Consider the following 112,158-nt stretch of genomic DNA (forward strand, 5'->3'; position numbering starts at 1 on the left):
TGCACAGGTGGCGGGACCCGGCCGGGTCCCGCCACCTGTGCTTCTGTCCAAGCTCATGAAAGAGTGACGCAATGAGTGAACACAACGCTCCATCCCGTACCCAGGAACTGATTTACGGCTGCATGGGCCTGGGCGGCAGCTGGTCCGCCGAGCCCTACGCCGCTGAGCACGTGGAGCAGGCGGCCGCCGCAATCGACGCCGCCCTCGACGCAGGCATCACGCTGTTCGACCACGCCGACATCTACCGCGGCGGCAAGTCCGAGGCGGTCTTCGGCGAGGTCCTGGCGATCACACCGGGGCTGCGGGAACGGATCCGGCTCCAGACCAAGTGCGGGATCCGGCTCAACGAGCAGGGACTCGAAACACACTACGACCTGAGCCGCGAGGGAATCCTCGAGCGGGTCAACGGCAGCCTGAAGCGGCTGAAGACCGACTACGTGGATGTCCTCCTGCTACACCGCCCCGACCCGCTGGCCGACCCCGCCGAGGTGGCGTCCGCCGTCGGGCAGTTACTGCGGGAAGGCAAAGTGCGGCAGGTGGGGGTGTCCAACATGTCGGCCCCGCAGATCGAGGCACTGCAGGACCACCTGGAAACCCCGGTGGTGGCCAACCAGCTGGAAATGAGCCTGCTGAAGCGGGCCTGGCTGGAAAGCACCGTGCTGGTGAACCACGGTGAAGGGCTGGATTACAGCTTCCCGCACGGCACTGTGGAGTTCTGCAGCCGGCAGGGAATCACCCTGCAGGCCTACGGGGCGCTGGCCCAGGGACACTACAGCGGAGCTCCGCCGGAAAGCCCTTCGCCGGCAGAGGCCGCCACGGCGGTGCTCGTCGCGGAGATGGCGAAGGCCAAGGGGACCACCAGGGAGGCGATCCTCCTCGGGTGGCTCATGCGGCATCCGGCCGGGATCGCGCCCGTGATCGGTTCGGCCAACCCGGACCGCATCCGTGCCTGCGCCGGAGCGGCCCGGGTTGCCGCTGCCATGACCCGCGCCGAGTGGTACCGGCTGTGGGTCACGGCCCGGGGGAGCAACATCCCCTAAACGCCGCTTAACCCAACTAGGTCGCAGCAGATGTCGTTATCAGGGCTCAAAACGACATTAACTGCGACCTAGTTGGGCTTGGAGCTCCTACAGCGGCGCCACCACCGAGTACGTGGTGGAGTCGCCCTGCAGGGCCTGGCTCTGCTTGCCGTCCACGCCCACCGGAATGTCGCCGGCGATGGTGACGCGGTTGAGCTTGCGCGGCTGGCCGTCGTAGTTGTCCGGGGCGTAGTGCTGGGTGATGCGGTTGTCGAAGAGCACCAGCTGGTTCGGCTCCCAGTTCACCCGCACCACGTTCTCCGGACGCGTGACGTAGGCCTGGAGCAGCCTGATGATGTCCTTCGACTCGGTGTTGGACAGGCCCACGATCCGCAGCCGCTGCGCGAAGCCCCCAATGAACAATCCGCGCTCGCCGGTCAGGGGGTGGACCCGGACCACCGGATGGGCGGTCTCGAACTTCAGGCGCGTGAACTCCTTGCGCCGTTCCTCGGCGTTCTGGTGCTCCAGGTTCTTCGGCACCGAGTAGTCGTAGTCGTTGGTGTGGATGGCCCACAGGGTGTCCGCGAAGTTCCGCAGCTCCTCCGGCAGGTCGGCGTACGCTCCGGCCGAGGACGCGATCAGCGTTTCCCCGCCGTACGCCGGCAGGTCGATGCTCCGCAGCGTTGATGCCTGCGGCGGGTTGACCACGAACGTGACGTCCGTGTGCCAGTTGTTGGCGGAGCCGTTCTCGCTGTCCACGGGCAGGACGTTCTCTTCACCCTCCACGGAGGCCACGGTGGGGTGCGCCTTGGTCAGGGGCCCGAAGTGGCTTGCGAACTTCACCTGCGCCTCGTCGGTGAGGATGTTCGCCTCGCGGAACACCAGGGCCTTGTGTTCGTTCAGGGCCTCGCGGATCCGGGCCACGGTGTCCGGGGAGAGGTCCCCGCTGAGGTCCAGGCCGCGGATTTCAGCCCCGATGCGGGAACCCAGTTTGGCGAATTCGAGCTTGGTTTCGGTGATGGTGGTCATTGCTTTATTCCTTACTGGTTGATGGTGCGGTGACGGATGGTGCGGAGAGGCCGCGGGTGAAACGGTCAGTTGCCGGAGCCGACGGCGGTGCGCCAGCGGGAGAAGTGCCGCTCCAGGGCAACGAGGAGGACGTTGACCGCCAGGCCCAGGACGGAGACGGTGAGGATGCCGGCGTACATGTCCGGAATCAGGAAGCTCATCTGCGAATTGACGATCAGGTAGCCCAGCCCGGCTTTGGCGCCCACCATTTCGGCGGCGATCAGCACCAGGATGGAGGACGTGCCGGCCATCCGGATGCCGGTGAAAATCGTCGGAACAGCCGATGGCAGGATGACCTTCTGGAAGAGCCGGAAGCTGTTCAGCCCCAGCGACCTCGCGGCCCGGATGAGGAGCGGGTCCACGGTCCGGACACCGGCGATGGTGTTCAGCAGCACCGGGAAAAACGCCGCGTAGGCCACGATGGTGATCTTCGATTCCTCGCCGATGCCCAGCAGCAGCGTGAATACGGGAAGCAGCGCCAGCGTGGCCGTGTTGCGGAACAGTTCCAGCAGCGGGTTCAGGAACGAGCTGAGCCAGCCGTACCAGGCGATCAGCAGCCCCAGGACGACGGCGGACACCACCGCGATGCTGAAACCGGACACCGAGCGGGTAAGGCTGGCCTGCAGGTGGCTCTGCAGCTGTCCGTTCTCCACCAGCTTCGCACCGGCAGCAAGCACTTCGTGCAGCGGCGGCAGGAACACCCGGGTGGACGGGCTGGCGAGGTAGGTCGGGCCGAGCTCCCACAGCGCGAGGAACAGCAGCACGGCGAGCGATTTCCAGCCCGCCCGCCCGGCGATCCCGGCCAGGGCAGCAAGCCTGCCCGCCGGCGTCGGGCGTGGTCCGCTGTCCGGACCGGGTCCCCCCTGCAGTGAACGTTCGACGGCGGCAGCCGCCTCCGGCGGTCGGGTCAACACAGCGCTCATCAGGCAGCGCTCCTTTCCTGGGGCTGTTCGTCGGGGGCCGTTCCGTCGGGCAGGATCTTGCGGTGTCCGGAGCCCTGGGCGAGCCGGACCTCGTCGTGCAGGAGGGACCAGACCTGGTGCCGGTGTTCGACGAACGCCGGATGGGACCGCACATCGTCCTCGCCGTCACGGTCAGGGATGTTGATGTCCACGAACTCCTTGAGCCGGCCCGGGCGTGCGCTGAGGACTGCCACCCGCTGGCCGAGGTAGACGGCCTCGTCGATACCGTGCGTGATGAACACGATGGTCTTGCCCGTGGCCTTCCAGATCCGCAGCAGCTCGTCCTGGAGCTGCTCGCGGGTCTGCGCGTCGAGGGCGGCGAAAGGTTCGTCCATCAGCAGGATGTCCGGCTCATAGGCGAGGCTCCTAGCGATGGCCACGCGCTGCTTCATACCGCCGGACAGTTCGTGCGGGTAGCGGTCCTCGAACCCTGCCAGGCCCACCAGGTCCAGGAATTCGCTGGCCTGCGCGGCCCGTTCCTTCCTGGACAGGCCGGAGTTCTCCAGCCCGATGGAGACGTTGGCGGAGGCGGTCCGCCAGGGGAAGAGTGCGTACTGCTGGAAGACGACGGCGCGGTCCGGGCCCGGGCCTGTCACTTCCTTGTCGTCCACCAGCACGCTGCCCGAGGTGGGCCGGGAGAGGCCGGCCAGCAGGTCCAGCAGGGTGGTCTTGCCGGAGCCGCTGGGCCCCACGAGGGTGAGGAACTCGCCGGCGGCGACGTCCAGGCTGAGGTCATCCAGAGCGGTCAGCACGGACGGGCCGGTCTGTTTCCGGCTGTGCAGTTTCCCGCTGGTCTTGACTTGGCGCACCGCGAATTCCTTGGTGACGTTCCGCAGGCTGATTTTCGGCGTCATGGCTGTCCTTTCGCTGTCCCGGGTGGCGGCATGAGTGGCGGGGGAGGAGTGGCTCACGGGTTCACCAGCCCGTTGAACTCGTTGGTGTAGATCTTCTTCGGGTCCAGCTCGCCCTTGACGATTCCGGTGTCCTTGAGCCACTTGCCCCAGCGGGTGAAGTCCTCGTCCTTGATCTCGCCCTTGGCCGGAACGCCCACGCTCTTCCAGTACTGCAGGGCGGCCGGGTTCTCGTTGCGTCCGCGTTCCTGCAGGATCTTGGTGAAGCGGGCTATGACTTCCTCACGCGGCGTGGTCCGTTCCCACTCGATGGCCTTCGCCACCCCTGTGGTGAACGTCCGCGTGGTGTTGGGGTTCTTGGCGATGAAGTCGGTGCGGAGCACGTAGGGGCCGCCGGCGAAGGTGCCGAAGAGTTCGGCGTCGCTGAACACCGAGCGCAGGCCGCCGTTGGCGATTGCCTTGTCCTGCAGGATGCTGCCCAGCGACCCGGCGTCCACCTGGCCGCGGCGGATGGCTTCCTCGGTGTCGTTGGGCGGGACCACCACCAGCTGGACCTGCTTGATTTCCTCGGCGCTCAGGCCGTTCTTCTGCAGGTACGTGTTGATGACGGCGTCCGCGTGTGCGCCCAGCGTGTTCACCGCGATCTTCTTGCCGATGAAGTCCCGGGCGGTGCGGATGGGGCTGTCTTCCTTGACGTAGAAGCCGTTGAACGTCTTCTCGTCTTCGCCGTAGTAGTTGATGACCGCTTTCACTGGGGCGCCCGCTTCCACGAGCTTGACCACGGCTCCGGCGAAAGCACCGCCGAAGTCCGTCTGCCCGGTGGCTGCCGACTGGATGTCCTGCGGGCCGCTGATGGTATTGCCCACCCAGTTGAGCTTGACGTCGCCGAAGTAGCCGAGGTCCTGGGCCAGTTCGGGGAGCGTCACGGTGTTGGCCCAGCCCTGGTAGCGGAGCTCTTTCACCTCGGTGGCGCCGGCGGCGGCACCGGCGCCGGCTTCGGCGCTGCCCCCGCAGCCCGACACCGTCATCGCGATGACGACGGCGGCCGCGGCACTCATGATGGTCAGGTGTCGTTTCATTCGGGGATCCTTTGTAAGCATCGGGGGAGGTTTGGAGTGAATCAGCGGTGCGTGTCTGCCTGCCGCTGGAACGATGTAAGCGCACCTTTCCGGCCAAAAAAAGCGCTGCTGTCACGCCGGGAAACCCGCGGAAATGAGCGGAAACAGGACGAAATGCCGGGTCACAAGACGCCCGGTTTCGCCCCGTAACGGCCCGTGAAGGACTTTGACGCCCCGGACGTCCCGGATTTTGGTCGTATTGTTCGCGGTATTGTTCCGGGGCGGACAGCTGTTACTTCGCGTTAGGGCATGCCGGGCGGATACGGTAGGAGTATGACCACCTCTACCTCCGCTGCCGTCGACACCGCACGGCCCGAACGAAACATCCCCGCCGAAATTGCCCGTTCGTGGCTTTTGGTGAACGCAATGAAGCCCGAGCTGTTTGACGTCTCGGCCGTGTCGCGCGCGGACTCGATCATCCTGGATATCGAAGACGCGGTGGACCCCTCGCAGAAGGACACCGCCCGCGAGCACGTCATCAACTGGCTGACTGCCGGCGGCCGGGCCTGGGTGCGCATCAACGACGCCACCAGCCCGTTCTGGGCTGCGGACCTCGCCGGGCTGCGCGGAACGCCGGGCCTGCTCGGCATCATGCTGGCCAAGACCGAGTCCGCGGACCAGGTCACCGAGTCCTTCCACCGCATGGACGGCAAAACCCCCGTGATTCCGCTCGTGGAGTCTGCCGTCGGCATCGAGGAAGCCAACAACATTGCCAAGGCCCAGGGCGCGTTCCGGCTGGCCTTCGGTTCCGGCGATTTCCGCCGCGACACCGGCATGGCGGCCACCCCCGAGGCCATGGCCTACCCGCGGGCCAAACTGGTTGTTGCCAGCCGCGTAGGCAACCTCCCGGGCCCCATCGACGGCCCCACCGTCGGCACCAACCACCCGATCCTGCGCGAGCAGACGGGCATCACCGTGATGATGGGAATGACCGGCAAGCTCTGCCTGGCCATCGACCAGACCCACGTGATCAACGAAGTCATCAGCCCCACCCCGTCCGATGTCGCCTGGGCCACGGACTTCATGGCCGACTTCGAGGCCAACGGCCGCGTCATCCGCGACGGTTCCGACCTGCCGCGACTGGGCCGCGCCGAGAAGATCATGAAGCTCGCGGTAGCCTTTGGGGTGCAGCCGGCGCTCTAACGCTCCCGGCACCCCCAGCCAAAGGAGACCCCGTGACCGATACCCGTTATCTGGTGCACGGGGTCTTTTGGGATGGTGCCCCGCCCGGTTTTCCGCCGGCGCCCGGTTCCGCGGAAGGCGCGCCGTCCGGAAAGCGCGACGGCGGGACGCCGGTCATGCGGCTGCAGGATCCTTCCGGCGGTTTCCGGGAGCTGGAGCTCGACGCCGGCAGCCGGCTGGGTTTCCGGGTCGCCGCCGGTGGCAAGTCCTGCCTGGGGCACCACAAGGTTCACGGGCCGGCCCGCCGGGACCACGTTCCCTGCCCGGCCAAGGCGCCGGCCGTCAAAGGAAGCCAGTGCGAGCGCTGCTTCGTGGTGGACGATTTCCGGCTCATCCACGACTTCCACCGCGGCGGCGGTGTCCCGCAGGGGCTTCGCGCCTACCTGATGCAGCAGCACTGGTTGTATGTGGCAACGTTCGCCAACGGTGCCAGCAAGGTGGGAACCGCCTCGAACCTGCGCAAGTGGAACCGGCTGGCCGAGCAGGGGGCGGTGGTTGCCCGCTATGTGGCGCGCGCGGACGACGGCAGGGTGGTCCGGATTCTTGAAGACATGCTGACCCGCGAGGCCGGCCTGCCGCAGCAGGTCCGTTCGGCGGCGAAGGCCGCTTCGCTGGTGGCCCCGGCACCCGCCGTCGAACTGGACGCACTGAACCGGCGGCTGGCCGGTGAGGCCCGCGCAGTCCTGGTGCGCGCCGGCGTCGAAGGCTTCGAAACTGTGGACGAGCGGTGGGCCCGTCCGGGACTGGCCGACGCCGCGTGCACGCCGGCGCCGCGGCACCCCTACCCGCATGACCTGGACGCCGGAGCACATGGGTTCCGCATTGCCGCAGTGAGCGGCAGCATCGCAGTGGCCGCACTGGACGGCGCCGACCTGGAGTTCGTAGTGAACCTCGGCCGGTTGAAGGCGCGGACCGTGGAGCTCGGAGACCACCACTCCTCGGAGGTGCCGGCGGTGCAGGAGCCTTTGTTTTGATCCCCGCACGCGCGCCCGGCACCTGGAACGCGCCCGGCACCTAGAATAGGACGGTGCTGAACGAATTCTGGGCCACCGCGTCCACCGCCTACAAAGTGCTCGTTTTCAGTGCCATGGGCCTGATCGCCGTTGGCATTGTCCTCAACCTGGTGGGCAACACGTCCGGCAACCAGGGCCTCGCCGTGGCCTCCCTGCCCGTGATCGGCGCAGGCCTGGTCCTGCACGTGGTGGGGATCGTGGTGCGCGGCCAGCAGATCCGGAAGAACCTCAAGCGGTAGCGGCGGCGTTCCGCAGGACATGGCTCCGGGCGTGCTCCACGGCCGCCGGCAGCGAGGTGAACAGATGCTTGTGGTGCCGGAGGGACCGGATCACACCCACGTTCGTCACCAGTTCCAAGTGCTCCGGCTGGACGCCCTTGAGCAGAACGGTGATCCCGCGCAGTTCCAACGCTGAAATGACCTCCACCAGCGCATGCGCGCCCGTGGCATCCAGCATCCGCACCTGGGACAGCCGGATGATGGCCACCTGGATGTCCTTGACCTCACTGATTTCCTGCAGGATCCGTTCCGCCGCCCCGAAAAACATGGCGCCGTCGAGCCTGAAGATTGCGATGCGGGAGTCGCCCGCGGACGCCGCGCCCGTAATGGTTTCCCGGCGGACACCGCTCAGTGAGGCAAACTTGCGCAGGGTCAGGAGTGCCGCGGCGGCCAGGCCGATCTGGATGGCCACGATCAGGTCGAAGGCCACGGTGATCAGGGCTGTGAGGATGAAAACCGCCGCATCTGACCGGGTGGAGCGGAGAATGGCGCGTACTGTCTGGGGCGAAACCATCCGCGTCGCAGTGACCATCAGGACTCCGCCCAGCACGGCCAACGGAATCCGCCCCACCATCCCGGCGGCGAGGTAGATGATGGCCAGCAGCACCAGCGCGTGGACCACGGCGGCCAGCCGCGTTTTTGCCCCGGACCGGACGTTGACGGCGGAGCGTGCGATGGCGCCGGTCGCGGGCATTCCGCCGAACAGGCCGGCGGCGATGGACGCCAGCCCCTGTCCGCTGAGCTCACGGTCCGGGCTGTAGCGGCCGCCGGGCCTCCCGTCGGGCCCCACCAGTCCAGCAGCCACCCGGGCCGATAACAGCGATTCAATGGCAGCCAGGGCCGCGATGGATACCGCGGGCATCAGGAGGCCCCCCAAAGCGGCCGGGTCGATCGACGGAACTGCAGGGGCCGGCAGGGAATGCGGCAGCGCACCGATCCGGGGAATGTTCAGGTGGAGCATTTCTGCGGCGAGGGTGGCCAGCAGCACGGCGGTGAGGCTGGCGGGCAGTGACTTGTGCACTTTCGGTGCCACGAACATGACGGCCGCCACTCCGGCCACCACGGCGAGGGTCTGGAGGACGGTGGGAAGCGCCGCCCCCGAGGCAGATTCGACTGCCGCGACGAGCGTGTTGTGGCCCGGGATGCCCTCTGTTCCCGTGGCCAGCGGAACCTGCTGGAGGAAAATGATGGCGGCAATTCCGAGGGTGAAACCCTCCACGACGGGCCAGGGGATGAAGGCCACGGCGCGGCCCAGTCCGCTGATGCCCAGCGCACAGACCATCAGCCCGGCCAGCAGCGACACTATCGGAATGCTGCCGGCTCCGTGGCTGGCCACCACGGGGGCGAGGACCACCACCATAGCGCCCGTCGGGCCGGACACCTGGACATTGGACCCGCCCATGACAGCAGCCACCAGCCCGGCAACCACCGCCGTGATCAGCCCGGCCTCCGCCCCCACGCCCGAGCTGACCCCGAAGGCAAGCGCCAGGGGCAGTGCCACGATCCCGACGGTGATGCCGGCCGTAAGGTCCGACTTCCACGAGGACCGCAGCCCGTCGTAGTCGCGGCGGGACGGCAGGAACGCCCGCAGTGTGCGCAGCCCGATCACGAGGACGGCCCGGCAAGATGTCCGCCAGGCCCGGCCAGATCCCCGCCAGGCAACTCCTGGGCCAGGCGGAGCTGTTCACTGGTGTCCGCCAGGGTGTCCAGCAGGAACGTGCGGGCAATGGCCAGGAGTTCTGCGATCTTGGGGTGGGCCAGGCGGTACGTCACGGCGTTCGCCGACCGGACCGAGGTCACCACCTTGTGCCGGCGCAGCGTTGCCAGGTGCTGGGAAAGGTGTGAGGCCTCCAGCCCTGTTTCGGCCAGGAGGAAGCTGACCGGGGCTGCGCTGTCCGGGGCGGCCGAGAGCAGTTCCAGGATCCTGATGCGTGCCGGGTGGGCCAGGGCCTTGAAGAGGTTGGCCTTGATTTCATACAAAGGTGCCTGTGCCGGGGAAATCATGGGGACCCGCTGTCGACTGGTTCTTGCGGCAGCCGGGTGGGGCAGGCCTCCGCATGAGTTGATGAAATGATGAATTCATCATACCGCTGCCTCGGGCATACCGCCAGACCGCCAGATCCCGCCCGTGTAACAGGCTGCTGGCCCTGCGGCGGGTAGCGATAGGCTTGAGGCCATGACTATCAATCCGGATCTGCAGGGCCGTAGCTACCCTGCCGCAGAGGTGTACGACGTCGGGCGCGAGAAGATCCGCGAGTTCGCCAGGGCGGTCAAGGCCACCCATCCCGCGCACTTCGACCTGGAAGCAGCCAAAGCCCTTGGCCACCGCGACCTCGTGGCGCCGCCCACCTTCGCCATCATCATTGCCCAGCGCGCAGACGCCCAGCTGATCGAGGATCCGGAGTCCGGCATTGACTTCTCCCGGGTGGTCCACGCAGACCAGCGCTTTATCCACCACCGCCCGATTGTTGCCGGCGACCGGCTCGTGGCAGAGCTGCACGTGGACGGTGTCCGCGCCATGGGCGGCGGCGCGATGATCACCACGCGGTCAGAAATCTTCGTCCTCACCGGCGACGGCACAGCCGGCTCGGGCGTTTCCCGGGAAGCCGTCTCCACCACCACCTCGTCCATCCTGGTCCGCGGAGAGGGACAGTAACCATGAGCACAGCATCCATCGCCCCCGTCTTCACGGATCTCACCGTCGGCCAGGACATCGGCAGCCGCAGCATCACCGTCACCCGCCAGGACCTGGTGAAGTATGCCGGCGCATCCGGCGACTTCAACCCGATCCACTGGAACGAAGCCTTCGCTACTGGCGTGGGCCTGCCCGGCGTTATTGCCCACGGCATGTTCACCATGGGGGCCGCAGTCCAGCTGGTGACCGACTGGGCGGGGGACCCCGCCGCCGTCGTCGATTACCAGACCCGTTTCACCAAGCCGGTCCTGGTCACGGACACCACCGGCACGGAGGAACCGGGGGCCGTCATCGAGGTCAGTGGCGCCATTGGCGCGCTCGACGCCGATGCGGGCACCATCCGCGTGGACCTCACCGTGGTCTACGCCGGACAGAAGGTCCTTGTGAAGGCCCAGGCTGTCGTCAGGCTTGCGTGACCAGTGACCATGATGCTGCCGTGAGCAAGGACGTCTTCGTCCCGTCTGCCGAGGTCACGCACTGGCGGAACGCCGTGGTGGTGGCCTACGGGGCCAGCGGAATCGCGTTTTCCACTTGGGTGTCCCGGCTCCCGGCCATCAGGGACGGACTGGACCTGACGCCGGGCACCATCGGACTGCTCCTGCTCTCCATGACCGCCGGCTCGTTTCTCTCCGTATCGGCTTCGGGGCTCATCGTCCTTCGGCTGGGCTCCAAACGTACCATCCGGATCGGCAGCATCATGGTGGGCGTCGGGCTGCTGCTGGCCGGCTTCGGCACGTCCGTACTCGCCAGCCCGGTGGCGGTTGCCGTAGGCTTGGCGATCATTGGGCTGGGCACCGCCAGCTGGAACACCGCGTCCAATGTCGAAGGCGCCGCCGTGGAACGCGCCGTCCGCCGGCACATCATGCCCCGGCTGCACGGGTCCTTCAGCCTCGGGACGGTGGCCGGGGCCGGGCTCGGCACCTGGGCCGCGGGCGCCGGTATTCCCGTGTTCTGGCACCTGGCCGCCGGCGGACTCCTGGTGGCCGGCTCGGTGGCAACCGCGGCTTCCTGGTTCCGTGCGGACATCACGCCGGTCCAGGGCGAACGCCCGTTCAAGGCCTCCGGGACAGACACCTTCGAGGACCCGTCCACCGGGCCCATTCCGATCGTCCGGCAGACGGACGCCGTCCCGGAGCAGCCGCTGGACAACAAACGCCTGATCGCCCAGGCCTGGCGCGACAAGCGCACGCTGCTGCTGGGCGTCCTGGTCCTCGGGCTCGCACTTGCCGAAGGGGCTGCCGGCGACTGGGTGGCACTGGCCCTGGCGGACGGCCACGGTCAGACGGACGCTGCCGGAGCAGCAGGCTACGGGCTGTTCGTCACCTTCATGACCATCGGCCGCTTTGCCGGCACCCTGGTCCTGGACCGCTTTGGCAGGGTTCCCGTGATGCGCTGGTGCGCTGCGCTGGCAGTGGCGGGCCTGGGGCTGTTCGTGTTCGCACCCGTGCCGTGGCTGGCCTTCGTGGCGCTGGCTGTCTGGGGCCTCGGTGCTTCCCTCGGCTTCCCCGTCGGCATGTCCGCGGCCGCCGATGATCCGGTCAAGGCCGCCGCCCGCGTCTCCGTGGTGTCCACCATCGGCTACGGCGCGTTCCTGTGCGGGCCTCCCCTCCTGGGGCTGCTGGCCGAACACGTGGGCATCCTCCACTCCCTGCTTGCCGTGATGGTGATGCTCGTGGTCAGTTTCCTGCTCTCCCCGGTGGCCCGGAAACTTCCCTGAATCCCGGTCCGTTCCGAATGACCGATAGGCTGGACAGGTGACCCAGACTTTGCTTTCCGACCTGACCACTGCCGCCGTCGGCGGTCCCGCCGGCAACTACATCGAAGCGCGCACGGAGCCGGAAATTATCGACGCCGTCCGCACCGCAGACGCCGCCGGTGAGCCCTTGCTGATCATCGCGGGCGGGTCCAACCTGCTGATTTCCGACGACGGGTACCCCGGCACGGTGCTCCGGATCGCCTCGGAGGGGTTCACCGTCACCGCAGAGGATTCCTGCGGCGGCGTCGCCGTGGTGGTCCAGGCCGGACACAACTGGGACGCCCTCGTGGAGCATGCCGTGCGCCACGCATGGTCCGGAATCGAAGCACTTTCCGGCATCCCCGGGTCCACCGGTGCCACGCCCGTCCAGAATGTGGGCGCCTACGGCTCGGACGTCTCCCAGACCATTGCCGCGGTCCGGACCTGGGACCGGGAACGGAACGCCGTCCGTACGTTCACGAATTCGGAGCTGAAGTTCGGGTACCGGGATTCGGTCCTGAAGCAGACCACGGTCCAGGGTTCACCGCGCTTCGTGGTGCTCACGGCCGAGTTCCAGCTGCCGCTGGGACGGATGAGCGCCCCCGTCAGGTATGCGGAGCTGGCGAAGTCCCTGGGCGTCGAGCCCGGGAACAGGGCGTACTCCAACGACGTGCGCCGCGAGGTCCTGCGGCTCAGGGCGTCCAAGGGCATGGTCCTGGACACGGCGGACCGCGACACCTTTTCCACGGGGTCGTTCTTCACCAATCCGATCGTCCCCTCGGAAGCTGCCGACTCGCTCCCCGCAGAAGCCCCCCGGTACCCGGCCGGAGCTGACGGGCTGGTGAAGCTGTCCGCCGCATGGCTGATTGACCACGCCGGCTTCGGGAAGGGATACGGGCTGGAAGCCGGCAGCGTCTCCGGCGGGCGGGCCTCGCTGTCCACCAAGCACACCCTGGCCATCACCAACCGGGGCGGTGCGAGCGCGGCCGACATGGTGGCCGTGGCACGTGAGGTGAGGGCCGGCGTCGTCGAACGTTTTGGCATCGAACTGCACCCGGAACCGCTACTGATCGGCATCGAGCTTTAGGGACTGGCCGCTCAGTTCCCGCTGTGGCGCGGGACTACCTTGCTGAACAGCATGAACGTGAACCCCGAAGCCGCGGCTCCCAGCAGGAACACCTGGCAAAACGCCACGGACTGCGCACTGGGCCCGTTGCGGAGGACCAGCCCGGCGCAGGCGAACACCACGGCGCCGGCCAGCAGGGCGAAGGCGGCCAGCAGGAAACTCCTGACTGTCGGCGGCATCTCGGTGCCCGGTTCAGGGGCTCCGCCGCCGCCCTCGTGGTCTACGGCGCGCCAGCCGCGGTGCTGGGGCTGGAGCAGGGCGGCCGCGACAAAACTCAGGACGGCAACCCCCATGCTCACCGCGGAAAAGAACTGCAGGGCCTGCACGGTGGGGGAGAGGCTTGTTCCGCCGGCAACGGCGATGGAGAGCCCGGCTGCCATTCCGGCGGCAGTGGTGACCCAGCCCAGCAGGGCAAGGGCCCGGCACAGGGGCCGCAGCTGCGGCCAGAGCTCTCCGATGGTCATCCACCCAGCGTAGGGACCCCGGCTGTAAAACGGCTGGGAGCCTGCGGTGTACTGCCCGGGGGCTACAGGCCCGCACCACCCGGCACGCGACCTACGATGGGGTTATGGGAGTTGGCGCACGGAAGAAGGTCAGGACAAGGGTCACCCGCCACGTCATCGGAAGGCTGCGCCTGGCCGCGCAGGGGCTGCTGGCGCCGGGGTTCGATACGGCGCCGGAGGCCGTCCGGTGGATGACGGCCATGCAGGCGCAGGACCTGCAGGCGGCACTGTGGGCCGTGGGGCTGAGGGTCCCCAACGCCGGCGTTGACACTGTCCGGGCTGCGCTGGATGAAGGGCTGGTTGTCCGCTCCTGGCCCATGCGCGGGACGCTTCACCTGCTGGCCCCTGAGGACCTGCGGTGGATCCTGGACATCACGGCAGACCGCATGCTGCGCGGGATGGGCGGGCGGCACCGTGAACTGGAGATTGACGCCCGCGACGTGGACGTTGCCCGCGAGGCCGCTCTGGGACGCGTCTCGGGCGGCGGAGCGGCCACCCGCCAGGAACTTTTCGCGGCTTTTGAAGCGGCGGGGCAGTCCACGGCCGGCCAGCGCGGCATCCACCTGCTGGGGGTCCTGTGCCAGCGGGCGTGGCTCGTGCAGGGACCGCTCGCGGGGAACCAGCAGCTCATCAAGGCGTTCGACGAGTGGATTCCGAAATCCCGGGAACTGGACCGCGCCGAGGGCATCGCCGAGCTGGCGTTGCGGTACATGCTCAGCCACGGACCGGCCACGGAACGCGACTTCGCCTGGTGGTCGAACACCCCGGTGACGGAGGTCCGCAGCGCGCTGGCCGCGGTAAAGGACCAGCTCGTTGAGCTGGAGTTCGAGGGAGCCAGTTACTGGATGGCGCCAGCCACCGCGGCGCTGCTCGACGACGGCGTTCCCGGCCAGCGCTCCCTGCTGGTGCTGCCGGGGTTCGACGAGTTCCTGCTGGGATACACGGACCGGTCACTGGTGCTTCCGCCGGACCACGCCCAGAAGGTAGTCCCCGGCGGCAACGGAGTGTTCAAGAAGACCATCGTGGCCGGCGGCGAGGTGATCGGCACCTGGGCGCGGAAAGGCAGCGGCCGGACCGCCGCCGTCGTACCCGAACCGTTCGACACCGTTAACGGACTGCGGCCTGCAGCCCAAAGGTCCTTTGAGCTGCAGGCCGCGAGGTACGTGAAGTTCCTCGGCTAGAGCGTGCCCGTGGCGATGTTGAGCATGCGGCGCAGCGGCTCGGCGGCGCCCCACAGGAGCTGGTCGCCCACGGTGAAGGCGCTGATGTATTCCGGGCCCATCTCCATCTTGCGGATGCGGCCCACGGGGATGTCCAGGGTGCCGGAAGCGGCCACCGGGGTGAGGCCTGCCATGGAGTCTTCCTTGGTGTTCGGAATCACCTTGGCCCACTCGTTGTCCTCGGCCAGGAGCTTCTCGATCTCGGCCACGGAGAGATCCTCGCGGAGCTTGAGGGTGAGGGCCTGGGAGTGCGAGCGCATGGCGCCGATCCGGATGCACAGGCCGTCCATCATGATGTGGTTCTCGTCCGAGGTGCCCAGGATCTTGTTGGTTTCAACCCCGGCCTTCCACTCTTCCTTGGACTGGCCGTTGCCCAGGTCCGCGTCAATCCAGGGGATCAGGGAGCCGGCCAGCGGGACGCCGAACTGGGTCGCGTCGATGTCGGTGCGCTGGTGCGCCAGGACCTTGCGGTCGATTTCCAGGATGGCCGACGCCGGGTCGTCCAGTTCCGAGCTGACCTCGGCGTTGAGCGTGCCGAACTGGCTGAGCAGTTCGCGCATGTGGCGGGCGCCGCCGCCGGAGGCAGCCTGGTACGTCATGGAGGTGCCCCACTCGACGAGGCCGTTCTTGAACAGGCCGCCGAGTCCCATCAGCATGCAGGACACGGTGCAGTTGCCGCCGATGAAGTCCTTGGTGCCGTTGGCCAGGCCCTTGTCGATGACGTCGCGGTTGATGGGGTCCAGCACGATGATCGAGTCGTCGTTCATGCGCAGGGTGGAGGCGGCATCGATCCAGAGGCCGTCCCAGCCGCGGCTGCGCAGCTCGCCGTGGACCTGCTTGGTGTAGTCGCCGCCCTGGGCGGTGACGATAATCGGCAGCTTGGCCAGCGTGTCGACGTCGAACGCGTCCTCGAGCTTGCCGGCCGCGCCTGCGGCGGCACCGGCAAGAGTCGGGGCGGCACCTCCGGCGTTGGAGGTGGAGAAGAACACCGGGTTGATGTTGGCGAAGTCGCCTTCGTCCTGCATGCGCTGCATCAGGACGGAGCCGACCATGCCGCGCCATCCGACCAGGCCGACGGAGGGGGTAGCTGCAGTAGTCATTCGACCAGTTTAGACTTCGGAACCGGCACGGCGCAGTCGGTTACGTCATTCCTGAGCGGCGACAGGATCGAACGACGGGGGCACCGCTGTCCGTAGACGAGCCTTCAACTACATCGCTTCACCCGGAAACGGACGTTTGCTGTCGGGAAAATTCTCACGGGTGATGGCAATGCCTGACGGGCGGGATTCAAACCAGTCCCGGGCCTGGTCGTCGGTGAGGGCGAAGCGGGGCTTCGGCAGCCCCTTGAGCTGTCGCTGCTTGGACGCCCGCCGCTCCCGGCGAAGGTTGCTGATTCCGAGGAGCCACCCTCCCGTAAACAGCACGGTGCACACGAGCGCGAGCAGGCCAACAATGATGTTCAGGCTTGCCACCGCGATCACGAGGAGGACCGGCGAAAATATGGCGGGTACGGTCATCAGGATGGTGACTACGTATAGGCCGGTGGTGGTGTGAACCGAATAGTTGCCGCTGGGCTGCGACCCGCCAATACCCCATTCGGCGGCCGTGTAGGCGTAGACGGTCTTCTCCATGCTGGTGGCGTAGTAGTAAGGACGCTTCACTACCGCTGTGCGTACTGTCGGCTCAGTTGCCATCGGTTGTTTCCTCATCTGTCCTGAAGGCAGCCAGCGCTTCCGTGAGCTCGTCTCCGCTCTTGGCCAATACCTCGGGTCCAACGACGTCGTCCAGTGCAACGGCGTGAATCCAGCAGCCGTCCGCCTTGCGGACCAGCATCTGTCGGGAGCCGGGGTGGAGTCCGCAGCGGACTCTGACGCCACCGCCCGGATTTTGATCCAGATGGGTTTTGATAATGATGGCTTCAGCTGCTTCCGCGGAGATGCCCGGGTCCTGAGGCAGCGCAAACCAACTCATCATCGTCCTCGGCTGCAGGATCAGTTTGGTCCGGTCCGACTCGACATGCAGGACCGAGTCGCCGCGCTTGGCATCCAGAAGCAAATCCAGCTGCGTCCATTTCGATGCGCTGGCCAGGGTGTACGCGAGAACATCGACACGCGCATCGAATTCGACGGCGGTTCCCTTGGCAGATGCCAGACCGCGGGCAATAAGTGAAGACAAGCCGGCCCGAATCAGGTCCACGTCTTCTGACTCTTCGCTGAGGCGTAACCACGAGGCGCTTGTCTTCGAACCGGCCGTCGGCTGCAGTTGCAGCAGGTAGGCCATTTCAGCCAGGCCAAATTCTATGGACGTGTCCACGGTCGTTTGTGCGATAGTCATGATTTTCATCCTATGAGAGAGCTGTGCCTAAAAGCCGAAAAAGTTCCTGACGCCCTCGCCAAGGTCCTCGACGGTGTCGTCGATGCCCTCGCCAAGGTCCTCGAAAACGTTTCCAACCATGTCGAAGGCATCGTCGATCGTATCCTTGGCTCCGGGGATCAGTTCGACCGCCGCCCAGGCGCCGCCGGCCACCATGCAGGCCACCCCCACGGGGGGAGGGAAGAACGAACCGACGCCAAGTGCGGTCTTGAGGCCTGACTTCATTGCGTCCCCAGTCTCTCCACTGCGGATTGCGTTGACGGTGTCCAGACCATCAAGGCCAACGCTTAGCCCGCCAAGTACGTGTCCGGCGGGGTTCAGCCCGAACTTCGCCCACGGCCCCATCTCCGCTGCTCCGGTGCCGCGTGCCATCCCGGCGAAGTCGCCGAATTTACCGCTGAGCAGGTCTCCGGTACCGGAAAAAACGCCCCGAAGGTCGTCTGAACGGGCCGCGGCCTCCCAGAGATCCTTGTTGATGAACTGCTTAACGGCGGCGAAGCCGTCGCCAGCCATCAGCAAATCAGTGACACTTTCGCCGTGCAGAACCACAAACCGACTTATGTCCCTTAGCCCCAAAGGAACTGCCTTCAGTCCAAGGACCCCGTTATAGGCATCCCAGCCACCGCGGAAGTCGGAATTTCCGTCCGAAATCCAGCCAGGACCCCACGGGCTGGCTCCTTCGCCCGCGCCACCGTTCGAACCGGACACGCCGGCCTGCACGCCGCCGCCACCTCCGGCAACGCTCGCCTTTTCCTGCTGGTCGGCCTGGGCCTGCAGCTTCTTGGACTCCTGCTTGAGTGCAAAGGCCGCCTGCTGGAGCAGTGCCCGGTGGCTGCCGTTCCAGTCGGACCGGAACTGGACTGCATCCTGGCCCTTCCAGGACGGATTGTTGTTGATCTGGTTGGTCAACTGCGTCGACTGCTGGAGAAGGCTGTCGGACGTCTTTCCGAACTGCTGCGCGAGCGTCCGAAGCTGGGCAACGTCCGCGCCCCACAAATTCCCTGCCACAAGGCATCATCCCCCAATGAATGTCTGAACAGCAGATAATGGTCCGGCTGCGGGCCCTACTCTAATGGTCAAACCGCAGTGCCCGCGATGGGCTGCCCTCCCCATCGCGGGTGGCGCGTGCCGCCCGAGCGGCTACTCGGCGTCGTGCTGTTCCAGCACTGCGGCCTTGCGGAGGCGCAGGGCGTAGAAGGCGCCGAAAGCGAACGCCTGCGTGACCACCACCAGCACGATGGCCCCGGCGATCTTGTTGCCGCCCAGGATCATGGTGAGCCCCACGATCGCGGAGAGCAGGGCCAGCAGCGGAAGCAGCATGTAGCCCAGGACAAAGAGTGTTTCCGGTTTCTTCAGCATTTTCCTAGGCCTCGGTCCGACGCCACATGGTGAACCGGTACCGGGTACCGGTGGCGGACGTCAGCCACCCGGTGGCGGGCTCACTGGCTGTCAGCTTCCATTCGTAGCCGAGCTCCGGCGCATATGTGTCGCCGTCGGTCTCGGAATCGATGAACGTCACCACCGCGACGTCGGCGATGTCCAGGGTCTGCGCAAAGATTTCCCCGCCGCCGAGGACCCACACGGTTTCGTGGCCGGGGGCGAACTGGGATTCGAGGAGCGCGTCGTCCAGCGACTTCACCGCGAGGGCGCCCTGTGCCTCAGGCGTGTCACCCCAGCCTTCCTGCCGCGTCACCACAATATTGGTGCGTCCGGGCAGCGGACGGTACTTGTCCGGGAACGAGAGCCAGGTCTTGCGGCCCATGATGACCGGGTGCCCGTTGGTCAGCCGGGTGAAGTGCTTCATGTCCTCGGGCAGGTGCCACGGCATGTCGCCGTCCTTGCCGATGACGCCTGCCGTGGTCTGGGCCCAGACGAGCCCCACTCCGGTGGTGGCGTCGGCGATTTTTTCAGTGAAGGCCAGGGGATCCATGGCGTTGTCGGTGCTCATACTGCGATCGGCGCCTTAATCGTAGGGTGGTGCTGGTAGCCGACCACTTCGAAGTCGTCCAGCGTGTAGTCGAAAATGGAGTCCGGCTTGCGGAGGATCTTCAGCTGCGGATATTCGTACGGTTCCCGCTTCAGCTGCTTGAGCACCTGGTCCATGTGGTTGTCGTAGATGTGCACGTCGCCGCCGGTCCAGACGAACTCACCCGGTTCCAGGCCCACCTGCTGGGCCAGCATGCAGGTCAGCAGCGCATAGGAGGCGATGTTGAACGGGACGCCCAGGAACGTGTCCGCGGAGCGCTGGTACAGCTGGCAGGACAGCTTGCCGTCCGCAACGTAGAACTGGAAGAAGGCGTGGCACGGCGGCAGCGCCATGTCCTGGAGTTCGGCCACGTTCCAGGCGGAAACAATGTGCCGGCGCGAGTCCGGGTTGGACTTGAGGTTCTCCACCAGCTCGGCGATCTGGTCGATGTGGCCGCCGTCGGGGGTGGGCCAGCTGCGCCACTGGACACCGTAGACCGGGCCCAGTTCGCCGTCGGCATCGGCCCATTCGTTCCAGATGGTGACGCCCTGGTCCTGCATCCACTTCACGTTGGTTTCACCGCGGAGGAACCAAAGCAGTTCCACGGCCACGGACTTGAAATGCACACGCTTGGTGGTGACCAGCGGGAAGCTTTGACTCAGGTCAAAGCGCATCTGCCGGCCGAACACGCTGAGGGTGCCGGTGCCGGTGCGGTCAGATTTGTGCGTGCCATTGGCAAGGACGTCACGCAGGAGGTCTTCATAGGGCGTTGGGATGCTCACTGTTCCAGTCTACTGAGAATGGCCAAGCCGGAGGCGCAGTATGTCGTGGAGCGCGCCGTCATCGAGGCCCGCGGTGCGGCCCTTCGCGATGTAGCGGTCGACGGCGGCAATCAGGTCCGCGGTAACGGCGCCGTCCGGGGGCAGGCCGGCGTCGGGTATCCCGACGACGACGGTGCCGTTCCGCCGCCGCGTTTCGATCAGGCCGGCCTGCTCGAGTTCCTTGTAGGCCCGAGCCACGGTTCCCGCCGCGATGCCGAGGTCCGCCGCCAGGCTGCGGACGCTGGGCAGCCGCGTGCCGGCGGCCAGGGAGCCCACGGCAATCAGGGAGGTGACCTGAAGGCGGATCTGCTCATACGGCGGCACCGCCGAACGGAGGTCAACAGCGATGCCGGCCGTCATGTGACGCGGTCCTTGCCCGGCCGGGGAACCGGACGGGCAACGGATCCGGTCCGGGGCCGTACCGGCACGAGGGCGGTGGCGATCGCCGCCAAGGAGAGGACGGTGCCGGCGAGTGTTGCCGGGAACCAGGGAATGGACGGCACGAACGCCACCCCGAAAACGGCCGCCCATGCGTGGCTGTTCACCAGCAGCGCCATGGCTGCCTGCGCCATGAACATGGCCGACAGCGTCCGCACGATCCGGTTCACGGTGATGGCCCGCAGCGCGGCGTCGAGTCCGGCGGGAGCATCCGGGATGCCGTGCCGCCCGCGGGTGGCGAGGAACGCCGGGACCGCGAGGCCGGTTCCCGCAAGGCCGAAGATTGCCGGCATGGTCCAGCCGGCGTCCCAGCCGAGGAGGGAGTTCCCGGCCGCTGCCACCGCCAGGGCTGCCACGAAGGCGAGCACTGCGAGGATGAGAGTGGTGAGCAGCGCCGGACCCACCGGCTGCCTCGGCCAGGTCCGCGGTTCCGCCGGGTTCGCGTAATTGCGCTCAAGCAGCAGCTCTCCGCCGGCAAGGACCACCAGCACCAGCCCCGCCACCACTGCCACGAAGGCCGCGGGACCCCACGGGCCGGCTGCCACGATGGCCGGAACCAGGAAGACCCCTACGAGCAGCGGCAAGGCAGCGGCAACGCCCAGCGCGGCGCCGATGGACACCACTAGCCTGGTTGCCGGATGCGGAGCGGACCGAAAATTCCCGTGCTTCGCGTTCCGCAGGGCCGCGGCGGCCGCTTCAGTGCCCGCCAGTTTGGGTGGAGACCACAGCAGCATGGCCAGCAGCACGGCGACTCCCGCCAGGCCTGCGAAATTCGTCCACGATGTGCTGCCGGCGGCGGGGTCCGGCCGGGCAACGTAGTTTCCGGCGATGACGGCGAGCCCGGAGGCCACCGTGGCGACGGTCCGCAGCAGCCTGTTCATGGCGATGGTCCGCAGCAGTGAATTGTCGAGCTCGGTCAGCTGCTCAAGCTGGCGGCGGCGGCCGATCAGCAGCAGCACAAGCCACGTTCCTGCGGCCAGCACGGCCAGGGCTCCGCCCAGCCATGCCGCCAGAGTAGTGCCCGGGATGCGGCCGTCGCCGCCCACCGTGCGATAGACCTGCGGGCCTTCAGCCACTGTCCCGTACGGCAACGCATCGAACCCCGGCAGTGTCGCGGCCCAAGCGATGTAGGCGGCCGCAGCGATGACGACGGCCAGGGTGGTCCAGGCGAGCGGAAGCGGAAGGAAATCCCGCACGTGCCGCACGTGGAGGCTAGCCTTCCGGCGGGCACCCCTGGGGCGCGGATAGCTGAGCTGGCCCAGCGCGTGGACGCCGAGGGTGCCCAGGACCGGCCAGGCAAGGGCGGGGAAGATCGCCTCCGGGGTGGTCAGGGACGGACTGACGACCGGGCTGCTGACGGAGGTTGCCGGAATGATCCCGATGTTCATGGCGCCCTGCAGTGAACTCGCCATCCAGCCGATGACGCCCACCCAGAGCGCGTGCTGGGAAACAGTTTCAGGTGAGGCGCCCATCCGCGGTTCCCACACCACCCACCTGAGGATGATGTAAAGAACGACGGCGGCGACCAGCGGTCCCAGCAGCAGCATCGGCGGCAGTTCAAATTGGACCGGCATAAATCCCCCCAGATTTTGCGTCAATGTACTAAGTATTTGATACAAAGAAGTCCGGGTCAAGACTGATTCCGGCCGGGGTGGACGTGAGCCGCCGCGCCGTCCGTCCTGTCAGTCGTCGAATCAGTCGTCGAAGGGCCTGAACTGTTCCACTGCCACAATCTTGTGGCTGTTGCCGCGCGCCACATGGCACACGATGATCTCACCGGGCGCCAGGTACGGGTCCGCGGTGGGCAGCATCGCGCGCAGCCGGCCGTTCATGTGCTCACCCAGCTGCGACATGACAGTGGGCAGTGCGGGCCGGTGGGTGCACAGGGCGATGGCCCGCTGCTTGTCGAAGAGTGCTTCGACCACGGCCGCCGTCTTTTTCGGGCTCCTGGCATGACGGTGTTCCGTCAAGGCGTCGTGCAGTTTCACCTTGGCATCCGCGGACTTGGCGTAGGGGGCAATCGTGGCGACGCAGCGCTGCCACGGGCTCGAGTGCACCCGAAGGGGCTTCCACACGTGGAGCAGCCGCCCGACGGCCTGCGCCTGCCTCAGCCCGGTGGCCGCGAGCGGACGGTCCCCCTCCGCCTTGGTCCAGGACGAGCGGGGCTTGGCCTTGGCATGGCGGACCACCAGCAGCGGCCACGTGTCCAGTTCCTTGCGGGCATGGGCCACCACGAGGTGCTCAAGCGGCGCTATGTCACCGGGATTGCTCAGCAGGGTTGCAGCCTTTTCGGGTGAACACCACATCACGCTGTCCACTTCCTTGCCATCCGGACGAAGCATCGCGCCGTCCACGTCAACGGCCCAGTAATGGACCACCTTCAGGCCGGCGGACACGTGGTAGTGGATGGGAGGAAGGGGTATGCCAAGGGTGGCCGTAATCCCGATCTCCTCTTCGATCTCGCGGACGGCGCACTCCGGTATGGTCTCACCGGGGTCGATCTTGCCCTTGGGCCACGACCAGTCGTCATAGCGGGGCCGGTGAATCAGCAGGACCTCGAGCACGTCTTTGTTGACGCGCCAAGGAAGCGCGCCCGCTGCGGTAACGGCAATGGGTTCCCCGGGGTGGTCCGTCTGGTCCGCAGTAAGCGTGTCGTTCGCCGTGTCATTGCTGACTTCGCTTGTGGCGTCACTCTTCGAGGCCAGTGTCCTACCGCCTTATCGTCTGGCGCTGGCGGGAACGTGAAGCGAGGAGCCAGGACTGGACATCTTCCAGAAGCTTGCCGTCCTCGCCGAGGTGGTGCCTGGTCCATTCGCCCTGGCTGTCCAGATGCCAGCTGGACGTTCCCGGGTCCATGTAGCGGCGGAGCATGTCCAGCACATAGGACGTGTCGTCGCCGCTGGTGAGCTGGACGAGCGCCTCCACCCGGCGGTCAAGGTTGCGGTGCATCATGTCGGCGGACCCGATGTACACCACCGGTTCGCCGCCGTTGGCAAAGGCGAAGACCCGGGAGTGCTCCAGGAACCGTCCCAGGACCGAGCGCACGGTGATGTTTTCGCTGAGCCCGGGGATGCCGGGGCGCAGCGAACAGATACCGCGGACGATCACGTCAACGTTTACGCCTGCCTGGGAAGCACGGTAGAGCGAATCGATGATCGCCTCGTCCACCATGGAGTTGACCTTGATCTGCACCCTGGCCGGAATGCCTGCCTTGGCGTTGCGGATTTCCTTCTCGATCCGGTCGATGAGGCCGGAACGCACCGAGCGGGGCGCCACCAGGAGCCGCTTGAACGTGGACTTCGGAGCGTAGCCGGAGAGCTGGTTGAAGAGCTTGGAGAGATCCTCGCCCACCTGCTCGTTGGCCGTCAGCAGCCCGAGGTCCTCGTAATAACGGGCTGTGCGCGGGTGGTAGTTGCCGGTGCCGATGTGGCAGTAGCGCCGCAGGCCGTCCACTTCCTGGCGAACCACAAGGGAAAGCTTGCAGTGGGTTTTCAGGCCGACGATGCCGTAGACCACGTGCACACCGGCCTGTTCCAGTTTCCGCGCCCAGGAAATGTTGGCCTGTTCATCGAACCGGGCCTTGATTTCCACCAGGGCCAGGACCTGCTTGCCTGCTTCAGCCGCGTCGATGAGGGCATCGACGATGGGGGAGTCACCGGAGGTGCGGTACAGGGTCTGCTTGATGGCCTGCACCTTCGGGTCCGACGCGGCCTGTTCCAGGAAGGCCTGGACGGACGTGGAGAAGGAATCGTACGGGTGATGCAGGAGGATGTCCCGGCGGCGCATGGCGGCGAACACGTTGGCAGCCTTGGACGTTTCGGATTCGTTCAGGTACCGCGAGGTGTGGGGCACGTGCTTCGGGTAGTGCAGGTCTGCACGATCGATGCCGGCGATGACGGACAGGCCCCGCAGGTCCAGCGGTGCAGGCACGGAGTAGACCTCGGACTCCTCCACGCCCAGTTCGCGGATCAGGAGGGCCCGGATGTTCGGGTTGATGTCGTTGGTGACTTCGAGGCGCACGGGCGGACCGAACCGGCGCCGCAGCAGCTCCTTTTCGAGCGCCTGCAGAAGGTTCTCGGCGTCGTCCTCTTCGACCTCAACGTCCTCGTTGCGGGTGACGCGGAAGGTGTGGTGTTCCAGGACCTCCATGCCGGCGAACAGCTGGTCGAGGTGGACGGCGATGACTTCTTCGAGGGCGATGAACCGGGCCACCCGGCCTGGCACCGACCCGGCGCGCGGGCCGTCGATGGAAATGAGGCGCGGCAGCTGGTCCGGAACCTTGACGCGGGCGAAGAGCTCCTTGTCGCTGACCGGGTTGCGGACCACCACCGCGAGGTTCAGGGACAGCCCCGAGATGTACGGGAACGGATGGGCCGGGTCAACGGCCAGCGGGGTCAGGATGGGGAAGACCTTCTCAGCGAACATGGCGCTGAGCTGGTCCTTGGCCTGGTCGTCGAGCTCTTCCCAGTGCATCAGGTGGATGTGCTCATAAGCCAGTGCCGGCCGGATCTGTTCCGCGTAGACCCGTGCATGGCGCTGCGCGAGGCGATGGGCGGCGTCACCGATCTGGTCCAGCACCTGCATGGGGCTCAGGCCCGCCGGTGACGGGACGGCCAGGCCGGTGGCGATCCGGCGCTTCAGTCCGGCCACGCGGACCATGAAGAACTCGTCCAGGTTGGAGGCGAAAATGGAGAGGAAGCTGACCCGCTCCAGCAGGTGGAGATCGGGATCCTCGGCAAGTTCGAGCACCCGCGCGTTGAAGGCCAGCCAGCTGAGTTCACGGTCCAGGAACCGGTCGGGGCTGATGTCGCCCGCGGGCTCGGGGTTGGGCGCGAACTCGGGAATGTCGATCCGGTCCTGCGTGGCGCGGGAAGCCGGCACCTCCGAGGATCCGAAGCGGGCGCGCACCGGCAGCACCTTGGCCTCAGACGTGGCGATTCCGGCAGGTTCCGGTTGCATGGTCACTCCTTTTAGCTGGCGCGGTTTACCTTCAACCTTACAAGCATTCGATCCGGGGGATACGTAGATTTCCTGGACCGTGATGCATGCGTCAGCCGATTGGATTAACCGGCGTTTTTGGGTCCGTACATCACGTCGGCATCCCACCGGGTGAAGCCGAGCCGGCGGTACAGCGAAACAGCCGGTGCATTGTCCGCATCGGTGTACAGCATGACGGCGTGCAGGCCCTTCCCGTGAAGGTATTTGATGCCCGCCAGGGTGAGGGCCTTGCCCAGTCCCATGCCCTGGGCTTCGGGGGCCACCCCCACTACATAGACCTCACCGATCGCCGGATGGGTGCCGTGGCGCGGGTGCACCTTGGTCCAGTGGAAGCCAAGGATCCGGTCGGACGGGTCGACGGCCAGGAGGAAACCTGCCGGATCGAACCAGTCCTCGGCCATCCTGGCCTCCAGGTCCTGCCGCGTCATGTTGCCCTGTTCGGGGTGGTGCGCGAATGCGGCCTTGTTGGCCGCCAGCCAAGCTTCCTCGTCCTGGCCGGGAGCGAAGGCGCGCAGGGTCACGTTGTCCGGGAGGGCGGCGTCGGGCAGTTCCGCAGACGCTGTGGTGAGCCGCATCTTCCACAGTTCCCGGATGGGGGCGTAACCGTATTTGGCTGCTAGGTCCGCGGCGGCCTCATGGTCGCCGTGGGACCAAGCCGTGAGGCCGTCAAAACCGCGCGATGCCTTCAGTGTGGCCACCAGCCGGTCGCCCACTCCCTGATTCCGGTAGCTGGGGTGAACAGCGATCTCCAGCACGCCGGTGCCGTCCGGCTCCTCCACCACCACGGCGAATCCCGCCAGGTCCTGGGCAGTGGCAGGATCGGAGTCCTCATCGGGTGCGTAGAGAGCCAGGCTCAGCAGCGAGTGGCTGCCGGATTCACCGGCGCGAAGCGTCACGAAGGTCTGTTCGGACAGGGGAGGGTTCCCGTCCGACTCCTCGGCGGCTGCGGCCAGGGCGGCGAAGTCCCTGAGCAGATCGTCGTCCACACCGCCTTTGACGACGAGCACGGGCCAGTTCTCGGGATGCGCAGGACTCATGGTGTACAGGCTATACGGCCCGTCCGGGAGGCGGAGGGATTGGCGCCGATTTGATGAGGCAGGATCAGGCACGTATAGTCATTACCTGATCCGGCTTCCTGAAGCGGGATTTGAGGGGGATCCACCACTGGGGTGGCCTCGATACGTTCGACCCGTATGTCCTCCACTGCAGGCTGAGAAGCCAAAGAAGAAGCCCCGGACCGCTGGTCCGGGGCTTCTTCTTTGGCTTGGCTTCTTGTGTGGCTAGGCCTCTGTCAGTTCCTCTTCGGGCTGCCGCACCAGGGTCAGCCGGTAACCCACGTTGCGCACGGTGCTGATCAGGTTTTCGTGGTCCGCGCCCAGCTTGGCGCGCAGCCGCCTGACGTGGACGTCCACGGTGCGGGTGCCTCCGTAGTAGTCATAGCCCCATACTTCGGTGAGCAGCTGCTGGCGCGTGAACACGCGGCCGGGGTGCTGCGCCAGGTACTTCAGGAGTTCGAATTCCTTGAACGTCAGGTTCAGGGGTGCACCGTTGACCCTGGCCGTGTAGCTTGCTTCGTCGATGACGACTCCGGCGGCCCGGATTTCGGTGGGGGTGTCTTCCTGCTCGGGAACGGCGCGGGCCACCGAGAGCCGGATCCGGGCTTCGACTTCAGCCGGTCCTGCGGAGTCCAGGATGATGTCATCCACGGCCCACGCTGAGGAGACGGCTGCCATGCCGCCTTCGGTGAGGATCAGCATCAAAGGTGCGCTGAGCCCGGTGGCCTTGAGTAGCTGGGTGAGGGACCGCGCTCCGACCAGGTCCTTGCGGGCGTCCAGCAGGACAACATCGCAGGGATCGGTCTCCAGCAGGGCTGTGGGCTCGGCCGGGAGAATGTGCACGCGGTGGTTGAGTAGTTCCAAGGCAGGCAGAATGTCCACCGATGACCCGGTGCTGTTCGTCAGTAGCAGGATGTGCGACATTGTTCCTCCAAGGGGCTGTCCGCGCATCATTGGGCGTCTGAACCGGGCTTTCACCGGCCGGTACTGGCTGCCAGCGTCGGTACCGGCCAGCCGGAAAATTCCGCCGGGCCCGCATCCTCCGAAGGAAGCGTAGCTGAGCTTTGAGTATACCCAATCGCCTCTAAACAGACACTGATCCGGCCGGTTTCAATGAGCGTTTTGCGACATAAGCAGGTCACATAAGGCAGGATTGGAGGCAGCGACGACGTCAGCAGAGAGTGAGCGCGGGTAAATAGTGAAGCCGTGGACCATCGGAACCATAGGGCTGGCCGGGCTTGCTGTCTTCATCGGCGGTGCCTACGCCTCAGCGGAAGTGCTGCTCGGCGTGGCAATCCTCGTGGCGCTGGCTGTCGGCGTCGGCTGGCCCCACTTCCTGGACATTCCCGCCAAGAAGACCCTCGCGGCAATCATCGGGCTCCCCGGGGTCGGGTCGGCCGTAGCCGCCACCTATGTCCCGGCGCCGGGATTCCTCGACTGGACTCCCGCTTTCATCGCCGCCGGCGTGATGGCCGTTTTCCTCATGCAGCTCCTGCGGGGCACGGGCCAGGCACAGCGGCTGGAGTCAACGCTGGGTTCGAGCGCCGGCGTACTTTTGTCCTGCCTGGGTGCCGGGTGGATTGCGGCGTCCAGGTTCAACGGCGTCAAGGAAATGTTGCTGGTAGCCGGCGTCAGTGCCGCCTTTGCGCTGCTGGCCGGCCTCATCCGCTGGCCGGACCGGATCGTGGCACCTTTGGGCATTGTGCTGGCGGGCCTCTCGGCTCCGCTGGCAGGCCTGGTGTTCTCCAACATCGCCGTAATACCAGCCGCCGTGGTGGGTGTTGCGGTGGGTGCGGTTCTCGTCAGCCTGCGCAGACTGGTTATACTCCGCGGGGACCGGATAAACTTTCCAGCCGCCCTTGGCATGGGCCTCGCGCCCGTCGCGGCGGTGGGTTCGCTCGCCTACTTCATAGACAAACTACTCATCTACTAACGCGTTAGGATGGCATCATGTCCGTACTTGCATTTGAGATTTTCTTCCTTGTCCTGCTTGGTATTGCCAGTATTTCCATGGCGTGGTTCGCAGGTTTCGTGGTTTACCGCCTCTTCAAGGGCCAGAAGTAATACCAGTTCAGAGTTAGTTGTCTGCGGAGGTAGTTACTGTGCCGATTGAAATTCCAACAGACCTCACCCCCGAGCTCGTCCCGTTGTCCTGGCTCATTGGTGAGTGGGAAGGCAGTGGACGCCTGGGGGCAGGCGAGGAGGATTCCGAGCACTTCTTCCAGCACGTGTCCTTCACGCACAACGGCCTGCCGTACCTCCAGTACCGCGCCGAGAGCTGGCTGACCGACGATGAAGGCACCAGGCTCCGGCCGCTGACGGTGGAGACCGGGTTCTGGGCGCTGGAGCGGAAGCAGCGGGAGGAAGACGGCGGACCGGGGCTGATCCCGGCCGACATCGTTCCCGTGCTCAAGAGCGCCGACGAAGTCGAGGCGCTGCGCAACAGCGACGGCGGATTCGACATTTCCGTTTCCATTTCACACCCCGGCGGGATCTCCGAGCTGTACTACGGCCAGATCAAGGGCCCGCAGATCCACCTCAGCACCGACATGGTGATGCGCGGAAGCCACTCGAAGGAGTACACGGCCGCCACGAGGATTTTCGGCCTGGTGGAAGGAAAGCTCCTCTGGCGCTGGGATGTGGCCAGCGGGAAGAGCTCCACCGCGGGCGGCGGACTGGAAGCGCACGCTTCGGCCATCCTCAGCAAGGTGTCCTAAGGCTGGCCCGGCCCTGACAGCCCGGCCGGCAGGTCTCACCGACTTTTGTTGTCCGCAACGAGTGCAGGGAGCAAGACCGTGAACAGCCAGCAGCCGGACCCGGGTAGGCCCGATCAGCGCAATAAAACAAACTACGGCGATCTGAAGGCCGTCTTTTTCAACGGCACCCTCAAAAAATCTCCTGAGACCAGCAACACGGGCGGCCTGATCGAGGTCAGCCGCCTCATCATGGAGAAGCAGGGCGTTGCCACCCGGGTGATCCGGACCGTCGACCACGACATTGCCAGCGGCGTGTATCCGGACATGCGCGAGCACGGCTGGGCAACCGACGAATGGCCGGAGCTCTACCCTGCCGTCAAGGAAGCGGACATTGTGGTGGTGGCCGGCCCCATCTGGCTGGGTGACAACTCGTCCCAGACGAAAAAGCTGATCGAACGCCTGTATGCGCACTCCGGACAACTCAACGAAAAAGGCCAATGGGCGTTCTACCCCAAGGTCGGCGGCTGCCTCATCACCGGCAACGAGGACGGCATCAAGCACTGTGCCATGAACGTCCTGTACAGCCTGCAGCACATCGGGTTCACCATCCCGCCGCAGGCCGACGCCGGCTGGATCGGGCCCGTGGGGCCCGGCCCCAGCTACCTGGATGAGGGGTCCGGCGGTCCGCAGAGCGACTTCACCAACCGCAACACCACGTTCATGACGTGGAACCTGCTGCACCTGGCGAGGACGCTCAAGGACGCCGGCGGGATCCCGGCGTACGGCAACCTGCCGGAGGAATGGAAGGCCGGGACACGTTTCGACTTCGAGAATCCGGAATACCGCTAGCCCCTAAGGACTTCTACTACATATGACTACCAAAAGCCCCCTGTTGTCGCGCCCTGGCGCCGTTGAAGCCGGCGGAGCGGACACCGGCGTCGCATCCCACTACGGCGAGCCGCTGCGGGAACAGCGTGCGCTGGCGGCCGGCACCGCCGTCGTCGACCTTTCCCACCGCGGCGTGGTCACCGTCACCGGTCCGGACCGCCTGAGCTGGCTCAACACCCTGTCATCCCAGCAGGTCACCAACCTTGCGCCGGGGGAATCAAGCGAACTGCTGCTTCTCAGCGTCCAGGGCCGTATTGAGTTCGACGCGCGGGTGATTGACGACGGCGGGACCACCTGGCTGATCGTGGAGGCCGCCGAAGCGGCACCGCTGGCCGAGTGGCTGAACCGGATGAAGTTCATGCTGCGGGTGGAGATTGCGGATGTATCCGACGACTGGGCGGTCATTGGAACCACCCGGCGGGTTGAGGAATGGCCGGACCTGCTGGTGTGGGCGGACCCCTGGCCGCACGTGGGCGCCGGCGGCTACGCCTACTCAGTTGTCGGGGAGGAATCCCACCCCGGCATGGAGCGGCCGTGGTTTGAATACCTGGTACCGGCCGCGGATCTCGAGGCCACCGTGGGTGACCGGCCGCTGGCCGGCGTCTGGGCATCGGAAGCGCTGCGCATCGCCGCCTGGCGCCCCCGCCTTGGCGCGGAAACCGACGACAAGACCATCCCGCATGAGCTGGACCTGCTGCGCACCGCGGTGCACCTGGCGAAGGGGTGCTACAAGGGCCAGGAGACGATCGCCCGCGTGCACAACCTGGGCCACCCGCCGCGGCGCCTGGTCTTCCTCCAGCTGGACGGCTCGCAGCACACCCTCCCCGCGGTGGGCAGCGAAGTCCGCCTGGGTGAGCGGAAGGTGGGAACAGTGACCTCCGTGGTGCAGCACTACGAAATGGGTCCGATCGCACTTGCCGTCATAAAGCGTTCCGTTTCTCCGGATGAAATACTGACGGTTGTAGACGGCGACGAACCCTACACGGCCGCGCAGGAAGTCATCGTGGCTCCCGACGCCGGCCAGGTGGTGGGCCGCCAGACCGGATTCCTGAAAGGAACACACCGATGACTGACACTCCGAAGTCTGACAACCCGGGGAACGGCAACCCGGGGGACAACAGCGCCGCTGGGCCCGACGACGAAACCCTGGCCCTTGCCCACGCGCTTTTTGACGCGGCGCGGCAGGGTGACGCAGCACTGCTGGGCAGCTATCTCGACGCCGGGGCCCCGGCCAACATGACCAATTCGGCCGGCGACTCCCTGCTGATGCTTGCGGCATACCACGGTCATGCCCCGGCGGTGCAGCTGCTCCTGCAGCATGGCGCGGATGCCAACGCCGTGAATGACCGCGGCCAGACACCGCTCGCCGGAGCTGCCTTCAAGGGCTACACCGACGTGGCCGAGGCGCTCCTGGGGGCGGGCGCTGACCCGGACGCCGGAACGCCTTCCGCCCGTGCAGCGGCGGAGATGTTTGCCCGGTCTGATATCCAGGCCCTGCTGGGCTGACCACGGGCTGAGGCGACAAAGCACCTGGAAGCCCGCGGGTCCTGCACCCGCGGGCTTTCTTGCACCCGCCTATTCCATGTGGAATAGTTGGAGCGGAATAATTGCTGGCCGTGGACACCACGTGCCATGGAACACGGGGGAGTGAACGGAACCATGCCCCGATCTGCCCCGCTGACGCCGCTCGGAATCTCTGCACTCTCGCTGCTGGTCGAGGAGCCGATGCATCCGTACGAGATGTACCAGCTCCTGATGGCCAGGCACGAAGACCGGCTGGTCAAGGTGCGCCCCGGAACGCTCTATCACGCCGTCGGCCGGCTGGAGGAGCGCGGGCTCGTGGAAACAGCCGGAACGGACCGCGAAGGCAACCGGCCGGAACGGACCACCTACCGGATCACGCCCGCAGGCCGGGAGGCCCTGACGGCGCGCCTGCAGGACATGCTCGCCGAACCTGTGAATGAATACCCGTCGTTCCCGCTGGCCGTCGCCGAGGCCTACAACCTGCCTGCCGCCGTCGTACTGGAGCTCTTGGACCGCCGGCTGGTGCTGCTGCAGGGCCAGCTGGAATTCCTGCAGAAGGGCGAGGCGGCCGTCCTGAAGAAGGACGTCGCACGCAAGTACTGGATCGACCTCGAGTACCAACAAACCATGCTGAGGTCCGAAATGGGCTGGATACGCAGCCTGCAGGACCAGCTCCGCTCCGGGGAACTCCCGTGGTAGCGGAACACAAACAACCACACCTGAAGGATTTACATGGAAAACGTAGCTAGGCCGTGGCCGGCACTCTGGTCCCTGGTGATCGGCTTCTTTATGATCCTGATCGACACCACCATCGTCTCGGTGGCCAATCCGCGGATCATGGAAGGCCTCAACGCGGACATCAACTCCGTTATCTGGGTGACCAGCGCCTACCTGCTGGCCTACGCGGTGCCGCTGCTGATCACCGGCCGGCTGGGTGACCGGTTCGGACCGAAAAAGCTGTACCTCACCGGCCTGGTGGTGTTCACCCTCGCGTCCCTCTGGTGCGGGCTGTCCGGCGACGTCCAGACCCTCATCCTGGCCCGCGTGCTCCAGGGCTTCGGCGCCGCCATCATGACGCCCCAGACCATGGCAGTGATCACCCGGATCTTCCCGCCGGACCGGCGCGGCGCGGCCATGGGAATCTGGGGTGCCACCGCCGGTGTGGCCACCCTGGTGGGCCCCATCCTCGGCGGTGTCCTGGTGGACGGCCTCGGCTGGGAATGGATCTTCTTCATCAACGTGCCGGTCGGAATCGCCGGCTTCATCCTGGCCCTGCGCTTCGTTCCTTCGCTGAGCACGCACCCGCACCGGTTCGACATCCCCGGCGTGCTGCTCAGCGCCGTCGGGCTCTTCCTTCTTGTCTTCGGCATCCAGGAAGGCGAGACGTACAACTGGGGAACGATCACCGGCCCCATCACGGTGTGGGGCCTGATCATCGCCGGGGTTGTAGTCCTGGCAGGGTTCGTCCTCTGGCAGCGGGTTAACAAAGGGGAGCCGCTCCTGCCGCTCTCGCTGTTCAAGGACCGCAACTTTTCCCTGGCGAACATCGGCATCACCACGGTGGGCTTCGCCGTCACCTCGTTCACCCTGCCGCTGATCTTCTACTACCAGATTGTCCGGGGACTGACACCCACGCAGTCTGCCCTGATGATGGTCCCGATGGCGCTCATTTCCGGCGGCCTTGCGCCTGTGGTGGGCAAGATCATTGACCGGGTCAACCCGAAATACATCACGGCAGCCGGTCTGGTCCTGATGTCGGTGGCGCTGTTCTGGAACTCTGCCCTGATGCACCCGGAGACGCCGATCTGGCTGTTCCTCCTGCCCAGTGCGGTACTCGGGTTCGCGAACGCGGGCATCTGGGCGCCGCTGAGCTCCACGGCCACCCGGAACCTGCCGCCGCGCCAGGCCGGTGCCGGCTCGGGCGTCTACAACACCACGCGCCAGATCGGCGCCGTGCTGGGTAGCGCCGCCATCGCCGTCCTCATCCAGTCGAGGCTCGCGGCAGAGCTGCCGGCGGCGCAGGGCGCCTCCGGCACGGCCAGCCCCATGGCCTTCGGCGGATCACTGCCGGAGGCACTGCACGAGGGGTTCTCGACGGCGATGGGACAGTCCATCATGCTTCCGGCGGCCGTGATCCTGGTGGGCGCTGCGGTTGCATTGTTCTTCGCCAAGCCCAAGCCGGTTCAGGGCTGGGGCACCGTCAGCGTGCCGGCCTCCGACGACGCCGGAGCCGGGGCCGGGGCAGCGGACGCAACGTCGCGCTGACCCGGGTCAGCCCAGCAGGACGCGGGTGTGGATGCCGCCGGTTGAGAATCCGAGGCTGCGGGCGATCGCCAGGGCGCCCTTGTTGCTGACGTCCGAACGCCACTGCAGGGTGAGCCCCGCCGCGAGTGCCTCGTGGGCAGCGATGGACGCCGCCAGCGAACCCAGTCCGCGGCGCCGCCAGTCAGGGTCCACCAGGACGCCCATTTGGGCCAGGATGCCCTCCCATTCGGAGTAGGCGCCGCAGGCCACCGGAACCTTGCGGCCGTTGTCATCACGCAGGATGGTGAACCGGTGCTCGAGATCGGAGAGCCCCACCTCGTTGACGTCGTCGGGCGGGCAGAGGCCTTCCAGCTCGATGGCCTCGGGATTCCCGTGCGAGACGGTCAGCTCCTCGGCCGGCTGGCGCAGGGGGAGGTCATCGGCGAAAAAGAGGGCGGCCGCGCCCTGGCCGTGGCCGCCGTGCTGCCGGGTGATGGTCAGGAGCGTCACGTGCTGGGCGAGTTCCTCATCGGGAATGTCCGTGGCGGCGTCGAGCGCCCACTGCGGTCCCACGAGGGCCGAGACCCCGAACAGACGCACAAAATCCACGGACTTCCGGGACTCGTCCGCCCGGGTGATCCGTGTGCCCGCGGCAAGCTGGCCGGCCCCGGAAACGACCGCATCGGCGTCGAGCTTCCGCACTGCGGCAAAGGCTCCGTCGTCAAGGCCCAAGTGGCGGGCCCAGGCCAGCTGGATGATGTCTGCGGAGCCGGGGTCGAGAGTCATGCCTCAACCCTACCCAGCAGAGGGACGCGCGAACGGACTGTTGAGGCCCCGTGCCGCAGGGGCCCCAGCTGTCCGTTCGCGGTGCTGCCTATCCGAAGAGGACGGCAGCTTCGTCGTAACGGTCCTGCGGGACGCGCTTGAGGTTGCCCAGGGCAGCGTCGAAGCCGACGTGGACAATGTCGGTGCCGTTCAGCGACACCATGGTGCCCCAACGGTGGTCCACCACGGAGTCGATGGCGGCCATGCCCAGGCGCGTGGCCAGGACGCGGTCGAACGCGGAGGGGACGCCGCCGCGCTGGATGTGGCCCAGGACGGTGGCGCGGGTCTCGATGCCGGTCCGGGCTTCGAGTTCGGGTGCCAGCATCTCGGCGATGCCGCCCAGCCGCGGGCGCCCGAAGGTGTCCAGTCCGCGCTCGGAGTGCGGTGCTTCCTGGCCCTCCGGAACGAATCCTTCGGCCACGACCACCAGCGGCGCGCGGCCGCGGGCGTGGGCTTCCTGCACCCACTCGGTGATCTGGTCCATGGAGGCCTTCTGCTCCGGAATGAGGATCGCGTGGGCGCCCGAGGCCATGCCGGCGTGCAGGGCGATCCAGCCCACGTGGCGGCCCATGACCTCGGCGATCATGCAGCGGTGGTGCGATTCACCCGTGGTGCGGAGGCGGTCGATGGCCTCGGTGGCAATCTGGACGGCAGTGTCGAAGCCGAAGGTGTAGTCCGTGGCGTCGAGGTCGTTGTCCACCGTCTTGGGGACGCCGACGATCTTCAGGCCCGCGTCGGTCAGCCGCTTGGCTGCGGCCAGGGTTCCTTCACCGCCGATGGCGATGATGGCGTCGATGCCGAGCCGGTCCATGTGGGCCTTGATGACCTCGGGGCCGCCGCCGTTTTCGAACGGGTTGGTCCTGGACGTGCCGAGGATGGTGCCGCCCTGCTTGGCGATGCCGCGGACCATGGTGCGGGGGATGGGGATGATGTCGCCTTCGACGACGCCGCGCCAGCCGTCGAGGAATCCCACGAATTCGTGGCCGTGGATGGCGATTCCCTTGAGGACGGCGCCGCGGATCACGGCGTTCAGTCCGGGGCAGTCGCCGCCGCTGGTGAGAATTCCAATTTTCATGTCTCGGCTCAAATCCTGGTGAGAGGGTGTACAGGCAGAGCGCCACGCTGAGCTCACCTAGATTCTAGTGGTGAGTGTGGGTTACGACACAAACTGGTTACAAAGGCCCTCGCTCTATGGCAAACAAAAAGGACCCCCGTTCCGGAGGGAACAGGGGTCCTTTGACTGCTTGGTCAGGTCAGTTGATCGATCGTTTGTCCAGGAACGACTGGAGGATGATGGCGTTTCGCTGGTCCGGGAGGATGAGCCACGCTGCCAGGTAGAACACGAAGGCCGGACCGGGCAGGAGGCTGAGGAGCAGGAACGCGATCCGGACGAAGGCGACGTCCACGTTGAGCTTCGCGGCGATCCCTCCGCACACTCCGCCCAGCCACCGTTGTGGTCCCCGCTTCAGGCCGAAGCCCCTGACGATGCTGAAGAACTTATCCATGCCTCAAGACTTCCCTGTTGTGGTTTCTTTGTCACGTCCGCGGGCTGAGAGGAGCCCGCCTATCACCAGGGCGGCGCCGGCACCGATCATCAGTCCGATGAGTACGTAGGTTCCGTTGAGGGCCACGATCCCGAGCTGGCCGATGATGATCAACGCAGCCAGCGCGAGGACGATGAGGCCCCAGACCACTGTGCCCACCCGTGCCGGCGACGGTCCGCCGTGCCGCGCTCCTGTGCCCCGTGACGCTTCCGCTTGCTGGGCCGCTTCCGCATGCTGTGATGCTCCCTGCTGTGTTGGTCCCTGCTGTGTTTGTCCCTGCGGGGCAGTGTCCGGGGCAGGTTCGTAACTGCTCATGTCAGTTTCCTTCCTGGATGGTGATGTTGCTCATGGTGCCGTCGATCTTGAGGATGAGCGCGGCCCCCGGCTTGTCGGTGTTGTAGTTGCTCTGCTGCGACGTCATGCCGCCATGGTTCTGCGAACCCTCGTTGAGGTTGCCCAGGGTCATGTCCGCCCGGATCTCCACGGGAACCGTGTCCGGAATGACCACGGTCAGGTTGCTTGCCGTGACGTCCATGGGAATGACGACGTCGGTGCCCAGCGGCGGCGTGAGGTTCAGCCGCGTCAGGTCAGCGGTTCCGCTGCCTCCCGTGATGTTGAAGCCTTCCCGTGCCTGTTCGATGCTGACCGGGTTCCAGTTGGCGTCCTGGAAACGGAAGCGGTCGCCGTTGGGTACCACGTTGAAGATGCCGCCGATGATGAGCGCCACCACTGCAAAGAAGCCGAGGATTCCGGAGGTCCTGCCCCTGAGGCCGGCGATCAGGATGCCGAGGCCCAGGATGGCCGCGCCGCTGGCCCACACCACGGCGTTCGTGGCGTCACCCAGGTTGATGACGTTGAGGGCTTCGAGTGCTTTGATTCCGCCGCCCACCAGCAGGGCCACGCCTGCCGTCACCGCGACGGCGGGGGCGCCCGGGCCAACGTTCGGAGCCTTGGGAGCGGGCTTGGACGGTCCGCCGTAGCCGCCGCCGTAAGGCGGGGTGGCGCCGTAGCCGCCCGAGCCGGGAACGCCGCCGTCGTACGGTCCGCCGGTGAACGGGGCACCGGAGTAGGAGCCGCCGGAGTAGGGTGCGCCCGTGTACGAGCCGGGCTCATAGGAGCCGCCGGGGGCCGGGGAGGAGGTTCCTGCCGGCGACGTCGCTGCGAAGGTTCCGCCGGCAGCGGAGCCCGCATCTGTGCTGGTATTCATGAGAGGTGCTCCGTTCGAGGCCTTGTCCCGCTGCGAGAGGTAGTAGATGAGGTAGACGGCGCCTGCTATCCAGAAGACCGTCCAGAAGAAGCCGCCGAACCCGTTCCGCTCCCAACCCCAGAAGCCGCTGCCCAGGCTGGGAAAGCCGATCACCGTGGTGATGAGGGCTCCGGTCATGCCGGTGGTCCAGCGTCCGGCCCCGGCTTCCTGTACATGGATGCGGCCGTCGGGCTCCGGCAGCAGTGCCCAGGCGATGCCGTAAAGCAGTACGCCGATGCCGGCGAAAATCGACAGGACGATGAAGACGCCGCGCACGATCAGCGGGTCGACGCCCAGCCGGTGCGCTATGCCGCTGGCGACGCCGCCGATCCAGCGGTCCTGTCCGCGTTGAATGCCGTGGCTCCGGACCCAGTTGAAGAAGTTCTGGGGCTGGGACTGCGGGTAGGCGTACCGGGTATCCGCCGAGTGTGCGCCGGGGGCCTGGCCGCCGGGGAACCCGGCGCCGGGGAGCTGCGCGTTCGGATACAGCGGCGGCGGGCCGCCGGGGAAGTCAGCGCCGGGAGTGGAGCCGGGCGTGGAGCCGGTTCCGGACGGGGAGCCGGAATCAGTGCCGGCACCGGTCCCGGACTCGGGACGGCCGGACGGCAGCGGATCTTCATCGGGGTATGCATTGTGCGAGTTCATACTTCGATCCTGCCGTCCGCGGCCGCCGCGCTCTATTGGGGAACACCCTGAGCCGTCCCTGAGTGACCCCCGGTTCCGTGCGGAATCAGGCGTGCGGAACCCTGATCCATGTTTGGATTGACACATGACAACCGCCATGACCCGCCCCCCGCTGGTCCGCAGCAGCGACCGCGTGATCGCAGGCGTCTGTTCGGGCCTGGCCGCCCACCTGGGCTGGCCGGTGCGGATGGTCCGGATCGGCATGGTGGTGGCAGCGCTCGCAGGCGGAGCCGGGCTGGCCTTCTACGCATGGCTCTGGATCATGGTTCCCACTTCGGACGAGAACGCGAAACGGAACGCACGCCGTCCGGCCTCGCCCATTGCCCCGGCCGTCAGCGCCCCGGGGCCGCTGCCGGTGCCGCCGGATTTCATGCCCGGGCCAGTGCCCGCCGCAGCCACCTTCCCTGGCACAGCCGCCCTCAACGACGCACCGGCACCGGCCGTTCCGTCCGGCGTTGCGGCCGGTGCGGCAGCCACCACCGGCATCACCTCCGGCGGCCCGGGCGCCGCGATTTCCGGCGGCACCGACGGCGGGACCTCCGCCGGGTCGGGCGCCGGCGCGCCGTGGTTCCGGGTCCGGAGCATGCCGTACGGCAAGGAAATACTCTTGGGAGCCGGTCTCCTGCTGGCAGGCGGAATCCTGATCGCGCGCATGCTGGGCGTCGACGTCCCCCTGGGGACGCTGATCCCCGCCGCCGCGATCCTTGGCGGGGCGGCAATCGCCTGGATGCAGCTGGATGAAACCCGCCGGGCGGGCCTCCTCGACAAGACCAAGGCGGACCAGGCCGGCGGCTGGGCAAGGCTCGCCGCCGGGCTCGCCCTGGTGGTGGCCGGTGTACTGGTGATGGTGTCCGGCTCCGGCTCCTGGGAGCAGACCTGGCTGGCGCTCCTTGCCTCCGTGGCAGTCCTTGGCGGTGTGGCCCTGGTGCTGCTCCCGTGGGGCCTGAAATTCTGGCGGGACCTGGAAGCGGAGCGCGCCGGCCGCGTCCGGGCCACGGAGCGTGCGGAGATTGCCGCCCACCTGCACGATTCCGTGCTGCAGACGCTCGCGCTGATCCAGCGCCGGGCAGGGAACGAGAACGACGTCGTCCGCCTGGCACGGGCCCAGGAACGGGAGCTGCGGGGCTGGTTGTACCGCGACCCCGACAAGGATGCAGGGCAGCTCTCCGAGCGCATCAAGGCAGCCGCGGCGGAAGTTGAGGACTCCCTGGGCCATGCCGTGGACGTGGTCAGTGTGGGAGACACCGCCATGACCGCCCGCCACGAAGCACTGGTGCAGGCCAGCCGGGAGGCCATGGTGAACGCGTCCCGCCACGGCGGCGGTGCAGTGTCGGTTTATCTCGAGGTGGCCGACGGCGGTGCGGAAGTCTATGTGAAGGACCGCGGACCCGGTTTCGACCCGCAGACGGTTCCGGCCGACCGCATGGGGGTCAGGGAATCGATCGTCGGACGGATGAACCGCCACGGCGGGACCGCTGTCATCAGCAGCAGCGCGGACGGCACGGAAGTGCGGCTCAGGCTTCCTTCCGACGCCGCGGACAACGGAGAGGGAAAGTCGTGAACAACATCGATACAGCGGGCGCTCATGCAGGAGGTGTCCCGGCCATCCGCGTGGTCATCGTGGATGATCACGCCATCTTCCGGTCGGGGCTCAAAGCGGACCTGGACGCCCGGGTCACCGTCGTGGGCGAGGCCGGAACAGTCGAACAGGCCATCGCCGTGATCGCGCAGACCCGGCCCGAAGTTGTGCTGCTGGACGTCCACCTGCCGGGTGGCCTGGGCGGCGGCGGGCGCGAAGTGATTGCCGGATCGGCCGCACTGCTCGGCAGCACCCGGTTCCTGGCCCTGAGCGTCTCCGACGCCGCAGAAGACGTGGTTTCGGTCATCCGGGCCGGAGCCCGCGGCTATGTGACCAAAAGCATCTCCGGCACGGAAATCACCGATGCCGTCCTCCGTGTGGCCGGCGGCGACGCCGTTTTTTCGCCGCGGCTGGCAGGCTTCGTGCTCGATGCGTTCGGCACGGCCCCGGCGGATATCGCCGACGACGAACTCGACCGCCTCTCCGCCCGCGAGCTGGAGGTCATGCGGCTCATCGCGCGCGGCTACAGCTACAAGGAAGTGGCCAAGGAGCTCTTCATCTCCATCAAGACAGTGGAAACCCACGTCTCCGCCGTGCTGCGCAAACTGCAGCTGTCCAGCCGCCACGAACTGACCAAGTGGGCCGCCGAACGCCGGCTCCTCTAGCCCACCCCGGACGCTCTCTCACTTCCTGCCGGTTAACCGCCGACGCTCTCTGACTTTCTTGCGAAAAGTGAGAGAGCGTTGGCGGCTTTCCTGCGGAAGGTGAGAGAGGGTGCCTACTTGGCCTTGCCGAGGAAGGCCTGAAGCCGTGCCACACCGGTGGCGAGGTCGTCGTCGCCCAGCGCGTAGGAGAGGCGCAGGTAGCCCGAGGGACCGAACGCCTCGCCCGGTACGACCGCAACCTCAACCTCGTCCAGGATGAGTGCAGCCAGCTCGGCGGAAGTCTGCGGGCGGGCGGTCCCGTTCGCCGTCTCGAATTCCTTGCCCAGCAGGCCGCGGACGTCCGCGTAGACGTAGAAGGCGCCCTTCGGCGTCGGGCATTCCACCCCGTCAATGGCGTTCAGGCCGGCGACAATCGCCTTCCGGCGGCGGTCGAAGGCCACCTTCATCTCGTCAACCGCGGTGAGCGGCCCGGAGACGGCCGCGAGGGCAGCAACCTGCGGGATGTTGGACACATTCGAGGTGGCGTGCGACTGCAGGTTGGTGGCCGCCTTGATGACGTCCGCCGGGCCGATCATCCACCCCACGCGCCAGCCGGTCATGGCGTAGGTCTTGGCCACCCCGTTGAGGATGACCACCTTGTCGCCGAGTTCCGGAACGGCCGTTGCAATGGACGTGAAGGGAACCCCGTCGTAGGTGAGGTGTTCGTAGATTTCGTCGGTGACCACCCACAGCCCCTTGGAGGCCGCCCACAATCCGATTTCGCGGACCTGCTCCGGCGAGTACACCGAGCCGGTGGGGTTCGACGGCGACACGAACAGCAGGATCTTGGTGCGCTCGGTCAGGGCGGCTTCGAGCTGGTCCACGGTAACGAGGTAGTCCTGTTCCGGGCCCGCGAAGACCTCCACGGGCACGCCGCCGGCCAGCCGGATGGCTTCCGGGTACGTGGTCCAGAACGGCGTGGGAACAATGACCTCATCGCCCGGATCGACCAGCGTGGCGAAGGTGTTGTACACGGCCTGCTTGCCGCCGTTGGTGACCAGGACCTGTGACGCCTCGGCCTTGTAGCCGGAATCCCGCAAGGTCTTGTCCGCAATGGCCTGCTTGAGCTCCGGGAGCCCGCCGGCGGGGGAGTAGCGGTGGTACTTCGGCTGGCTGGCGGCCTCGATGGCGGCCTGAACGATGTAACCGGGGGTCGGGAAGTCGGGTTCCCCGGCGCCGAAGCCGATGACCGGCCGTCCGGCTGCCTTGAGTGCCTTGGCCTTGGCATCAACGGCCAGGGTGGCGGATTCGGCGATAGCGGAAATGCGTTGGGAAACGCGGGCGGCAGGCATGGCAGGGTCCATTCTTCGCTTGCAGCTCGATGGCTGGTTGTGGGATTCGACGAGATCTACTCTATGCTGTTCAGCGGATCGTTCACCGTGACGGCCAGGAATGTGACCGTGTCCCGGTCGGCAGGCCCTGGCAGCCGCGAAGAAGGTCCGAAATGAGGCTGGTTCGACGTAAGCGCAGTTGTTGCGTAGACTAGTTCTCCGGTGTTGAAAACACGATGATGGCCTGCGCCCCGTGAAGTTTGCGGGAAGTGTGGTGTGATTGGTTTTCGATCCATAGGGTAGTGGCGCAATTGGTAGCGCAGCGGTCTCCAAAACCGCAGGTTGCAGGTTCGAGTCCTGTCTGCCCTGCGCAAGCGGTTCCGGCGGTTAGCCGGAGCCAGCGCAGCAACCATGGTTCAGTTCAGAGCCGGGTATCCGACATTTGCGAGGATGAGTGAGGACCAGGTGACCGAAACGGCTGCAAGCAGCTCCAAGGGCCGCCCCGCCAAGAATGCCGCCAAGGCCGGCTTCTTCGCTCGCATCGCACTCTTCGTCCGCCAGGTCATCGGCGAACTGAAGAAGGTCGTAGCACCCACCCGCAAGGAACTGATCAATTACACGCTCGTGGTGCTGGTGTTCGTGATCATCATGATGCTCATTGTTACCGTCCTGGACTTGGCTTTCGGGACCGGAGTGAGCTGGGTCTTCGGCGGCACAGGCCCCGCGGACCGCTAAGGCGATCCGTCCGCAGACTGCGTGGAATGCTCCGGGAATCCGGAAGCATTCACGGGGTGTGCGGAATTGAGCCATTTAAATAGGCATGTTAGGCAATGAGGAAGCAGGAGACCAAGTGTCTGAGCAGGAGCTCGAGGTAACTGAGACTGAGCTGGATGGGTCCACGGACAGCACAACAGACGCCGCGGCGGTAGCCGGGGAAGAGTCAGAGGTTGAGTCTGCTGCGCCCGATTCCATCGACGATTCCTCTGAGGCCGACGCTGACGCTGATGCTGACGACGCCGAAACGGACGAAGACTCTGACGACGCCGAAGCCGGCTCCGAGGACGATGAGGCTGACGCCCTGGCCGCCGCGGCCGCCAAGGCTGAGGTTGATCCGGCCGAGGAATTCAAGGCCAAGCTGCGCCGCCAGGAAGGCGACTGGTACGTCATCCACTCCTACGCGGGTTACGAAAACCGCGTCAAGGCCAACCTTGAGACCCGCATCCAGACTTTGGACATGGAAGATTACATCTTCGAAATCCAGGTCCCGATGGAAGAAGTCGTTGAGATCAAGAACGCTCAGCGCAAGGTCATCAACCGCGTCCGCATCCCCGGCTACGTTTTGGTCCGCATGGACCTGACCGACGCCTCCTGGGGCGCCGTCCGGCACACCCCCGGCGTCACCGGCTTCGTGGGCAACGCCCACAACCCGGTCCCGCTGCGGCTCGATGAGGTCTTCTCCATGCTCGCCCCCGTCTTCGAAGAAGAGCAGGCCGAGAAGGGCAAGCCGGTCAAGCACGCCGCCGCTCCCGTGGACGTCGACTTCGAAGTCGGCGAGTCCGTCATCGTCAAGGAAGGTCCCTTCGAGACCCTCCCCGCCACGATCTCCGAGATCAAGATCGATTCGCAGAACCTCGTGGTGCTGGTCTCCATTTTCGAGCGCGAGACCCCGGTCACCCTGGCGTTCAACCAGGTCACCAAGATCTAGCAACACCCCACCAGAATTCGCTTCAGGGCTGCCCGCTTAGCAGCCATGTAGCGGCCGGTCGCCTCGCCATGGCGGCCACCAACCTGAGGCACGCTCCTGTGTCCCAGGACGAAATTGAGAGAAGGACCCTACATTGGCTCCCAAGAAGAAGGTCACCGGCCTCATCAAGCTGCAGATCCAGGCAGGTGCCGCTAACCCGGCCCCGCCGATCGGTCCTGCGCTTGGCCAGCACGGTGTCAACATCATGGAATTCTGCAAGGCGTACAACGCTGCGACGGAAGCCCAGCGCGGCAACGTTATTCCTGTTGAAATCACGGTCTACGAAGACCGCTCGTTCACGTTCATCACCAAGACCCCGCCGGCTGCAGAGCTCATCAAAAAGGCTGCAGGCGTCGCCAAGGGTTCAGCTACCCCGCACACCGTCAAGGTTGCCAAGCTGACCCAGGCCCAGGTCAACGAGATCGCTTCCACCAAGATGGAAGACCTCAACGCCACCAGCCTCGAAGGCGCAGCGAAGATCATCGCCGGCACCGCCCGCTCCATGGGTATCACCGTCGAGGGTTAATTCCCCACCGCTGATGCGGCGTCGGCACTCGGACCGTAAGAAACCGAGGACGACGGCGGACAGCACCGCCGGGCAACCGGCACCACCTAAACATAGAAATGTTGGACATCCGGTCCGGACAAACCGTTTCGGGATTCCAACTGTGGCAGGGCCCAGCGCGGTCCGCAGACCACAACTGCACAAGGAGAATAAGCAGCATGGCAAAGCGCAGCAAAGCATATGAGGCAGCCGCCGCCAAGATCGACGCGGAGAAGTTCTACGCGCCGTTCGAGGCAGTGACGCTCGCCAAGGACACCAACCCGTCCAAGTTCGACGCCACCGTTGAGGTCGCTTTCCGCCTGGGCGTAGACCCTCGCAAGGCCGACCAGATGGTCCGCGGCACGGTCAACCTGCCGCACGGCACCGGTAAGGTCGCCCGCGTCCTCGTCTTCGCAACGGGCGACAAGGCAGAAGCAGCAATCGCTGCCGGCGCCGACTTCGTTGGTTCCGATGACCTGATCGAAAAGATCGCAGCCGGCTGGACCGACTTCGACGCCGCCGTCGCCACCCCTGACCTCATGGGCAAGGTTGGCCGCCTCGGTAAGGTCCTGGGTCCGCGTAACCTGATGCCGAACCCGAAGACCGGCACCGTGACCCCCGACGTCACCAAGGCTGTCAACGACATCAAGGGCGGCAAGATCGACTTCCGCGTCGACAAGCACTCCAACCTGCACTTCATCATCGGCAAGGTTTCCTTTGACGCCGTCAAGCTGGCCGAGAACTACGCAGCAGCACTGGAAGAGGTCCTTCGCCTGAAGCCGTCCGCTTCCAAGGGCCGCTACATCCAGAAGGCCACCGTGGCTACCACGTTCGGCCCGGGCATCTCCGTTGACCCCAACGTCACCAAGGTCCTGACCGAGGTCTAATCCTCAGCAGTTCCGCATGAAAGACCGTCCCGCAGTTGCGGGGCGGTCTTTCTGCGTCTCCGCCTCCATTCCCCTGGCGGAGCGTCCGTTGGCTGAGAGTCCGCCCCCGGTTAGGCTGTCCCCGTGAATGCAGCGGCTTACGTCATCGAACCCCTTGTCCTGCCCGACGCAATCGATTCCCCGGAGGCCGGCGAGTTCCTGGAGTTCGGAGCGCTCAGCGATGCCCTGGTGCTCGGAACCTGGGGTAACGCGGACCGCCTGGCACCGTTGGCCACGAGGCTTCAGTATTGGCGGGACAGCCCCTACGCACAGGTGAGGCTCTTCTTCGTGCGGCTGCGCGGTCGGATGGTTGCGAGGTCCTGGATCCGCATGGGGGTCCAGGAAAACCTCCAGACCGCACTCCTGCACGTGACTGTGCTGAAGGAGTTCCGGGGGCTGGGCATCGGCCAGGCGCTGCTGGGCCACGCCGAGCAGCTGGCAGCATCGCACGGGCGCACCATACTTCAGACATTCACGGAGCACCCGGCAGACTTCGACGCCGACGGGTCCGGGCTGCTCCGGCCGGCAACGGGAACGGGCGGAGTGCCCGCAGACGCGGACGGTGTGCGTTTCGCCCTGCAGGCCGGCTACCGGCTGGAACAGGTGGAGCGCTTCAGCGCCCTGTCCCTCCTAACGGCGGACAGCAAGCTTTCTGCACTGGAAAGCGAAGCGGGGAAAAAGGCGGCGCAGCAGTACGAGTTGCTGCATTGGACGGACCGTTGCCCTGAGGAATATGCGGAACAACTCGCAGTCCTGATGTCCCGCATGAGCACGGACACGCCCGCGGGTGGCCTCAACTACGACGAGGAAACCTGGGACGTGAGCCGGGTCCGGCACGTGGAGAAAACGTGGAAGAAGGCCGGCCTGAACTCCCTGGTGGCAGCCGCCCGGCACCGTTCGACCGGGGAACTGGCCGCGTACACCGTCCTTCAGGTGTCAGACGGGAAGCCGTGGCTGGCCAACCAGGACGATACCCTCGTGGCCCGCCATCACCGGGGGCACCGCCTGGGAATGCTGGTCAAGATCCTCAACATCCGCCGGCTGCTGGCCGGTTATCCGGAGGTGGAGCGAATCATTACGTTCAACGCCGCCGAAAACGACCACATGCTCTCGATCAACGTGGCGCTCGGCTTCCGTCCCGCGGGGTACGACGGTGAATGGCAGAAGACGCCGTGACCGGCCTGGCGATCACCGCCGTCGCCATCCCGCAGCCCGGGGACGAAGGGACGGGACTGGCCGCCAGCCTCCTGGCGTGCCGTGCGCTCCGCGACGGGCACCATCTGGCCAAGTGGGGAAACCTGGACCGCGGATCCACACTCCGGGAAGACCAGGAATACTGGCGCGGAACCGATTACGAGGAACGTCTGCAGTTCCTGGCAACGCTGGATGGCGTCCCGGTGGGTACCTGTGCGGTGGTGCTGCCGCTCAAGGAGAACATGTCAGTGGCCTGGATCGACGTGCTGGTTGCTGCCCCGTATCGGCGGCGGGGGATTGGCAGGCGGCTGCTGGCGGTTGCAGAGGAAGCGGCCCACAGTCGTGGACGCAGGGTATTCGAAGGCTACTGCGAGGAGCCCGTCCAGGAGCAGCAGCCGGGCACGGAAGAACTCCCGGCGAAATCCGGGAGCGGCGGTGTTCCGCTGAACCTTGCCTCAACGTGCTTCGCCCTGGCCTCCGGTTATGAACTGGAGCAGGTGGAAAGGTCCGGCAGGCTGCGGCTGCCTGTGGACCCGGAGCTGCTGGACGGACTGGAAGCCGACGCCAGGAAGCACGCGGACGGCTACCGGGTGGTGGCGTGGCAGGGCAGCTGCCCGGAATCCCTCGTGGATGCCTACGCCGCCCTGAAACGGAGGATGAGCGCGGACGTGCCGACCGCCGGGCTGGAAGCCGAGGTCGAAGACTGGGACGCGGCGAGGGTGCGCGTTGAGGAACAAGGCTGGGAGCGCAGCGGTGTGGTGGCGCTGGTGGCCGCGGTCCAGCACTCGGGGACAGGAGACCTGGCAGCCTTTACGGTGCTGAGCTACCGTCCGGAGCGGCCTCGCGTTCTGATCCAGGAAGACACGCTGGTCGCGGCACCGCACCGCGGCCGCCGGCTGGGAATGCTGGCCAAGATCGCCAATATCAGGCTCGCCCGGGAGGCGTGCCCGGCTGCGGAGTCGGTCATTACATGGAACGCCAGCGAAAACCGGCATATGCTGGCGATTAATATTTCGCTTGGATTCAAGCCCGCCGGCTTTGAAGGTGAGTGGCAGAAACGACTGGAATGACGCCCTCTATGGTTAAAGACGTACGGATCGAACAACTCTGGATTCCCGATTCCCTCGACGGGCCCGACAGCGCCGATTTCCTGGCCGCCGTCGAAGTGAGCCGGAAGGTCCGGATGCAGACATGGGGGAGTGACGATCTCGCCTACACCCCGCTGGAAAAGCTCCTCGAACTTGCCGATCCCTACGAACGCCAGATCATCCTCGTTGCCAGGGTGGACGGCGAAATCGTGGGCACGGCAGACATCGCCCTGCCCCTGGCCGATAACCTGGACCTCGCGGAATTCACGCTGGACATCCTGCCCGAGTTCCAGCGCCAGGGAGTGGGACGCCAGTTGCTGGAGGCGGCGGAGCAGTTTGCCCGGGCTGAAGGCCGGACGTCGATCCTGATCGACACCAACCATCCCGGCGTCTCATTGAACAGCGAGGTCGATGACCAGCTGGTCCCGGGCTCCGGCCTTGGCTTCGTTCCGATGGGAAGCCGGGAAGTGGAGTTTGCCCGCAAGACCGGCTACACCCTGCAGCACATCGAGCAGTTCAGCTCGTGCCTGTTGCCGCTGGACACCAAGCTGGTCGCGGAACTGTCGGACGAAGCGGAGCAGGCCAACGCTGGCCGCTACCGGTTGCATCACTGGACGGACCGGTGCCCGGACCAGTGGCTGGACGCGGTGGCCGCCCTCGAAAACCAGGCAGGCGAGGACACTGAACCGTCGTCAAGGACCGACGAGCAGATGGTGTTCGACGGCGCCATGATCAGGAAAGCGGAAGAGGCCACCATTGCGCAGGGACGGCGCACGGTGGTCACCGCCGTCGAACACATCGCCACCGGGATGCTGGTGGGGCTGACCACCATCAGTGTCCTTTCGCAGCGGCAGGACGTGGTGTTCCAGGACGACACAGTGGTGATGCAGGAACACCGGGGCAACAAACTGGGCCTGCTGATTAAGGTGGCCAACATGGAACGGCTCACCGAGCAGTTCCCTGATGCCAGGGTCATCTACACCTGGAACGCCCCGGAGAACAGGTACCTGCTCAAGGTGAACCAGCAGCTGGGGTTCACCACGGCGGGCGTCACGGGGATCTGGCAGAAGGACCTCCCGGACCTCGGGCCCAGCAGCAGCTGAGCCGCCCGATTTGGAGTACGGGCAGCCTTGCCCGTAAGCTTGAACTACCAAAGACCGTCGGTTGTTGGAAATCCACTCTCCTGAGCATCGCTCAATTCTGCAGTTGTGTGCGGGAGAGCCAGTGGATTTCCGGACGAAGGACCCTGAACATAGGGCGGCCGGCGCAGGTGAACGAAGCAAAGCTCCGCGGTTTGAACTGCGTTGAGCCAAGCCCCGTGCATCTGCGCGGGGCGTTTTTAGTTTTAGCTCACCTTGAGCGGGGACCCGGAATACCGGCACTATCCCCGGAAGGAGGGTTATGGCAACGCCTGCAAAGGTTTCAGCAGTAGCTGAGATCACAAACGATTTCAAGGAATCGAACGCCGCTGTCCTGACCGAATACCGTGGGCTCACTGTTGCACAGCTCAAGCAGCTGCGTGTTTCTCTCGGCCAGGACACCAAGTTCTCGGTCGTCAAGAACACCCTGACCGCCATTGCAGCCAAGGAAGCTGGTGTCGAAGCATTCGACGGACAGCTCGCCGGCCCCACTGCAATCGCGTTCATCAAGGGTGACGCAGTTGCGGCTGCCAAGAGCCTGACGGATTTTGCCAAGACCAACAAGCAGCTGGTCATCAAGACCGGTTACTTCGAGGGCAAGGCACTGAACGCCAGCGAAGTTGCTGCCCTGGCAGCACTCGAGTCCCGTGAGCTGCAGCTCGCCAAGGTTGCAGGGATCCTCAAGGCTCCTGCTGCCGCTGCTGCACGCATCATCGACGCCCTGCGCCTCAAGCTTGAAGAAGAGAACGGTGCACCGGCAGCTGCCGAAGCGCCCGCCGCTGAAGAAGCACCGGCCGCAGAAGCAGCAGAGACCGAAGCTCCGGCCGAAGCCGCAGCCACCGAAGAGAACTAATTCTCTTTTAGACCAGACTCCGGTGCGAGGACTACGGCCCAGGCCGCCAAGCACCACCTATAGGAAGGACGCCACACCATGGCGAAGCTCACCAACGAAGAGCTCATTGAAGCTTTCAAGGAACTGACCATCATCGAGCTCTCCGAGTTCGTCAAGCTCTTCGAAGAGACCTTCGAAGTTACCGCTGCTGCTGTTGCCGTTGCTGGCCCCGCTGCCGGTGCTGCTGAAGAAGCTGAAGAGAAGACCGAATTCGACGTCGTTCTCGAATCTGCTGGCGACAAGAAGATCGCAGTGATCAAGGAAGTTCGCGCCATCACTTCCCTGGGCCTCAAGGAAGCTAAGGACGTTGTTGACAGCGCTCCGAAGGCCGTCCTCGAAGGCGTCACCAAGGAAGCTGCCGAGAAGGCCAAGGAGCAGCTCGAAGCTGCCGGCGCCACCGTTACCCTCAAGTAACACACGCTGCTTCACGGAAACCCCGTCCACTCCGGTGGGCGGGGTTTTCTGCGTCCGGAGCGGCATCAACAGCCGCACCAGCCGCCCCGCGGACACCCCACACCACCCCGCACCAACAACCGGTGAAGTTCAGAAAAAGATTGTGGACTCTCCTTTTCATGCACTTCCCGCAGCCCTAGACTTTGGCTTTGTGCCCACCGGCCACCAACGTCAAGGAGCTCACACGATGACCGATCCGACCCCCTCGCCTTCCCGCCGCGCCATGCTTACCGCAGCCCTGGTCGGCGGGACCGCCGCCGCCACCACCTTCGCCGGAGCCCCCGCGGCGCAGGCCCGCCCGGCCCTCCGGCCAGAGGACAAGAAGCAGTTCACCCTGACCGTGCTCGGCACTACCGACCTGCACAACAACGTCTTCAACTGGGACTACTTCAAGAACACCAGCTACGCCGACGCTGCGGGCAACAAGATCGGCATCGCCCAGGCCTCCACCCTCATCAAGGCCATGCGGGCTGAATGCGTCGCAGCGAACACGCTGACCATCGACGCCGGCGACACCATCCAGGGCACGCCCCTTGCCTACTACTTCGCCAAGATCAGGCCCATCTCCGATTCGGTCACCCACCCCATGGCCCTGGCAATGAATGCCGTGGGCTACGACGCCGTCGGACTCGGGAACCACGAATTCAACTACGGCATCCCGCTGCTCCGCACCTGGGAGAAACAACTGGACTTTCCGCTGCTCGGCGCCAATGTCCACGACGCCGTGACCGGCCAGCGTGCATTCACTCCCTACGTACTCAAGCGCATCAAAACGGACAACGGGTGGCTGACCGTGGGACTGGTCGGATTCGTGACTCCCGGCTGCGCGCTGTGGGACCGGGACAACGTCCAGGGGAAGCTGGACTTCAACGGCATTGTGGAGGAAGCCAGGACCGTCATTCCGCAGATGAAGGCTGCCGGAGCCGACGTCGTGATCGTCTCCAGCCATTCAGGCGCGACGCCGGGATCCTCCTACGGCGACGCCCTGCCTTTCCCGGAAAATGCCTCCACCCTTCTTGCCGAGGAGGTCCCGGGCATCGACGCCATCCTGGTGGGCCACGCGCACGTGGAGATCCCGGAACGCTTCGTCACCCACAAGGCCACCGGCAAGCAGGTGCTCCTGACGGAGCCCCTGAAGTGGGGCATGCGGGTTTCCGTGATGGACCTCCGGCTGACCAAGGAGAGGGGCCGGTGGAACGTCACCTCGGCGTCCTCCCACCTGCTGGACGCCAAGACGGCTGAGCCGGATCCCGCCGTCGTCCGCGCTGTGCAGGCCGGGCACGAAGCGACCGTGAAGTATGTGAACGAGGTGATCGGTACGTCGACGGCGGCGCTGAGCACCGGAACCGCCTGCTGGGAGGACTCGGCGGCTATCGACGCCATCAACTTCGTCCAGGCGAGCACCATCAAAGCCGAGCTTGCGGGTGGCGCGAACGCCGGCCTCCCCGTCTTGTCCATTGCCGCGGCGTTCTCCCGCGCCGTGGATGTAAAGGCGGGACCGCTGACCATCCGGGACGTCGCCGGGCTCTACATCTTCGACAACACCCTGCTGTCCATCAAGGTCACCGGAGCGCAGGTGAAGGCCTACCTCGAATGGTCGGCGCATTACTTCAAACCGGTCACCAGCACCACTGCCGCCGCTGCCGACGTCACCAATTCCGTCACCCCGACGGCACCGGGCGGAACGCCCGACTACAACTACGACGTCGTCTATGGCCTGGACGCCCCGCTCACCTACGACATCGACCTGGCCCGGCCCGTGGGAAGCCGGATCTCGAACCTCAGCTACGGGGGAGAGGCCTTGCGCGCGGACCAGGAATTCGCGATGGCCATCAACAACTACCGCCAGAGCGGCGGCGGGAACTTCCCGGGCGTCAAAACCGCGCCCGTGCTCTCCAACAGCCAGCAGGAGATCCGGCAACGGATCATCGACTACGTTGTGGACAGCGGCACCCTTGACGCGGCACTGTTCAGCCGCAGCGACTGGCGGCTGGTGGTCAACGGCCAACCGTTGACGGTCATTCCCTAAACGGTGCGGGCTAGGCGGGGTCGCTGATGTCCGCGACCACGGCGCCCAGCGCCGTGGTCAGGGCGTCGGCATCCACGAAGGCGCTGTAGCCGTGCTGTCCGGCCCCCATGGAAATCCGGCGCCCTGCGATGGTCGCGTCCGCGTAGACGGGCCACGCCCTGATGCTCCCCAGCGGGGTGATGGTGCCGCGTTCATAGCCGGTGGCTTCCAACGCGACGTCCGCCGGCGGCAGCGAGAGCTTGTTGACGCCCAGCAGCCCCCTCAGCTTGGGCCAGGAGATCTGCCGGTCGCCGGGGACCAGGGCAAAGAGGAAACTGCCGTCCTTGTGTTTGACCACCAGGGACTTCACGATGTCCGCCGGCGTTATGCCCAGGATGCCGGCGGCCTCCTCAAGGCTCTTCGCTGCGAGCCGCTCCACTATCTCGACCTCGAGCCCGCGCGCGGCGGCGTCGGCCAGGAAACGCTCCCTGCCGACACCGCCGGAAGTGGTGCTGCTGCTGGTGGCCGCGTCTGGGGATGAGGCCACGGTCAGTCCCGGTACAGCAGGAGGGCTTCGCCCTGCCCGCCGCCGCCGCACAGGGATACGGCGGCCTTTCCGGTGCCCCGGCGTTTCAGTTCATGGGCTGCATGCCCGGCCAGGCGCGCACCGGAGGCTCCGATGGGGTGGCCCAGGGCGATGGCTCCGCCGTGGATGTTGCACTTCTCCAACGGGTACTTGAGGTCCTTGAGCGACTGCACCGCAACGGATCCGAAGGCTTCATTGATCTCGATGAAGTCAAGGTCCGCGGTGGTCCATCCCGCCCGGTCGAGGGCATTCCTGATCGCGTGTGAAGGCTGCGAATGCAGCGAATTGTCCGGCCCCGCCACCTGGCCCGGCTTGCCCACCACCGCGAGGTAGTCCAGGCCGTTTTCTTCCGCGAACTTCCGCGTGCTCAGCACCAGGGCCGAGGCGCCGTCGGAGAGGGGAGAGGAGTTGCCGGCCGTGATGGTGCCGTCGCTGACGAATGCCGCCCGCAACCCGGCCAGCGATTCCACCGTGGTGTTGGGGCGCACGCCTTCATCCTCGGAGACAACAATGGGATCGCCCTTGCGCTGCTTGACGCTGATGGGTGCGATCTCGTCGTCGAAGACGCCGTTCTTGGCCGCCAGCGCGGCCCGCTGGTGCGACTGGGCCGCCACGTTGTCCTGCGATGCCCGGTCGATGCCAAGGACCAGGTTCTTGCTCTCGGTGGACAGCCCCATGGACTGTCCGTCGAACGCGTCCGTCAGGCCGTCGTGCGCGGCCACATCCAGCGCCTGGACAGTCCCGTAGGTCCAGCCCTGCCGGGACCCCGGCAGGATGTGCGGGGCCCGGGTCATGGATTCCTGCCCGCCGGCGACGATGACGGCGGCATCACCGCTGCGGATCATGCGGGCGGCGTCGATGACAGCCGTCAGGCCGGAAAGGCACACCTTGTTGATGGTGACTGTGGGGACATTCCAGCCGATGCCAGCGCCGATGGCGCTCTGCCGCGCCGGGTTCTGGCCGGCTCCCGCCTGCAGCACCTGGCCCATGATGACCGCATCCACCTTGTCGGCGCCGACGCCGCTTGCGGCGAGGGCCGCCTTGATGGCATGCGCCCCGAGTTCCACCGCCGTGAAGCTGGCCAGCTGGCCGTTGAGGCGGCCCTGCGGCGTGCGTGCCGCAGCGAGGATGACAACATCGTTGTTGTCTGGGGAGTTGCTCATGGTTATCTCTTCCGATCTGTGACGGTGTAGGCCAAGGCTATCGTGAGCCGAATCACCTATCCATTCAAACGCACCTGGCGCAGGGTCCATTCCACCCGCCTTTCCTGCCGCCCGCCCCTCATCCGGCCGGCGCCCCTCATCCGGCCGCCCGCCCCTCATCCGGCCGGGCGCCGGGTGCCGGCGGGGGTGACCACAGGGGAGAACTCCCCATGCACCGGAAATGCGGGTGCCCGCGGCGTTGCGTAGGGTGGAAGGAGTTTCAGCAACGGAAAACAGGGAGCAGCATCTTGAAGAACGTCCTCGCCGCGGCAGCCATGCTAAGCCTCGCCTGGCTCACGGCCTGTTCCGTAACCACCCCGGCCCCGGGGGGCACATCGTCGTCGGCCGCAGCGACGTCCGCAACATCCGCGCCGTCTCCGTCCTCCAGCCCTGCGGCTCCCCAGTCCGGGGGCGCCAAAGAGGCCTGCGAGTTGTTCAACTCGCTGTACGCGGAGTACAGGGCCAGCGAGCCCACGTCCGACGCCTATGAAGCGATCTACGCCAAGGCATGGAAGGCCAAGGACGCCTACACAGGAAACCTGAGGGGACTGTTTTCGTCGCTAAGCGCTCTCACCATCAGCCACTCTGCCGTCGTCGAGAAGGGCGGCCAGCCGGACCAGTCCGCCAAGGACGCCGTGCGCGATGCTGTCTTTGCCAACGCCGGCGACTGCACCGCCGAGGGCGTGACGCTCACGCTGTAAACCCAACTAGGTGCCTCCGGCAACAGTGCTTGCAATAACCGGGGAAGTGGGGTAGACACGCGCGCCGCTTTGCCGTATCGTAGATATTTGCGTCTTCCCTGTTTACCTTCAGCCTTCATATAGCGGTGGGCTTTGCCTAGCAGCTGTTCCATCGACGTGCCGTCCGAGACGTGCATCAACATGAACAGCCTGGGTCCCGGGTCATATAGCGGAACCGGACTGGTAGCGCTGCGGAGTCATTCTGCAGGGCTTGCAACGGGGGAGATCTGAAAACGCCTGAAGGTCTGTGGAAGGATCCCTCTTGGTCGCCTCGAGCACCTCTAATGTAAACAACGCTACCGCTATCAATGCCGACAGCACCGATGGTGCCACTCGCCGGCTCTCATTCGCAAAGATTCACGAACCTCTTGACGTTCCGAATCTGCTTGCCCTGCAAACGGACAGCTTTGACTGGCTGGTCGGAAACGAACGCTGGCAGGCACGCGTTGCGAAGGCTGTCGAAGAAGGCGACCTCAGCGTCGCCACTAGCTCCGGTCTGTCTGACATCTTTGAAGAGATCTCCCCGATCGAGGATTTCCAGGGCACCATGTCCCTGAGCTTCTCCGACCCGGAGTTCGCTGATCCCAAATACACCATGGCCGAGTGCAAGGACCGGGACGCTACGTACTCGGCTCCGCTGTACGTTAAAGCCGAATTCATGAACAACAACACGGGCGAAATCAAGCAGCAGACCGTGTTCATGGGTGACTTCCCGCTGATGACCGAGAAGGGCACCTTCGTCGTCAACGGCACCGAGCGTGTCGTTGTCTCCCAGCTGGTCCGTTCCCCGGGCGCCTACTTCGAGCGCACCGCTGACAAGACCAGCGACAAGGACATCTTCACTGCGAAGATCATCCCGTCCCGCGGTGCCTGGTTCGAGCTCGAGATCGACAAGCGCGACCAGGTCGGCGTTCGGCTTGACCGCAAGCGCAAGCAGTCCGTCACGGTGCTGCTGAAGGCCCTCGGCTGGACCGAAGGCCAGATCCTCGAAGAGTTCGGCCAGTACGACTCCATGCGCGCAACGCTGGAGAAGGACGCCACCGAAACCCGCGAAGACGCTTTGCTGGACATCTACCGGAAGCTGCGACCGGGCGAGCCGCCCACCGTCGAGGCTGCCCAGTCCCTGCTGGACAACCTGTACTTCAACTCCAAGCGCTACGATCTGGCCAAGGTCGGCCGTTACAAGATCAACCGCAAGCTTGGCATCGACCGCTCCCTTGGCGACAAGGAAGCTTCGGTCCTGCACGTTGAAGACATCGTTGCGATGATCAAGTTCCTGGTTGCCCTGCACGCCGGCGAGAAGACCCTCACGGGCAAGCGCGACGGCCAGGACCACGAACTGCGCGTCGAGATCGATGACATCGACCACTTCGGCAACCGCCGCATCCGCGCCGTCGGCGAGCTCATCGAGAACCAGGTCCGCACCGGCCTGTCCCGTATGGAGCGCGTCGTCCGCGAGCGTATGACCACGCAGGACGTCGAGGCCATCACGCCGCAGACACTGATCAACATCCGCCCCGTTGTGGCAGCCATCAAGGAGTTCTTCGGAACTTCCCAGCTGTCCCAGTTCATGGACCAGAACAACCCGCTGTCGGGTCTGACCCACAAGCGCCGTCTGTCCGCGCTTGGCCCGGGTGGTCTGTCCCGTGACCGTGCAGGCATGGAAGTCCGAGACGTTCACCCGTCCCACTACGGACGTATGTGCCCCATCGAAACCCCTGAAGGCCCGAACATTGGTCTGATCGGTTCGCTGGCTTCCTACGGCCGCATCAACCCGTTCGGCTTCATCGAGACGCCTTACCGCCTCGTGTCCGAAGGTGTCGTTTCCGATGAGGTCCAGTACCTGACGGCCGACGACGAAGCAGAGGTCCTGATTGCACAGGCCAACGCTCCGCTGGACGAGAACAAGAAGTTCGCCGAAGAGACCGTCCTGGTCCGCGCCCGTGGTGGTGGAGGCGAGCCCGTGCTGGTTCCCGCCGCCGAGGTCGAGTTCATGGACGTTTCCCCGCGCCAGATGGTGTCCGTGGCTACGGCCCTGATCCCGTTCCTCGAGCATGACGATGCTAACCGCGCACTCATGGGTGCCAACATGCAGCGCCAGGCTGTGCCGCTGGTCCGTTCCGAGGCGCCGTTCGTCGGTACCGGCATGGAGCGTGCCGCGGCCGTCGACGCCGGTGACGTTGTCATCGCGAAGAAGGCCGGTGTGGTCACCGAGGTGTCCGCTGAACTCGTCATCATGCTTAACGACGACGGCACGGAAACCAACTACCGCATCAACAAGTTCGCCCGTTCCAACCAGGGCAACTGCTACAACCACCGTGTCCTGGTGAGCGAAGGCCAGCGCCTGGAGGTCGGCGGCATCATCGCTGACGGCCCGGCAACGGACCAGGGTGAACTCGCCCTCGGTAAGAACCTGCTCGTGGCATTCATGTCATGGGAAGGCCACAACTTCGAGGACGCCATCATCCTCTCGCAGCGCATCGTTGCCGAGGACGTCCTTTCCTCCATCCACATCGAGGAGCACGAGATCGATGCCCGCGACACCAAGCTTGGTGCCGAGGAAATCACCCGTGACATCCCCAACGTGTCCGAGGAAGTCCTTGCAGGCCTGGACGAGCGCGGCATCATCCACATCGGTGCCGAGGTTGAAGCCGGCGACATCCTGGTCGGAAAGGTCACCCCGAAGGGTGAAACCGAACTGACCCCGGAAGAGCGCCTGCTGCGCGCCATCTTCGGCGAGAAGTCCCGCGAAGTCCGCGACACGTCCCTGAAGGTTCCGCACGGCGAGTCCGGCACCGTCATCGGCGTCCGCGTCTTCGACCGCGACAACGACGACGAGCTGCCCCCGGGCGTCAACCAGCTGGTCCGCGTCTACGTGGCCGCCAAGCGCAAGATCACCGACGGCGACAAGCTCGCCGGCCGTCACGGCAACAAGGGTGTTATCTCCAAGATCCTTCCGATCGAGGATATGCCCTTCCTTGCCGACGGTACCCCCGTTGATATCGTCCTGAACCCGCTGGGTGTTCCGGGCCGTATGAACGTCGGCCAGGTGCTCGAAACGCACCTCGGCTGGGTTGCCAAGACCGGTTGGAAGATCGAAGGCGAGCCCGAGTGGGTCAAGCAGCTGCCGAACCTGCCGCGCGAGAGTGGTTCGACCACTGTTGCAACGCCGGTCTTCGACGGTGCGCGTGAAGAAGAAATCACGGGCCTGCTCGACTCCACCAACGTGACCCGCGACGGCGACCGCCTGATCAACTCCTCGGGCAAGACCCGCCTGTTTGACGGCCGCTCCGGCGAGCCGTTCCCGGATCCGATCTCGGTCGGCTACATGTACATCCTGAAGCTCCACCACCTGGTGGACGACAAGATCCACGCGCGCTCCACCGGCCCGTACTCCATGATCACGCAGCAGCCGCTGGGTGGTAAGGCACAGTTCGGTGGCCAGCGCTTCGGTGAAATGGAAGTGTGGGCGCTCGAAGCTTACGGCGCCGCGTACACGCTCCAGGAACTCCTCACGATCAAGTCGGATGATATCCACGGTCGTGTGAAGGTCTACGAAGCCATCGTTAAGGGCGAGAACATCCCTGAGCCGGGCGTTCCTGAGTCCTTCAAGGTCTTGATCAAGGAAATGCAGTCGCTGTGCCTGAACGTGGAAGTGCTTTCCACGGACGGAACCACAATTGAAATGCGTGACTCTGATGACGCAGTCTTCACGGCTGCGGAAGAACTGGGCATCGATCTGTCTCGTGCAGAGCCCAGTTCCGTAGAAGAGGTCTAGAGTCCTCCGGAGCAGGGCAGCCGGCACGCCGCGCTGCCTTGCTCCGGGGCTCCCTCTTCCCGTAACCCAAGACTTCAGAATTTAGAGAACAAGAGAGAACAGGGACCATATGTCCAGCGAATCCTCCTTCGGCCTCATGCAGATCGGCCTCGCCACCGCGGAAGACATCCGTGGCTGGTCTTACGGCGAGGTTAAGAAGCCGGAAACCATCAACTACCGCACGCTCAAGCCCGAGAAGGACGGCCTCTTCTGCGAGAAGATCTTCGGCCCGTCCCGCGACTGGGAATGCTACTGCGGCAAGTACAAGCGTGTGCGCTTCAAGGGCATCATCTGCGAGCGGTGTGGCGTTGAAGTCACCCGCGCCAAGGTCCGCCGTGAGCGCATGGGCCACATCGAACTGGCCGCACCGGTCACGCACATCTGGTACTTCAAGGGTGTTCCGTCCCGCCTGGGCTACCTCCTTGACCTTGCACCGAAGGACCTCGAAAAGGTCATCTACTTCGCTGCCTACATGATCACGAGCGTCGATACCGACAGCCGCCACGAAGAACTGCCCAACCTCCAGGTTGAGCACGATATCGAGAAGAAGCAGCTGGTCGACAACCGCGACTCGGACATCGCCACGATCGCCCGCGACCTTGAGAACGAGCTTGCCCGTCTCGAAGGTGAAGGCGCCAAGGCTGCCGACAAGAAGAAGGCCCGCGACTCCGCGGACCGTCAGATGGCCAACGTGCGTAAGCGTGCCGACGCCGACATCGAGCGCCTTGAGCAGGTCTGGGACCGTTTCAAGAACCTGAAGGTCGCAGACCTCGAAGGTGATGAAGGCCTCTACCGCGAACTGCGTGACCGCTACGGCATGTACTTCGAAGGCTCCATGGGTGCCGAAGCCATCAAGAAGCGTCTTGAGAACTTCGACATGCAGGCCGAGTCGGACCTGCTGCGCGACATCATTGCCAACGGCAAGGGCCAGCGCAAGACCCGTGCGCTGAAGCGCCTGAAGGTGGTCAACGCGTTCCTGACCACCAACAACAGCCCGCTCGGCATGGTGCTGGACGCCGTCCCGGTGATCCCGCCGGAACTGCGCCCGATGGTCCAGCTGGACGGTGGCCGCTTCGCGACCTCCGACCTCAACGACCTCTACCGCCGTGTGATCAACCGCAACAACCGCCTCAAGCGCCTGCTTGACCTCGGTGCTCCGGAGATCATCGTTAACAACGAGAAGCGCATGCTTCAGGAAGCTGTTGACAGCCTCTTCGACAACGGCCGTCGTGGCCGTCCGGTAACGGGTCCGGGCAACCGTCCGCTGAAGTCCCTGAGCGACATGCTCAAGGGCAAGCAGGGTCGTTTCCGCCAGAACCTGCTCGGCAAGCGCGTTGACTACTCCGGCCGTTCGGTCATCGTCGTCGGCCCGCAGCTGAAGCTGCACCAGTGTGGTCTGCCCAAGCAGATGGCCCTGGAGCTCTTCAAGCCGTTCGTGATGAAGCGCCTGGTTGACCTCAACCACGCCCAGAACATCAAGTCGGCAAAGCGCATGGTCGAGCGTTACCGTCCGCAGGTCTGGGACGTGCTGGAAGAGATCATCACCGAACACCCGGTGCTGCTCAACCGTGCACCTACCCTGCACCGCCTCGGCATCCAGGCCTTCGAACCGCAGCTTGTGGAAGGCAAGGCAATCCAGCTCCACCCGCTGGTTTGTGGCGCCTTCAACGCTGACTTCGACGGCGACCAGATGGCAGTGCACCTGCCGCTGAGCCCCGAGGCCCAGGCTGAAGCACGCATCCTGATGCTGTCCTCCAACAACATCCTGAAGCCGTCCGACGGCCGCCCGGTGACCCTTCCTTCGCAGGATATGATCATCGGCCTCTACCACCTGACCACCAAGCGTGTCGGTTCAGCTGGCGAAGGCCGCATCTTCTCCTCGGTTTCGGAAGCCATCATGGCGTTCGACCTGCACGAGCTGCACCTGAACTCCCAGGTCAAGATCCGTCTTGAGGGCTTTGTTCCTTACGCCGGCTGGGAAGCTCCGGAAGGCTGGGAGCCGGGTCAGACCGCGCTCGTCCAGACCTCCCTGGGCCAGGTCATCTTCAACCAGACCCTGCCCGAGGACTACCCGTGGGTTGAGGCTGTTGCCGACAAGGGCGAACTGTCCCGCATCGTCAACGACCTCGCCGAGCGCTACCCGAAGGTTGTTACCGCGGCAACGCTGGACAACCTGAAGGACGCCGGTTTCTACTGGGCCACCCGCTCAGGCGTCACCGTCGCCATCTCCGACATCGAGGTTCCGGCCGAGAAGCCGGTCATCCTTGCCGGTTACGAAGAGCGCGCTGCCAAGATCCAGGGACAGTACGACAAGGGCCTGATCGACGACGACGAGCGTCGCCAGGAACTGATCGAGATCTGGAACAAGGCAACCAACGAAATCGCCCAGGTCATGCGTGACAACCTGTCGCCCATGAACACGATTAACCGCATGGTTTCCTCCGGTGCACGTGGTAACTGGATGCAGGTCCGTCAGATCGCGGGTATCCGTGGCCTGGTGGCCAACCCTAAGGGTGAGATCATCCCGCGTCCGATCAAGTCCTCCTACCGCGAGGGCCTGTCGGTGCTGGAATACTTCATCGCCACGCACGGTGCCCGTAAGGGTCTGGCTGACACCGCGCTGCGTACCGCCAACTCGGGTTACCTGACCCGTCGTCTGGTGGACGTCTCGCAGGACGTCATCGTCCGTGAAGAGGACTGCGGCACCGAACGCGGCCTCGTCACCCCGATCGCCGTGGCTGATGCCAACGGTGAGCTGGTGCTGGACGAGAACGTTGAGAACAGCGCGTACGCCCGTACCCTGGCCGTGGATGTCGTTGACTCCAAGGGCAAGGTCCTGGCTGCCGGCGGCACCGACTGCGGCGACGTCGTCATTGCCGAACTGTTCGCAGCCGGTATCACCGAGGTCAAGGTCCGCTCTGTACTCACCTGTGAGTCCAGCGTCGGCACCTGCGCCCTGTGCTACGGCCGTTCGCTGGCCACCGGCAAGACCGTGGACATCGGTGAGGCAGTGGGCATCATTGCCGCACAGTCCATCGGTGAGCCCGGTACCCAGTTGACCATGCGTACGTTCCACACCGGTGGTGCTGTTTCCGCCAGCGGTGGCGACGACATCACCCAGGGTCTGCCCCGTATCCAGGAGCTTTTCGAAGCCCGTACTCCGAAGGGTGTCGCACCGATTGCAGAAGCAGCCGGCCGCATCGCCATCGAAGAGTCCGAGCGCCAGATGCGCCTGGTCATCACTCCGGACGACGGCAGTGAAGAGATCGCTTACCCGGTCCTTCGCCGCTCACGCCTCCTGATTGAAGACGGCCAGCACGTCGCGGTGGGCCAGAAGCTCATCAACGGCCCGGTCGACCCCAAGCAGGTTCTGCGCATCATGGGCCCCCGTGCTGCACAGAAGTTCCTGGTGGACGAAGTCCAGGGCGTGTACCGCAGCCAGGGCATCGGCATCCACGACAAGCACGTCGAGGTCATCGTCCGCCAGATGCTGCGCCGCGTCACGGTCATCGAATCGGGTGAATCCGACCTGCTCCCCGGTGAGCTGGCCGAGCGCAGCCGCTTCGAAGACGCCAACCGCCGCGTGGTGTCCGAGGGCAAGACTCCGGCTTCCGGACGTCCTGAGCTCATGGGTATCACCAAGGCATCCCTGGCCACCGAGTCCTGGCTGTCGGCAGCTTCCTTCCAGGAGACCACCCGCGTCCTGACGCAGGCGGCCATGGAAGGCAAGAGCGACCCGCTGCTCGGCCTCAAGGAGAACGTCATCATCGGTAAGCTCATCCCCGCCGGCACGGGTCTCCCGCGCTACACGGAGGTCACGGTGGAGCCGACTGAAGAAGCAAAGGCAAACCTGTTCACGGGTCCCAGCGCTTTCAGCGACTTCTCCTACGACACGCTGGGCGGCGACGGAGCTCCTGAGTTCCACGCCATCCCGCTGGATGACTACGACCTCGGCAGCGACTTCCGCTAGACCGCAGTCATAGCCTGATCAAGGGATGGTCCCGCACCGCAAGGTGGGGGACCATCCCTGTTTAACCCGCCGATTAAGGCTTGGCGGCCGTCCATGTTAGACTGGATACCAATTGTTATTGTGGCAGTGGATGAGTGCGCCGGCTGAGCTGAAAGGCTAAGCCAGAGCGACGTTTCCGGTTTGCAGGGTTCTTGTGCAACGTATGCCACATTTTTGCATGCCTAGGGACCGATCAGGACGCAAGTCCGGGTCCCGGTCTGCGATCCGACTATTAAGGCTTCGCCTCAGCTGCTCTGGAGATTCTTCAAAGCTCGGGCGGCGGGGCAAAGCAAAAGGAGAGCGGCTGTCAGCGGCCGCTCCGGATAAAACGGAGAACACGAGAGTGCCTACGATTAACCAGTTGGTCCGTAAGGGCCGCACGCCTAAGGTCTCAAAGACCAAGGCTCCCGCGCTTAAGGGCAGCCCGATGCGCCGCGGTGTTTGCACCCGCGTCTACACCACCACCCCGAAGAAGCCGAACTCGGCTCTGCGTAAGGTTGCACGTGTGCGCCTTAACGGTGGCGTTGAGGTTACCGCTTACATCCCCGGTGTAGGCCACAACCTCCAGGAGCACTCCATTGTGCTCGTCCGTGGCGGTCGTGTGAAGGACCTCCCGGGTGTCCGTTACAAGATCGTCCGTGGCGCCCTCGATACCCAGGGTGTGAAGAACCGTAAGCAGGCACGCAGCCGCTACGGCGCAAAGATGGAGAAGAAGTAATATGCCTCGCAAGGGTCCGGCCCCCAAGCGGCCGCTAGTACTAGATCCCGTTTACGGCTCCCCGCTGGTCACCCAGCTGATCAACAAGGTGCTGGTAGACGGCAAGAAGTCCACCGCTGAGCGCATCGTTTATGGTGCCCTCGAAGGCGCCCGCGCCAAGTCCGGCGGCGACCCCGTAGCAGCACTCAAGAAGGCCATGGACAACGTCAAGCCTTCCCTCGAGGTCCGCTCACGCCGCGTCGGTGGCGCAACCTACCAGGTTCCGGTTGAGGTCAAGCCGGGCCGCTCCACGGCACTCGCCCTTCGCTGGCTGGTCGGCTACTCCAAGGCCCGCCGCGAAAAGACGATGACCGAGCGTCTCCAGAACGAAATCCTGGATGCCTCGAACGGTCTCGGTGCCGCTGTGAAGCGTCGCGAAGACACCCACAAGATGGCCGAGTCCAACAAGGCCTTCGCACACTACCGCTGGTAATACTTCCCGGACGCCGCCGGCTCACTCGAGCCGGCGGCGAACGTGCAGTCCATCCGAAAGGGAGACACCGTGGCACAGGACGTGCTTACCGACCTTAGTAAGGTCCGCAATATCGGCATCATGGCCCACATTGATGCCGGCAAGACCACCACCACCGAGCGCATTCTGTTCTACACAGGTGTGAACCACAAGATCGGCGAAACGCACGACGGCGCTTCGACCACCGACTGGATGGAACAGGAAAAGGAACGCGGCATCACCATCACGTCTGCCGCCGTGACCTGCTTCTGGGAAAACAACCAGATCAACATCATCGACACCCCCGGCCACGTGGACTTCACGGTTGAGGTTGAGCGCTCCCTGCGCGTCCTCGACGGTGCAGTTGCCGTGTTCGACGGCAAAGAAGGCGTGGAGCCGCAGTCCGAGACTGTCTGGCGCCAGGCTGACAAGTACAACGTCCCGCGTATCTGCTTCGTCAACAAGATGGACAAGCTGGGCGCTGACTTCTACTTCACCGTAGACACCATCATCAGCCGCCTCGGTGCCAAGCCGCTCGTCATGCAGCTTCCGATCGGTTCCGAGAATGACTTCATCGGCGTCGTCGACCTGCTCTACATGCGCGCACTGGTGTGGCCCGGCGATGCCAAGGGTGACGTCACCATGGGTGCCAAGTACGAGATCCGCGAGATCCCGGCTGACCTCAAGGAAAAGGCCGAAGAGTACCGCGCAACGCTCGTTGAGACTGTTGCAGAGGCCTCCGAAGAACTCATGGAGAAATACCTTGAGGGCGAAGAGATCTCCATCGACGAGCTCAAGGCCGGCATCCGCAAGATGACGATCAACTCGGAGATCTACCCGGTCTTCTGCGGTTCCGCATTCAAGAACCGTGGCGTTCAGCCGATGCTGGATGCCGTCGTTGACTACCTGCCGAACCCGCTCGACGTCCCCCCGATGATCGGTCACGATCCTCGCGACGAAGAGAAGGAACTCACTCGCAAGCCGTCCTCTGAAGAGCCGTTCTCCGCACTGGCATTCAAGATCGCCGCGCACCCGTTCTTCGGTCAGCTCACCTTCATCCGCGTGTACTCCGGTCACGTGGAAGCAGGCGCCCAGGTGGTTAACTCCACCAAGGGCAAGAAGGAGCGCATCGGCAAGCTGTTCCAGATGCACGCCAACAAGGAAATGCCCGTTGAGGGCGCTACCGCCGGCCACATCTACGCAGCCATCGGTTTGAAGGACACCACCACGGGTGACACCCTGTGCGATTCCGCCAACCAGATCGTCCTCGAGTCCATGAGCTTCCCGGAGCCCGTGATCTCGGTTGCCATCGAGCCGAACACCAAGGGTGACCAGGAGAAGCTCTCCACGGCCATCCAGAAGCTCTCCGCTGAGGACCCGACCTTCCAGGTCTCCCTCAACGAAGACACCGGTCAGACCATCATCGCCGGCATGGGCGAGCTCCACCTGGACATCCTGGTGGACCGCATGCGCCGCGAATTCAAGGTCGAGGCAAACGTTGGCAAGCCGCAGGTTGCTTACCGCGAAACCATCAAGCGTGCTGTAGAGCGTCACGACTACACGCACAAGAAGCAGACCGGTGGTTCGGGCCAGTTCGCAAAGATCCAGATCGCGATCGAGCCGCTGGACACGTCCGAAGGCGAGATGTACGAGTTCGAGAACAAGGTCACCGGTGGCCGCGTTCCGCGCGAATACATCCCGTCTGTTGACGCCGGTATCCAGGATGCACTGAACGACGGCGTCCTGGCCGGTTACCCGGTTGTCGGCATCAAGGCCACGCTGATTGACGGCGCGTACCACGATGTTGACTCCTCGGAAATGGCGTTCAAGATCGCCGGCCGTATGGCTTTCAAGGAAGCTGCACGCAAGGCGAACCCTGTCCTGCTCGAACCGCTGATGGATGTCGAGGTCCGCACCCCTGAGGAATACATGGGTGAAGTTATCGGTGACCTCAACTCCCGCCGTGGCCAGATGCAGTCCATGGAAGATGCCCAGGGCGTCAAGGTCATCCGCGCGCACGTCCCGTTGTCCGGCATGTTCGGCTACATCGGTGACCTGCGCTCGAAGACCCAGGGCCGCGCTGTGTACTCCATGACGTTCAACAGCTACGCCGAGGTCCCGAAGGCTGTCGCCGACGAGATCATCCAGAAGACCCGCGGCGAGTAGTCCACCGGACTTTCAAAGCGACAAACTCGGGTGCGTTTCCATATTTGGAAACTAGCCCTGTGCAGATGGTCGGTTTCCGGCCATCTGCACGAACAGGCTCGAGGGACTAGTATTAGTTCCTGAATCTGCAATTTCACCAATCCAAAGCCCCCCAAGTAGACTTACTGAAGTTTCGGCCGCGACAAGCGCGACCGAAGGGTAAGTCATTTGAAAACGTTCTAGGAGGAACCTGTGGCAAAGGCAAAGTTCGAGCGGACTAAGCCGCACGTTAACATCGGTACCATTGGTCACGTTGACCACGGTAAGACGACGTTGACGGCCGCCATTTCCAAGGTGCTGTACGACAAGTACCCGACTCTCAACGAGAAGCGTGACTTCGCGTCGATTGACTCTGCTCCCGAAGAGCGTCAGCGCGGCATTACCATCAACATCTCCCACGTTGAGTACCAGACCGAGAAGCGCCACTACGCACACGTAGACGCTCCGGGTCACGCTGACTACATCAAGAACATGATCACCGGTGCGGCTCAGATGGACGGTGCAATCCTCGTGGTTGCCGCCACTGACGGCCCGATGGCTCAGACCCGCGAGCACGTTCTGCTCGCCCGCCAGGTTGGTGTTCCCTACCTGCTGGTGGCACTGAACAAGGCTGACATGGTCGATGACGAAGAGCTCCTCGACCTCGTCGAAATGGAAGTTCGTGAGCTCCTGAGCTCGCAGGGCTTCGACGGCGACGAAGCTCCGGTCGTTCGCGTTTCCGGCCTGAAGGCCCTGGAAGGCGACCCCGAGTGGGTCAAGTCCGTTGAGGACCTGATGGCTGCTGTGGACGAGTCCGTTCCGGACCCCATCCGCGACCGCGACAAGCCCTTCCTGATGCCGATCGAAGACGTCTTCACGATCACCGGCCGTGGCACCGTTGTAACGGGCCGCGCCGAGCGTGGAACCCTCGCGATCAACTCTGAGGTCGAGATCGTCGGCATCCGTCCGGTCCAGAAGACCACGGTTACCGGTATCGAGATGTTCCACAAGCAGCTCGACGAAGCATGGGCCGGCGAGAACTGTGGCCTGCTGCTCCGCGGTCTGAAGCGTGATGACGTAGAGCGTGGCCAGGTTGTCGTCAAGCCGGGTTCAATCACCCCGCACACCGACTTCGAGGCTAACGTCTACATCCTCTCCAAGGACGAAGGCGGACGTCACAACCCGTTCTACTCCAACTACCGCCCGCAGTTCTACTTCCGCACCACGGACGTAACCGGCGTTATCACCCTGCCGGAAGGCACGGAAATGGTTATGCCTGGCGACAACACTGAGATGACCGTTGCGCTCATCCAGCCCATCGCTATGGAAGAGGGCCTCGGCTTCGCTATCCGCGAAGGCGGCCGCACCGTTGGTTCGGGACGCGTCACCAAGATCATCAAGTAGTAATACTGGATGATCAGGGATCGGAAGGCCTGACGGCCGTCTGAGACTTATCAACAGCCCCGCTGCGTGCATATCGCAGCGGGGCTGTTTTTTGCTAGAGTTATTCCAATCGCTGGATAAACCGTGGGGTACTCCGTCGGAGATATTCCGTTGGTGGCGATGACACCGAAAGGAATAACTCGATGTGGTCTGCCCTCATGACGCCACTGGTCATCATTGCCGCCGTCCTTCTCATCTCGTCCCGCCGGTCCATCCGTCAACTTAAGGCTGCGAACCATGATGCCTACGGCTGCGGCTTCAAGGCCGGGCATGTCCAAGGCTGGCATGAAGGCGTTGCCGCGGTGTCAGCCCGGCATGCAGCCGGCACCGGGTCCCCGACTTCGCCCGAAAGTGCGGCAAGCCTTGACGGGCTGGCAGTGCAACAGCCCCTCGAAGCGGTCCATCATGTGACGGTGGCCGCGCGCCCCGCTGCTGCGGAGCCGGCTGCCGAGGAGCTTCCCTTGATGGAGTCGCCCGCGGAACGCCTGGCCAGAAAGGACAAACGTGAACGGCAGAACATCAACACCACGCTGTATGTTGCCAGCCTGTTGCTGGTGGCGGCCGGGGCACTCTTTGTGGGCACCAGCCTGCCGGCCTCCCTGCGTTTTGCTGGCGTTTGCCTGATCACGGCTCTCTTCTACGGTGTCGGGCTAGCGCTTCATGCCAAAGCGCCGAGGCTTCGGCCTGCCGCCGTTGCCTTCGCCGGCACCGGGCTGGCGCTGGTGCCCGTCGCTGGCCTGGCGATGTACAACTTTGGCGTGCAGGATGCCGGCCTGGCATGGCTCCTGACGTCGCTGGCTGGAACGCTGGCATATGTGGTTGCCGCCATCCGGCTCGAAAGCCGGGTGCTGGTGTACCTGTCGTTCACCTTCGTAGCCTCGACGGCGTGGTCCGGGGTGTCCGTACTCGGCGCTCCGCTGGTGTGGTACTTCGCGGCCGTGATCGGTTTAGCGGTGGCGTTCACAGTGGTGACGCTGGTCAAGCCCGGGTGGATGGCACCCTTGTTCCTGCGTCCGATCATCATCCTCGACCCATTCCTGGTTCCTGCCGTGGCCTTGGCAGCTGTGGTTCTGCCGTTGGGTCTGGAGCGCAGCGACTTCGCCCTGATCATGGCACTCTGTGGAGCGTACTTCGCCACAGCCGCATTGGTGCGCGGCGCCAGCCACCGGCTATTGAAGATGCACGGTGCGCGACTGGCCATGACCGTTGCGGCGTCCGCGTGGGCCTGGCATCTCACAGGTGCTGCCGCCTGGGGACTGTTCACCGCTGCGTCCCTTCTGGCTGTGCAGTCCGTGGCCGTTGCCGCGGCCTCGGTGCCTCTGCAGCGCTGGTCCCCGGCCCGGGGAGGCAAGCAGCACTGGAACGCGGACTCGTTCATCACACTCGGGTCCCAACTGGTCCTGGCGTTCGTCATGCTCGTTCAGGTTCCCGGCAACCTGGAGGACCTGCTGCTCTGGGTAGTCCTGACCGGTGCCGCTGCTGGGATGTACATCGCAGTGAAAGCCGGGGGAGCCGCCGAATGGGCACCGCCGGCAGCGCTGGCAACGGGCATGGCAGCCGGGGTGCAGCTGGGCCCCTGGCTGGTCTTCAACCTGCTCGCCGCAGCAACACTTTTCTGGGCTGTGCGCTCGGTTGCTTCCCATTCACCGCTGCTCCCGCACTTCATCCTTGCCGCACGGATAGCCGGGACCCTGGCCGTTCCTGTCCTGACAACCGCACTGATGGACGGGAGCCGCGACGCGCCCGCTGCGGCCTTCTTCTCCCTGTCGCTCGCCCTGGTGGTCCAGCAGCTGGCATCCGCCGCGGCCGAGCGGGCGGGTGCAGCGGCTCTGGTACCCGTCCCAACCCTGGTAGGTTTCACTGCTGCCGGTGCCTTGTGCCTGATCGCTTTGCCCATCACGGACGCCACGGCAGGGAATCTGTTTTCGACCATTGCCCTGGTGGTCCAGACACTGGTCTCACTGGCCGTGGGCGTCCTACTTCTTCCGGTGTCCGCCACGGAGGTTCCCTGGCAGCCAACGGTAGCTGAGTGGCTGCCCCTGGCAGTGTCGGCAACAGCCTTCCTGACGGCCAACGCCGGCGTCTCATCAGGCCTGGCCACCGGACTTCTGTTGCCGCTTTTCCTCTACTTGGCAGCCTCAGGGATGAGGTCCGCCGGCATTGACCGGCGCTGGGCCTACTGGTGGATGGCCAGGGCAGCGGCAAACCTTCTCGTGGCGATGGCGTACCGCGAGCTTCAGCAGTCATCCGGACCGCTGGTGTTCGCCGGCGAGGACATCTCACTGGCAAGCGTCCTGATCGCCGCACTGGCGGCCCAGCTCGTGTTCCCGCTTGTCGCCGCAGCGCGCCGTCGCGCCCCCGATGCGGTGGTTGCCGACGTCGCACTGGTCCTCGTGTTGCAGACCGTCATCCTTGCCCTGGCCCGGATCCTGCAGCCCGGGGCGGCTGCCGGAAACACGGGGGACTGGCAACAAACCCTGGCCTTGGCCGTTATGGCACTCAGCGCTGCTGCGTCCGGTTATGTGTTCCGGGAACTGCCTGCCGCGGCGGCCTTCGCGCCGTCTGTGCTGGCAGTCCTGCTCGCCTGCAGCGGCGGCCGCTGGGCCGACGTCGAGCTTGTGCTCGGGATCTTCGCTGTTTACAGCGCGGTCATGGTTGCCGCAGCGGAACCGAGGCAGGCGAAGGGGGCATACTTTGCCTCCGCCCGCATTCTCACGGCGGCGCTGCCGATTGTCTTCACGTACGACGTCACCGCCTCCGGCACGGCCGTATCGCTGAGTTTCGCTGGCGTCCTTGCCTTCCAGCACGTGGTCCGTTGGGTCATGCGGCACCGGCTGGAGCAGGTGCCCTTCCAGGATGCGGCCGTGTGGTTGACCCTGGGGGCGCAGGCACTGCTTCCCGTGGCCTACATACTCCAAGGCGCCGGGGTGTCCGCCATCCAGGATGCCGAGGGCGGGCGGGGCGTTGTCCTCGCCGAGCTGGTGTTGTTGCTTCTGAGTGCGGTCGCGGCCCACCGGCTGTTCGGCGCACGCGGCGCCCTCTACCTTGGTGTTTACGGTGGCGTGTTCGGCGTCGTGGCGGCGGGACCGGCGCTGAAGTTCGGGGCCGGAACCCTCCTGGAGGCTCCGCTGCTGAGCTGGGACGGAGTCCCCCTGACGCTGCTCGCGGCGTCAGTGGCATTCAGCGCCTGGGAGTTCGGCCGACGATTGCGGCGCGCCGAGCGGCAAGGCGCAGATCCGGTGGACCGCTGGTTCTGGCTGGCAGGGGCGGCCGTTCCCGTCGCCACGGCTCTGCTGACCGCCGGTCCGGCGGCGGAATGGATTACCGGCGCTGCCCTCCTGGTTTTGGCCGTTACCGGATTCACGTCCTCGCACACGGAACGCGCACCGCTCCTCTACCTGCCGGCCGCGGCGCTTGTGCTGGCAGGCGTCACGTTGATTGCCGGCACCCTGTTCCCCGGCGTGCAGGGGGTGTGGGCGGCTTATCTCCCGTGGCTTGCGGGTTGCGGGCCGGCAGCGCTGGTCCTCTACGGGGCCAGCTTCGCGTTCAGGAAACAAGATGGAGTGCGGCGGCGGGCATTGGTCAGCGCCGGGGCGCTTGGGCTGGCAGCGGCTGCCCTCGCCGGCTTCAAGAGCGATGCGACCTCTCTCATGGCGGCCCTGCTGGTTGCCGTGACCGTGGCTGCGATCGTGCGGGAAGTTCCGGTCGGGATGCGGAGAGTGGCCTCTGAAATCGGCGCATTCGTGGTGACCGTTGCAGTGCAGCGTGCAGTGCTCGTCACGGATGGCCACCTGCAGGCCCCGTTCTGGGCCGTGCAGTGGTACGTCGGGCTGGATGCAGGATTGGCGGCGCTTCGCTTCGCAGCCGGATTCAGGACGGCGGGACGCACCCTATTGGCTTCCGGCGCCACGCTGCTTGGGCTCAGCGGTCTGGGCATACTGTGGGGCGGGTCGGGGAGTCAGCAACTGTGGGTTTTGGCCTTGCACGCTGCACTGCTGTTGTCCGGGCTGCTCATGGCGGAGCGGATGTTCGTCTGGTGGGGTGCGGCCGGAGTGTCCCTGTGCCTGGTGTGGGCCCTTCGGTCCTACACCTTCGCCCTCCTGGCGCTGATCGCCGTCGGACTGATCGCCTTCGCACTGTGGAAGCTGGCACGGGCCGAGCCGGTGGAGCGGGCCCATGAATCGCCGTTGCCGGAAGGGCCGCCGGCTCCCGACCGGCGGCAGGAAATTTCCTAGCAAAGCCTTGGTAGGGTTGCTGACAACGAAAGGACAGCATCATGGAATGGTTAATCTTCCTTCTGGTCGCCGCTGCAGTCGTTGCCGGCGTGTTTTGGGCGAAGAAGCACTTCCGCCAGGAAATCGAGCGGGCAAAGCGCATCAACCGGGCCAACAAGAACAAGTAGGCCCTAAATCAGGCCTTTCGTGCCCTGCTGAGAGCCTGGAACCAGTAGAAGGATTCCTTCGGCGTCCGCTCCAGCGTGTCAAAGTCCACGTGGACCAGCCCGAAGCGCTGCGAGTAGCCGGCGGCCCACTCAAAGTTGTCCAGCAGGGTCCACACGTAGTAGCCCAGGAGTTTTACGTCCTCGGCGAGGCCGCCGGGTGACGTGGCGGCCAGTGCATGGTTCAGGTGGCCCGCCAGGTAGTCGATCCGGTTGGTGTCCGGAATGGGACCGGACACGTGTTCCGGTTCCGGGAAACTTGCGCCGCTCTCGGTGATGTACAGCGGCGGCAGTGCGTCGCCGTACCGGTCCTTCATTTCGCGCAGCAGCACCCCGATGTGGTCAGGGGCCACGGGCCAGCCGAAGCCGGTCAGGTCATACTCGGGGAACGCCGCCAAATGGAAGGGCACCCGGGCCATGGCTTCGGCCGTGCCGGCAGGGCTGTCGGCCGGCCCCCGCCCCGTGGCGACCTTGACCGGGTAGTAGTAGTTGAGGCCGTAGAAGTCGATGGGCTGGTGGATGTTCCGGAGATCGGCATCCTTGGCCCCGGACAGGATCCGGAACCACGGCCTGGCGAGCAGCGGCGGCTTCGGATACTTGCCGAGCAGGATGGGGTCCGCATACACCCGGTTCAGCATCAGGTCGAAAACCTTGGCCAAAAGCCTGTCGGTGAGTTTGCCTGAAGCAGGGCGCACGGGGGAGTGCAGGTTGGTCACCCCGACAGTCCCGACCACACCGGCTGCGCGCAGGGCCTGCACGGCAAGTCCGTGGCCCAGCAACTGGTGGTGCACCGCCGGCAGCGCATCAAAGAGCAGGTCATGGCCGGGAGCATGCACACCCAGGGCGTAACCGTTGAGCGTCACCGACACCGGTTCGTTCAGCGTGACCCATTGCGCCACGCGATCCCCGTAGCGTTCACCGGCCACGGCACTGTATTCGGCGAAGCGTTCCGCGGTTGTGCGGTTCAGCCAGCCGCCACTGTGCTCGAGCGGCAGGGGAGTGTCCCAGTGGTACAGCGTGGCCATCGGTGAGATGCCGGCGTCAAGCAGTTGATCGATCAGCCGGTCATAGAAGTCCAGGCCCTGGCTGTTGAAGGGGCCGCGGCCGTCCGGCTGGATCCGGGGCCAGGAAATGGAGAAACGGTACGAGTCAACGCCCAGGTCGCGCATCAGGGCAACGTCTTCGCCGGAGCGGTTGTAGTGGTCGCAGGCGACAGCAGGGGAATGGCCGTCCATGATGCTGCCCGGTTTCTCGGCGAAGGCGTCCCAGCCGGAGGGTCCGCGGCCGTCCGCCTTGAGGGATCCTTCGATTTGGAACGCGGCGGCGGCCACACCCAGGATGAAATCCGGGTCCAGCCGCTCGGCCAGGCTCTGCAACGCCGCAGAGTTCTGCACAGTCATGCCCCTATCATCCATTCGACCGTTGCTGAAGGCAATGACCCGGGAAGCCGGCGGCCGCACGCTGCCCTGGATGGCGTGATTCGCTTCTGCCCGCAAAATCCGGCATACTAGATGAGTTGTTCAAGCGCTCCTTCGCGTCCCGATCCGGATAATGCCGGGTGTCAGGGTCCAAGTAGGAGCCCAAACATAACCCACTCCCCATGGAACTGCGGACGAGTACGCGTGCACAGCGCGACACGCCCGACCGCGGGGGTCGGTTACGCCGGCAGGTTGAGGAACCCGGATTCTTCCGGATTCAGCTTGTGCGGCGGGTGGTAGTTAAGACTTCAAATGCTTCGGCAGCCACACAACGCGTAAGTAAACAGGGCAGCCCCAAACAGGGGAAGCACAGACTGAAAGAGAGTCAGGCGACATGGCGGGACAAAAAATCCGCATCCGGCTGAAGTCATATGACCACGAGGTCATTGACGTTTCAGCACGGAAGATCGTTGAGACGGTCACGCGCGCAGGCGCAACGGTAGTTGGCCCCGTGCCCCTGCCGACGGAGAAGAACGTGTACTGCGTTATCCGCTCTCCGCACAAGTACAAGGACAGCCGCGAGCACTTTGAAATGCGCACGCACAAGCGTCTGATCGACATCATCGACCCCACGCCGAAGGCTGTTGACTCGCTTATGCGTCTCGACCTGCCCGCCGACGTGAACATCGAAATCAAGCTGTAGGGAGGTGCTGAGAGACTATGACCGCAACCCGTAACGTAAAGGGCCTGCTGGGCACGAAGCTCGGCATGACCCAGGTCTGGGACGAGAACAACAAGCTCATCCCCGTCACTGTTGTCCAGGCTGACTCAAACGTCATCACCCAGCTGCGTAACGCAGACGTTGATGGCTACGTCGCCGTTCAGATCGGCTACGGCCAGATCGATCCCCGCAAGGTCACCAAGCCGCTGGCTGGTCACTTTGAAAAGGCAGGCGTCACGCCTCGCCGCCACGTTGTCGAACTTCGTACCGCAGATGCTGCTGAGTACGAGCTGGGCCAGGAGCTCTCTGTTGAGGTCTTCGAAGCCGGACAGAAGATCGACGTCGTTGGCACCACCAAGGGTAAGGGCTTCGCCGGTGTTATGAAGCGTCACGGCTTCCACGGCGTTGGAGCTTCCCACGGTGCACACAAGAACCACCGTAAGCCCGGTTCAATCGGTGGCGCATCCACCCCGAGCCGCGTCTTCAAGGGCATGAAAATGGCCGGCCGTATGGGCGCCGTTCGTCACTCCACGCTGAACCTCACGGTTCACGCAGTTGACGTCGAGAAGTCGCTGCTCCTCATCAAGGGCGCCGTTCCCGGTGCCCGCGGCCAGGTCGTCCTCGTACGCACCGCCGTGAAGGGAGCCTAGTTCAATGACTAGCACTGTCAAGGTTGACCTGCCTGCAGAGATCTTCGACGTACAGACCAACGTGCCGCTGCTGCACCAGGTCGTCGTTGCACAGCTCGCTGCTGCTCGCCAGGGTACCCACAAGACCAAGACCCGCGCTGAAGTTTCCGGTGCAGGCCGTAAGCCGTTCAAGCAGAAGGGCACCGGCCGCGCCCGTCAGGGTTCAATCCGTGCTCCTCACATGACCGGTGGTGGCGTTGTCCACGGCCCGACCCCGCGTGACTACAGCCAGCGGACCCCCAAGAAGATGATTGCTGCTGCACTGCGCGGCGCATTGTCTGACCGCGCCCGTAACGGCCGCATCCACGTTGTCGCTGAACTGGTAACCGGCACCAAGCCGTCCTCCAGCGCCGCACTGGCAACGCTGCGCGGCGTGTCCGAGCGCAAGAACCTGCTCGTTGTCATCGAGCGCGCCAACGATGTTGCTGCACTGTCCGTGCGCAACCTCGCAGATGTTCACGTTCTGTACGCAGACCAGCTGAACACCTACGACGTGCTCGTCTCTGACGACGTAGTCTTCACCAAGGCTGCCTACGAGGCATTCGTTGCCGCCAAGGCAAAGAACGAGGAGGATGCCAAGTGAGTGCAGCCACCATCAAGGACCCGCGCGACGTCGTGCTTGCACCCGTCGTATCGGAAAAGAGCTACGGCCTGATCGATGAGGGAAAGTACACCTTCCTGGTGGACCCCCGCTCGAACAAGACCGAGATCAAGCTGGCCGTGGAGAAGATTTTCTCCGTCAAGGTCGAATCGATCAACACCATCAACCGTGCCGGTAAGCGCAAGCGCACCAAATTCGGCTGGGGTACCCGCAAGAACACCAAGCGTGCAATTGTGAGCCTCAAAGAAGGCACAATCGACATCTTCGGCGGTCCGCTCTCGTAGCGGAGACCACTTTAACGAGGAAATAAATTATGGGAATCCGTAAATATAAGCCGACTACCCCGGGCCGTCGCGGCTCGAGCGTAGCGGACTTCACTGAAATCACGCGGTCGACGCCGGAAAAGTCGTTGGTACGTCCCCTCCCGAAAAAGGGTGGCCGTAACAACACCGGTAAGATCACGACCCGTCACAAGGGTGGTGGCCACAAGCGCCAGTACCGTCTGATCGACTTCCGTCGCCACGACAAAGACGGCGTCAACGCCCGCGTTGCCGAAATCGAGTACGATCCGAACCGCACGGCTCGCATCGCCCTCCTGCACTACGTTGATGGCACCAAGCGTTACATCATCGCCCCGAACAAGCTGTCCCAGGGTGACGTAGTTGAAGCAGGTGCCAGTGCTGACATCAAGCCCGGCAACAACCTGCCGCTGCTCAACATCCCGGTCGGTACCGTAATCCACGCAGTTGAACTGCGTCCGGGTGGCGGCGCCAAGATGGGCCGCTCCGCCGGCGCATCGATCCAGCTCGTTGCAAAGGAAGGCCGCTTCGCCCAGCTGCGTCTGCCTTCCGGCGAAATCCGCAACGTTGACGTGCGCTGCCGCGCAACGATCGGCGAGGTCGGCAACGCCGAGCAGTCGAACATCAACTGGGGCAAGGCCGGCCGCATGCGCTGGAAGGGCGTTCGCCCGACCGTCCGTGGTGTCGCGATGAACCCGGTTGACCACCCGCATGGTGGTGGCGAGGGTAAGACGTCCGGTGGACGTCACCCCGTCAACCCGAACGGTAAGCGCGAAGGCCGCACCCGCCGTCCCAACAAAGAGAGCGACAAGCTTATTGTTCGTCGCCGTCGTACTGGCAAGAACAAGCGATAGGAGCCTGGACACATGCCACGCAGCCTGAAAAAAGGTCCTTTCGTTGACCAGCACCTCTTTGTAAAGGTGGACAGGGAAAACGAAAAGGGCACCAAGAACGTCATCAAGACCTGGTCCCGCCGTTCGATGATCATCCCCGACATGCTCGGGCACACGATCGCCGTTCACGACGGACGCAAGCACATTCCGGTGTTTGTCACCGAGTCGATGGTCGGGCACAAGCTCGGCGAATTCGCTCCCACGCGGACATTCCGCGGCCATGTCAAGGACGACCGTAAGGGCAAGCGCCGCTAGGCGCCTGCACTTACGTCAAAGACGAGAGAAGGAAAGCAATGGAAGCCAAGGCAATTGCGCGTCACATCCGCGTAACGCCTATGAAGGCCCGGCGCGTCGTCAACCTTGTTCGTGGTAAGCAAGCGAACGAGGCTCTGGCAATTCTGAAGTTTGCCCCCCAGGCAGCTTCTGAGCCGGTATTCAAGGTAGTTCAGTCGGCAATCTCCAACGCCCGGGTCCTCGCGGACCGCGACGGCGTGGCGTTTGACGAAGGTGACCTCATCATCAGCGAAGCGTTTGTTGATGAAGGCCCGACCATGAAGCGGTTCCAGCCGCGTGCCCAGGGTCGTGCATTTCAGATCAAGAAGCGCACGAGCCACATCACCGTGGTAGTCGCTACCCCGGAGAAAGAGGAGGCTCGCTAAGTGGGACAGAAAGTTAACCCGCACGGGTTCCGACTCGGCATCACCACCGATCACGTATCGCACTGGTTTGCTGACAGCACCAAGGCCGGCCAGCGGTACAAGGACTTCGTTCGCGAAGACATCCGTATCCGCCAGCTCATGTCCACGGGCATGGAGCGCGCCGGTATCGCCAAGGTCGAAATCGAGCGCACCCGCGACCGTGTCCGTGTGGATATCCACACGGCACGTCCGGGCATCGTCATCGGCCGCCGCGGTGCTGAAGCAGACCGCATCCGCGGCGAGCTCGAAAAGCTCACCGGCAAGCAGGTTCAGCTGAACATCCTCGAGGTCAAAAACCCCGAGATGGAAGCACAGCTTGTTGCCCAGGGTGTTGCAGAGCAGCTGACTTCCCGCGTGGCCTTCCGCCGTGCAATGAAGAAGGCAATGCAGTCCGCACAGCGCGCCGGTGCCAAGGGCATCCGTATCGCTTGCTCCGGTCGACTGGGTGGCGCTGAAATGTCCCGCTCGGAGTTCTACCGCGAAGGCCGTGTGCCCCTGCACACCCTCCGCGCGAACATCGACTACGGCTTCTACGAAGCCAAGACCACCTTCGGCCGCATCGGCGTGAAGGTCTGGATCTACAAGGGTGACGTCACCTCCAAGGAACTGGCTCAGCAGGCAGCTGCTGCTCCGTCCCGCGGCCGTGGTGCCAGCGATCGTCCGGGCCGCCCGGGTGGCGCTGACCGTGGTGACCGCCGTCGTCGTACGGAGCGTCCGGCAGCCGAGGCAGCACCTGCTGCCGAAGCTCCGGCAGCTGAGGCAGCACCTGCTGCTGCAGAAGGAGGACAGGCTTAAATGCTTATCCCACGTCGAGTCAAGCACCGTAAGCAGCACCACCCGGGTCGTTCCGGCGCTGCTACGGGCGGCACCAAGGTCTCCTTCGGTGAGTGGGGTATCCAGGCTCTGAGCCCGGCATACGTCACCAACCGTCAGATCGAGTCTGCCCGTATCGCGATGACCCGCCACATCAAGCGTGGCGGCAAGGTCTGGATCAACATTTACCCGGACCGTCCGCTGACGAAGAAGCCTGCTGAAACCCGCATGGGTTCCGGTAAGGGTTCTCCGGAATGGTGGGTCTCAAACGTCAAGCCGGGCCGGGTTCTCTTCGAACTCTCCGGTGTCAGTGAAGAGGTAGCTCGCGAGGCCCTGCGCCTGGCAATCCACAAGCTGCCGTTGAAGGCACGCATTGTGCGTCGCGAAGGTGGTGAGTAGAAATGGCAGTAGGATCCAAGGAACTTGCATCCGCACAGCTGGACGGTTTCGACAACGAGCGTCTCGTTGAAGAACTCCGCAAGGCCAAGGAAGAGCTGTTCAACCTGCGTTTCCAGTCCGCCACCGGTCAGCTGGAGAACCACGGTCGTCTGCGCGCGGTAAAGAAGGACATCGCCCGCATCTACACCGTTCTCCGTGAGCGCGAGCTGGGCATTCGTGCCGAGGTTGCCGCACCGGTTGTGGAAGCCAAGGAAGAAAAGAAGTCCAAGAAGGCTGCAACCAAGAAGGCTGAAACGGTTGAGACCGAGGAGGACGCCAAGTGAGTGAAAAGGACGAGAACGTGACGGAAACTGTTTCCGACGCAGCCAAGGCTGACGAGCGCGGTTACCGTAAGACGAAGCGCGGCTACGTCGTCTCGGACAAGATGGAAAAGACCATCGTTGTCCAGGTCGAAGACCGCGTGAAGCACGCCCTCTACGGCAAGGTCATCCGCCGCAACGCCAAGATCAAGGCACACGACGAAGAGAACAGCGCCGGCATCGGCGACCTCGTGCTCCTCGCCGAGACCCGCCCGCTCTCCGCTACCAAGCGGTGGCGTCTGGTCGAGATCCTCGAGAAGGCCAAGTAACACCTGCAGAAATGCAAGAAACCCCCGTTCCCCTTGTGGGAGCGGGGGTTTCGCCGTCTGCGGGCGGGTGCGGGTCCGTGCCAGCGTCACGCGGAGCATCCTTTTGGTGACCGTCCGACGGCGGCGGGCCGGATTTCCGGGGGAGTGGGGCCTCGGGCGGGCCAACAGTCTGCCGTGCGTGACGCCGTCGTCCGTTATTGCCGCGGTGCGCCAAAAGAGGGCCGGGTCTGCCTGCGCCGGCACCTCGGCTGTGATATGGGGATTCGCCCAAAACGTGCTAAGATTTTGAGTTTGTATGGCGCCGTTCGTGCGCCGTCATCAACCTCGTAAACAATCGTGCCACGGCATAGTGCCCCCTTGCGCCCCGATCCGTCGGAATCGCCTGGGAAGCAAATGTTTTTGGCACGGGAGTTTAGGCCTGGTCTGGCAAAATCCAGGCAGGTCAAGAGACACCCCGATCAACCGTTCCGCAAGGCTCATTCCGTAGGAAGATTTTCGGTCTGAGAACCAGCGCGACGCAAGGAGTAAATAGTGATTCAGCAGGAGTCGCGACTCAAGGTCGCCGACAACACGGGTGCTAAGGAAATCCTTACCATTCGCGTTCTCGGTGGATCTGGCCGTCGCTACGCAGGCATTGGCGACGTCATCGTCGCTACCGTCAAGGACGCAATTCCGGGCGGCAACGTAAAGAAGGGCGATGTCGTCAAGGCTGTCATCGTCCGTACCAAGAAGGAACGCCGCCGTGCGGATGGTTCCTACATCAAGTTTGACGAGAACGCAGCTGTGATCCTGAAGAACGACGGTGACCCCCGCGGTACCCGTATCTTCGGACCGGTTGGTCGTGAACTTCGTGACAAGAAGTTCATGAAGATCGTTTCTCTGGCTCCGGAGGTGCTCTAGTCCATGGCTAAGATCAAAAAGGGTGACCTCGTTCAGGTCATCACTGGCGCCAAGGCTGAGCGCGGCGGCGACAAGGGCAAGCAGGGCAAGGTTCTGCGCGTATTCCCCGAGACCAACCGCGTGTTGGTTGAAGGCATTAACCGCGTAACCAAGCACACCAAGGTCGGTCAGTCGCAGCGCGGCACCAAGACCGGTGGCATCGAGGTCGTTGAAGCTTCCATCCACATCTCCAACGTGGCCCTGGTTGACCCCTCCACCAAGAAGCCCACCCGCGTCGGTTTCCGTACCGAGACCGTTGAGCGCAACGGCAAGCAGCGTGAAGTGCGCGTACGCGTGGCCAAGAGCTCCGGGAAGGACATCTAATGACTGAGACTCTCGAGACTCCGGCAAGCAAGATCGTTCCTCGTCTGAAGACCAAGTACGCGGATTCCATCAAGAGCACGCTCATCGAGGAATTCAAGTACGAGAACGTCAACCAGGTTCCCCGTCTGGTCAAGGTCGTTGTGAACATGGGTGTTGGAGATGCCGCCAAGGACTCCAAGCTGATCGACGGCGCTGTCCGTGATCTCACCCTGATCACCGGTCAGAAGCCGCAGGTAACCAAGGCCCGTAAGTCGATCGCACAGTTCAAGCTGCGCGAAGGCATGCCTATCGGTGCACACGCAACTCTGCGTGGAGACCGCATGTGGGAATTCCTGGACCGTCTGGTAACGCTGGCACTGCCGCGTATCCGTGACTTCCGGGGCCTCAGCGGCAAGCAGTTTGATGGCAACGGCAACTACACCTTCGGTCTGACCGAGCAGGTTATGTTCCACGAGATCGACCAGGATTCCATCGACCGCGTTCGCGGTATGGACATCACCGTCGTGACCACTGCCAAGACCGACGACGAAGGCCGCGCGCTGCTCAAGGCGCTTGGTTTCCCGTTCAAGACCGAAGCTTAATCTAGCTACATAGAAGGTCCGGCCTTGCCGCGTCCCCACGGGGATGGCAGGGCGGAAACCGTTATGAGGAAGGGCAAGAGCCCAACATGACCATGACAGATCCCGTCGCAGACATGCTTACGCGTCTGCGCAACGCAAACTCGGCATACCACGACACCGTGACTATGCCGTACAGCAAGCTCAAGGCACGCGTTGCCGACATCCTGAAGGCTGAAGGTTACATCGCCTCCTGGAAAGAAGAAGACGCTGAGGTTGGCAAGAAGCTGACCCTCGAGCTCAAGTTCGGTCCGAACCGCGAGCGTTCAATCGCTGGCGTTCGTCGTATTTCCAAGCCGGGACTCCGCGTTTACGCGAAGTCCACCAACCTGCCGCACGTGCTCGGTGGCCTGGGTGTCGCAATCCTGTCCACCTCTTCCGGCCTCTTGACTGACAAGCAGGCCGGCAAGAAGGGCGTGGGCGGCGAAGTCCTCGCTTACGTCTGGTAACGGGAAAGGAAGAGAATAATGTCACGTATTGGACGTCTCCCCATCACCGTTCCTGCCGGCGTTGAGGTCAAGGTTGACGGCTCTGTCGTCAGCGTCAAGGGTTCCAAAGGCGAGCTGAGCCACACTGTGGCCAGCCCGATCGAGGTCACCCTGGAAGATGGCACCCTGACTGTCGCCCGCCCGAACGACGAGCGCGCTTCGCGTTCGCTGCACGGCCTGACCCGCACCCTGATCGCCAACATGATCCAGGGTGTCACCGCAGGCTACGAGAAGAAGCTTGAGATTGTCGGTACCGGTTACCGCGTCCAGGCCAAGGGTTCTGACCTGGAGTTCGCTCTGGGCTACAGCCACCCGGTCAACGTCTCGGCACCGAACGGCATCACCTTTGCAGTAGAGACCCCGACCAAGCTCTCTGTTTCAGGTATCTCCAAGCAGCAGGTCGGCGAGGTTGCTGCCAACATTCGCAAGCTGCGGAAGCCGGACCCCTATAAGGGCAAGGGCATCCGCTACGCCGGCGAAGTCATCCGCCGCAAGGTCGGAAAGGCTGGTAAGTAACCATGGCCATCTCAATTAACAAGAAGCGTACGAACAAGAGCAAGTCTGCCCAGCGCAGCCGCCGCCAGCTTCGTATCCGCAAGCGCATCTCCGGTACGGCTGTACGTCCGCGTCTGGTCGTCAACCGTTCCGCACGCCACGTATTCGTCCAGGTTGTCGATGACAGCAAGGGCCTGACCGTAGCGAGCGCCTCCACTCTGGAAGCCGACCTTCGTGCATTCGACGGTGACAAGACCGCCAAGGCCAAGCGCGTTGGCGAGCTCGTCGCCGAGCGTGCCAAGGCTGCCGGTATCGAAGCAGTTGTCTTCGACCGCGGTGGTAACAAGTACCACGGCCGGATCGCCGCCGTCGCTGACGGCGCACGTGAAGGTGGGCTGTCACTGTGACCGAAAATAACGAAAAGGACATTCAGGTGACTGAAGCTGTAGCTGCTCCGGCAACTGAGACCGCTGCGCCTGCTACCACCGACGACCGCCGTGGTGGCGCTCGTCGTGGCGAGCGTGGCGACCGCGGCCAGGGCCGTGGCGACCGTGGTGGCCGTGGTGGCCGCGATGGTGGCCGCGAAGCCGAAAAGAGCCAGTTCGTAGAGCGCGTTGTAACCATCAACCGCGTTTCCAAGGTCGTCAAGGGTGGTCGTCGCTTCAGCTTCACCGCACTCGTCGTCGTCGGTGACGGCAACGGTATGGTCGGCGTCGGCTACGGCAAGGCCAAGGAAGTTCCCGCCGCCATCGCGAAGGGCGTTGAAGAGGCCAAGAAGTCCTTCTTCCGCGTTCCCCGCATCGGCAGCACCATCCCGCACCGCGTCCAGGGTGAAGCCGCTGCAGGCGTCGTTATGCTGCGTCCGGCTTCCGCCGGTACCGGTGTTATCGCCGGTGGCCCAGTCCGTGCAGTACTGGAGTGCGTGGGCATCCACGACATCCTCTCCAAGTCGCTCGGTTCCTCCAACGCCATCAACATCGTTCACGCGACCGTTGATGCACTGAAGCGCCTCGAAGAGCCGGCAGCAGTGGCAGCACGCCGCGGCCTCCCGCTCGACGAGATCGCTCCGGCCGCAATGGTGAAGGCACTCATGAACCAGAAGGCAGGTGTCTGAGTCGTGGCTAAGAACCTGATTCCCTCCGACACTCAGTTGGAGATCACTCAGATCAAGTCCGCCATTGGCGGCAAGCAGAACCAGCGCGACACCCTTCGGTCCCTCGGCCTGAAGCGGATCGGACACACCGTTGTCCGCACCGCCGACGCCGTGACCGTCGGAATGCTCAACACGGTTCCGCACCTGGTAAAGGTAGAGGAGGCGAAGTAAATGGCAGAGAAGAACACCGCCGAAAAGGCACAGGGCGCCGCTGCTGAGAAGCAGAACGCACTGAAGGTTCACCACCTGCGTCCCGCCCCGGGTGCCAAGACCGCCAAGACCCGTGTTGGTCGTGGTGAAGGTTCCAAGGGTAAGACCGCTGGTCGCGGTACCAAGGGTACGAAGGCCCGCTACCAGATCAAGGCTGGCTTTGCCGGCGGCCAGCTGCCGCTGCACATGCGCCTGCCGAAGCTGCGCGGCTTCAAGAACCCGTTCCGGGTCGAGTTCCAGGTTGTAAACCTGGACAAGCTCAACGAGCTGTTCCCGGAAGGCGGCGCAGTCACCGTGGAGAACCTGGTCGAAAAGGGTGCCGTTCGCAAGAACCAGCCCGTCAAGGTGCTGGGCACCGGCGACATCACCGTCAAGGTTGACGTCACCGCCCACGCATTCTCGGCCAGCGCCGCAGAAAAGATTGCAGCAGCAGGCGGAAGCACCACCGCCCTCTAATAAGAGGCGGCGGAGCATACGCTCGTTGTAGGAACTCCCGGTACCCGGGGCTTCGGCCCTGCGTACCGGGAGTTTTTTCTCATTTGGACCCTCACCGATTGTTCGCACGGCGCATCAACCCGTTAGACTCGGTTGTTGGGTTTATTGACCTATCTCACACGACTTTATTTACTCATCAGGAGGACGCTTGCTTAGCGCATTTGGCCGGGCCTTTCGCACGCCTGATCTGCGACGCAAGTTGTTGTTCACGCTGGGAATCATCACAATCTTCCGCTTGGGTGCCTTCATCCCCTCGCCTGGTGTGAACTACCAGAATGTCCAGCAATGCTTGCAGAGCGGTCAGACCTCGGGCGGGATCTACCAGCTCGTCAATCTGTTTAGCGGCGGTGCGTTGCTACAGGTGTCCATCTTCGCCCTGGGCATCATGCCGTACATCACGGCGAGCATCATCGTCCAGCTGTTGCGCGTGGTCATTCCCCGCTTCCAGGAGCTGTACGAAGAGGGCGCCTCGGGGCAATCCAAGCTGACGCAGTACACGCGTTACCTGACCATCGCATTGGGCCTGCTGAACGCCACGACGCTGGTGTCGCTGGCTCGTTCCGGCCAGTTGCTGCCCAACTGCCAGTTGGACATCATCCCCGATGCGAGCGTCATCACCACGATCCTGATCATCATCACCTTGACGGCCGGCACCGGCCTGATCATGTGGATGGGCGAGCTCGTCACCGAGAAGGGTGTGGGCAACGGCATGTCGCTGCTCATCTTCACCTCGATCGCTGCCAGCTTCCCGACCTCCCTGGGCGCCATCTGGACCTCGCAGGGTCCCGGCACCTTCTTCATGGTCCTGGCCATCGGCCTGCTCACCGTGGCCCTTGTGGTCTTCGTGGAGCAGTCCCAGCGCCGCATTCCGGTGCAGTACGCCAAGCGCATGATCGGCCGGCGCACTGTGGGCGGCACCAGCACGTACATCCCCATCAAGGTGAACATGGCCGGCGTCGTGCCCGTCATCTTTGCATCTTCGATGCTGTACCTGCCGGGCCTGATCTCACAGTTCAACCAGCCCAAGCAGGGCGAACAGATGGCACCGTGGGTTGAGTGGATCAACAACAACCTCACCCGTGGCGACCACCCCATCTACATGGCACTTTATTTCGCCATGATTGTTTTCTTCACCTACTTCTATGTCGCAATCACTTTCAATCCTGAAGAGGTTTCCGACAACATGAAGAAGTACGGCGGCTTCATCCCGGGTATCCGGGCCGGTAAGCCGACGGCGGACTATCTGCAGTACGTCCTTTCCAGGATCACCCTGCCCGGCGCCCTCTACCTGGGCTTCGTGGCATTGATCCCGCTGGTCGCCCTGGTCCTGATCAACGCCAACCAGAACTTCCCGTTCGGTGGAACTTCGATCCTGATCATGGTGGGCGTGGGCCTGGAAACGGTCAAGCAGATTGATGCGCAGCTACAACAACGTCACTACGAAGGGCTTTTGCGATGACGAGAATGCTGATTATTGGACCCCCGGGTTCAGGCAAGGGAACGCAGGCGGATCGGATCTCCGAGCGCCTCGGCGTCGTTGCGATCTCCACCGGCGATATCTTCCGCGCCAACGTTAAGGGTGAGACGCCGCTGGGCGTCGAGGCCAAGAAGTACATGGATGCCGGCGATTTCGTGCCGGACAGCGTCACCAACAAGATGGTGCGCGACCGCCTGAGCGAGGACGATGTCGAAAACGGCTTCCTCCTGGACGGTTACCCGCGCACCACCGCACAGGTGGACTACCTCGATGAGATCCTCGCCAACGGTGAGCAGAAGCTGGACGTCGTCCTGCAGCTGACCGCCGATGACGAGGAACTGGTTACGCGCCTCCTGGGCCGTGCCAAGGAGACCGGGCGCAGCGACGACAATGAAGCCGTCATCCGCCACCGTCTGGACCTCTACCACGAGCAGACTGAAGCCGTTGTGGCCAAGTATGCCGAGCGCGGCATCCTGACCCAGGTTGACGGCATCGGCGGCATCGACGAGGTCACCGACCGCGTCATGCAGGCCATCAAGGCAGCACAGGCAGCCTGATCCAGGATTTGCCGGATTCCTGCGTCTGACTGCAGACCCGGCTCGCCTCCAGTGCCTTGAAGGGCGCGTCCCGTACCATCGAGTACGGGACGCGCCCTTCCTTGTTTGGAGGGGTGAGGGTGGCGGCGCTGCGGGCCATTGGCGCCGTCAAGCACCCGGGACCGGAGCCGGATGTCACCGGACGCATTGTCTGTGGGGAGATACTGCATGAACCAGACCCTTCCGGGGGCGGCGAGGATCGCCGGCCTCGAAGTCTATGTGCCGCCGGGACGGCTTGGCACCGCGCAGCTGGAGCAGCAGCTCGCTGCCGCCAGTCCAGGTTTCCGCGTCCCGAAGGGCCTGATCGGCAGGCTCACCGGGATCCGCAGCCGGTCCGTCATGGCGGCGAACGAGCAGGCCTCCGACCTTGCGGCAGTAGCCGCCGCGAAACTGCTGGCGGACCGCGGACTCCAGCCCGCCGACGTCGACCTCCTCCTTTTTGCGTCCGCCAGCCAGGACATGGTGGAACCGGCCACCGGGCACATGGTGGCCGCAAAGCTTGGCATGGGCTGCCCGGTGATGGACATCAAGAACGCCTGCAACAGCCTCCTCAACGGCCTGGAAGTAGCCGACGCGCTGATCGGCTCGGGACGCTACCAGCGCGTTCTCCTGGTCAGCGGGGAGTCGCCCTCCAGGGCAGTGCGGTGGTCCGTACCGGACCAGGAGACGTTCGCCGCGGCCTTCCCTGGCTACACCATGAGCGACGCCGGGTGTGCGCTGCTGCTGGAACCGGCAGACCCCGACGACGACGCCGGGGCCCGGGTGCTGGACATGGGGTTCACCGCGAAGAGCAGCCACTGGGCTGTGGGAACCCTCGCCACCGGCGGCTCCGTTGCCCCGCGGGACCTCGAAGCGACGTATTTCAACATGGACGGCGAAAAACTCAAGGACGCCTTCCTTGACCTCGGGCGGGGAATCCTCGACGAGACCCTCGAGCGGGTGGGACTGGCGTGGACGGACTTCGCAGTGGTGTGCGTCCACCAGGTGAGTGCGCCATACCGCGACATCTTCGCCCGCGGCGCCGGGGTGCCGCAGGACAAGCTCGTCAGGACCGTGGAGGAGTACGGCAACATGGCCTCGGTCAGCCTGCCCCTGCAGCTGAAGGTGGCACAGGACCTTGGCCGCTGCGGACCCGGCGACCTGGTGGCACTGGTGGGTCTGGCCGGCGGCGTGAGCCTGGGCATCGCCGTGGTGCGGCTGTGACGGCCCCGGGCGGTGAACCGACAGCCCCGGGTGGCGAACCGCCGGTGCGGGCGCTGTGTGTCGCGATGCCGGCGCTCAACGAAGAGAAGCTGATCGGCCAGTCACTGCAGGCGCTGGCCGGCCAGCGGCACAAAGACTTCACGCTCGTAGTGGTGGACAACGGGTCCACTGATGCCACCAGGTCAATCGTCGCCGACTTTGCCAGGCTTCACCCGGCCATGGATATCCGTCTGCTCCGCGAGCCGCAGAAAGGCACCGGAGCCGCCGCGGACACGGGCATGCGCTTCGGCGCCCTGAACGGCGCCCGGTGGCTGGCACGCACCGACTCGGACTGCCTCCCGGCTGCGGACTGGACACTGCGCATCATGGAAGCGTTCGACGACGGCCTGGAGATGATTGCCGGCCAGCTGAACCCGCGGCTGGATGAAGGCCTGCCCCGGAACAGCCGCTGGTTGATGCTCCTGGCCGTCGAGGTCGCGTCGTTCTTCGGCCGCATCCGCCCGGGAAACAAGGGCGAGGGCTGCCTTGGCCCCTACCAGATGCTGCCCGGGTGCAACATGGCCATCACCGCAGAGCTGTATCTGCGCTCGGGCGGGTTCCCGCGCACCAGCATCGAGGAGCTGCACGAGGACCGTGCGCTTTCCAACCAGGTCCGCAAGCTCACGCGCTCCTATGCCCTCCGGCGCAACGTGGTGGTGTTCGGCTCCTCCCGCAGGGTTCAGGCCTGGGGCCTGCCCAACACCCTCGCCTGGTACGCGGATCACCGGTTCCGCCCGGACCACGTGGACATCCGGTGAGTCGCGTTTCGGAACGCGCGGTGACGGGGCAAGCGTCCGCCCGGGAGTCCGGCACCGGCCGCCTGGCCATGTGGGAGCGGCGGCTCCACGTCGGCGCCCATCCTGTGGCCTACCCGCTGATCCGCGGGCTGGGGAAGCTCCGGCCCGTTGTCCGGCTGCCCGGCCTGGGCGTACTCGTCAGCGAGGCCTCCCTGGTCAGGGAAGTGCTGATGGATGCCAGCTACTCGAAGTCCGGGGCCATGGCTTCCGGCGCTCTCTGGACCCCGGTGGTGGGTCCCCGTGCCCTGCTGAACATGCACGGGGAAGAGCACCTTGAGCTGCGCCGCCGCCTCAACGGCCTCTTCACGCCGCGGGCCGTCGAAGCCATTGTTGCCCCGGCGGGCGAGCGGCTGCGCGGACGGCTGGCCGCAGGGCTGGAGCATGGCGGCTCGGTGGAGTTCGTCGGGCTGGTCAAGGAACTGTCCGGGGGAGTGATCAGCAGGCTGCTGGGCGTCCCGGACGATGCGCCCGGCCGCCTCCCGGCCAGCGACCTCTTCACCCTGGGCACCTCCATCACCTCGCTGGTGCGGCTGGGGCGGCCTGGGCTGGCGCCTGCTCAGGTCGCACAGGCGAAGGCCGCCGTCGAAATTCTGGCCGGACCCGTACGGAACGCCTACCGCAGCGACGATCCCTCCACTTTTCCGGGCCGCCTCCGGGTCCTGGGGCTCGGGGAGGACGAAGCAGTGGGGATTGTCAGTGCCTTTGTGATCGCCGGGACCGAAACCCTGGTGTCCTACGTTCCGCGGCTCGCCGCCATGCTGTTCGACGACGGCAGGCTGCCCGCGCTGTCAGCTGACCGCAGCGGGCTCCCCGACGCAGTCACCGAGGGCCTGCGGTACACGGCGCCGTCGCCGATGATGCTCCGTGAGGCCACAGCGGCAGGGCGGCTGGGCGGTGTCCGGATCAACCCGGGGGACCGGATCCTGCTGTCGACGGTGCACGCCGCCAAGAGCCTGGGCGGTTTCGACCCGGGAACGCCCGTCCCGCCGGCGGCCCGCCAGCTGTGGTTCGGGGCGGGGGCCCACTTCTGCATCGGGATGCCGCTGGCGATGGCCGAAATCAACGGCGCCTTGACCGTGCTGCTGGACGAGTACGCGCGCTGCCCGTGGCGCATCCGCTCGCGGACCGTGAGCCGGAACGTGCTTATTCCGCACTACAAGTCCCTGGAGCTGACCCGTGCGAACTGAACTGCCGGACGACCTCATCGCCGCTGTGTATGACGCTGCTGCGAAGCACCCGGACCACCCGGCCATCACGGCACCCGGCAAACGCGGCGGAAAGCCGGGGAAGACCATCAGCTACCGGGACCTTGCCGCCGGGATTGAATCCACCGCGGGGGGCCTGCGGCGCGAGGGATTCGGTCCGGGGGAGCGCCTGCTGTTTTCCGTACGGCCGGGGCCGGCGGCGTTCACGCTCGCCCTGGCCGCAGTCCGGGCCGGCGGGGCCGTCGTATTTATTGACCCGGGGGTTGGCCCCGAACTCTTCCGGAGCAGGACGGCGCTCGCAACGCCGCGCTGGGCGGCCTCCGAGTCGCTGCTTTATGCGCTCAGCGCGCCCGGGCCGCAGCGGCGCCTTGCCCGGCGGCGCGGCCTGCTGCTTCCGGACTACGCAGCCATGGAGGTCCGGCACTTCCACTCCGGTCCGTGGCTTCCGGGGGTCCCGTTCACGTCGACCAACATCCGTGCCCTGTCCCGAAACGCTTCCCGAAACGCTTCCCGTGGAAGCAAGTACGACGGCGGCGCTCACGACGGCGGCAGGCCGGACGGTCCCCCGCCGGTCGAAGCCGCACCGGGGCAGGAAGCGGTCATCATCTTCACATCAGGCACCACCGGGAAGCCGAAGGGCGTGGTGCACAGCCGCGGAACCCTGGCGGCCGGTTTCGGCCAGTTGAGCACACGCTGCACGTTCGCCGCCGGCGACCGCATCCACTCGGAACAGCTGATGATGGGCTTGCCGGCCCTGATCGCCGGCGCCCACTGGACCATGCCCGCGTACGGGTTGTCCGCCACCATCGATCCGCTGCGGTTCGCGGCCGAACTGGGACCGGCGCCGGGCCGGAAGGCGGCCACCCATGTGTTCCTGGTGCCGTCACAGCTGGCGCCGATCCTGGACGCCGTGGAATCGCGACAGCTGGCGTGGCCGGACACCCTGAAAACGGTGATGCTGGGTGCCGCGCCCGTGCTGGCCCCGTTCCTGGCGCGGGCTGCCCGGCTCCTGCCGGGAGTGCGTTTCCACTGCATCTACGGGATGACCGAAGTCCTGCCCATCGCGATCGCCGACGGACGCGAGAAACTGGACTTCGCGTCCGGACGCACCGCGGAATTCCGGACCGCGGACGGTGCCGGCGAGGGCGACTACCTCGGCGGTCCGCTGCCGGGCGTGCGCTTCCGGGTGGCTGAGGACCATGAACTGATCGTCTCCGGGCCCAACATGTGCCTGGGTTACCTTGGCGAGGACACCATGGACGAGCACGCCACCGGCGACCTCGTGCGCGTGGACCGCGGCCCGGCCGGCTCTACCGGGACGCCGAGGCTCGTCCTACTGGGGCGCAAGAAGGACATGATCATCCGCGGCAAGACCAACATCTACCCGGGCCTGTACGAGCCGGTCATTGCCGGCATCGACGGCGTGGCCCAGGCAGCGATGGTCGGCGTCCCGGACGGCATCGGCGACGAAACGGTGTGGCTCGCCGTCGAACCGCGGCAGGGACAGGACCCGGCGGCGTTGCTCCGGACCCTGCACCGCGAGCTGCCCCTGCTCATTGACGAATCGGCTCTGCCCGACCGGATCGAGGCCATGCCCAGGCTTCCGGCGTCGGGGCGGCACCGCAAACCGGACCGCGTGGCGCTGCGGGCGCTGTTCTCGGACCGCCTGACGCATGGGAGCCCGCCCCACGGGAGCCCGCAGCGAGACCGGCCCCCGGAAGGGACGCCATGAGGATCGCCGTGACCGGGGCCAGCGGATTTGTCGGCGGCGCTGTTGCCGAAGCTGCCGAGGATCGCGGTTGGGAGGTGGTCCGGTACGGCCGGCGCCGGCTCCCGGGCGTAACGGTGTGGGACCTCAGCGCAGGGCCGCTGACAAGCCCGCCGGAAGTGGACGCCGTCGTGCATTCCGGAGCGCATGTGGCGGACTGGGGGCCTCCGCAGCTTTTCCACCGCGTCAATGTCCACGGGACCGAAGCTGTTGCGGCTACCTTTCCCCGTGCGCGGCTGGTCCACATTTCCAGTTCCAGCGTCTATCCATGGTGGCAACCGTGCGTCGACCGGCCGGAGGAGCCGGTCGCCGGCCGGTACCTGAACGCCTACTCCAGTTCAAAGGCCCTGGCCGAGGCAGCGGCCGCACGGCACGGCAATGCGCTGATCCTCCGGCCGCACGGTGTCTACGGCCGGGGTGACCGGACCCTCCTGCCCCGCCTCATGGGCAACGTGAACAATAAAAGGCTGCTCAGCGTCGGCGGCCCGGATGTCCTGCACCAGCTGACATCCATCGGCAACCTGGCCCGGGCAGCGCTCGCCGCCTGCACCGCGGACGCCACCGGTCCCGTCAACGTGGCGGACCAGCGGCCTGTGGCCCTCGGCGGAGTCCTGCGGGAAGTGCTGGACGCTACTGGCCGGTCCGACGTCGAACTCGGCTTTATCCCGATGCGCGCGGCGATGACATTGGCGGCGTCGCTCGAGGCGATGGCGGGCGTGACACGCAGGCCGCCGCGGCTGACGCGCTACGCCGTCAGCCAGCTCGGCTTCGAACGCACCTACTGCACACGCCGCCTGCGGGACGAGCTGGGAGTTGACCCTGTCCCGAGCAGCTTCGCAAGTGCGGGAGAATGGATCAGAGACCTGGGATGAAACCATCCCGCCAGCGAGACGAAGCACTGAGGTATAAATGGCATTCGGACAGCCCCGGATTGAATACAAGACCAACGCCCAAATGCGCATCATGCATGAGGCCGGCCTGGTCCTGAGCCGTGCGCTGGACGCCGCCGTGGCCGCCGCAGTCCCCGGTACCACCACGGCGCAGCTGGACGCAGTATTCCGCGCAGTCCTCGACGAGGCGGGCGCCAAGTCCAACTTCCTCGGCTACCACGGGTTCCCGGCCACCATCTGCACCTCCGTCAATGAGGAAGTGGTCCACGGCATCCCGGGCAGCCGCGTGCTGAACGACGGCGACATCATCTCGATCGATGGCGGCGCCATTGTGGACGGCTGGCACTCCGACTCGGCCCGCACCGTGATTGTCGGGACCCCCGATCCCGAAGACGTCCGGTTGTCCGAGGTCACCGAGGAGGCCATGTGGCGGGGGATTGCCGCGCTGGCCACCGGAAAGTTCGTGGGCGACATCGGGAACGCGGTGGACGACTACGTTTCCTCCGTGCAGGGCAAGCCGCTGGGCATCCTGGAAGACTACGTGGGTCACGGCATCGGCTCCGAAATGCACATGGCGCCGGACGTGCTCAACTACCGCACCAGCCACCGCGGTCCCAAGATCCGTCCCGGGCTGTGCCTGGCCATTGAGCCCATGCTGGTCCGCGGCAGCATTGAGACCGCCGTGCTCGAGGACGACTGGACTGTAGTCACCACCGACGGCAAGCGCTCCTGCCAGTGGGAGCACTCCGTTGCCGTGCATGAAAAGGGCATCTGGGTTCTTTCCGCGCCCGACGGCGGTGCGGAGCGGCTTGCGCCGCTGGGCGTGGTCCCGGTCCCGATTCCGTAAGTCCCCGGCACACGGCGTCGCGCCTCGCTCCGGCGTCGCGCACGCAGCTCCGTCCCGCCCGGCCGCGAGGCGACGCGACGCGCAAATACGCCCTCGACGCGCAAAATCCCTGGCGCACCCGAAATAACGGGTGCGCCAGGGATTTTGCGTAGCGCGGGGCTTTTTGCGCGTCGAGTCCGCGAGTCAGGTAAGGATGCGTCAGCTCTTCAGCTTGGGCTTGACGTCCTTCGTGTAGATGCCTTCCAGCGTGGACTTCAGCGCGGTCATGGTGGCCTTAACATCGCCCTGCTGGGTGAGGATCTTCGCCGCGGCCTTGGCCATCTCCTGGTCCGCACCTGGCAGGAACACCCGGGCGTTGTCCTGGACCTTGGTGGCCGCGAGCTGGTCCATGGCCGTCTTGATCTGCGGGGTCTTGGCCAGCACCGAGGTCATGTCGGCGGAGACGCGGGTGGGCATGTAGCCGGTGGCCGCTGAGAATTCCGCGGTGTTTTCCGGCTCGGTCATGAACTTCAGGAACGTGCCGGCCGCCAGCTGCACTTCCTTGCTGACACCACTGGGGATGCCCAAGCCGGCGCCGCCGGTGGGGCACACCCCGCTTTCCACCTTGGGCCCGCCCGGCAGGAAGCCCACGCCCACATTGAACTTGGCCGACTTCAGCACACCCAGCAGTGAGCCGGTGGACGAGATGGTGGAGGACGTGATCCCGGCGGCGAAGTCGTCAGCCGCCTCCTTCGAGGAAACACCCGCCCAGCCGTCCTTGTAGATGGAGTCCTGTGCCCACTGCAGCGCCTCCACGGATTCCGCCGAGTCGCAGTTGATGGTCCACTCGTTGGACCAGCTGCCGCCCCAGCCCCAGAGGTTGTTCTGCAGGGTCCAGCCCGCATAGCCCGCCAGTGCCGGGTAGATGTAGGCGTACTGCGCGCCCGAGCTGGCCTTCAGCTTTGGTGCCCACTCGGCGAACTCCTGCCAGGTCTTCGGTGCGCGGTCAGGCAGCCCCGCAGCCTTGAAGTGGTCCTTGTTGTAGTAGAACAGCGGAGTGGAGCGGCCGTAGGGAAGAGCCCACTGCTTGTCGTCGTACTGGTAGTCCGCCACGAGGGACTTCTGGAAATCGTCCACCTTGATGTCCAGCTGCTTGACCAGGCCGTCCAGCGGGATGATGTTGCCGTTGGTGAAGTAGCGGAACCACCAGACATCCGAAAGCACCACAACGCCGGGCAGTGCTTCCTTGGCTGCCTGTGAGGTCTGGAACTTCTGCGCGATTTCCTCATAGTTGGCGCCCGCCGTCACCAGGTTCACCTTGATCTCCGGGAACTTGGCATGGAACTTCGCGATGATGGACTTCTCCACGTCCTGGGACTTGCCCGGGTGGCTGGTCCAGAAGTCGATCGAGGCGGCGGGCTTCACACCGCTGAAATCGATCTCGGCGGCTTCGCTCGCCGGAGTTGTTCCGCCGGTGGACGGGCCGCCGCAGGCTGCCAGCGCAGCGGCGCCGGCTCCTGCACCGGCAAGCCCCAGGAAATGCCTGCGGTCAAGATTCATACCCATTGTGGATCCTCTCAAAGGTGATTGCTCATGCTGACTCGTTGTACGGGTTGGATGACAGGTAGTGCGGGGAAAGCGGGCCCTAGCCGGTGACGCTGCCCTGGGTAAGGCCGGCCACGATGTAGCGCTGGAGTGCCGCGAACACCACCAGGATGGGGACGATCACCAGCACGGCTCCCGCCATGAGGATGCCCCAGCCGGAGCCGTTGCCCTCGGAGTTCTGCAGCAGGGTGAGGCCCACAGGGAGCGTCATGGTTTCCGGGCGGTCCGTGATGATGAGCGGCCAGATGTAGTCGTTCCATTCGCTGACCACGGTGACCAGGGCAACCGTGGCGATCGAGGGGACGGACACCGGTACCACGATCCGCCAGAGCCGCCGCCAGTGGCCGGCGCCGTCGATCTCCGCGGATTCCAGGATGGAGGCCGGCAGGGTCATGAAATGCTGCCGCAGCAGGAAGGTGCCGAAGGCGGTTCCCAGGCCGGGCAGGATGATGCCCCAGAGGGTGTTCTTGCCGCCCATGCCGGCAATGAGGATGTAGTTCGGCAGGATGGACACCTGCGGCGGAACCATCAGCGCCACGAGGATCAGCACGAAGATGGCGTTCTTGAACGGGAATCGGACGAACACCAGGGCATAGGCGGTCAGGATGGCCAGCAGCACCTTGATGGTTGCACCCACCAGCGTGACGATGGTGCTGTTCAGGAAGAACTGCGCGAACGGCACCGTGGTCATGGCGATGTTGTAGTTCTCCAGGTTCACGCTCTCCGGGAGGATCTTCAGGTCCATGGTGATGATCTCGCCGGGCTGTTTGAACGAACTCAGGATCATCCAGAGCAGCGGCAGGAACACCACCAGGGTGGCCAGGATCAGCGGAACGTAGCCGCCGGCAATCGTTTGGACAATGTTGGCGCGGGAGAAGGGGCGGTGCGTGCTCATGAGTAGTGCACCTTCCGTTCGACGAACCGCAGCTGCAGCACGGTGATGATCAGCAGGATGGCGAAGAGCACCACTGAGATGGAGGCCGAATACCCGGCCCGGTTGAAGGCGCCGAACGCCTGGAGGTAGGCCTCGTAGATCAGCGTGCTGGTGCCGTTGCCCAGGGGCGTCATGATCCTGATCAGGTCGAACGCCTGCAGCGAGCTGAGCATGGTGGTGATCAGCAGGAAGAACGTGGTGGGGGAGAGCAGCGGGACGGACATGCTCAGGAAGCGCCGGAACCCGTTGGCGCCGTCCAGGGAAGCAGCCTCCATAACGTCCTGCGGCAGCGACTGCAGCCCGGCGAGGTAAACCACCGCGCAGTACCCCAGGTTCTTCCAGACGTACACGATGATCACCATCACCAGGGACAGCTGCGGATCGTTGATCCATTGCGGGCTTTGCTGGCCCAGCCCGCGGAGCACCCAGGCGAGCACGCCGTAGCCGGGATCGAAGATGAACAGCCAGACCAGGCCCACGCCCACGCCGCTGAGCACATAGGGTGCAAAAACCGCGGACCGGGCAAAAGTGGTGCCGCGGACCTTGGAGTTCAACGCGAGGGCGATCAGCAGGCCGAGCACCATCGAGCCGCCCACGGTGACAAGGGTGAAGACAGCGGTGGTCCCCAGCACCTTGGCGGCATCGGCACTGGTGAAGAACGTGACGTAGTTGTCCAGCCCCACCACGGTGGCCGACGCCGATCCCAGCGTCCAGTCCAGCGTGGAGTAGTAGATGTTGTTGATGAGCGGGAGGTACGTGAAGACCCCGATCAGCACAAGGTTGGGCAGTGCGAGGGCCAGGAAGACGAAGAAGTCCCGGCGGGTCCTGCCGGACCATTTCGGCCGGCGCCGCGGGGCCGGAACGGCTTCCACGACGGCGGGTGGCCTGTCAGTCAGTTGTCTTGTCATTCGGTCTCTAACGGATCCGGGCCCGCTCGAGGCAGGCCGGTGGACGTGGGGATTTAGCTTCACTTCACCACATGGTTGGTGGGCAGAATCCCGCACTAGCCCTCGTCAGAGGATTGTTAGTCAAGGCTTCCTTGCCCGTTAACGCCGTGTTGCTGGCAGTATTGCATAACGTTTGTTTTGGAGGCCGGAGTTGCTCCCGCGGGTCGCCGAACTTTTGGGAGCGGACACTCGATTCCGCTCAGGCGCACAATGGAGCCATGGGATCAATTACCGATGTCACCGGAATCCGGGTCGGCCACACGCAGAAAATTGGGTCGTCGGGGTCGTCCGACGGCGGGACGTCCGACGGCGGCTGGCTCACCGGGGTGACCGTGGTGCTGCCGCCGCCCGGAACCGTCGGTTCCGTTGACGTCCGCGGCGGAGGCCCGGGCACCCATGAGACGGATTCCCTGGACCCCACCACACTCTCGCAGCGCGTGGACGCCGTGGTGCTCACCGGCGGCAGCGCCTACGGGCTGGTGTCCGCCCACGGCGCCAAGCGCTGGTGCGAGGAAGACGGCCGCGGGCTGCCCGTGCCGGGCGGACTCGTGCCGATCGTCCCGGCCGCCGCCATCTTCGACCTGGGCCGCGGCGGTGACTTCACCGCCCGCCCCGATGAGGAGATGGGCTACACGGCCGCTGCCGCCGCTGCCGCCCAAAAGGACGGTCACGACGTCGAACGCGGCAACGTGGGAGCCGGCACCGGAGCCGTCCTCGGCCGGGGGCAATACAAAGGGGGAGTCGGCACGGCCTCCATCACCTTAGACAACGGGGTAGTGATAGGCGCCATAGCGGTGGTCAACGCCGTGGGACTGCCTTTTGGCACATCGCCGGAGCGGGCGGAACTCGGCAGCGTGCGTCTAAGCGACGAAGGAGCGAGCACGCCGAGGGTTTCGGCCGTTGCGGCGGAAGCCGGGCACGGCACACATGCCGAAGCGCCGCCGCTCAACACCACGCTCGTCGTCGTCGCCACGAATGCTGTGCTGTCCAAGGCCGAGTGCAAGCGGACCGCCTCTGCCTGTCATGCCGGACTGGCCCGGGCGCTGAATCCTTCCCATACCCTCGCCGATGGCGACACGGTGTTCGCGCTGGCGACGGGCGCCGTCGAACTTGACCGCAGCACCGATGCCGCCCGGACGTTCAGCCTCATCACGCTGCAGAGCGCGGCAGCCGACGTCGTGACCGAGGCCATCCTGGACGGGGTCTCCCGGGCTGAAAGCGTCACAACCCCGGCAGGGGAATATGCTGCGTACGGCCCGGTAGTGCGCTACCATGGTCCGATTTAACATTCCTGCCAAGATGGCGTAATGTTGTCTGTTGGTTGTCTGCCCTGTTTGCGCCCTTTTGCGGTCGGAAGGCAGAAGCCAATCAATCAAAAACGTTCGCAGTCATGTCCGGTGCCAACCGGAAGGCTGTGACAACAACAGTTAGCGGAGGGTATGGCCAAGAAGGACGGGGTCATTGAGATCGAGGGCGTTGTGACTGAGGCGCTGCCTAACGCGATGTTTCGCGTTGAGCTCACCAACAAGCACATCGTTCTGGCGCACATCTCTGGAAAAATGCGCCAGCACTACATCAGGATTCTCCCTGAGGACCGGGTAGTGGTGGAGCTGAGCCCGTACGACCTGACACGTGGTCGTATCGTCTACCGCTACAAGTAAACACTGGGCGGCCAGAGCATTAGCCGAAGGCCGGGCCAGTAGACCAACTGCAACACGCAAAGGAACGCCATGAAGGTCAAGCCGAGCGTCAAGCAGATCTGCGAAAAGTGCAAAGTGATCCGCCGTAATGGCCGGGTCATGGTGATCTGCGAGAACCCGCGCCACAAGCAGCGCCAGGGCTAATTTCCTTCACGGGAAATCCTGGGTTGCTAACCCACGCAAGTAAATAAAGGCAGCACAAGCTGAACTGGGACATAAGCTCGAAAGAGCCCGGACAGCTAACCCCCGGTCGGAGGCTGGGGCCGCACTGAAAGTGCGGGTGTACTGCCTACGACCTCCGGTTTATACAAGGAGTACCGCCACTATGGCTCGTCTCGCTGGCGTAGACATTCCCCGCGAAAAGCGGCTGGAAATTGCGCTTACTTACATCTACGGCGTGGGCAAGACCCGTGCACACGAAACCCTGGCTGCTACCGGCATCAGCGCTGACGTTCGGGTCAAGGACCTGACCGACGCGCAGCTGGTTGAGCTGCGTGACTACATTGAAGGCAACTACAAGGTTGAGGGTGACCTTCGCCGCGAAGTGGCCGCTGATATCCGCCGCAAGGTTGAAATCGGCAGCTACGAAGGCCTGCGTCACCGCAAGGGCCTGCCCGTACGCGGACAGCGTACGAAGACCAACGCTCGTACCCGCAAGGGCCCGAAGCGTACCGTCGCCGGCAAGAAGAAGGCGCGTTAAATCCCCCGGGATTGACTCGTTTTCCCCCATAACTTTCTGTAGGAGAAATAATGCCCCCGAAGACTCGTGGCGCGGTTCGCAAGCCGCGTAAGAAGGACAAGAAGAATATCGCGCTGGGCCAGGCGCACATCAAGAGCACTTTTAACAACACCATCGTTTCCATCACGGACCCGAACGGTGCTGTCATCTCCTGGGCTTCCGCCGGTGAGGTTGGCTTCAAGGGCTCACGTAAGTCCACCCCGTTCGCTGCCCAGATGGCTGCCGAAGCTGCTGCAAAGCGCGCCCAGGAGCACGGCCTGAAGAAGGTTGACGTGTTCGTCAAGGGACCGGGTTCGGGCCGCGAAACCGCAATCCGCTCGCTGCAGGCCGCCGGCCTGGAGGTTGGCTCCATTCAGGACGTCACCCCCGCCGCGCACAACGGCTGCCGCCCGCCGAAGCGCCGCCGCGTCTAAGACGTATTCAGCAGTTGGAGCTTGCCCGGACCTTCACGGGTCCGGGCAGGCCCAGCCGCGTTAAGTCTTCAGACCGAATTTCCACCACCTGTGTTGCGTCATATAGCGGATGCTCGCCGAAAGGAAACCTAAGTGCTCATTGCACAGCGCCCCACCCTCTCTGAAGAGGTCGTCTCCGAAAACCGCTCCCGTTTCATCATTGAACCGCTGGAGCCGGGCTTTGGATACACTCTCGGAAACTCCCTCCGCCGTACCCTGCTCTCCTCCATCCCGGGCGCTGCTGTAACCAGCATCCGGATCGATGGCGTGCTGCACGAGTTCACCACGGTTCCGGGTGTCAAGGAAGATGTCACCGAGATCATCCTGAACATCAAGAACCTGTCGGTTTCCTCCGAGCACGACGAGCCGGTTGTTGCTTACCTGCGCAAGCAGGGCCCGGGAGTCGTCACCGCCGCGGACATCGCTCCGCCGGCCGGCGTCGAATTCCACAACCCGGATCTGCACATTGCCACGCTGAACTCGAAGGGCAAGTTCGAACTCGAACTGACCATCGAGCGCGGCCGCGGCTACGTTTCGGCAGCTCAGAACAAGTCCGGCGACTCCGAGATCGGCCGCATCCCGGTCGACTCGATCTACTCGCCGGTGCTGAAGGTTACTTTCCGCGTGGAAGCCACCCGTGTTGAGCAGCGCACTGACTTCGACAAGCTGATTGTCGACGTCGAGACCAAGCAGGCCATCGCCCCGCGCGATGCCGTTGCTTCCGCAGGCACCACCCTGGTGGAACTGTTCGGTCTGGCCCGCGAGCTGAACACCGCAGCTGAAGGTATCGAGATTGGCCCGTCGCCGACTGACGCTGCCCTGGCAGCCGACATGGCCCTGCCGATCGAGGATCTGGACCTCACCGTCCGTTCCTACAACTGCCTCAAGCGTGAGGGCATCCACACCGTGGGTGAACTCGTTGCCCGCTCCGAGGCCGACCTGATGGACATCCGTAACTTCGGTGCGAAGTCCATCGACGAGGTCAAGGCCAAGCTGGTTGAACTGGGCCTGTCCCTCAAGGACTCGCCTCCCGGTTTCGACCTGGCAGCACGCGCCGCAGCCATCGAAGAGGACGACGCCGCGTTCAGCGACGACGAGCTCTAACAAGCAGATCTTGGCCGGCTGGCTGGATGCACCACGTTGTGCGCAGCCCACCGGCTTCCATATGAGGAGAAACAATTATGCCTACCCCCACTAAGGGTCCGCGCCTCGGAGGCGGCCCGGCTCACGAGCGTCTTATGCTCGCGAACCTGGCAGCAGCACTGTTCGAGCACAAGCGGATCACCACCACGGTGACCAAGGCCAAGCGCCTGAAGCCGTACGCAGAGCGCCTGGTGACTTTCGCCAAGCGCGGCGACCTCGCTTCCCGCCGTCGTGTACTCGGCCTGATCAGCAACAAGGGCGTCGTCCACGAGCTGTTCACCGACATTGCACAGGCAGTGGAGAACCGCGATGGCGGCTACACCCGCATCACCAAGATCGGCAACCGCAAGGGCGACAACGCTCCCATGGCTGTCATCGAACTGGTCCTCGAGCCGGTTTCCGCAAAGCAGGCTGTAGTGGCTGAAGCTACTGCCGCTGCCAAGCGCGATGCAGACAAGGCTGCTCCGGCCGCCGAAGCTGTTGAGACCGAAGAAGCCGCTCCGGCTGCCGAGGTTGCCGAGACCGAAGCTGCCGAAGCCAAGTACGCCGGCTCGCACCCCGCCACCGCTGACAACGAAGCTCCCGAGGGCTTCCCCGTCAAGGGCAACGAGGACTCCATGAAGTTCCACGTTCCCGGCTCACGCTGGTACGACGCCACCACGGCTGAAGTTTGGTTCGACTCTGCAGAGTCCGCCGCAGCAGCAGGCTTCGCGCCTGCCGGTGGCGACGCTGCGCAGGCTGTCGAAGCTGAGTAATCAGGCTCTGTCGCCGCAGTAGACTTATGTCTATGAACCACCAGAAACCCGCTGCCCCCGTTTTGGGGGGCGGCGGGTTTTTGCGTATCCGTTTGGATTTGGCGTACGACGGCGGCCCGTTCAGCGGGTGGGCAGTGCAGCCCGGACTGCGGACCGTTCAGGGTGTGCTGGAGGATGCCCTTGCCCTCCTGGTCCGGCGCAAGGTGCGGGTGACCGTGGCTGGCCGCACCGACGCCGGTGTCCACGCCCGCGGACAGGTGGTCCACCTGGACCTCACCGAAGAGGAGTGGCAGGGACTGAACCGCGGCGCAGAGCTGGATCCCGCCGTCGCCCTCCTGCGGCGCCTGCGCGGAGCACTGAGCAGGGGACTGGGCGACCTCACCGGCGCCATTGAGGTGCACCGTGTCACCGTGGCGCCCGAGGGGTTCGACGCGCGGTTCTCGGCGCTGTGGCGCCGGTACAGCTACCGCATCGCTGACGGTCCGGCGCTGTGGGACCCGCTGGGCAGGTACTCCACGCTCTGGCACAAGGAACAGCTCGATGTGTCGCTGTTGAACGAGGGGGCGTCCAAGCTCCTGGGGCTGCAGAACTTCCGTTCCTATTGCAAGCCCCGCGAAGGATCCACCACCATCCGTGAACTGCAGCGCTTTGAGTTCGCTCGGGGGAGCGACGGCGTCATCGTCGCCACCGTGCAGGCTGACGCGTTCTGCCACAACATGGTGCGGGCGCTGGTGGGCTCGGCCCTGTACGTCGGTTCCGGAGTGGAGAAGCCGGGGTGGCTTTATGAGCGGCTTCTTGAGCAGAAACGCGATGCGAAGTCCGTGCTGTCCGCCCCGCACCCCCTGGTGCTCGAGGAAGTGGCTTATCCCTCGGACAGCGAACTTCTGGCCCGGGCCGAACTGACCCGGGCGCTGCGGAAGTAGGCGTGGCCGCTGGTGGGCAGGGCCGCTAATTTTTTGGTCAGCTAGAGGGCCGGCCGCTAGTAGCCCGGGGGAGGGTCTTCCGCCGGCAGGACCACAGTGAAACTACTTCCCTCGCCTGGCCGGCTGGTGCACGTAATGGAGCCGCGGTGCAGGTCCACGATGGCCTTCGTGATGGAGAGCCCCAGGCCGACGCCGGGGATGCCGGACTGCAGCACATCGCGGCTGCGGAAGAACCTGTTGAACACCTGCGCCGCGTCGGCCGGAGTCATTCCCATCCCGGTGTCGTCCACGCGCAGGTACACCTGCTCGGCTTCCGCCCGGGCCGTGACCCGGACCGTCCCGCCGTCGGGCGAGTATTTGATGGCGTTGGACAGGAGGTTGTCCAGGACCTGGCCGAGCCGGAGCGGGTCCACCTGCGCCCATAAAGGCACCGGCACGTCGGCACGAAGCGACACCTTGGCGGCGGCGGCATGTTCCTGCGCCGAGCCAACGCAGAAATCCACCAGTCCGGACAAGTCCGTCCTCCGCGGATGCACCGGCAGCGACGCCGACGCCGACAGCAGCAGATCCGACACCAGGGTGAGGAGCCGTTCCGTGTTGCGCTGCGCCACCTCCAGCCGTTGAGCGGCCAGGGGCGGGAGTCCGTGCTCGCCGTCGAGCACCAAATCGAGGTTCCCGATGACGGAATTCAGGGGGGTGCGCAGTTCGTGGGTCACGTTGGACAGGAAATCGTCCTTGGCCGCCATCGCCTCCACCAGGCCGGTCACGTCATTGAACACCACCACAGCGCCGTTGAAGTCGCCGTCGTCATTCCTCAGGGACCGGGCCGCCGTGGAAATGGCCCGGCGCTGCGGTCCTTCACCGAACCAGACCAGGTAATCGGCAAAGGACTCGCCCTGGGTGGCCCGGTAAACGGGACGTTTATCCGGGGCCAATGGCGATTTCCCGTCCTGGCTGAGGAGTGTCAGTTGCTCCTCGATTCTCGATGCCGGCATTTGATCCGGAAGACCTCCCGGGGACGCCGCGGCTTCCAGCTGGGATTGCCGGACATTTGTCAGTAGTCGGTCACCCTTGGCATTCACGGCGACAATGCCGACGTCGACCGTTTCCAGGATTGTGTCCAGCAGCTTTTCGCGCTCCTTGCTTTCCTCGAAGAGCGCGCGCATTTCACGGTCCTTCGCCTCCAAATCCCGCTGTTGCAGCTTCAGGTTCACGCTGGCGAAGCGGATCGCGAGGGACACCGTGAGCATCATGAGCGGCAAAAGCAGCGCGGACGCCACGTCCGAGGCTGAAACCGCCGGAAGCCGGGAAAACAACGGGGGCAGGGAAATTAACAGGGGCCCGCAGAAGCTTAGGAAGAGGCTGCTCCGGGCGGGCAGCGACGAGGCGGACACCCAGATCACCGGGAAAATTGCCAGGACGCCGAGGCCCGGAACGCCGGGCGGTACGCCGAGGCGGGTCAGCCAGATGGCGATGAAATCAAACATGGGAATGAATAGCGGAACGTACGGCCCAAGCTTTTCCCAAGGCAGCAGGATGCATGCCAGGAAAAGGAGGGCGTGCATCCCCAAAGCCATCAGGAAGACGCCGTTGCCGAATATGCCGGGCCACGCGAAGAATGCCGTGACAGCCAGTGCCAGGACCACAAATGAAAGCGGTAATTGGCACAGGATCACCTGGGTGCGAGGCCCCAGCGCACGGAAGAAACGGTCGGCGCTGGGAGCCAGCGATGTCTCAGCCACGCAGGTGGGCCCTGGTCCCCGCCCTGAGCACAACGCCGCCGGCCCACTCACCTTGGCCGGGCGAATGCTGGTGGCGAATGGTGGCAATCATGGGGGCCGGGCCTTTCTTGGACGTCATTGTTTACTGTGAAGTCATGCTAATTGACATTCATACATCTGCCACGGAAAAAGAGCCGCCAATAAGCGAGATTTCTTGTAGCGTAGTCCTTTGGGGGGTGTAACAGGCATTTGCGATGGGCAGATGCTTGCATGGGGTCTGGGGATTTATGGGGTTGACCATGAGCGATCTGGGAGTAGCTGTGGTTGTCGAGGACGACAAGGACATACGTAACTTGTTGGAATCGGTCTTCCTTCAAGCGGGGTTTGAGGTGCACACCGCCTCGGACGGCCGCGAAGGCGTGGAATTGGTACGACATCAACAGGCGAATATTGTCACCTTGGATGTGGGGCTGCCGGACATTGACGGCTACGAGGTGCTGCGGCGCATCCGGCAGTTCAGTGATGCCTACGTGGTGATGCTGACAGGCCGGAGCGAAGAACCGGATATGTTGACCGGCCTGCACTCGGGCGCGGACGACTACATCACCAAGCCGTTCCGTCCCCTGGAACTCCGCGCGAGGGTGGCGGCCATGATGCGGCGGCCACGGTACAGCGGCGCGCAACGCCAGGACGGGCTGCGGCAGGACGCACAGCAGCAGCCGGCGCCGGCGAAACCGGCACCGCATGCCCAACCCGGCGCCGCGCACGGAACCGGGGCAGCGCATGGAACCGGGGCAGCGCACGGAACCGGTACCAGGGACGTCCTGGAGCACCGCGACCTCAGGCTCAGCCCCCGCACGCGGTCCGCCGAACTGGCCGGCAAGGAACTGGAGCTGACGCGCAGCGAGTTTGTGTTGCTGGAGGAACTCCTGCGGGCCGGCGGCGGTGTGTGCACGCGGGCTGACCTGGTGAAAGTCGTCCGCGGGGACTACTACCAGGACGACACGTACATCAGCGAGGCTGACGAGCGTGCCGTGGAAGTCCACATCGGCAACCTCCGCAAAAAGCTCCACGAGGATGCCCACACGCCGCAATTGCTGCAGACCGTGCGGGGCGTGGGGTACCGGCTGGGAGCCGGCAAGCTCTAGCGGCTCCGGCAGGCTGCCTGACCGATCGGGCTACCAACGGCCCGGCGGGTTACTCGGCCGAGTAGCCTGCCGGCAGGTAGCTCCGGCGCAGCTGCGCAACGGTTTCGCGGCCGAGTTCTGCGATGAGGGCCAGCATTGACTGGCCCTTGTCCCAGCACCCTGACCGGATGATGGCCTCGACGTCTTCCGCAAGGCGGGCCAGGCGGAGGCCTCCCACCATTGCCGAGCCGATCTTCAGGCTGATCGCGGCATCGAGTGCGGTGGTGCGGTCCTGGCCGGAAATTGCGTTCCTCAGGTTCACGTAGCGCTGATCCCAGATTTCGATGTAATCCAGGGCGAACTTCCTGGCGACGGCCGGCTGGGCCAGCTGGCTTTCAAGGTCCTGCAGCACCAGGAGGTCCACGAGCGGGATTTCCTCAAAAGCCAGGCTGGCGTCAGTGCCCGGGGCAGCCGAGGGAAGGGTGCAGATGTGGTCCGCACCTTCGTCTTCGGTACAGCTGCCTGAAATGGACATATGACAACGCTACTTCCTGAATCTGTCAATTCGCTCGACCTAGGTAGATATTGTGCAAACCTTGAGTCTCTTGGGGTAACAAGCGGTGACCGGCGCCACTTTGGGCACTCTATTGACTGCTGAATGTGACAACGGTGTTGATGACGGCGGGGCCCAGAATGGCGATGAACAGGACCGGGAAGATGAAGAACAGCAGCGGGAACAGGATCATCACGGGCAGCTTCATGGCTTTTTCCTCCGCGCGTTGCCGTCGCTTCACCCTCATGACCTTCGCCTGGATCCGCAGGACCCGGCTGATGGCGATGCCGTAGGTGTCGGCCTGGACGATCGCCTGGACGAAGCTGCGCAGCTCCGGGATGTTGGTCCGCTCGGCCAGCGCGATGTAGGACTCCCGCCGGCTTCGTCCCACCTGCATGTCCTGCAGCGTGCGGATGATTTCCTCGGCCAGCGGTCCCTTGCCGTTTTCGCCTGCCCGGGCCATGGCACCCTCGAAGCCGAGGCCGGCTTCCACGGAGATCAGCATCTGGTCCAGGGTGTTGGCGAGTTCCAGTTGCATGGCCTTCTGGCGCTCCATGCCTTTGCTGTACAGGAGCAGGTCCGGGATGAAGTAACCCAGGAAGAGCAGGAACAGGCCGGCGAGTTTGATCATCGGTTTGGGGCTGCTCATGCTGATGAGGATGAAAAGGGAGGCCCCCACCAGTCCGAGGACGGGCTTCGCCGCGAGGATGCGGCCCAGGGGCCAGGCAACGGGCCGGCCGGCCAGGGAGAGCAGCCGGTCGAGTTTGCGGACATAGGCGGCGGGTGTCAGGCCGTAGCCGATCCTGTCGAGCAAATTGCCCCGGGTCTTTTCGGGGACGTCGGCAGCCCTCCTGCCGCGGTTGAGGATGGCCACTGTTGCCGTCCGGGACTTGCGGTCCACGGACAGGACAGACCATGCCAGATAGCCGACGGGGAGGCAGACCAGGAGGAGCGAGGCGAGCACCACGGGATTCATGGACACCTCAAAATTTCAGATCGATGATTTTGCGCATCCACAGGCTGCCGATGGTCATGAGCACCACGGATCCGGCGATCATGGCCCAGCCCAGGGGGTGCGTGAACATGGCGTCCATGTAGCCGGGGTTCACCGCCATCAGCATCAGCACGATGCCGATGGGCATGGCAATCAGGATGTAGGCGGAGAACTTGCCCTCCGCCGCGAGTGCCTTGATATGGCCCTTGATCTCGGACCTTTCCCGGATCGTTTCATTGACCTGGTCGAGGACCTCCGCCAGGTTGCCGCCCACCTCGCGGTTGATCTGGATGGCCTGCGCGATCCAGACGAAGTCCTCGTTCTTCATGCGTTCCGAGGTGTCCGTCAGGGAGGCCAGCAGGTCCCGGCCCAGGCTGGTTTCGGTGATGACCCGGCGCATTTCTTCCGAGGTGGGGCTTTGGGACTCGGCAGCGGCGGCATCGATGGCGCGGAGGATGCTGTGGCCGGCCCGCAGCCCGCCGGCGAGGAGCTGGAGGGTGTCGCCGAGCTGCTGGTCGAACTTGGCACGCCGCTTGCCGGCCAGGAAGCCGAGCACCAGGTGCCCCACGAAGGGGGCGAGGATTACGAGCAGGACGGACACGGCGGGCACGCCGATGACCAGGCCCACCAGGGCGCCCACGATGGCCCCGGCGATCACCAGGACAATGAACTCGGCCTGGGTGAGCCGGACACCGGCCGTTTCCAGTGCCTCCCGGTTGTAGAGGCGGACATTCCGGGCGGCCAGGAACCGGTCCAGGGCGCCGACGGTGAGGTTGGCCAGGCGTGTCAGCCGCGAGGGCGGGTCAAAGGCGAACGGCCGGCGACGGCTGAGTGCGATCTCCGGAGCCCCGGGGATCAGTATCGCCACGCCGAGCAGCAGCGGTGCAAGGAAGAGGAGCGCGGCTCCGATGGTCATGAGCATGGCGCCCCTATGCCATTCCGTGGCCGGAGGGGGCCGCATGGCCGCCGTGCCGGCCAGGACCGGACGGCCCGCCCTGCCCGGAAGGCCCGCTGGTTCCGGGACCCGCGGGGGTGGCGAAGACAGCGGGGGAGACGTGGATTCCGAGGTCCTCGAAGCGGTCGATGAAGCGCGGGCGGATCCCGGTGGCAACCGGCCGTCCGAGGAAGCGGCCCTGGGCGTCGACGCCGGCCGAGTAGTCGAAAACGAAGGCGTCCTGCAGCGTGACGATGTCACCTTCCATGCCCTGCACCTCGGTCACGTGGGTGATGCGGCGGCTGCCGTCCCGCAGGCGTGAAATCTGGACGATCAGGTTCACCGCCGAGGCTATCTGTTCCCGGATGGCCCGCAGCGGCAGGTCCATCCCGGCCATGAGCACCAGGGTTTCCAGGCGCGCCACGGCATCACGCGGGGAATTGGAGTGCACCGTGGACAGGGAACCGTCGTGGCCGGTATTCATGGCCTGGAGCATGTCCAGCGACTCGCCGCCGCGGACCTCACCCACCACGATGCGGTCGGGGCGCATACGCAGCGAGTTCCGCAGCAGTTCGCGGATGGTCACTTCGCCCTTGCCTTCGGTATTGGGCGGGCGGCTTTCCAGCCGGACCACATGTTCCTGCTGGATCTGTAGTTCCACGGCGTCCTCGATGGTGACGATCCGTTCGTCCGAGGGCAGGAACGAGGAGAGCACGTTCAAGAGGGTGGTCTTCCCCGTGCCCGTGCCGCCCGAGACGATGATGTTGAGCTTGGCCTTGACGCAGGCGTTGAGGAGCTCCGCCATCTCAGGAGTCAGAGTGCCGTAGTCGATCAGGTTCCGGACGGTGAGCGGAACCTTGCTGAATTTTCGGATGGTCAGCGACGATCCGCCCACGGCCAGCGGCGGGATCACCGCGTTGACGCGGGAGCCGTCTTCCAGCCGGGCATCCACCAGGGGCGAGGATTCGTCAATGCGGCGGCCTACCTTGGACACGATGCGCTCGATGACCTTCCGCAGGTGTTCTTCCGAGCTGAAGCGGGAATCGGCCAGCGTGAGGTGGCCCTTGCGTTCGACGTAGATCTGGTCCATCCGGTTGACCATGATTTCGGTGACGGCGGGGTCGTCCAGCAGCCGCTGCAGGGGACCGTAGCCCAGCACGTCGTCGGCGACGTCCTGGACCAGGCGCGTGCGTTCCTCCGAGGAGAGCGGCACCTGTTCGGCGTCGATGATGCGGGTGAGCTCCTCACGGGCGGACGTCCGGAGCTCCAGCTCGGTGATGGCCGAATCGTTGAAGCGGGCACCCATGCGCTCGAACAGCGCCGTGGCCGCCCGCTCCTTCAGCGCGGCAAACGCGTCCACCGGCTGCTGGGCTTTCGGTTTCGCCTCTTCCGCATGGTCAGGCGCCGCGGAAGGTACGACGACGGCGGCAGCCGGTGCCGCCGTCGTCGTCCGTTTGTCCGTCCTCACCGGAGCCCACGGTTCCGGCTGCGGGGCCGGCAATTCCGGGCGTTCCCGTTCCAGCGTTGCGGTGGCGGTGCGCGAGGTCTGCAGCGGCGCGGCAATTTGGGTGCGTGACTGCGACTTCGCTTGCACCGCGCTGATGCGTTCTGAAAGTTTCATCTAGACCACGACCCTTCGGTGCAGTTTGCGTTGGGATTTGGCCCGCCAGGCGGGGTTGAAACGGTCGACGAGCTGGTTCAGGCTCTTGGTTGCCGGGTCCTTGGCTGATTCCTGGAGGACGGGGATGCCGCGGTTGGTGGACAGGGCGACGGCGCGGGACCGCGGAATGCTCACGTCCACGGGCGCGCCGATGGTCGATTCGAGGTCCTGGACGGTCAGGCCCAGCTTGGAATCGGCCATGTTCAGCACCACGTGCCTGGTCTCGGGGAGGATTTCCAGCTGGCGCAGCACTTCCAAGCCGGAGCGCAGGCCGCGGACGCTGGGGATGTCCATCCCGCTGACCCACACCACATCGGTGCACTGCTCCATGGCTGCCAGGCCGATTTCGGGAAGCCCCGGTGCGGTGTCCACCACAACGTACTGGAACTGCTCCGACAGCTGTTCCAGCAGCCGGCTGACCTGGTCCGGGGTGATCTCGTCCGCATCAACGGGAGTGGGGGGAGCGCACACGGCGTAAATGCCGCCGGGGTGGACCGTCAGGAAGGCCTTGAGGACCAGGGAGTCCTGGCTCGCAGCGGGGGACACTGCGTCCGTGACGGTGTGCTGCGGGTCGAGGTAGAGCCCGGAGGCGACGTCGCCGAACTGCAGGTCCAGGTCCACGATCACCACACTCATCGGGGCGATCTTGCCCAGGCCGATGGCGAGGTTGGTGGCGATGGTGGTTTTGCCGACACCGCCCTTGGGGGAGAAGACGCCGATAACGAGGCCTTTGTTGGATTCCGTCATTGGCGGGGCGGCCTGAACACGGTATCTGCTGGCGAACGATTGGTTGGCGCGTTCCAGGAGCACCCGGATCTGGGCGGGATCGGAGCCGGGGGAGAGGATGTCCCTGATGCCGGCGCGCATTGCCTGCAGGATGAAGTCCGGGTCCGGTTCGGCGGCGAGGATGACGCTCAGTTCCGGGAACCGGACGTTCATCACCGTGGCAAACCGGAGGGCTTCATCGACGGGGACGTCGGGACCCAGGATGAGCACCTCGGTCAGTTCCTGGTTGAGGGCTGCGAACAGGTCGTTGGGATCGGCGGGGAGCACGCTTGTGAAGAAGGTCTGCACGCCGCCTTGGAGACCGCCGGCAACGGCCTGGCGGAGGCGGCCGTCGAAGTCGACGTCCGGTGTGATGAGGGTGAAGCGGCTCATTTGTAGACGTCCGGCCGGATCATGATGCGCGGCCCGTTGTCCTCGGCGTCGAGGGGTTCGCGGGTGAGCCAGATGGCATCTCCGAACTCGGACGCGAATACGATCTTGCCGGCGTTGATGTCGTTGACTGCAACGGTGATCATCAGGGAGCCGGTGGGGAGGTTCACGTCCCGGGGATTAGGGTCCGTTCCGGCGCTCGCCGACGGCGCCGGGTTGGCGGCGGCTCCCTCGGGGGCGCGCTGGACGGCGGTGACCAGGACCTTGTGGATGGAGAGCTGGGTGGTCTCTTTGTCCGCCTTCGCCTCGATGCCGCCTGTTTTCATAGAGATGAAGACGCCCACGTGGTCGCCCGGTTGAAGGCGCCCGCCCACCATGCGCTGCGGCTCCAGCTGGAACGAGACTTCCTGGAGGCCTGCCGGGACCTTCACTGAACCTGAGGTCTGGAGGTCTTCAGGTTCCACCATTTTTTCCTTCAGCAACTGTTCGCCCGGGACGAGATTCGAGGCGGCCACCTTGCCGGCGGACTCGTCGAGGGAGTCCAGCGCGGATTTTGCGACGGCGGTGCCGGGCACCTGCTCCAGGGCCACCGATGCCTTCACTGTGTCCACGGTGGCGCCGGCCGGGATCGCTTTGGTGACCACCAGAACTCCCACCGGATCCAGGTCCTTGACTGCCCGCTGGTCAGCGCCCTGGGCGTAAGTGACGACAAGCACCGCCCCGACGATGGCCAACAGGACTGCCACCACTCCTGCCAACAAACGTGACTTCACTGACTGCTCCTGTGGTTAAACATGCGGGGTGGACGAAACTATTTGCTGAGGGCAACGACAGTCGCGCCGTCGGGGTTGACGGGGCCGAGCGTGTAGCCGTTGGCCAGGGAAACATACTTGACGAAGGTTCCGATGATTCCGCGGCATGGTTCCCTGCATTCGAGTGCGGCCGGAACGTCAGGGGCCCGGTTGCGAAAGGTGTACGGAAGGCCCGAGCTGCCAACTTTCCATCCGGCAACTTTGAACGCGGCAAAAGTGGTCAGTCCGTAGACAGCGTTGGTACCGGTTCCGGTGACGGAATTGAAGATCGGCAGCAACACGAAGACGTCTTTGTTTGCGTTCATGTCCGCCGCCCAGCCGTTCAACGTGGCCTCGCAATTTGGCGGCGCATTGTTGCCGGTATCTCCCCCGGCTGTGCTCTTGGCGATGTCGATGAAGGCGCCGCACTGGCCGGTATCTTGTTTGAGGCCACCGAAACCACCCTCAACGAATGCGCCCGATGGACCGTAGTTGCAGTCCACGTTCGCGTTTTTTCCGTGCAGTTGGAGCAACTGCATGATGTCCGTACTGTTGCGAACCTGGCAGACCGACACGGTGATGGGAAAAGGTGTGGTCCCTTTCTGGGGGCTGCCCCACACAACTGTTGACGGGGCATTCACTTCGGCGGAGTTCATGCCAAGAACACGGGCAAAGAAGAGTGATACTTCGTTGGGAGTCCTACCCTTCTCCTGTGCGCCGGCCGTGACCGTGACGGTGCGAGCGGCTTTATCCAGCACGGTGGATTTGACGTTGCTGAGGCCGTCGTTGGCGTTGCCGTTTGTGAGGGTCGCTGCCAAAGTCGAGCTGGTGGAACAGTCGGGATCGGCGGCGTTCTTGGCGCACTTCTGGGCTATGGCGAGGGCTGCCGCGTCGGCGCCGTTGCGGAGCTGGGTCCGTTCTGCGTACAGCATGCCGACGTCCACGGCTATCGCCCCGAAGCCCAGGAGAACCACCAGCAAGATGGCCACCAGGACGCTCACGGCGCCGCGTTCGCCGTCGTGCTTGCAGTGTTGGTGCCGTGCCCGATGTGTCAGCCGCCGCACAGCATGGACCCCTTCCCGGTCATGGGAAACGGGCCGGCGATGCCGGTCATGGTGGAGAGGTTGTAGCTGATGGTCACGGTGATGCGGTTACCCGGTGCGCAGCTGGCGGTGCCCGTGTCGAGATTCTTGAAAACGATGTTCGTGTCCTTCAGACCGGGCTGCAGTGAGAGAGCTGTACTCTTTGCCGCGGTGTTGGCTGCGGAAATGCTGTTGGAAATGGCCATCACGCGCACGCCTTCGCGGGCTGCGGCGGAGAGTGAGGCCTGGGCGTTGTAGGCCCGACCGAATTCGACGATGCCCAAGAGCAACATGATGAGGACGGGCGCCAGGATCGCAAACTCGACCGCAACAGCTCCGCGCTCGGATGCCCTGGACATGGTGGTGCCTTTCCTCTGGCTGATGGTGTGGTGAAGACAGCCGAAGTGGCGGCGGCTTGGATGCCGCCGCCACTTCGTGGTGGACGTGCCGGGGCGCGTCGGGAGGTTGGGGAGTGGGTTACGGGGCGGCGCAAGCGCCGGCTGCTCCGTCTACGCCCGGAACGAAGGCGCCCTGGCCGGACACCTGGCACTGGATGTTGCTGAACGTGTCACTCAGAGTTGTACCGAGGAGGGTGACGGCGACGATGATGACGACGGCGATAAGGGCAACCATGATGCCGTATTCGACTGCGGTGGCGCCGGCTTCTTCACGGCGGATGCGGGATGCGAGGTTGGTGTAGAGAGAAAGCATGGGGACTCCTGAGCGAGTTTGGGTGGCTGGTCCTGCACCAGCTCTGCCAAAAAAGTAGCAACCATGTTCGCCCCATCGAGCTGATCTTTGGGCATCCTGCGCCAAGCCTGCTCGACTTGCGCTTTGCTTGCGAGAAACCTGCGTCTTTGCAGCGGCCCCGATGCGAAATCGCGCGCACGCCGAAGAACTCCCTCAGCTCGTTGGGCTGAGGGAGTTCGTCTGGTCTGTGAGTGTTTGTGTCGGTTTCCCCACGAAGGCCCTGAACGAGCACTCACACGCGCTCAGGGCCTTCGCCCGGTGCGAGATCCTG

The 112,158-nt window shown here is 64.8% G+C and carries 116 protein-coding genes and 1 tRNA gene; 75 read left to right on the forward strand and 42 right to left on the reverse strand.

The features are described from left to right. Window positions 1–71: 71 nt before the first annotated feature. Window positions 72–1,040 carry an aldo/keto reductase gene (locus PV761_RS04400; protein ID WP_347894725.1) on the forward strand — a complete coding sequence of 323 codons (969 nt, stop codon included), beginning with the start codon at window positions 72–74 and terminating at the stop codon, window positions 1,038–1,040. Between the two features lie 87 nt (window positions 1,041–1,127). On the opposite strand, the gene PV761_RS04405 is transcribed toward PV761_RS04400, so the two are convergent. The 4 genes from PV761_RS04405 to PV761_RS04420 all read right to left on the reverse strand — a co-directional run bounded on the left by PV761_RS04405 (window position 1,128) and on the right by PV761_RS04420 (window position 4,979). Then, window positions 1,128–2,048, reverse strand: coding sequence for a TauD/TfdA family dioxygenase (locus PV761_RS04405; protein WP_347894727.1), 921 nt, complete (start codon window positions 2,046–2,048; stop codon window positions 1,128–1,130). A 65-nt stretch (window positions 2,049–2,113) separates the two neighbouring features. After that, window positions 2,114–3,010 (reverse strand): ABC transporter permease, encoded by an 897-nt coding sequence (locus PV761_RS04410; protein WP_347894729.1) that lies wholly within the window; start codon window positions 3,008–3,010, stop codon window positions 2,114–2,116. Beyond that, complete coding sequence (locus PV761_RS04415; RefSeq protein ID WP_347894731.1) at window positions 3,010–3,903, reverse strand: ABC transporter ATP-binding protein; 894 nt, start codon at window positions 3,901–3,903, stop codon at window positions 3,010–3,012. Before PV761_RS04415 ends, PV761_RS04410 begins: the two co-directional genes overlap by 1 nt. 53 nt (window positions 3,904–3,956) lie before the next feature. Then, window positions 3,957–4,979 (reverse strand): ABC transporter substrate-binding protein, encoded by a 1,023-nt coding sequence (locus PV761_RS04420; RefSeq protein ID WP_347894733.1) that lies wholly within the window; start codon window positions 4,977–4,979, stop codon window positions 3,957–3,959. Window positions 4,980–5,291: 312 nt separating this feature from the next. Here PV761_RS04420 and PV761_RS04425 point away from each other — a divergent pair, with 312 nt between their 5' ends. From PV761_RS04425 to PV761_RS04435, 3 genes are read left to right on the forward strand one after another with little or no spacing between them, the layout of a single operon-like run. After that, entirely contained in the window at window positions 5,292–6,161 is an 870-nt protein-coding gene (locus tag PV761_RS04425) for a CoA ester lyase (protein WP_028269633.1), read from the forward strand. A 32-nt stretch (window positions 6,162–6,193) separates the two neighbouring features. Beyond that, window positions 6,194–7,174 (forward strand): DUF2797 domain-containing protein, encoded by a 981-nt coding sequence (locus PV761_RS04430; RefSeq protein ID WP_347894735.1) that lies wholly within the window; start codon window positions 6,194–6,196, stop codon window positions 7,172–7,174. Window positions 7,175–7,227: 53 nt separating this feature from the next. After that, window positions 7,228–7,452 (forward strand): DUF3188 domain-containing protein, encoded by a 225-nt coding sequence (locus tag PV761_RS04435; protein WP_347894737.1) that lies wholly within the window; start codon window positions 7,228–7,230, stop codon window positions 7,450–7,452. On the opposite strand, the gene PV761_RS04440 is transcribed toward PV761_RS04435, so the two are convergent. Both PV761_RS04440 and PV761_RS04445 read right to left on the reverse strand, forming a co-directional pair. After that, on the reverse strand, window positions 7,442–9,091 hold the full coding sequence (locus PV761_RS04440; RefSeq protein WP_347894983.1) for a SulP family inorganic anion transporter: 1,650 nt from the start codon (window positions 9,089–9,091) through the stop codon (window positions 7,442–7,444). The genes PV761_RS04435 and PV761_RS04440 overlap by 11 nt on opposite strands. A 5-nt stretch (window positions 9,092–9,096) precedes the next feature. Next, window positions 9,097–9,495: a metalloregulator ArsR/SmtB family transcription factor gene (locus PV761_RS04445; protein WP_347894739.1), complete on the reverse strand. Its 399-nt coding sequence runs from the start codon at window positions 9,493–9,495 to the stop codon at window positions 9,097–9,099. A 172-nt stretch (window positions 9,496–9,667) separates the two neighbouring features. Between PV761_RS04445 and PV761_RS04450 the strand changes: the two genes are divergently transcribed. The 4 genes from PV761_RS04450 to PV761_RS04465 are packed head-to-tail and all read left to right on the forward strand — an operon-like array spanning window position 9,668 to window position 13,008. Continuing rightward, on the forward strand, window positions 9,668–10,147 hold the full coding sequence (locus PV761_RS04450) for a MaoC family dehydratase N-terminal domain-containing protein (RefSeq protein ID WP_347894741.1): 480 nt from the start codon (window positions 9,668–9,670) through the stop codon (window positions 10,145–10,147). A gap of 2 nt (window positions 10,148–10,149) precedes the next feature. Beyond that, window positions 10,150–10,602 carry a MaoC family dehydratase gene (locus PV761_RS04455; protein WP_347894743.1) on the forward strand — a complete coding sequence of 151 codons (453 nt, stop codon included), beginning with the start codon at window positions 10,150–10,152 and terminating at the stop codon, window positions 10,600–10,602. A gap of 20 nt (window positions 10,603–10,622) precedes the next feature. Then, window positions 10,623–11,903: an MFS transporter gene (locus tag PV761_RS04460; protein WP_347894745.1), complete on the forward strand. Its 1,281-nt coding sequence runs from the start codon at window positions 10,623–10,625 to the stop codon at window positions 11,901–11,903. Window positions 11,904–11,940: 37 nt separating this feature from the next. Beyond that, the gene (locus PV761_RS04465) at window positions 11,941–13,008 is read left to right on the forward strand and encodes a UDP-N-acetylmuramate dehydrogenase (RefSeq protein WP_347894747.1); all 1,068 of its coding nucleotides are present in this window, start codon (window positions 11,941–11,943) and stop codon (window positions 13,006–13,008) included. A gap of 11 nt (window positions 13,009–13,019) precedes the next feature. On the opposite strand, the gene PV761_RS04470 is transcribed toward PV761_RS04465, so the two are convergent. Beyond that, a complete protein-coding gene (locus PV761_RS04470) occupies window positions 13,020–13,511 on the reverse strand; it encodes a hypothetical protein (RefSeq protein WP_028269625.1) in 492 nt (163 codons plus the stop codon). A gap of 104 nt (window positions 13,512–13,615) precedes the next feature. Between PV761_RS04470 and PV761_RS04475 the strand changes: the two genes are divergently transcribed. Then, entirely contained in the window at window positions 13,616–14,731 is a 1,116-nt protein-coding gene (locus tag PV761_RS04475) for a winged helix DNA-binding domain-containing protein (protein ID WP_028269624.1), read from the forward strand. Here PV761_RS04475 and asd read toward each other — a convergent pair. From asd to PV761_RS04540, 13 genes are all read right to left on the reverse strand, one after another. Further along, window positions 14,728–15,870, reverse strand: coding sequence for an aspartate-semialdehyde dehydrogenase (asd, locus tag PV761_RS04480; protein ID WP_028269623.1), 1,143 nt, complete (start codon window positions 15,868–15,870; stop codon window positions 14,728–14,730). The two genes, PV761_RS04475 and asd, sit on opposite strands and share 4 nt — an antisense overlap. Before the next feature lie 108 nt (window positions 15,871–15,978). Further along, window positions 15,979–16,464, reverse strand: a complete 486-nt coding sequence (locus tag PV761_RS04485; protein WP_347894750.1) for a hypothetical protein — start codon at window positions 16,462–16,464, stop codon at window positions 15,979–15,981. Beyond that, complete coding sequence (locus PV761_RS04490) at window positions 16,454–17,104, reverse strand: hypothetical protein (protein ID WP_347894752.1); 651 nt, start codon at window positions 17,102–17,104, stop codon at window positions 16,454–16,456. The genes PV761_RS04485 and PV761_RS04490 overlap by 11 nt, the downstream gene beginning before the upstream one ends. Window positions 17,105–17,131: 27 nt before the next feature. Then, the gene (locus PV761_RS04495) at window positions 17,132–18,151 is read right to left on the reverse strand and encodes a WXG100 family type VII secretion target (protein WP_347894754.1); all 1,020 of its coding nucleotides are present in this window, start codon (window positions 18,149–18,151) and stop codon (window positions 17,132–17,134) included. Between the two features lie 132 nt (window positions 18,152–18,283). Continuing rightward, a complete protein-coding gene (locus tag PV761_RS04500; protein ID WP_028269619.1) occupies window positions 18,284–18,502 on the reverse strand; it encodes an NF038396 family protein in 219 nt (72 codons plus the stop codon). A gap of 4 nt (window positions 18,503–18,506) precedes the next feature. Then, complete coding sequence (locus tag PV761_RS04505) at window positions 18,507–19,091, reverse strand: dihydrofolate reductase (protein ID WP_028269618.1); 585 nt, start codon at window positions 19,089–19,091, stop codon at window positions 18,507–18,509. Beyond that, window positions 19,088–19,891 carry a thymidylate synthase gene (locus tag PV761_RS04510; protein WP_028269617.1) on the reverse strand — a complete coding sequence of 268 codons (804 nt, stop codon included), beginning with the start codon at window positions 19,889–19,891 and terminating at the stop codon, window positions 19,088–19,090. Before PV761_RS04510 ends, PV761_RS04505 begins: the two co-directional genes overlap by 4 nt. Window positions 19,892–19,900: 9 nt before the next feature. Beyond that, window positions 19,901–20,290 (reverse strand): GntR family transcriptional regulator, encoded by a 390-nt coding sequence (locus tag PV761_RS04515; RefSeq protein WP_347894757.1) that lies wholly within the window; start codon window positions 20,288–20,290, stop codon window positions 19,901–19,903. Further along, the gene (locus PV761_RS04520; protein WP_347894759.1) at window positions 20,287–21,942 is read right to left on the reverse strand and encodes a hypothetical protein; all 1,656 of its coding nucleotides are present in this window, start codon (window positions 21,940–21,942) and stop codon (window positions 20,287–20,289) included. Before PV761_RS04520 ends, PV761_RS04515 begins: the two co-directional genes overlap by 4 nt. 120 nt (window positions 21,943–22,062) lie before the next feature. Next, the gene (locus tag PV761_RS04525) at window positions 22,063–22,980 is read right to left on the reverse strand and encodes an NUDIX hydrolase (RefSeq protein WP_347894985.1); all 918 of its coding nucleotides are present in this window, start codon (window positions 22,978–22,980) and stop codon (window positions 22,063–22,065) included. Window positions 22,981–23,077: 97 nt separating this feature from the next. After that, the gene (locus PV761_RS04530) at window positions 23,078–25,327 is read right to left on the reverse strand and encodes an RNA degradosome polyphosphate kinase (RefSeq protein WP_028269614.1); all 2,250 of its coding nucleotides are present in this window, start codon (window positions 25,325–25,327) and stop codon (window positions 23,078–23,080) included. 104 nt (window positions 25,328–25,431) lie between these two features. Further along, the gene (gene mshD / locus PV761_RS04535; RefSeq protein ID WP_028269613.1) at window positions 25,432–26,403 is read right to left on the reverse strand and encodes a mycothiol synthase; all 972 of its coding nucleotides are present in this window, start codon (window positions 26,401–26,403) and stop codon (window positions 25,432–25,434) included. A 243-nt stretch (window positions 26,404–26,646) separates the two neighbouring features. Next, on the reverse strand, window positions 26,647–27,345 hold the full coding sequence (locus tag PV761_RS04540) for a response regulator transcription factor (RefSeq protein WP_028269612.1): 699 nt from the start codon (window positions 27,343–27,345) through the stop codon (window positions 26,647–26,649). A gap of 274 nt (window positions 27,346–27,619) precedes the next feature. Between PV761_RS04540 and PV761_RS04545 the strand changes: the two genes are divergently transcribed. The 7 genes from PV761_RS04545 (at window position 27,620) to PV761_RS04575 (ending at window position 33,794) form a co-directional block, all read left to right on the forward strand. Continuing rightward, entirely contained in the window at window positions 27,620–28,354 is a 735-nt protein-coding gene (locus PV761_RS04545; RefSeq protein ID WP_347894762.1) for a permease, read from the forward strand. Between the two features lie 169 nt (window positions 28,355–28,523). Further along, complete coding sequence (locus tag PV761_RS04550) at window positions 28,524–29,138, forward strand: FABP family protein (RefSeq protein WP_028269610.1); 615 nt, start codon at window positions 28,524–28,526, stop codon at window positions 29,136–29,138. Between the two features lie 78 nt (window positions 29,139–29,216). Further along, a complete protein-coding gene (locus PV761_RS04555) occupies window positions 29,217–29,966 on the forward strand; it encodes a flavodoxin family protein (protein WP_347894764.1) in 750 nt (249 codons plus the stop codon). 22 nt (window positions 29,967–29,988) lie between these two features. Continuing rightward, a complete protein-coding gene (locus PV761_RS04560; RefSeq protein ID WP_028269608.1) occupies window positions 29,989–31,074 on the forward strand; it encodes a folate-binding protein YgfZ in 1,086 nt (361 codons plus the stop codon). Then, on the forward strand, window positions 31,071–31,511 hold the full coding sequence (locus PV761_RS04565; protein WP_347894767.1) for an ankyrin repeat domain-containing protein: 441 nt from the start codon (window positions 31,071–31,073) through the stop codon (window positions 31,509–31,511). The genes PV761_RS04560 and PV761_RS04565 overlap by 4 nt, the downstream gene beginning before the upstream one ends. A 153-nt stretch (window positions 31,512–31,664) precedes the next feature. Further along, window positions 31,665–32,228 (forward strand): PadR family transcriptional regulator, encoded by a 564-nt coding sequence (locus tag PV761_RS04570; protein WP_028269606.1) that lies wholly within the window; start codon window positions 31,665–31,667, stop codon window positions 32,226–32,228. A 33-nt stretch (window positions 32,229–32,261) separates the two neighbouring features. Next, window positions 32,262–33,794, forward strand: a complete 1,533-nt coding sequence (locus PV761_RS04575; protein WP_347894769.1) for a DHA2 family efflux MFS transporter permease subunit — start codon at window positions 32,262–32,264, stop codon at window positions 33,792–33,794. 6 nt (window positions 33,795–33,800) lie between these two features. Here PV761_RS04575 and PV761_RS04580 read toward each other — a convergent pair whose 3' ends face one another. The 5 genes from PV761_RS04580 to PV761_RS04600 all read right to left on the reverse strand — a co-directional run bounded on the left by PV761_RS04580 (window position 33,801) and on the right by PV761_RS04600 (window position 38,033). After that, window positions 33,801–34,559, reverse strand: a complete 759-nt coding sequence (locus PV761_RS04580; RefSeq protein WP_347894771.1) for a GNAT family N-acetyltransferase — start codon at window positions 34,557–34,559, stop codon at window positions 33,801–33,803. Between the two features lie 88 nt (window positions 34,560–34,647). Beyond that, window positions 34,648–35,673, reverse strand: a complete 1,026-nt coding sequence (locus PV761_RS04585; RefSeq protein WP_028269604.1) for a 6-phosphofructokinase — start codon at window positions 35,671–35,673, stop codon at window positions 34,648–34,650. Window positions 35,674–35,851: 178 nt separating this feature from the next. After that, on the reverse strand, window positions 35,852–36,103 hold the full coding sequence (locus PV761_RS04590; RefSeq protein ID WP_028269603.1) for a PspC domain-containing protein: 252 nt from the start codon (window positions 36,101–36,103) through the stop codon (window positions 35,852–35,854). A gap of 3 nt (window positions 36,104–36,106) precedes the next feature. Beyond that, a complete protein-coding gene (locus tag PV761_RS04595; RefSeq protein WP_347894774.1) occupies window positions 36,107–36,457 on the reverse strand; it encodes a hypothetical protein in 351 nt (116 codons plus the stop codon). Between the two features lies 1 nt (window position 36,458). Continuing rightward, window positions 36,459–38,033, reverse strand: coding sequence for a PspC domain-containing protein (locus PV761_RS04600; RefSeq protein ID WP_347894776.1), 1,575 nt, complete (start codon window positions 38,031–38,033; stop codon window positions 36,459–36,461). Between the two features lie 124 nt (window positions 38,034–38,157). Here PV761_RS04600 and PV761_RS04605 point away from each other — a divergent pair, with 124 nt between their 5' ends. Next, on the forward strand, window positions 38,158–39,633 hold the full coding sequence (locus PV761_RS04605; protein WP_347894778.1) for a PspC domain-containing protein: 1,476 nt from the start codon (window positions 38,158–38,160) through the stop codon (window positions 39,631–39,633). After that, window positions 39,630–40,316, forward strand: a complete 687-nt coding sequence (locus tag PV761_RS04610) for a response regulator transcription factor (RefSeq protein ID WP_028269599.1) — start codon at window positions 39,630–39,632, stop codon at window positions 40,314–40,316. Before PV761_RS04605 ends, PV761_RS04610 begins: the two co-directional genes overlap by 4 nt. 113 nt (window positions 40,317–40,429) lie before the next feature. Here PV761_RS04610 and PV761_RS04615 read toward each other — a convergent pair whose 3' ends face one another. Beyond that, a complete protein-coding gene (locus tag PV761_RS04615) occupies window positions 40,430–41,647 on the reverse strand; it encodes a pyridoxal phosphate-dependent aminotransferase (protein ID WP_347894780.1) in 1,218 nt (405 codons plus the stop codon). A gap of 275 nt (window positions 41,648–41,922) precedes the next feature. On the opposite strand from PV761_RS04615, the gene PV761_RS04620 reads away from it, so the two are divergent. The 11 genes from PV761_RS04620 (at window position 41,923) to PV761_RS04670 (ending at window position 51,635) form a co-directional block, all read left to right on the forward strand. Continuing rightward, window positions 41,923–41,995 (forward strand) — tRNA-Trp (locus PV761_RS04620). A gap of 81 nt (window positions 41,996–42,076) precedes the next feature. Beyond that, window positions 42,077–42,361, forward strand: a complete 285-nt coding sequence (gene secE / locus PV761_RS04625; RefSeq protein WP_028269597.1) for a preprotein translocase subunit SecE — start codon at window positions 42,077–42,079, stop codon at window positions 42,359–42,361. A gap of 115 nt (window positions 42,362–42,476) precedes the next feature. After that, window positions 42,477–43,331, forward strand: coding sequence for a transcription termination/antitermination protein NusG (gene nusG, locus PV761_RS04630; RefSeq protein ID WP_347894782.1), 855 nt, complete (start codon window positions 42,477–42,479; stop codon window positions 43,329–43,331). A 133-nt stretch (window positions 43,332–43,464) separates the two neighbouring features. Then, window positions 43,465–43,896, forward strand: coding sequence for a 50S ribosomal protein L11 (gene rplK, locus PV761_RS04635; RefSeq protein WP_003803853.1), 432 nt, complete (start codon window positions 43,465–43,467; stop codon window positions 43,894–43,896). Between the two features lie 197 nt (window positions 43,897–44,093). Then, a complete protein-coding gene (rplA, locus tag PV761_RS04640) occupies window positions 44,094–44,801 on the forward strand; it encodes a 50S ribosomal protein L1 (protein ID WP_028269595.1) in 708 nt (235 codons plus the stop codon). A 123-nt stretch (window positions 44,802–44,924) separates the two neighbouring features. Then, a complete protein-coding gene (locus tag PV761_RS04645) occupies window positions 44,925–46,016 on the forward strand; it encodes a GNAT family N-acetyltransferase (RefSeq protein WP_347894784.1) in 1,092 nt (363 codons plus the stop codon). Beyond that, window positions 45,998–47,104, forward strand: a complete 1,107-nt coding sequence (locus PV761_RS04650) for a GNAT family N-acetyltransferase (protein WP_347894786.1) — start codon at window positions 45,998–46,000, stop codon at window positions 47,102–47,104. The genes PV761_RS04645 and PV761_RS04650 overlap by 19 nt, the downstream gene beginning before the upstream one ends. A gap of 8 nt (window positions 47,105–47,112) precedes the next feature. Beyond that, window positions 47,113–48,225, forward strand: coding sequence for a GNAT family N-acetyltransferase (locus PV761_RS04655; protein WP_028269592.1), 1,113 nt, complete (start codon window positions 47,113–47,115; stop codon window positions 48,223–48,225). 298 nt (window positions 48,226–48,523) lie between these two features. Further along, on the forward strand, window positions 48,524–49,114 hold the full coding sequence (gene rplJ / locus PV761_RS04660) for a 50S ribosomal protein L10 (protein WP_028269591.1): 591 nt from the start codon (window positions 48,524–48,526) through the stop codon (window positions 49,112–49,114). Window positions 49,115–49,192: 78 nt separating this feature from the next. Continuing rightward, window positions 49,193–49,567, forward strand: coding sequence for a 50S ribosomal protein L7/L12 (rplL, locus tag PV761_RS04665; RefSeq protein WP_028269590.1), 375 nt, complete (start codon window positions 49,193–49,195; stop codon window positions 49,565–49,567). Between the two features lie 226 nt (window positions 49,568–49,793). Continuing rightward, complete coding sequence (locus PV761_RS04670) at window positions 49,794–51,635, forward strand: 5'-nucleotidase C-terminal domain-containing protein (protein WP_347894789.1); 1,842 nt, start codon at window positions 49,794–49,796, stop codon at window positions 51,633–51,635. A gap of 10 nt (window positions 51,636–51,645) precedes the next feature. Here PV761_RS04670 and PV761_RS04675 read toward each other — a convergent pair whose 3' ends face one another. Both PV761_RS04675 and PV761_RS04680 read right to left on the reverse strand, forming a co-directional pair. Continuing rightward, the gene (locus PV761_RS04675) at window positions 51,646–52,161 is read right to left on the reverse strand and encodes a YbaK/EbsC family protein (RefSeq protein ID WP_347894791.1); all 516 of its coding nucleotides are present in this window, start codon (window positions 52,159–52,161) and stop codon (window positions 51,646–51,648) included. A 2-nt stretch (window positions 52,162–52,163) separates the two neighbouring features. Beyond that, window positions 52,164–53,363 (reverse strand): acetyl-CoA C-acetyltransferase, encoded by a 1,200-nt coding sequence (locus PV761_RS04680; RefSeq protein ID WP_347894793.1) that lies wholly within the window; start codon window positions 53,361–53,363, stop codon window positions 52,164–52,166. Between the two features lie 287 nt (window positions 53,364–53,650). Between PV761_RS04680 and PV761_RS04685 the strand changes: the two genes are divergently transcribed. The 9 genes from PV761_RS04685 (at window position 53,651) to PV761_RS04725 (ending at window position 71,205) form a co-directional block, all read left to right on the forward strand. Further along, window positions 53,651–54,103 carry a hypothetical protein gene (locus PV761_RS04685; protein ID WP_347894795.1) on the forward strand — a complete coding sequence of 151 codons (453 nt, stop codon included), beginning with the start codon at window positions 53,651–53,653 and terminating at the stop codon, window positions 54,101–54,103. A gap of 301 nt (window positions 54,104–54,404) precedes the next feature. After that, complete coding sequence (rpoB, locus tag PV761_RS04690; RefSeq protein WP_028269585.1) at window positions 54,405–57,920, forward strand: DNA-directed RNA polymerase subunit beta; 3,516 nt, start codon at window positions 54,405–54,407, stop codon at window positions 57,918–57,920. A 109-nt stretch (window positions 57,921–58,029) separates the two neighbouring features. Continuing rightward, window positions 58,030–61,929: a DNA-directed RNA polymerase subunit beta' gene (locus tag PV761_RS04695; RefSeq protein WP_011692815.1), complete on the forward strand. Its 3,900-nt coding sequence runs from the start codon at window positions 58,030–58,032 to the stop codon at window positions 61,927–61,929. 382 nt (window positions 61,930–62,311) lie between these two features. Continuing rightward, on the forward strand, window positions 62,312–62,686 hold the full coding sequence (gene rpsL / locus PV761_RS04700; protein WP_009358312.1) for a 30S ribosomal protein S12: 375 nt from the start codon (window positions 62,312–62,314) through the stop codon (window positions 62,684–62,686). 1 nt (window position 62,687) lies between these two features. Beyond that, window positions 62,688–63,158 (forward strand): 30S ribosomal protein S7, encoded by a 471-nt coding sequence (rpsG, locus tag PV761_RS04705; RefSeq protein ID WP_026531948.1) that lies wholly within the window; start codon window positions 62,688–62,690, stop codon window positions 63,156–63,158. Window positions 63,159–63,227: 69 nt separating this feature from the next. Continuing rightward, on the forward strand, window positions 63,228–65,342 hold the full coding sequence (gene fusA / locus PV761_RS04710; RefSeq protein ID WP_028269584.1) for an elongation factor G: 2,115 nt from the start codon (window positions 63,228–63,230) through the stop codon (window positions 65,340–65,342). Window positions 65,343–65,573: 231 nt separating this feature from the next. Continuing rightward, window positions 65,574–66,764: an elongation factor Tu gene (tuf, locus tag PV761_RS04715; protein ID WP_028269583.1), complete on the forward strand. Its 1,191-nt coding sequence runs from the start codon at window positions 65,574–65,576 to the stop codon at window positions 66,762–66,764. Window positions 66,765–66,946: 182 nt separating this feature from the next. Beyond that, complete coding sequence (locus PV761_RS04720; protein WP_347894799.1) at window positions 66,947–71,038, forward strand: hypothetical protein; 4,092 nt, start codon at window positions 66,947–66,949, stop codon at window positions 71,036–71,038. 41 nt (window positions 71,039–71,079) lie between these two features. Beyond that, window positions 71,080–71,205, forward strand: a complete 126-nt coding sequence (locus PV761_RS04725; protein ID WP_268760402.1) for a hypothetical protein — start codon at window positions 71,080–71,082, stop codon at window positions 71,203–71,205. 8 nt (window positions 71,206–71,213) lie between these two features. On the opposite strand, the gene PV761_RS04730 is transcribed toward PV761_RS04725, so the two are convergent. After that, on the reverse strand, window positions 71,214–72,641 hold the full coding sequence (locus tag PV761_RS04730) for a GH1 family beta-glucosidase (RefSeq protein ID WP_028269582.1): 1,428 nt from the start codon (window positions 72,639–72,641) through the stop codon (window positions 71,214–71,216). Window positions 72,642–73,053: 412 nt separating this feature from the next. On the opposite strand from PV761_RS04730, the gene rpsJ reads away from it, so the two are divergent. From rpsJ to map, 28 genes are all read left to right on the forward strand, one after another. Further along, entirely contained in the window at window positions 73,054–73,362 is a 309-nt protein-coding gene (gene rpsJ / locus PV761_RS04735; RefSeq protein ID WP_003803825.1) for a 30S ribosomal protein S10, read from the forward strand. Window positions 73,363–73,379: 17 nt separating this feature from the next. Next, window positions 73,380–74,030 carry a 50S ribosomal protein L3 gene (rplC, locus tag PV761_RS04740; protein WP_347894802.1) on the forward strand — a complete coding sequence of 217 codons (651 nt, stop codon included), beginning with the start codon at window positions 73,380–73,382 and terminating at the stop codon, window positions 74,028–74,030. Between the two features lie 4 nt (window positions 74,031–74,034). Further along, window positions 74,035–74,652, forward strand: coding sequence for a 50S ribosomal protein L4 (rplD, locus tag PV761_RS04745; RefSeq protein ID WP_028269581.1), 618 nt, complete (start codon window positions 74,035–74,037; stop codon window positions 74,650–74,652). Then, window positions 74,649–74,954, forward strand: a complete 306-nt coding sequence (gene rplW, locus PV761_RS04750; protein WP_018773664.1) for a 50S ribosomal protein L23 — start codon at window positions 74,649–74,651, stop codon at window positions 74,952–74,954. The genes rplD and rplW overlap by 4 nt, the downstream gene beginning before the upstream one ends. Before the next feature lie 29 nt (window positions 74,955–74,983). Next, window positions 74,984–75,823, forward strand: coding sequence for a 50S ribosomal protein L2 (gene rplB / locus PV761_RS04755; protein WP_028269580.1), 840 nt, complete (start codon window positions 74,984–74,986; stop codon window positions 75,821–75,823). A gap of 12 nt (window positions 75,824–75,835) precedes the next feature. Continuing rightward, the gene (gene rpsS / locus PV761_RS04760; protein ID WP_011692805.1) at window positions 75,836–76,117 is read left to right on the forward strand and encodes a 30S ribosomal protein S19; all 282 of its coding nucleotides are present in this window, start codon (window positions 75,836–75,838) and stop codon (window positions 76,115–76,117) included. Between the two features lie 38 nt (window positions 76,118–76,155). Further along, complete coding sequence (gene rplV, locus PV761_RS04765) at window positions 76,156–76,521, forward strand: 50S ribosomal protein L22 (protein ID WP_003803798.1); 366 nt, start codon at window positions 76,156–76,158, stop codon at window positions 76,519–76,521. Next, on the forward strand, window positions 76,522–77,355 hold the full coding sequence (gene rpsC, locus PV761_RS04770; protein WP_028269579.1) for a 30S ribosomal protein S3: 834 nt from the start codon (window positions 76,522–76,524) through the stop codon (window positions 77,353–77,355). It abuts the gene before it with no gap. Further along, window positions 77,356–77,772: a 50S ribosomal protein L16 gene (gene rplP / locus PV761_RS04775; protein ID WP_011692803.1), complete on the forward strand. Its 417-nt coding sequence runs from the start codon at window positions 77,356–77,358 to the stop codon at window positions 77,770–77,772. It begins immediately after the preceding gene. Window positions 77,773–77,774: 2 nt separating this feature from the next. Next, entirely contained in the window at window positions 77,775–78,095 is a 321-nt protein-coding gene (rpmC, locus tag PV761_RS04780) for a 50S ribosomal protein L29 (protein ID WP_347894807.1), read from the forward strand. After that, complete coding sequence (rpsQ, locus tag PV761_RS04785) at window positions 78,092–78,400, forward strand: 30S ribosomal protein S17 (RefSeq protein ID WP_051628707.1); 309 nt, start codon at window positions 78,092–78,094, stop codon at window positions 78,398–78,400. Before rpmC ends, rpsQ begins: the two co-directional genes overlap by 4 nt. A gap of 531 nt (window positions 78,401–78,931) precedes the next feature. Beyond that, entirely contained in the window at window positions 78,932–79,300 is a 369-nt protein-coding gene (rplN, locus tag PV761_RS04790) for a 50S ribosomal protein L14 (protein ID WP_003803789.1), read from the forward strand. A 3-nt stretch (window positions 79,301–79,303) separates the two neighbouring features. Continuing rightward, window positions 79,304–79,663, forward strand: coding sequence for a 50S ribosomal protein L24 (gene rplX / locus PV761_RS04795; RefSeq protein ID WP_028269577.1), 360 nt, complete (start codon window positions 79,304–79,306; stop codon window positions 79,661–79,663). Then, the gene (rplE, locus tag PV761_RS04800) at window positions 79,663–80,244 is read left to right on the forward strand and encodes a 50S ribosomal protein L5 (protein ID WP_011692799.1); all 582 of its coding nucleotides are present in this window, start codon (window positions 79,663–79,665) and stop codon (window positions 80,242–80,244) included. Before rplX ends, rplE begins: the two co-directional genes overlap by 1 nt. Before the next feature lie 86 nt (window positions 80,245–80,330). Next, complete coding sequence (gene rpsH, locus PV761_RS04805; RefSeq protein ID WP_011692798.1) at window positions 80,331–80,729, forward strand: 30S ribosomal protein S8; 399 nt, start codon at window positions 80,331–80,333, stop codon at window positions 80,727–80,729. Window positions 80,730–80,747: 18 nt separating this feature from the next. Further along, complete coding sequence (gene rplF / locus PV761_RS04810) at window positions 80,748–81,284, forward strand: 50S ribosomal protein L6 (RefSeq protein ID WP_028269576.1); 537 nt, start codon at window positions 80,748–80,750, stop codon at window positions 81,282–81,284. A gap of 2 nt (window positions 81,285–81,286) precedes the next feature. Continuing rightward, window positions 81,287–81,670 (forward strand): 50S ribosomal protein L18, encoded by a 384-nt coding sequence (rplR, locus tag PV761_RS04815; RefSeq protein ID WP_028269575.1) that lies wholly within the window; start codon window positions 81,287–81,289, stop codon window positions 81,668–81,670. Window positions 81,671–81,696: 26 nt separating this feature from the next. Further along, window positions 81,697–82,377, forward strand: a complete 681-nt coding sequence (gene rpsE, locus PV761_RS04820; protein ID WP_197024890.1) for a 30S ribosomal protein S5 — start codon at window positions 81,697–81,699, stop codon at window positions 82,375–82,377. 3 nt (window positions 82,378–82,380) lie between these two features. Next, window positions 82,381–82,587: a 50S ribosomal protein L30 gene (gene rpmD, locus PV761_RS04825; RefSeq protein ID WP_028269574.1), complete on the forward strand. Its 207-nt coding sequence runs from the start codon at window positions 82,381–82,383 to the stop codon at window positions 82,585–82,587. Then, window positions 82,588–83,082, forward strand: coding sequence for a 50S ribosomal protein L15 (gene rplO / locus PV761_RS04830; RefSeq protein ID WP_051628706.1), 495 nt, complete (start codon window positions 82,588–82,590; stop codon window positions 83,080–83,082). Between the two features lie 187 nt (window positions 83,083–83,269). Beyond that, window positions 83,270–84,580 carry a preprotein translocase subunit SecY gene (secY, locus tag PV761_RS04835; protein WP_028269572.1) on the forward strand — a complete coding sequence of 437 codons (1,311 nt, stop codon included), beginning with the start codon at window positions 83,270–83,272 and terminating at the stop codon, window positions 84,578–84,580. A gap of 5 nt (window positions 84,581–84,585) precedes the next feature. Then, a complete protein-coding gene (locus tag PV761_RS04840) occupies window positions 84,586–85,155 on the forward strand; it encodes an adenylate kinase (protein ID WP_197024889.1) in 570 nt (189 codons plus the stop codon). Window positions 85,156–85,362: 207 nt separating this feature from the next. Continuing rightward, complete coding sequence (locus tag PV761_RS04845) at window positions 85,363–86,397, forward strand: 3-oxoacyl-[acyl-carrier-protein] synthase III C-terminal domain-containing protein (protein WP_347894813.1); 1,035 nt, start codon at window positions 85,363–85,365, stop codon at window positions 86,395–86,397. Then, window positions 86,394–87,194: a glycosyltransferase gene (locus PV761_RS04850; protein ID WP_347894815.1), complete on the forward strand. Its 801-nt coding sequence runs from the start codon at window positions 86,394–86,396 to the stop codon at window positions 87,192–87,194. The genes PV761_RS04845 and PV761_RS04850 overlap by 4 nt, the downstream gene beginning before the upstream one ends. 20 nt (window positions 87,195–87,214) lie before the next feature. Then, on the forward strand, window positions 87,215–88,420 hold the full coding sequence (locus PV761_RS04855) for a cytochrome P450 (protein ID WP_347894817.1): 1,206 nt from the start codon (window positions 87,215–87,217) through the stop codon (window positions 88,418–88,420). After that, complete coding sequence (locus PV761_RS04860) at window positions 88,410–90,170, forward strand: class I adenylate-forming enzyme family protein (protein WP_347894819.1); 1,761 nt, start codon at window positions 88,410–88,412, stop codon at window positions 90,168–90,170. Before PV761_RS04855 ends, PV761_RS04860 begins: the two co-directional genes overlap by 11 nt. Continuing rightward, window positions 90,167–91,078 (forward strand): NAD(P)-dependent oxidoreductase, encoded by a 912-nt coding sequence (locus PV761_RS04865; RefSeq protein WP_347894821.1) that lies wholly within the window; start codon window positions 90,167–90,169, stop codon window positions 91,076–91,078. The genes PV761_RS04860 and PV761_RS04865 overlap by 4 nt, the downstream gene beginning before the upstream one ends. 37 nt (window positions 91,079–91,115) lie before the next feature. After that, complete coding sequence (map, locus tag PV761_RS04870) at window positions 91,116–91,943, forward strand: type I methionyl aminopeptidase (protein ID WP_347894823.1); 828 nt, start codon at window positions 91,116–91,118, stop codon at window positions 91,941–91,943. 198 nt (window positions 91,944–92,141) lie between these two features. Here map and PV761_RS04875 read toward each other — a convergent pair whose 3' ends face one another. The 3 genes from PV761_RS04875 to PV761_RS04885 all read right to left on the reverse strand — a co-directional run bounded on the left by PV761_RS04875 (window position 92,142) and on the right by PV761_RS04885 (window position 95,369). Then, window positions 92,142–93,488: an ABC transporter substrate-binding protein gene (locus tag PV761_RS04875; protein ID WP_028269565.1), complete on the reverse strand. Its 1,347-nt coding sequence runs from the start codon at window positions 93,486–93,488 to the stop codon at window positions 92,142–92,144. Window positions 93,489–93,567: 79 nt separating this feature from the next. Then, on the reverse strand, window positions 93,568–94,422 hold the full coding sequence (locus PV761_RS04880; RefSeq protein ID WP_347894825.1) for a carbohydrate ABC transporter permease: 855 nt from the start codon (window positions 94,420–94,422) through the stop codon (window positions 93,568–93,570). After that, on the reverse strand, window positions 94,419–95,369 hold the full coding sequence (locus tag PV761_RS04885) for a sugar ABC transporter permease (RefSeq protein ID WP_347894827.1): 951 nt from the start codon (window positions 95,367–95,369) through the stop codon (window positions 94,419–94,421). Before PV761_RS04885 ends, PV761_RS04880 begins: the two co-directional genes overlap by 4 nt. Window positions 95,370–95,626: 257 nt before the next feature. On the opposite strand from PV761_RS04885, the gene PV761_RS04890 reads away from it, so the two are divergent. From PV761_RS04890 to truA, 8 genes are all read left to right on the forward strand, one after another. Beyond that, the gene (locus PV761_RS04890; protein ID WP_347894829.1) at window positions 95,627–96,694 is read left to right on the forward strand and encodes a P1 family peptidase; all 1,068 of its coding nucleotides are present in this window, start codon (window positions 95,627–95,629) and stop codon (window positions 96,692–96,694) included. A gap of 153 nt (window positions 96,695–96,847) precedes the next feature. Further along, complete coding sequence (gene infA / locus PV761_RS04895; RefSeq protein ID WP_009358723.1) at window positions 96,848–97,069, forward strand: translation initiation factor IF-1; 222 nt, start codon at window positions 96,848–96,850, stop codon at window positions 97,067–97,069. A gap of 69 nt (window positions 97,070–97,138) precedes the next feature. Continuing rightward, window positions 97,139–97,252 (forward strand): 50S ribosomal protein L36, encoded by a 114-nt coding sequence (gene rpmJ, locus PV761_RS04900; protein WP_009358722.1) that lies wholly within the window; start codon window positions 97,139–97,141, stop codon window positions 97,250–97,252. Between the two features lie 181 nt (window positions 97,253–97,433). Further along, window positions 97,434–97,808 (forward strand): 30S ribosomal protein S13, encoded by a 375-nt coding sequence (rpsM, locus tag PV761_RS04905; RefSeq protein ID WP_003803743.1) that lies wholly within the window; start codon window positions 97,434–97,436, stop codon window positions 97,806–97,808. A 50-nt stretch (window positions 97,809–97,858) separates the two neighbouring features. After that, complete coding sequence (gene rpsK, locus PV761_RS04910; RefSeq protein WP_011692779.1) at window positions 97,859–98,260, forward strand: 30S ribosomal protein S11; 402 nt, start codon at window positions 97,859–97,861, stop codon at window positions 98,258–98,260. Between the two features lie 132 nt (window positions 98,261–98,392). After that, complete coding sequence (locus PV761_RS04915) at window positions 98,393–99,403, forward strand: DNA-directed RNA polymerase subunit alpha (protein WP_011692778.1); 1,011 nt, start codon at window positions 98,393–98,395, stop codon at window positions 99,401–99,403. Window positions 99,404–99,480: 77 nt separating this feature from the next. Continuing rightward, window positions 99,481–100,197, forward strand: a complete 717-nt coding sequence (gene rplQ / locus PV761_RS04920) for a 50S ribosomal protein L17 (RefSeq protein WP_028269561.1) — start codon at window positions 99,481–99,483, stop codon at window positions 100,195–100,197. A 32-nt stretch (window positions 100,198–100,229) separates the two neighbouring features. Then, entirely contained in the window at window positions 100,230–101,120 is an 891-nt protein-coding gene (gene truA, locus PV761_RS04925; RefSeq protein WP_347894833.1) for a tRNA pseudouridine(38-40) synthase TruA, read from the forward strand. A gap of 56 nt (window positions 101,121–101,176) precedes the next feature. Here the strand turns inward: truA and PV761_RS04930 are convergent, their stop codons facing one another. Then, window positions 101,177–102,862, reverse strand: a complete 1,686-nt coding sequence (locus PV761_RS04930) for a HAMP domain-containing sensor histidine kinase (RefSeq protein WP_347894835.1) — start codon at window positions 102,860–102,862, stop codon at window positions 101,177–101,179. Window positions 102,863–103,140: 278 nt separating this feature from the next. On the opposite strand from PV761_RS04930, the gene PV761_RS04935 reads away from it, so the two are divergent. Further along, window positions 103,141–103,989, forward strand: a complete 849-nt coding sequence (locus PV761_RS04935; protein ID WP_347894837.1) for a response regulator transcription factor — start codon at window positions 103,141–103,143, stop codon at window positions 103,987–103,989. Window positions 103,990–104,038: 49 nt separating this feature from the next. On the opposite strand, the gene PV761_RS04940 is transcribed toward PV761_RS04935, so the two are convergent. From PV761_RS04940 to PV761_RS04980, 9 genes are all read right to left on the reverse strand, one after another. After that, window positions 104,039–104,503, reverse strand: a complete 465-nt coding sequence (locus PV761_RS04940) for an Hpt domain-containing protein (RefSeq protein ID WP_347894839.1) — start codon at window positions 104,501–104,503, stop codon at window positions 104,039–104,041. A 109-nt stretch (window positions 104,504–104,612) separates the two neighbouring features. Next, complete coding sequence (locus PV761_RS04945) at window positions 104,613–105,497, reverse strand: type II secretion system F family protein (RefSeq protein ID WP_028269556.1); 885 nt, start codon at window positions 105,495–105,497, stop codon at window positions 104,613–104,615. 7 nt (window positions 105,498–105,504) lie between these two features. After that, window positions 105,505–106,437: a type II secretion system F family protein gene (locus PV761_RS04950; RefSeq protein ID WP_347894841.1), complete on the reverse strand. Its 933-nt coding sequence runs from the start codon at window positions 106,435–106,437 to the stop codon at window positions 105,505–105,507. Between the two features lie 7 nt (window positions 106,438–106,444). Beyond that, the gene (locus tag PV761_RS04955) at window positions 106,445–108,070 is read right to left on the reverse strand and encodes a CpaF family protein (RefSeq protein ID WP_347894843.1); all 1,626 of its coding nucleotides are present in this window, start codon (window positions 108,068–108,070) and stop codon (window positions 106,445–106,447) included. Next, entirely contained in the window at window positions 108,071–109,267 is a 1,197-nt protein-coding gene (locus PV761_RS04960; protein WP_347894845.1) for an AAA family ATPase, read from the reverse strand. Then, the gene (locus PV761_RS04965; RefSeq protein WP_347894847.1) at window positions 109,264–110,037 is read right to left on the reverse strand and encodes an RcpC/CpaB family pilus assembly protein; all 774 of its coding nucleotides are present in this window, start codon (window positions 110,035–110,037) and stop codon (window positions 109,264–109,266) included. The genes PV761_RS04960 and PV761_RS04965 overlap by 4 nt, the downstream gene beginning before the upstream one ends. Before the next feature lie 38 nt (window positions 110,038–110,075). Beyond that, window positions 110,076–111,119: a pilus assembly protein TadG-related protein gene (locus PV761_RS04970; protein WP_347894849.1), complete on the reverse strand. Its 1,044-nt coding sequence runs from the start codon at window positions 111,117–111,119 to the stop codon at window positions 110,076–110,078. Then, window positions 111,107–111,496 carry a TadE/TadG family type IV pilus assembly protein gene (locus PV761_RS04975; protein WP_347894851.1) on the reverse strand — a complete coding sequence of 130 codons (390 nt, stop codon included), beginning with the start codon at window positions 111,494–111,496 and terminating at the stop codon, window positions 111,107–111,109. The genes PV761_RS04970 and PV761_RS04975 overlap by 13 nt, the downstream gene beginning before the upstream one ends. A 118-nt stretch (window positions 111,497–111,614) precedes the next feature. Then, window positions 111,615–111,848, reverse strand: a complete 234-nt coding sequence (locus PV761_RS04980; RefSeq protein WP_347894853.1) for a Flp family type IVb pilin — start codon at window positions 111,846–111,848, stop codon at window positions 111,615–111,617. Window positions 111,849–112,158 lie beyond the last annotated feature (310 nt).

It is taken from the genome of Arthrobacter sp. CC3 (genome assembly GCF_039907775.1).
GTDB lineage: Bacteria > Actinomycetota > Actinomycetes > Actinomycetales > Micrococcaceae > Arthrobacter.

What these genes read in the sequence shown, in the direction of transcription:
- PV761_RS04400 (WP_347894725.1), top strand. Translation starts at nt 72, where the DNA reads ATGAGTGAACACAACGCTCCATCCCGTACCCAGGAACTGATTTACGGC.
- PV761_RS04405 (WP_347894727.1), bottom strand. Translation starts at nt 2,048, where the DNA reads ATGACCACCATCACCGAAACCAAGCTCGAATTCGCCAAACTGGGTTCC.
- PV761_RS04410 (WP_347894729.1), bottom strand. Translation starts at nt 3,010, where the DNA reads ATGAGCGCTGTGTTGACCCGACCGCCGGAGGCGGCTGCCGCCGTCGAA.
- PV761_RS04415 (WP_347894731.1), bottom strand. Translation starts at nt 3,903, where the DNA reads ATGACGCCGAAAATCAGCCTGCGGAACGTCACCAAGGAATTCGCGGTG.
- PV761_RS04420 (WP_347894733.1), bottom strand. Translation starts at nt 4,979, where the DNA reads ATGAAACGACACCTGACCATCATGAGTGCCGCGGCCGCCGTCGTCATC.
- PV761_RS04425 (WP_028269633.1), top strand. Translation starts at nt 5,292, where the DNA reads ATGACCACCTCTACCTCCGCTGCCGTCGACACCGCACGGCCCGAACGA.
- PV761_RS04445 (WP_347894739.1), bottom strand. Translation starts at nt 9,495, where the DNA reads ATGATTTCCCCGGCACAGGCACCTTTGTATGAAATCAAGGCCAACCTC.
- PV761_RS04450 (WP_347894741.1), top strand. Translation starts at nt 9,668, where the DNA reads ATGACTATCAATCCGGATCTGCAGGGCCGTAGCTACCCTGCCGCAGAG.
- PV761_RS04455 (WP_347894743.1), top strand. Translation starts at nt 10,150, where the DNA reads ATGAGCACAGCATCCATCGCCCCCGTCTTCACGGATCTCACCGTCGGC.
- PV761_RS04470 (WP_028269625.1), bottom strand. Translation starts at nt 13,511, where the DNA reads ATGACCATCGGAGAGCTCTGGCCGCAGCTGCGGCCCCTGTGCCGGGCC.
- PV761_RS04475 (WP_028269624.1), top strand. Translation starts at nt 13,616, where the DNA reads ATGGGAGTTGGCGCACGGAAGAAGGTCAGGACAAGGGTCACCCGCCAC.
- asd (WP_028269623.1), bottom strand. Translation starts at nt 15,870, where the DNA reads ATGACTACTGCAGCTACCCCCTCCGTCGGCCTGGTCGGATGGCGCGGC.
- PV761_RS04485 (WP_347894750.1), bottom strand. Translation starts at nt 16,464, where the DNA reads ATGGCAACTGAGCCGACAGTACGCACAGCGGTAGTGAAGCGTCCTTAC.
- PV761_RS04490 (WP_347894752.1), bottom strand. Translation starts at nt 17,104, where the DNA reads ATGACTATCGCACAAACGACCGTGGACACGTCCATAGAATTTGGCCTG.
- PV761_RS04500 (WP_028269619.1), bottom strand. Translation starts at nt 18,502, where the DNA reads ATGCTGAAGAAACCGGAAACACTCTTTGTCCTGGGCTACATGCTGCTT.
- PV761_RS04505 (WP_028269618.1), bottom strand. Translation starts at nt 19,091, where the DNA reads ATGAGCACCGACAACGCCATGGATCCCCTGGCCTTCACTGAAAAAATC.
- PV761_RS04515 (WP_347894757.1), bottom strand. Translation starts at nt 20,290, where the DNA reads ATGACGGCCGGCATCGCTGTTGACCTCCGTTCGGCGGTGCCGCCGTAT.
- PV761_RS04520 (WP_347894759.1), bottom strand. Translation starts at nt 21,942, where the DNA reads ATGCCGGTCCAATTTGAACTGCCGCCGATGCTGCTGCTGGGACCGCTG.
- PV761_RS04530 (WP_028269614.1), bottom strand. Translation starts at nt 25,327, where the DNA reads ATGCAACCGGAACCTGCCGGAATCGCCACGTCTGAGGCCAAGGTGCTG.
- mshD (WP_028269613.1), bottom strand. Translation starts at nt 26,403, where the DNA reads ATGAGTCCTGCGCATCCCGAGAACTGGCCCGTGCTCGTCGTCAAAGGC.
- PV761_RS04540 (WP_028269612.1), bottom strand. Translation starts at nt 27,345, where the DNA reads ATGTCGCACATCCTGCTACTGACGAACAGCACCGGGTCATCGGTGGAC.
- PV761_RS04560 (WP_028269608.1), top strand. Translation starts at nt 29,989, where the DNA reads ATGACTACCAAAAGCCCCCTGTTGTCGCGCCCTGGCGCCGTTGAAGCC.
- PV761_RS04565 (WP_347894767.1), top strand. Translation starts at nt 31,071, where the DNA reads ATGACTGACACTCCGAAGTCTGACAACCCGGGGAACGGCAACCCGGGG.
- PV761_RS04570 (WP_028269606.1), top strand. Translation starts at nt 31,665, where the DNA reads ATGCCCCGATCTGCCCCGCTGACGCCGCTCGGAATCTCTGCACTCTCG.
- PV761_RS04575 (WP_347894769.1), top strand. Translation starts at nt 32,262, where the DNA reads ATGGAAAACGTAGCTAGGCCGTGGCCGGCACTCTGGTCCCTGGTGATC.
- PV761_RS04580 (WP_347894771.1), bottom strand. Translation starts at nt 34,559, where the DNA reads ATGACTCTCGACCCCGGCTCCGCAGACATCATCCAGCTGGCCTGGGCC.
- PV761_RS04585 (WP_028269604.1), bottom strand. Translation starts at nt 35,673, where the DNA reads ATGAAAATTGGAATTCTCACCAGCGGCGGCGACTGCCCCGGACTGAAC.
- PV761_RS04590 (WP_028269603.1), bottom strand. Translation starts at nt 36,103, where the DNA reads ATGGATAAGTTCTTCAGCATCGTCAGGGGCTTCGGCCTGAAGCGGGGA.
- PV761_RS04595 (WP_347894774.1), bottom strand. Translation starts at nt 36,457, where the DNA reads ATGAGCAGTTACGAACCTGCCCCGGACACTGCCCCGCAGGGACAAACA.
- PV761_RS04600 (WP_347894776.1), bottom strand. Translation starts at nt 38,033, where the DNA reads ATGAACTCGCACAATGCATACCCCGATGAAGATCCGCTGCCGTCCGGC.
- PV761_RS04605 (WP_347894778.1), top strand. Translation starts at nt 38,158, where the DNA reads ATGACAACCGCCATGACCCGCCCCCCGCTGGTCCGCAGCAGCGACCGC.
- PV761_RS04615 (WP_347894780.1), bottom strand. Translation starts at nt 41,647, where the DNA reads ATGCCTGCCGCCCGCGTTTCCCAACGCATTTCCGCTATCGCCGAATCC.
- secE (WP_028269597.1), top strand. Translation starts at nt 42,077, where the DNA reads ATGAGTGAGGACCAGGTGACCGAAACGGCTGCAAGCAGCTCCAAGGGC.
- rplA (WP_028269595.1), top strand. Translation starts at nt 44,094, where the DNA reads ATGGCAAAGCGCAGCAAAGCATATGAGGCAGCCGCCGCCAAGATCGAC.
- PV761_RS04650 (WP_347894786.1), top strand. Translation starts at nt 45,998, where the DNA reads ATGGCAGAAGACGCCGTGACCGGCCTGGCGATCACCGCCGTCGCCATC.
- PV761_RS04655 (WP_028269592.1), top strand. Translation starts at nt 47,113, where the DNA reads ATGGTTAAAGACGTACGGATCGAACAACTCTGGATTCCCGATTCCCTC.
- rplJ (WP_028269591.1), top strand. Translation starts at nt 48,524, where the DNA reads ATGGCAACGCCTGCAAAGGTTTCAGCAGTAGCTGAGATCACAAACGAT.
- rplL (WP_028269590.1), top strand. Translation starts at nt 49,193, where the DNA reads ATGGCGAAGCTCACCAACGAAGAGCTCATTGAAGCTTTCAAGGAACTG.
- PV761_RS04670 (WP_347894789.1), top strand. Translation starts at nt 49,794, where the DNA reads ATGACCGATCCGACCCCCTCGCCTTCCCGCCGCGCCATGCTTACCGCA.
- PV761_RS04680 (WP_347894793.1), bottom strand. Translation starts at nt 53,363, where the DNA reads ATGAGCAACTCCCCAGACAACAACGATGTTGTCATCCTCGCTGCGGCA.
- PV761_RS04695 (WP_011692815.1), top strand. Translation starts at nt 58,030, where the DNA reads ATGTCCAGCGAATCCTCCTTCGGCCTCATGCAGATCGGCCTCGCCACC.
- rpsG (WP_026531948.1), top strand. Translation starts at nt 62,688, where the DNA reads ATGCCTCGCAAGGGTCCGGCCCCCAAGCGGCCGCTAGTACTAGATCCC.
- PV761_RS04720 (WP_347894799.1), top strand. Translation starts at nt 66,947, where the DNA reads ATGTGGTCTGCCCTCATGACGCCACTGGTCATCATTGCCGCCGTCCTT.
- PV761_RS04725 (WP_268760402.1), top strand. Translation starts at nt 71,080, where the DNA reads ATGGAATGGTTAATCTTCCTTCTGGTCGCCGCTGCAGTCGTTGCCGGC.
- PV761_RS04730 (WP_028269582.1), bottom strand. Translation starts at nt 72,641, where the DNA reads ATGACTGTGCAGAACTCTGCGGCGTTGCAGAGCCTGGCCGAGCGGCTG.
- rpsJ (WP_003803825.1), top strand. Translation starts at nt 73,054, where the DNA reads ATGGCGGGACAAAAAATCCGCATCCGGCTGAAGTCATATGACCACGAG.
- rplC (WP_347894802.1), top strand. Translation starts at nt 73,380, where the DNA reads ATGACCGCAACCCGTAACGTAAAGGGCCTGCTGGGCACGAAGCTCGGC.
- rplD (WP_028269581.1), top strand. Translation starts at nt 74,035, where the DNA reads ATGACTAGCACTGTCAAGGTTGACCTGCCTGCAGAGATCTTCGACGTA.
- rplB (WP_028269580.1), top strand. Translation starts at nt 74,984, where the DNA reads ATGGGAATCCGTAAATATAAGCCGACTACCCCGGGCCGTCGCGGCTCG.
- rpsS (WP_011692805.1), top strand. Translation starts at nt 75,836, where the DNA reads ATGCCACGCAGCCTGAAAAAAGGTCCTTTCGTTGACCAGCACCTCTTT.
- rplV (WP_003803798.1), top strand. Translation starts at nt 76,156, where the DNA reads ATGGAAGCCAAGGCAATTGCGCGTCACATCCGCGTAACGCCTATGAAG.
- rplP (WP_011692803.1), top strand. Translation starts at nt 77,356, where the DNA reads ATGCTTATCCCACGTCGAGTCAAGCACCGTAAGCAGCACCACCCGGGT.
- rpmC (WP_347894807.1), top strand. Translation starts at nt 77,775, where the DNA reads ATGGCAGTAGGATCCAAGGAACTTGCATCCGCACAGCTGGACGGTTTC.
- rplX (WP_028269577.1), top strand. Translation starts at nt 79,304, where the DNA reads ATGGCTAAGATCAAAAAGGGTGACCTCGTTCAGGTCATCACTGGCGCC.
- rplE (WP_011692799.1), top strand. Translation starts at nt 79,663, where the DNA reads ATGACTGAGACTCTCGAGACTCCGGCAAGCAAGATCGTTCCTCGTCTG.
- rpsH (WP_011692798.1), top strand. Translation starts at nt 80,331, where the DNA reads ATGACCATGACAGATCCCGTCGCAGACATGCTTACGCGTCTGCGCAAC.
- rplF (WP_028269576.1), top strand. Translation starts at nt 80,748, where the DNA reads ATGTCACGTATTGGACGTCTCCCCATCACCGTTCCTGCCGGCGTTGAG.
- rplR (WP_028269575.1), top strand. Translation starts at nt 81,287, where the DNA reads ATGGCCATCTCAATTAACAAGAAGCGTACGAACAAGAGCAAGTCTGCC.
- rplO (WP_051628706.1), top strand. Translation starts at nt 82,588, where the DNA reads ATGGCAGAGAAGAACACCGCCGAAAAGGCACAGGGCGCCGCTGCTGAG.
- PV761_RS04840 (WP_197024889.1), top strand. Translation starts at nt 84,586, where the DNA reads ATGCTGATTATTGGACCCCCGGGTTCAGGCAAGGGAACGCAGGCGGAT.
- PV761_RS04845 (WP_347894813.1), top strand. Translation starts at nt 85,363, where the DNA reads ATGAACCAGACCCTTCCGGGGGCGGCGAGGATCGCCGGCCTCGAAGTC.
- PV761_RS04865 (WP_347894821.1), top strand. Translation starts at nt 90,167, where the DNA reads ATGAGGATCGCCGTGACCGGGGCCAGCGGATTTGTCGGCGGCGCTGTT.
- map (WP_347894823.1), top strand. Translation starts at nt 91,116, where the DNA reads ATGGCATTCGGACAGCCCCGGATTGAATACAAGACCAACGCCCAAATG.
- PV761_RS04875 (WP_028269565.1), bottom strand. Translation starts at nt 93,488, where the DNA reads ATGGGTATGAATCTTGACCGCAGGCATTTCCTGGGGCTTGCCGGTGCA.
- PV761_RS04880 (WP_347894825.1), bottom strand. Translation starts at nt 94,422, where the DNA reads ATGAGCACGCACCGCCCCTTCTCCCGCGCCAACATTGTCCAAACGATT.
- PV761_RS04885 (WP_347894827.1), bottom strand. Translation starts at nt 95,369, where the DNA reads ATGACAAGACAACTGACTGACAGGCCACCCGCCGTCGTGGAAGCCGTT.
- PV761_RS04890 (WP_347894829.1), top strand. Translation starts at nt 95,627, where the DNA reads ATGGGATCAATTACCGATGTCACCGGAATCCGGGTCGGCCACACGCAG.
- infA (WP_009358723.1), top strand. Translation starts at nt 96,848, where the DNA reads ATGGCCAAGAAGGACGGGGTCATTGAGATCGAGGGCGTTGTGACTGAG.
- rpmJ (WP_009358722.1), top strand. Translation starts at nt 97,139, where the DNA reads ATGAAGGTCAAGCCGAGCGTCAAGCAGATCTGCGAAAAGTGCAAAGTG.
- rpsM (WP_003803743.1), top strand. Translation starts at nt 97,434, where the DNA reads ATGGCTCGTCTCGCTGGCGTAGACATTCCCCGCGAAAAGCGGCTGGAA.
- rpsK (WP_011692779.1), top strand. Translation starts at nt 97,859, where the DNA reads ATGCCCCCGAAGACTCGTGGCGCGGTTCGCAAGCCGCGTAAGAAGGAC.
- rplQ (WP_028269561.1), top strand. Translation starts at nt 99,481, where the DNA reads ATGCCTACCCCCACTAAGGGTCCGCGCCTCGGAGGCGGCCCGGCTCAC.
- truA (WP_347894833.1), top strand. Translation starts at nt 100,230, where the DNA reads ATGAACCACCAGAAACCCGCTGCCCCCGTTTTGGGGGGCGGCGGGTTT.
- PV761_RS04935 (WP_347894837.1), top strand. Translation starts at nt 103,141, where the DNA reads ATGAGCGATCTGGGAGTAGCTGTGGTTGTCGAGGACGACAAGGACATA.
- PV761_RS04940 (WP_347894839.1), bottom strand. Translation starts at nt 104,503, where the DNA reads ATGTCCATTTCAGGCAGCTGTACCGAAGACGAAGGTGCGGACCACATC.
- PV761_RS04945 (WP_028269556.1), bottom strand. Translation starts at nt 105,497, where the DNA reads ATGAATCCCGTGGTGCTCGCCTCGCTCCTCCTGGTCTGCCTCCCCGTC.
- PV761_RS04950 (WP_347894841.1), bottom strand. Translation starts at nt 106,437, where the DNA reads ATGCTCATGACCATCGGAGCCGCGCTCCTCTTCCTTGCACCGCTGCTG.
- PV761_RS04955 (WP_347894843.1), bottom strand. Translation starts at nt 108,070, where the DNA reads ATGAAACTTTCAGAACGCATCAGCGCGGTGCAAGCGAAGTCGCAGTCA.
- PV761_RS04960 (WP_347894845.1), bottom strand. Translation starts at nt 109,267, where the DNA reads ATGAGCCGCTTCACCCTCATCACACCGGACGTCGACTTCGACGGCCGC.
- PV761_RS04975 (WP_347894851.1), bottom strand. Translation starts at nt 111,496, where the DNA reads ATGTCCAGGGCATCCGAGCGCGGAGCTGTTGCGGTCGAGTTTGCGATC.
- PV761_RS04980 (WP_347894853.1), bottom strand. Translation starts at nt 111,848, where the DNA reads ATGCTTTCTCTCTACACCAACCTCGCATCCCGCATCCGCCGTGAAGAA.